Here is an 89716-nt window from a genome sequence, read left to right on the forward strand (position 1 = left end):
TTTTTTATTTGTTGCTCTGAAGCAAGAAAAAATTAAGACCGCCCTATCCATCCCCCACCTACCTTTGGTTGAGGAAGAGGAATTCCGGGCAGTTTGTTAAAGCACTTCAATATTTAGAAAAAAAGCCAAATGATATCATTACGTAAATGATACCACTTGGCTAGTCTATATTATACTTTAATTATGCACCAACAACTGATAATTTACCCATATTATCTAGCACTTCTTGAGCTTCCTCAAACATAGAAGTAATCATTTCTTCAACCGTGGTAATTTTATTAACCATCCCACAAATTTGTCCGGCCATTACCGAGCCATTGTCAGTGTCTCCTTCAAACACGGCTCTGCGTAAAGATCCCAAGCTTAGTTTCTCTAACTCTTCACGAGAAGCCTTTTCATTTTCAAGTTTAAGAAATTCAGCAATCATACTATTCTTAATACTTCTTACAGGACCACCTAGACTGCGTCCAGTAACCGTTGTGCTCGTATCATCAGCTGTAATTACTGCTTGCTTGAAGTTCTCGTGAGTTGGGCACTCAACCGTAGCTAAGAAACGGGTTCCGACTTGAACACCCTGAGCTCCTAGAGCGAATGCAGCTGCGACTCCGCGGCCATCCGCAATCCCGCCGGCTCCAATAACCGGAATGGAAACTGCACTAACTACTTGAGGCAGAAGGGCCATCGTCGTTGTCTCACCCACATGTCCGCCTGCTTCTGTTCCCTCAGCAACAATTGCATCAACGCCTAATGCTTCCATCTTCTTGGCGATTTTTACAGAAGGTACTACCGGTATTACAATAATGCCATTCTCTTTAAAAGTTGTCATGTAAGGGGCAGGAGTTCCTGCACCAGTGGTAACAATCTTCACGCCTTCTTCTATAATTACCTGAATAAGTTCAGGGATATTGTTCATCATCAACATTAAATTTACAGCAAACGGTTTATTGGTGCTTGCTTTGGCCTTCCGAATCTCGTCACGAAGACGATCAGCAGTAAATCCGCCTGAACCGATTATGCCGAGTCCTCCCGCATTAGAAACAGCACCTACTAGAGGAGAAACGGCGATTTGAGCCATACCACCTTGGAAAATTGGATATTTAATACCTAATAGTTTTGTGATTGACATTCTTAAAAACCTCCATATTCTGATTGCAAACCTTTAATAAGTTTCCTATGCAGCTTTGGTAGCTTCCGGTTTAGGCTGTTGTTTTTCCATTGCTTTGAAGACAAAGGTTAAGGCAAAACCAACCAAGGAGATCACCAAGGCGATATAAAAAGCATTCGTGAACATTCCGTCATTAGCTGCTGCAACCTTACCGGCAATTCTCGGTCCGAAGAATGCGGCCCCTGAATAACCGATAAAAGTTACACCATAGTTCACACCGTAATATTTCATACCAAATTTCTCGCCCACAATAGAAGGGAATATTCCCATGGTTCCGCCGAAGCATAAGCCAATCCCTACGATAGCTACCGCAAAACCGGCTACTGTTGTAGACAAAGCTATGGTCAACATCATGCTAGCAATGACCAGGTAGATCATGAGCAGACATTTTACACGTCCAATCTTATCGGACACTGCTCCCCAGAATATACGACCTATACAGTTACTGAGAGAGTATAAACTTACATACAATGCTGCGGCTGCGGCTGTAAGACCAAACATTTTCTGGCCGATTACGGAAGCATTGGCTGTTACCATCATTCCTGACAATGCACCGATTAAGAACAGGCAGGCAATCACATAGAATAATGGCTTCTTAATCATTTCATGCCATTGGACATTAACTCCACCCTTAGAAGCAGCAGCCGGAGGCGTCCAGCCCTCAGGGATATAACCGACCGGGGATGGTTTAATGAGTAGAGCAAGGCTTAGAATGACTACCAAGAATGCAGCACCGAGCGTAATCAGTGCAGGTTGAACACCATTACCGCTAATTAACGCGTTAGCTATAGGTGCGATAACGATGGTTCCACCGCCATATCCCGCTGTAACAATTCCTACTGCCAATCCTCTTTTATCCGGGAACAGCTTAACGGTGTTACCAATCGTAGCTGAATACACAATTCCTTGACCCACTCCGGTAATTACACCGTATGTGATATACAGCATCCAAGGTGCGGTTGCCAATCCGGAAAGAATAAATCCAAGCCCAAACATGGCACCGCCAATGAATATGGCCGTCTTGGCTCCACCTCTATCCACCAATTTCCCTCCCAGGATCATTGGAATTGGAGCTATAGCCGCGTTAATCGTAAAGGCCAACATAATATCCGGCATAGTAACATCAAATACTTTGGTTAATGGCAGTGCGAAAATACTGAATGCGTATACTGCACCTACACAGATATTAATGATCGTTGATGCGATCAATATCCTCCACCGATTCAACTTTACATTCATGTCATCATCCCTCTCTATGGTTTATAGCATTTATAAATGATTACTGTACTTCTAATAAAATCCGGTTTTTCTCGGCAATAATGGACTTCAGGTTCCCCCAGTTTTCCTGAAACATGGCTGGGTCCATTTCTTTGAGATTTGGTGAGATAGCCGGTTCAAATTCCATTTGATCCAGAATATGAGTTTGCAAATCAACACCTGGTGCTATTTCAGTAAGAGTAACTATTCCATCCTGCAGTTCGAATACTGCGCGCTCAGTAACATATACAACTGGTTGTTTTACTTTGGCGGCATATGAACCACTGAAAGTGATTTGTTGCACCTTCTTAATGAATTTCTTGGCTTTTCCTTCTTGAAGTATCTGCAATTTTCCGTCTTCAACCTTAATCTCCAGTCCGCCAGCAGTGAACGTGCCCGCGAACACAAGCTTTTTGGCAGCTTGAGAGATATTAATGAACCCACCGCATCCAGCGACACGAGTTCCAAATTTGCTGACATTAACGTTACCGAATTCGTCCGTTTGAGCTAAGCCAAGGACAGATAAATCGATTCCGCCGCCATCATAGAAATCGAACTGCGAATCATGATCTACAATGGCCTCAGAGTTATAAGCATGACCGAAATCTTTCAGCCCAGCGGGAACACCGCCAATTGAACCTGCCTCAGTTGTCAATATCAGCTGGTCGCTTACTCCCTCTTCTGCTGCTATGTTTGCAACATTAACCGGAATTCCAACCCCGAGATTCAAGATTGTATTTGGTTGAAGCTCTACTGCGGTTCGGCGGGAAATGATTTTTCGCTCATCCAGCGGTAGGGATTCAATAGACCCAGTAGGTACTTTCACATGACCGGAGAATGCCGGATTATAGTGAGTATTCTCTGTCTGGTAGTGATTCTCGGGTTTAGAAACAACAATATAATCTACTAAAATCCCCGGTACTTTAACATCTTTAGGATTAAGAGTACCACGCTTCGCGACCGTCTCGACCTGGGCGATAACAATGCCTCCCGAGTTGCGAACCGCCTGAGCGATAGGGAGAACCTCCATATGCAGACCTTCTTTTTCAAGAGTCAAATTGCCATTCTCATCAGCCACGGTTCCACGGATTAAGCCGATATTAATAGGGAAAGATTTGTAGAATAACCACTCTTCGCCCTCTAATTCGATAACCTTTACAATGTCTTCCTTCGTAGATGGGGACATTTTTCCGCCTTCGACCCGAGGATCTACAAACGTCTCCATGCCTACTTTGGTGATCACACCAGGACGTTTAGCTGCAATTTCGCGGTATAGCTGAGTAATTACACCTTGGGGCAAATTGTACGCTTCACATTTGTCTTCTTCGATAAGCTTTGCCATCCCTGGAGAGGCAATTGCAATTCCGCCAATCCACCGCTTAATTAATCCTTCATAACCTAAATGGCTCATTCCTTTGTCACGGCGGTTGCCGACTGCACTGGCGTGCATTACTGTCAAATTTTTTGGTTGTCCTGTCTGCAGGAAGCGATCTTCAATGGCTATCCCCATCTCTTCTGCCCAGCATGATAATCCAAACCCGCTGGCTGCAACGGTGTCTCCATCTTTAATTAGTTCCGCTGCTTTTACGGCTGAAATTACTTTTGTCATTTACTCCACTCCCTCATATGTGAATGTTTTCACTTCTGTGGCAAAAAAAATAATTTGTTGCTTCATATGGCTCAATGACTTGTGAAACATTTCACACCGTCATCGTATTATAGAAAAAAAGTCGGGTCAATAGCCCCGAAATAGCTCTAAATTAAGGCTTTTTTCTGTAGTTATTTTGCGACTTTCTCTTTTGAGCGCACTCTTTTTAAGCGCATATTTTACTCAATGATTATTAACCATGCCGGATTGGATAAGTGAAATCCGTCTCTGGTTTTTCCTCTACGGGTTGGCAGTAACAGTCGCAAAATAACCACACCATTTCATCCTTCTTTATTTTAGAGTTATAAAAATAACTTGGAGTAGCCTTTCATATTCGGCGAATTATACAAAGTCGTGCAGATTGTGTATTCGGTTTTTTAATAAATATCTAAAAAAAAATAAAATATTTTTTCCGTACTGCTAAAATTGCATTTTTACAACAGCTGTTTGCACTAATTAATTCTAATAATTATCATTTTTTCCCTTATAAAATAATTACCTTCACCGGACTGGTTGAGAGAAATTGTGAATAGTACGGGAGCGATTAACTTGCCTATACAAATAAAACAGCGGCGGACTAAGACGTAAAAGTCTTGGTCCGTCGCTGCTGTTTCAGATGAAAAATGAAGAAGCTCCCGGGGAACGTTAATGCGAAGAATGCGTCATCTCGTGGTTTACTATAACGCGGCGGATGAAGAATGCCGTGGTGAGGCCGATCAATGTAATGATCATCGCGAATGTGAACACGTTCTGAGATCCGAAAGTGAGTGCTTTTGCTAATTCGACCTGTTCAGTCGGTGCAGAGGAACCATGCAAGTATCTCTGCATGCCGCCTGTAAGTATACTGATAGCGACGGCCGTGCCGATAGCACCCGCAACCTGCTGCAACGTATTCATGATTGCCGTACCGTGCGGATAAAGCTCAGGCGGCAGCTGGTTCAGACCATTCGTTTGCGCAGGCATCCATACCATAGAGATGCCTACCATGAGTCCGATATGAAGCGTCACGAGGAAAGCCACCGAAGACACGATCGATATATCGGAGAAAAACCATAACGCTACCGCAACGATAACGAGACCCGAAATCACAAGCCCTCTCGGCCCATATTTGTCGAACAAACGACCCATACGCGGCGATAGAATGCCGTTCAGCGCGCTGCCGTTCAGCGCGCTGCCAGGCAGCAGCATGAGGCCGGCGGCGAATGCAGTTTGCCCCATACCGTTCTGCAGGAACATCGGCAGAATAATCATACTCGACAAGATGATCATCATACACGCCAGCACCAGAACCAATCCAACGATATACATCGGGTACTTGAATACGCGCAAGTTCATCATCGGTTCGCGCATAACATTTTGACGCAACGCAAACAATACGAGCGCTATCAGCCCAATGATAATGGAAGCGACCACAACCGCGCTGGTCCAGCCCCCCTCTCCTTCCCCCGCTTTGCTGAAACCAAACACTACCCCACCGAATCCGATTGTTGACAGTATTACTGATAGTAAATCGAATCTTTCAGATCAGTATCTTCCATGTTTAAAATGACTCGCGCTCGTCCCTCTATCACTCCGGAAGAAACAGGTAGACCTACAATAACATCCGCTGGGAGATTTTCTCGTTTGTACTTACCTGCAATGATTTCACCACCAGACGTGATAACACGTGGTGGAGTTAGTTTTTCATAACATTTGTACTCTTCTTTTCGTTTGCTGATGATCTGGTAATCTAGTTTATTTGTGTGTACGACTTCGTGAAGTTCCTCAAAAGTAAGATAGTATATATCTTCTTTTTCATGAATAACGCCCGCTTGTACGAGTCGATCAGCTTCTTTCAGTAAAGCCTGCTTATAAACGAAGTAGCGATTAATCATCCCGTATTTTGGATATTCTCTATACCCGCTGAAATTCCGGATTAGGTCGATCATTCCTTTTGTTTCTTTGGCTTTTTCTTCACCATCCGGTAATTGCTTCAATCGATCTAATAACTCTTGTTCTTTTTTCAAAGCTTCCTGTCGCCCTTGCTCAAATTTCCGATGGCTAGCATTAGGCTCTAAGTTTTTGATGTTGCTGAGAATCATCGGGACAAGTGTAGTTGGTTTTTCGCTCCAACGGGTTTTAGTAATATCGATTTCTCCGGCACATCGCATTCCGTATTTATTGAGAAAAACATGGATAGCGTCTAAAGTTTCCTGTCCACCATCAATCTTAACGATTCCATCCAAAAAGTGATCATCTTTTACATGTTGTAAATAATCAATGATTTCTGGATAAGGACGAATCACATCTGCGACATCCAATAGCTCCAGACCCATTTCCGAAGTAATATTGTTTGGTACAGATTGAGAAAGCGTATCTGCTACGTTTTTCTCACCTAACCACTCATCCATTTTTTCATTGATCCATAATAAAGCATTCATAGCAGCCATAATCACAGCAGAACTTTGTGGGTCGAATAAAATTTTCTTTAACTCCTGTATATCTTCCAGGACAAAATCCAATAAATCTGTTCCTGATTTTGCTAGAATATTTTGCTTTAACGCATCTATTGATGTTTGACTATTATTAATCAAATCGGATACGATTGTCGGATCATTGTCGATTGGGGCTTGAAGACCTGAAGAGGACGTACCTTTATTGTTTTTACCAGGACTCGGTTCTTCCCTACTTGGTAACAATTTTATAAAATCTCGCTCTATTATGGTCATAATTGCGTCTTTTAGGAGCGGTTCGTGTTGACCAAAGGTATTTAATAACATTTCTCTGCTATCAGAGGAAGCCACAAATGTGTAACATCAACAAATAACCTTCCACCAGCTTTAAACCTGGGTCCAAAAGAGGTTAACTGGAATATTGACATTCCCAATGGTTTGATGGGATCGGTCATCATTTGTTGATGACCAACAGATACGTAAACGTGATTGTCCTGAACATTCGCTTCAGGGATCGGGTATAACGTAGTGATTGGCCGACTCTGGACAATATAAAAGGTATCATCAACCAAACACCATTCGATATCTTGTGGGCAACCAAAATAAGCTTCGATCTGTCTCCCTATGCGTGCTAGTTGTAAAATTTGTTGTTCAGTAAGGGTTTGCTTCTTTTGCTGATCTGGATCGATCTGCTGGATCTCTGTTCCGCCTTCTTTCCGTCCATAGATAGCCAGTTTTTTGGTTGATATCCTCTTATCGACGATTTCCTCTTCCTGTACTTTATAACAATCGGGAGATACCAAGCCAGAAACAAGTGCTTCTCCAAGTCCAAAACTGGCATCGATGGATAGCAACTTTCGGTTAGAAGTAATCGGATCAGCGGTAAATAAAACCCCTGAAGCCTGCGGGAAAACCATCCTTTGAACGATAACCGATAAATAAACTTGACTGTGGTCAAATCCATTTTGCATTCGGTAAATTACCGCGCGTTCCGTAAATAAGGAAGCCCAACATTTGCTGATATGCTGCATGATGGCATCGACGCCGATGATATTTAAATAGGTGTCTTGTTGGCCAGCAAAAGAGGCATGTGGTAAATCTTCAGCAGTCGCACTAGAACGAACTGCAAAGCCAAGTTCATCACCAAACGGGGAATCTTTCTGCTGATTTCACCAATTTGATCTCGTTCTTTTACTTTTAGCATGGTTAGTCGATCCAACAAAGCATGATACGTTTCGTTTTGTCCGATGGCTTTTTGATATCCCGCTGTTGAAACACAAAATCCTTCAGGTACTCGTATTCCTTCAATTTTTGATAATTCCCCTAGATTAAAACCTTTTCCGCCCACGAGGTAAAGCTGCGTTCTTTCGATTTCCTGGAAGCCGAGAACCAATGAACTCATTCAATATCTCTCCTAACCATTAAGTTGAGAAAAAAACATTTGACAAGATTTGATTTCCGCGATTATTAAACAATATTCACGTACGCTACATTCTCTTGCGGCATACTAGCATAGATTGCATGGCTAATAGCCCCCACTACTGGGGGCGGCGCAAAGGCTTTTCATATTAGAACTTACTTTAATATTCTTTTTTGATTACAAAAAACGAACCCCGAATCGTTCCAGCTAGTTTAGACTTCTGCCTAGCAAACTTAAACTTCTCTTCTAACTCTTTTGGTACCTCCATCCCCTCAGAAAGCTTAAAGCCAACGGCCCGTTTCTTAGGGTCATCCACCGTATACATGACGTTGAGCGCAAGACCATCCTCATAAAAAACGTAGGCAAATTGGATGTTTTCCACTTGAAAACGCGACGTTTCTAGAGGTTTGGCCGAAAACTCTATATCACGTCCTTCTTTCAAAATTCGGTTCACATAATCAAGAGTCTCCTGGCTTTCGCTAGCGGGTACAACCGTAAATTCATGTTTGTATTTGTTCATAAAATAACGGGCTTCATTAGCACGTAAGCCAGCAAGCGCATCTACTACAGGTGAAGACTCTAAACCAACCGTAGACACATTTTTAAAATCAACGATATAGGACATTTCTATCCCTCCTAAAAGTATATTCTCTCTTATTTGCTTACAACAGGAATCCACATTTCACCAATAACTAAACCGTTTCGCTGCCCCATCTCAACCGTTGTATTCGGCCCGCCGACATAGGCAAAATTCTTTGCCTCCGGTAAGGCTTGACCAAAGGCAATGCCAGCGAGCTTGTTATTTAATTCATCAGCCGTCTTCCCTTCCCCTTTAACAACCAGATAATCTCCCTTAGGAAATTGGATAACTCTAGCTTCTTCTGGTGCTGTCTCCTCTGTCATGACGCCTGCATAATGCATCATTTTGTTATTAACCGCTTCGTTCACGGCAAAAATGTAGTCATTTGTGGCCATAGCCTTTAAAGCTTCAAGTGTTCCATCCTGGCTAACAGCCTGCCAAAAATCTGCCTTTTCCTTGTTTATACCAGCATAATCTGTGTAGTCGCTCTTAAGCTCAGTTCCTATTCCTATAACGATAAAGCTGTCTTTTTCTTCTAGAGTATAATCTGCCATATTCCAAAACTTCCTCTCATTTTAGAATTAATCAAATGATTTGTCTTCTTCACTTGATAAGTATATGATAGCCTTAAATCATGTCAAAAAATGACACTGTTTAGGAGTCCCGATGAAAAAAGTTGAACGGATTAATATCATCATGCGGTATATCAACAATCGCGCCCACTTTACCATTTCTGAAATCATGCGGGAATTTAACATCTCCCGTTCGACAGCTATTAGGGATATCAGAGAAATTGAGGCCATGGGGATGCCACTTGTCGCAGAAGTTGGAAGGGATGGGGGTTATTTTGTCATGCGCAACTCTGTCCTTCCTGTTGTTCGCTTTACCGATAATGAGGTCAAAGCTCTTTTTATTGCCTTTATGGCCACAAGAAATCAACAACTCCCCTATCTAAAGAGTCGACAGTCTTTAGCTGAAAAATTACTAGGTCTCATCTCAGAAAACCAGCAAGATGACCTTTCTCTTTTAAATCAAATCTTGCTTTTTGAAGGGACTAACCCCAATAACCCCGACCTGCTTGATCTTTCAGACCTCCCCCATCCCATGTTAGAAAAACTGATCCAAATCCTTCTTATGGATAGCTATTTATTAATTAGTATCGAAGAAGAGAAGGAAATAAAGTCTTATCCCATTTATCTCTTGCACCTTTATCGTGAAAAAAGCCTTTGGCTGATTGAAGGTTTTGACCTAAAGGAAGAAAAGAAGCAGATTTTTTCTGTCGACCATCTCACCGATGTTAAACCCTATAGGGCGGAAAAAAGATTAAGTAAGAAAAAGATTTTAGAAAAACTAAGTAAGCAGGAAGAAGTAATTAACCTTGTCCTTGAACTTGGTCCAAAAGCGATTGCCCAATTCAGAAAATACCATCCTATAAAAGTATCAATTTCCTATACGAGTCCTTACCAAACCACAGCCATTCTAAAGACTTTTATCAATATTAATAAGCCTGAAGAATTGACCGAAATAACCAATTGGCTGCTTTTCCTAGGTGGGGATATCAAGGTCAGGGAAGTGCCAGAAGAACTCTTAGAAGGTTTACAAGAGAGATTACGCTTATACTGCCCATAATTAGTGCCAGTTACCCTCTATTTCCGCACATCCAGAGAGAACTTTTATTTGCCTCTGGGCAAATAAAAAAGAAGAGCCCGGAAAAACGGGCTTTTCTTACCCTTCCACCACATCAGCTCGCAGATCTGTTGCAATTTCAATCATTTTGGGAACTATAGCTTCGTTTGAAAGAGCTACATATAAATCTCCCATGTAAAGCCGGAAAGGAATTTCCACTTCCGCATGCTTCCACATAAAAAAGTCTCCATCGATAGACATGATACTATCTGTTCCTTTAACGGTAAAAACCTGTGAGTATGTAAAGTCAGGTTTGGATGCAAAGTAATGTATGCACTCTTCTAAAGAGATGGATTGCTCCGCATTGTTTTCTTGCATCGAACGGGTTATTCGAAAACGCTGATTCATTGATATGCCTCCAAATTATTTTTTTAATTCTTCACTAATATGTGTCTGTTTTCACTCAACTTCTCTCATCTACAAAACAATATTTTCTCATTCCCTGAGACTACTGTCAAAACCATGAATGTCGATTCTTATCAGAAGACCTCCTCGATTCGATTAGCAACTTCATCTCTTTTGCAGTATGGACCGTGATAGTTCAAATTGCAGGAAGTGCTGGACAGGAATGCAGCCTCCATGGGAACGTTATCCTCCGCTTCCGCATTTGGCACTTTAGCAGGGCTCTTCTTGTGAGTACGGAGAGCAGGAAATCGTTATTCCACAGGACCGCCTTGGTGAGTTTGAGCCTCTCGTAGTCAAGAACCATCAATCGAACGTCACTGGAATTGAAGAGCAGTTTGTGGCTCTGTATGCAAAAGGAGTCAGCACAAGAGAAATCCTGGATCATCTACACCAAATGTATGGAATTGAAGTCTCTCCTACACTCATTTCAAATGTCACCAATAAGATCGTTCCTCTAATTAATGAGTGGCAGAATCGGCCTCTGCAAGGGGTCTACGCAGTAGTCTATCTGGATGCGATCCACTTCAAAGTCAAGAAAGATGGGGCCATCATCAACAAGGCCGCCTACATGGTTATTGGCATCGATCTGGACGGAAACAAAGATGTACTGGGCATGTGGGATCGGCGAGAACGGGTCTTCTAAGTTTTGGCTTAGTGTCTTGAATGAAATTAAAAATCGCGGGGTTCAAGACATTCTCATCATCTGCATGGATAACCTGTCTGGGTTCTCTCAAGCGATTGCAGCTTGCTATCCTCAAACCGAAATTCAAAAGTGTATTATCCACCAAATTCGCAGCTCAACTCGGTACGTTTCATACAAAGATATTAAGAAGGTTACTGCCGATTTAAAGCCCATCTACAAGGCAGCTACGAACTCGACCGTTTTGAAGAGATGTGGGGAGCCAAATATCCACTTATTATCCGTTCCTGACGGAATAATTGGGAGGAACTCGCTACCATTTTCAAGTACCCCCCTGAAATCCGCAAACTTATCTACATGACAAATATGATTGAGAGTTACCACCGCCAGTTGCGTAAAGTGACGAAGGGAAAAAGCATTTTCCCTACGGATGAGGCCTTGCTTAAAATGCTCTATCTCGCCACCATCGACGTCACCCGCAAATGGACAGGCCGCGTCCAAAACTGGGGACAAATGCTGCTTCAGCTTTCGGTCTTTTTCCCAGATCGGGTCGGTCATCACCTACGTTAGAATCGCTTTCCCCCTCGGGGGAATATGTGCTTTAAAGAGTTTACACAAAATTATTGACAGACCCGTTAACGACTCTAGCGCTTTACGACCAAATCACTTCCATTTACTTAATATGAAAATTTCTTCCTTGTCTGAGTCATGTATTCCTATTATTTTTTTACATTCAGTCAATATATATTCGGTCCTATCTTTTTCGCCCTCTCCAGTGATTTCTCTTGTTTCAATCTTCTTGCATTGAGTTTTATACTTTCCTTTATCTTTTCCACCATGCTTATCTCTTGAACTATCATAGGTATATTCTATTACGCCATTTTTGTATACTATATCATTTAGAATTGGATCTCCCTCTTCAGAATAACTAGTTATTCTGATCTTACTTTCATGATCATTCTCTATGTCTTCTATGAATTTATCGATCTTTTCAAAGTTTATTTCTCCTGGAGGACCAGTAATAATATCACCGTTTTTCTTAGCTTCCTCAGCTGAATAAGAGTTACATCCTGTAAGGAATAAAGCAAAAAGTAATAAGAGATATATAAATTTCATAGAGACCTCCAATTTCGATTTTCGGTAATGTCACCTAACGTTCTTGTATTCACGACGTCCCATCGACTTAAGGCGACGAAGTCGCCGGCTACGCTTACACAGTTATTCGGTGCGGATGTGTCTAGCTGAATTTACTTCCTTGCTACTGCCAATGGCATCTTCGAATCAACTTCTAACTTCCTGCCGGACCGAGGGACGAATGACCCGTAACGTGAATTTGTTGTTAGATGAAGTTCTGACTTCGAAGAAATACTTGTCACTGTGTTAATGGTTCATCATATTTCTTAGTAACCTGAATTTTATTATTTAGTCTTTCTTCAACAATATAGTGGACAATATCCTTGTCATCAATAATTTCAGTTATTTTCTTCATTAGTGTTGGGATTCCGGCCATATATTTATATGTTTCAGTAAAATGTTCTGCTGCACTCGCTCTTCCGAATGAAGTGATTATTTTATTCTTCGAGTCAAATTCCGGTGAGGTTATTGACTCAAGATCCAAGTTTTCTATAAACCTTGAAGTAGACCTATCCCATATCCAGCAATAGTATGAAATATTGGGAGCTGCAGGTGTATCAATTTGTATTCTAATGTCAAGATAACCATCAAAATTCATATCCTCTATCACAAATCCAAAACTTTCGTCATCAGGCGTTTCCGTTTCTTCAAAGTTAATTTGTTGCAAAATTTCATTAGAATCATTTCTAAAAATTACTATTTTAGACGCGTGGTTTAAGATTTCATCTCGATAGCCAAATATTTCATATGTAAATTCAGGCATATCTGCATGAATACGTTGTCTAATCTCATATACTTCATTGATTTTTTCAATACTAGGCTTACTGTTATTGGTTTCAGCAATTATCGTTTCTTGTTGTTTTAATGAGGTACAACTACAAAATAGGATAGTCGAGATAATGAATTTCATAGCTATTATTATTGTTCTCATTTAACATGTCACATCCTGAATTGGGACTTAATTATTATTCTGGTTATTTAAATGACTTAGGGATTTCATCTAACGTTCTTGTATTCACGACGCCCCACCACCTTAAGGTCACGAAGTGACCGGCCGCGATGCGGTTAGGTGGTACGAGTGTGTCGGCTGAATTTGCTTCATTGCTACCGAAATGCCTCTTCGAATCAACTTCTAACTTCCCGCCGGACCGAGGGCCGAATGGCCCGAAGCGTGAATATGGTGTTGTGAAGTAGATTTCTTACAGTTATACATTCAAAGCATTCTGCATTGCTATTCTAGGTACACTTTCTTTAATCTTTAAAATTATCGAGTCATTCATTCTTTTATTAAATTCATTAATATTCAATTCATCAGATGGCAGATAACGTTCAATCCAATGAGTTGAAATAAGCGCCTGATCATTAATTGAACCTAAAATGCTCCTATTATGAGTTTTTGTATAAATTAGATTTCCCAATTTACTTATGTAATCAGTAATTATCTCTCTAGAAAAATGATCCGCCTTTAAATTCATCTCTAAATTAGAAAGGAATACATCTTCAAAATTTCTAAAATGTTCTTTCTTAACTCCATATAATAAAATCTGATATCTTGTTAAATCATTCATTATGATTAAGCAATTTTTCTTTCCTCCACGATAAATATGAGCATGCCAACCCAATAAAGGATCATACCCTATTTCCGGCACGGGGGATTGAGGCAGATTACTGTAGTCGAATAATTTCTTGGTACATGAAATTGTGGTCATATAGTTGTCCTCGTTTTTTGTTTTATTGTAACCCTTAAGTCTATTTCACTTAACGTCTTTTTTACGAAATTCGTAAAAAAGTCTATCCTAAGGGTATTCGCGAAATTGTTGAACTATCCTGCCTGTTAGTCCAACCCATAAATACTTACTCCCTTACAGTAATATCATGTTTTTTTGAGGTCCTTCCGGTGGTTCGATCTTCAACTCAGGTTGCCCCATTTGCATCTTATATCCTCCGCCTCTCGAACCATTCGTTCGATTAAGCCAGAGACGGTTGGAACATCTTTAATCAAACCAGTGACTTGCCCTGCCCATCCGAATCCTTCTTCTATAGAGCCATCATAAAGCAGGCGTTTATTGGCTTTCCCACTGATTTCGTTTTTAAACGCTACATGCCCTGGCGCGGCAATCTCGCTTTTCAAAATCTTCTCAGTCAAGGGGCTCCAGAGCGCTCTCGCAGGCTGACCTATGGAACGTTTGAGTACAACGGTATTTGCGGATCCCGCCTCTAGCATCGCATTCTTATAGACGATCGAAGCGTTCCTACACTCCTGGGTAGCGATAAACCGCGTTCCCATCTGTATTCCCTCGGCACCGAGAGCGTGGGCAGCCATCCAGCCGCGGCCGTCCCCGATTCCACCCGAAGCGATGACAGGTATTCGAACCGCGTCGACTACTTCCGGAACAAGCACGATAGTCCCTACTTCGTCACGGCCTACGTGGCCTCCTCCCTCATGTCCGACAACAATGACTGCAGATGCACCGAGCCGCTCTGCTTTTTGCGCCTGTGCCCGGGACGAGACCAACACCAGGGTATGAATCGGTGTAGAATTAAGCATCTCCAATATGGGGGCTGGATTACCGCCTGTAATCGTAACCGCAGGTATTCCCTCTTCCATGGCGGCCTGAACCATCTGCATGTGGTCATTCCGATGCATGCCAATGGAAAAGTTAACACCAAAAGGTTTGTCGGTTAAGCCTTTTGTACGCCTGAGTTCCCTCCTCAAAGCCTGGGCATCCGGAAGGCTCATCGCTGTAATCTGTCCGAAACCGCCGGCATTGGAGACCGCAGCGGCAAGATCAGCATAAGCCAGATAAGCCAGTCCACCTTGAAGGATTGGGTATTGGATCTTCAGCATATCGGTTATTCGGGTACTCCATTTCATAGGCAATCCTCCGATAAGGTGATCAAGTTCGATAACTACGCTACAGGTAAAGGATCAGTAGAACGAATGAAAGCATCACTCCGCCGGCTGCATAATCCATCCGCGAAAATTTCAGCACTCTATATGAAGTACGGCCCTTTCCGTTCCCATAAGCTCTTGTATCAATCGTCATAGACAGCTGCTCCGCCCGCTGAATCGTCGTTATAAGTAACGGGATTACTAACGAAAAATAAGCAAACGCCCGCTTATGACCTTTGGCAGCCATGATATCAAACCCTCTGGCCTTTTGTGCCAGAATAATGCGATCCAGCTCTAGGGTAATCGTTGGGATGAAGCGGATTGCAATCACGAGCATCAGTGCAAAAGCTTCTACCGGAACCCCCCAACTAGATAGCGGCTTAAACAGTTGTTCCAAACCTTTTGCCAGATCCAGCGGTTTTGTTGTCAATGTCAGGACCGAAGCAAGCGAAACAAGCAACAGAACACGCCAGACAACGAAGACTCCATTCTCTATCCCTTCTTGTGACACTTTAACGATTGAACCCGGCCAGAGTGGTGCTCCTTTGGTAAATAAGAGATGATATACAAAGGTAAAAGACAAAATGAGAACAATCGGCTTTAATCCTCTAAAAAACATATGAGCCGGAACTCCGGACAGCAGCAGTTGTCCTCCTACAAGGAAAGTGGCCGCAACATATCCGCCATACGTTTTGAGTATAAGACAGCAAAGCGTGAAGGTAAGAACGCTTAAGAGCTTGGTTCGGGGGTCAAGGCGGTGGACCATCGAGCCTGAATTTATATACTGACCCAGTAGGATATTATCCGCCATTTTGAAGACCTCGTGACTGCCAAGTTAACCTTACCTGCTGCATAATATCTTCTTCCCTACAGCTCGCAGGCTCAAGAATCCGGCCGGATAACGCCTCAATCATTTTTAAGAGCTGTATAGGCTCCGGTAAAAGCAGTCCGGCTTGCTCCATGAGCTCCATACGCTTCAGAAACAGTTCATTCGCATCCAAATGTACCAATAAACGTCCCCTTTTAAAGATCATAACCTCGTCCGAATATTCGGCAACATCCTCTAACTGATGAGAGATGAAAAGCACCGTCCGGTTCTTTTCCCCCTGCCATGCTTTGAGCTGCTTCAGCAGCGCCGTCCTGCTTATGGGATCAAGCCCGGCAGTCGGCTCATCCAGAATAAGCAGCTCAGGTTCTGCAATCAGCACGGAAGCGATAGCGACAAGACGCTTAAGTCCCCCGCTGAGCTGGAACGGCTTCTCCTGGAGAAGTTCTTCGGAGAGTCCCATCTGTCCCATAACCATCTGGATGGCTTCCTCCAGCTTTTCTGGTGATTCTCCCTTCATTTTGGGAGCAAAGGCCAGTTCATTATAAACCGTCGTTTCAAAAATCTGGTGCTCCGGAAACTGAAACACATATCCGATCTGCGGAACTACCTTTATATTTCCTTTACAGTCCCTCGGCAGAGGTTGCCGATTATGCGTATATTCGCCGCTATAGAAAGGAATCAGCCCTTTCATCACTTTAGCAAAGGTGGACTTTCCGGCTCCGGTTTGGCCAATGATCGAAATCCATTTCCCCTCCTGAAGGGTACAGCTCACTGATTGAAGAATTTCTTCATCGTTAATCCTTACACTTACGTCATTTAACTCATAGGCCATAAGGTGGTGATCGTCTCCTTCCAGTCCGCGCTCAAAGGGGTGTCCAACCCTAGCGCTTGATGCAGCCTTGCCGCAAAAGGAAGAGCCAACCGATGTTCGGTCATGGATACGCTACTGAACAAGACGGACGGCGTTCCGTCGAAAGCAAATTCTCCTTTGCTTAGAAGCAGAACGCGATCAGCTGAAAGAATCTCTTCCATGTGATGAGTGATATGGATAATCGTCATGCCTTGCCGGTGAAGGGTATGCATCACATCAAGGATGTCACTTCTCCCCTGTGGATCCAACATGGAGGTTGCTTCATCAAATATCAGAATAGAAGGTCGCATCGCCAAAACGGCCGCAATTGCGACCCGCTGTTTCTGACCGCCTGACAATTGATGCGGCATCGCTTCCGCATAATCTTCCATATGAACGGCTTTTAGAGCCTCATTCACCCGATGGGCCATTTCATCTCTGGGTACGCGCAAATTCTCCAACCCGAAGACGACTTCATCCAGAACAGATGTCGTGATGAATTGATCTTCAGGATTTTGAAAAACCAGTCCGACCAGTTCACGAATCTTCCCCAGATCGTCATAGTTCAGGGTATTCAAATAATCCAGCTTTATTTGTCCTTCTCTTGGCTGCAGCAGCCCGTTCATTAACTTGGCGAGCGTGGACTTTCCGCTTCCGTTCCCTCCAATGATGGAAATGAATTCTCCTTGGTGAATTTCGAAGCTGATTTGACGGAGAACGGGATGCCCCCTCCGGTAATAATAATCGACTTGATCAAAAACAAGCATCTGTCCTATGCTCCTTCCGTTTCTTCCATCATTCAAAAAAATCTTCCGGCCCGGAAGCAACAAGAGTGGATGGCTGTGGTTTCTGCCAATGTGTAATCTGTTTTCCGTTAATTCCGAACACGTTACCCGTCAGCTCAGGGTCTTTTTGATCCAGAAGCGCACGAACGAACCGGGCCACATCATCAGCTTCTCCCAAGTTCCATTCCTCGGGAAGCGGCTCGTTGCGTTTTGCGTATTTTTCTTTCAGATGTTGAATAACTGGCCGGGTCATGTCGGTCAAGGCAGCGGGAGCAACGCCGTTGACCCTAATCCGTTTGGGTTTCAGTTCATCGGCAAGCGTCCACAGCATTCCGAGAAGTCCGGCCTTGGCGGCGCTGTAATTGACCTGTCCCACCGATCCGGCGAGTCCCGCGGTTGAGGTCATCAGCACAATATCGCCTCCGTGACGACTCAGATGAGATAAAGCCCGCTGGGTGCAGTAGAAGGCCCCATTCAAATGAACGTCCAAAACGGCCTGCCACTCCAGATCCGTCATGAACTCGCATTTGCGGTCCTTAATGATGCCGGCGTTATGAATTAAAATCTCCAAGGAACCCATCTTGTCGATAACTTCGTCCATCATCGCCGTAACCGCAGCGGGATCAGCGACATTGGCACAGAATCCCTCCGCCGAGCCGCCTGTCCGGCGAATGTCCTCTACCACTTGTCTAACATTTTCATCACGCAAACCATTAACGGCTACCTGATAACCGCAGCGCCCAAGCTCTGTAGCTATACTGCGCCCAATCCCCCTGGTTGCCCCAGTAATCAATACCGTCTTCATGTATCGGCGATCTCCTCTACAACGCTAAAAGAACCTTTAGCAATGATTTCTCCGTGATCTGATGTTACCGTTACCTGGATTTGATCATGATTCCAAGTGTTATATCGGAAGCATACGGTCGAGCCTTGGACACACGGTTTTTCAAACCTCATGCTAAAGGATTGAATCCAATGAGAACGATGTTCTTTCATATATAGAGACTGCGCTAGCCCCATGATGTACATTCCATGTGCTATGGGAGCTTCAAAACCCGCTTTTCTTGCAGCTTCGGCATCCAGATGAATGGCTGCCTCATCCTTGGTGACAGAGGCATAATGCCTGATGTCCGCCTCGGAGATCTCGATTATCATTTCATTTCACCTATCCTGATTAAGACGGTTTCTGCTGCAGCTATGGGGCTGCCCCGGTGACAGCAGACAAGAGAATGGGTATAGAAAGTCAGCAAACCCTGCCTGCCGTTTTTTTGCTCCACTTTAAGCAAGGATAGTTCGCAAGTCAGGATCATACCGGCCATCAGCGGCGCATGATAATAGAACTGCTGCGTTCCGTGAATCATTGCCACCTCCCTATCGAGCCAAGGGGCATCTTCCATTTTCCAGAATGTTACCGGCATGGTTGAAGGAGCAATGACTACTCCCCCTATTTTCTGTAAGGGCGAATCTATGCTGTTCGCATACTGCTCGATATTGTCCGGCGTGAGCTGAACCTGAAACCGGATCATGTTCATAAGGCCGCCTCCACCAGAACGGCCAGCCCCATTCCGCCACCGATGCCAAGCGTTGCCAGTCCTTTTCTGTAGGGGTTTTGCAGCATTTCCGAATATAAACGCGTCATAAGGATCGCACCGGATGCTCCATAGGGATGGCCCAGAGCCAATGCGCCTCCTCCAGGATTGACCTTTCCCAGTGGAATATGAAGTTCATGCAGCGAGGCCAATACCTGGGAGGCAAAAGCCTCATTAAATTCAACGATATCCAAATCGTGTATATTCAGACGCTGGCGGCTTAGCAGTTTCCGAACCGCCGGGACCGGCCCGATTCCCAGGTAACGGGGTTCAACTCCAGCAGCTTGCGAGTCAACAAAACGGAGGACGGGGGTTAAGTTAAGCTGTTCGCACTTTTCACGCGACATCATGAGCACCAGAGCGGCGCCATCGTTAATGGGACAAGCATTTCCGGCTGTAACGGTGCCATTATCCGAAAAAACAGGCGGTAGGCTGCGCAGCTTCTTCAAACTCGTATCCGGTCTCGGACATTCGTCATCTGTGATCCGGAATCCGTTTACTTGAAGCGGTGCAAGTTCCGGTTCATATCTGCCTGTACGCATGGCGCGGACTGCCTTTTGATGACTCTCAAGCGCATAACAATCTTGCGCCTCCCGAGAAATACCGTATTTACTCGCCACATTCTCTGCAGCAAGACCCATGTCAGGATCTCCGAAAGCATTAGGTGTGAACGGTGCGCGTGTATATATCGTTGGCGTACCCATCAGGGTGTCGGGTCTGAACATTTTCCAAGGAGCTCGGCTTGCGCTTTCGACTCCGCCTGCCAGGAATATTTCTCCGGCTCCACTCTGAATGAAGCGGGCCGCCATGATGATGGCTTCAAGTCCTGAACCGCACTGCCGGTCGATCGTGACTCCCGGAACCGTAACGGGCAGTCCTGCTTCAAGCACAGACTTACGGGCAATATTCCCGCCCGGGCCTACTACGTTGCCGATGATTACATCATCGATCCATTCCGGAGGCAACTGTGCTTCTCTAACCAGGAGACGAATCAGCGGCGCGAGCAGCTTCTCCGGTTCGAGCGTACTTAACTGTCCGCCGATTTTGCCGACAGGTGTACGCCTGGCCATGACCAGAACAGCCTCTTTCATATCATCCCTTCTCTCACATCGTCTTTCATTAATTGGCGCGCTATTTTTCCGGAGCTTGTATAAATGAATCGTTCTACAGCAATAAGCTGCTTAGGTATCTTGTAGCTTGCAAGATAGGGGCGGCAGTAATTCCTCATTTCATCCAGACTGATCCGCTGTTCTCCGTTCCATTGAATCAGCGCCGTTACTTGCTCACCCCACCGATCATCCGGTTTACCGAATATCATGACCTCTCGAATAGCCGGAATGCGGAGCAGCACAGCCTCCACTTCTTCGGGGAACACCTTGAGTCCTCCACTTTTGATCATGTTGCTGGCGCGGCCAGCCAAGTGTAAATGCATGTCTTGATCAAGGAGCATGTAATCCCCCGTACGCAGCCAGCCATCGCGAAAAACGCTTGCCGTCTCTTCAGGCAGCTGGTGATAACCGGCGAACATCATTTCGCTTCGGATGTACAGCTCACCGACCGTACCCGGAGGAACCTCACGGAACTGCTCGTCGCGGATGGAAATGTGCACACCGTCGAACGCTTTGCCCAAGGAATCCGGCTGCTCCTCCCCGGTTACCTCAAGATAGCTGATGTAGCTGGCCTCCGATGATCCGTAAGACTCATAGAGCTTCGTGTCCTTGAACAACTCGCGGCACCTTTGTTTCGAGGACTCGGGCCACTTCCCGCCAGAGCTGATCACCGCCTGCATGGATATCTGAGCGGTGCTTGTAGCCGCCAGATGAAGCAAAGTGTCGATCATCGTGGGCACAACGAACAGGATCATATCCGGTTCGCGGGAGCAGAGGTTCAGTATGCTCTCAGCATTGAATTCCTGAAGTAGATGAAAAGTCGCCATACTATATAGGGATTGCATCATGGCGAACAGCGACAGGGAATGCACGAACGGTCCAGGCGCAAGTACATGCTTTATACGGTTCAGCCTGAACTCCTTCTCCGTCGCCTCGCAGCTTCTTAACCACGACAGATGAGTCCGCATGTACCCCTTTGGGAAGCCGGTTGTGCCTGACGTATACCCGATAAACAGCAGTTCAGGGTTCTCCTCTGCCATGGCATTCGGCTCGAAGCCAGCCAGCCAAGAGCAATAGCTGCCGGCTTGCTGATCCTCGCCGAAGTATAACTGCGGAATTTCTTGATAACGTTCTGAGAGATCAGCCGCAAAGCGCCCTTCACTAGCGATCAGCCCAGGCTCGCACTGCCGGATCACCTTATCTATTTCACCCGGAGGCCATTTGGGGTCCAGCAGCACGGGAACGCATCCCGCGTAGATGGCGCCGAGAACAAACTCGGCGAATTCCATGCGGTTTCCGGACAGGACAGCGATGTTGCGTTTCGCATGTCCACCCTGCCGCAATCCGTTTGAGACCTGTTGAACCAGCCTCATGAGCTGAGCGTATGTGCGTTCTTCCCGGCCGTCCGAGATCGCGATACGGTAAGGGTCTATCTGCCCGCGTTCTAAAATGTGCTGTACCAGGTTCATGGGTATCCTCACCCCTGCACTTTTTCTTCAATAGGACTGATTGCTTTAAGTTGCATAGTTATTACTGCTGCAATAACGACTTTGATGATGTCTCCCGGAAGAAAGGCCAGCGCACCGGCAAGTCCGGCCCAGACCGACGTATTCGTAATCAATGCCATGATGGGTGCGCCAATCAGATTCACCAGCATTACGCCAAAGATCAGGTTGCCGGCTAACAGCTTCCAAGTTTGGAGCTTCGGCCAGATTTTTTCGGAATACCAGCCGATGAGGCCGGCGGCGATCGGCCAGCTTAATATGTATCCTGCAGACGGTCCAACGAGCACCGCCAGTCCGCCTCTTCCGCCGGTCAGCACCGGCAGGCCAATCGCTATGAGAATGATAAAAATAACTAGACTCAGAGCGCCCATCCGTTTACCCAGAAAACATCCGGCGAGCATGACGCCAAGCGTCTGGGCAGTGATCGGAACAGGAATGAAGCCAAGGGGCAAGGGGGGAATCAGGCCGAGCACCGCGATGAGAGCTGTGAATAATGCGGCATAAACAAGTTCTTTTGTTTTCAAGAAAATAACCTCCACTAGGTAAGATGTAAGCTGAATTATAATGGAGACAGCTTTTATTGTAAACCATAATAATATTTTAGGTTTACAATAAAACAAAATAACACGCTTGAGTTTTCCTATTGTTATGTAAGCATGTTAATATAATCGAAGAGGTTTGGTCGGAAAGCTATACTTTTGGAGGGTTATATCCATGACAGTTAAAGAACATATTCTAGGCTTGCTCGATGGCAACAAAGGTGAATATATATCCGGCGAGGAAATAGCCGGACAGTTATCCGTGACGCGCAGCGCTGTCTGGAAAGCCATAAAATCGCTGCAGACAGACGGTTATTCCATACAGGCTATAACCAATAAAGGATATTCCTTGTCACCTCATACGGATATCTTGTCTGCTGGTGCAATTTCAAAGTATCTGGATACTCAGGGTCAAAAGCTGCGTGTTGAAGTCTTTAAGACAATACCTTCAACGAACGAAGCCATAAAAATCCTTGCCTCAAATGGAGAGGCTGAAGGCAAAGTGATCCTTTCGGAAGAGCAGACAGCCGGCCGCGGAAGAAAAGGCCGAAGATTCTTTTCTCCGCCAGGAACGGGTATCTATATGAGCATCCTGCTGCGTCCAAAGCTATCAGCAGCAGAATCCACTCTTCTGACGACTTCCGCCGCAGTCGCTGTTGCCCTTGCCATCGAGAGCGTATCTGGTAAAGACACGCAGATTAAGTGGGTCAATGACGTATTCATGGAAGGCAAAAAGGTGTGCGGAATCCTTACCGAAGCTTCCATGTCACTGGAAAACGAGTGGCTTGATTATGCCGTTCTCGGCATTGGTATCAATGTAGCACTACCAGCGGGCGGCTTTCCTAACGATCTTACCGAGATTGCAACATCTGTATTTTCCGAAAGCAATCATTATGGTGATCTCCGCAGCCGACTCGTGGCAGAAATACTAAACCATTTTATGGGATTTTATGAGCATTTAATTGACAGACTGTTTCTTTCCGATTATAGAAAACGAATCATTTCACTTGGCAAGCCCGTAATGGTGATGAAGGATAATAAACAACGTGAGGCAACAGCCATTGATATCGATAACGATTGTCATCTGAAAGTCAGATATGAGAATGGTGACGAGGAATATCTTTCAAGCGGAGAAGTCAGCATTAAAATTTAGCGGGTGACTCTTTATTAATAGGATTTACATTAAAGATGCATTTGGGGCTTGATTAAAATACTACAAATTGAAAAATGACCGGGAATCATTTCCCGGCCATTTTTCTGTAAAAAACTCAGTAGAAGTATCTACTTCTTAATGTAGTTATCTAATATTTTATTTAAATCTCTTGCAATGATGCTGATTTCGGCATATGAATCAAAATTGCACAGCACAATCACTAAGTTCTTGGTTTCCCGGTTTTTAAGGATCATTGAGCTATATCCAAATATATTTCCGCCGTGTCCCACGAGGTTTTCGGGTCCGGGAAATACAACCCAACCATAAGCGTAACTTGTTATATCTTTTTCAACGACAATCTTTGGTGTAAACATTGTGTCTAGAGAGGCCGCGGTTATTAATTTATTTGTGTACAACGCTTGATCCCATAAGTAGAGATCTTCCACAGTTGAATATAATGCCCCTGCTGAGAAAGCGAATGACATATCAAGATTATAGAATGGATCAGAATGTTGTTCCGCTGTTCCTTCATATCCTTTTGCATGATTATCCTCATTGTATACATTAATGTCATACCCTGAATCTTTCATATGAAGAGGTCTTAAAATATTGTCATTAATATAGTCTGTATATGATTCTTTTGAGACTTTCTCAATAATATAGCCTAATAAAACATAATTTGAATTACTATAGCTGAATTGTGTTCCTGGAGTGAAGTTAAGAGGTTCTTGTTTAAATGTATTAATGAGCTCATAAGGAGAGGTATATTGTTGAGATAAAGGAGAGGACAAGAGATAGGTCGAGAGATATTCTTGAATTCCGGACGTATGGGATAAGAGATGATGTAAGGTGATTTTATCTCCATTGGGATAATCGGGAATATATTTATCAAGAGTATCCTTCACATTAACTAGACCTTGCTCTTGAAGTTTCATAATACTTAATGAAGTGAATTGTTTTGTCACTGAACCTATTCTAAAACGTGTAGTAGGTGTGTTGGGAATTTCTTTTTCAAAATTGGCCATTCCATACCCCTTGCTAATCCAGATGTCTCCTTCTTTGCCCATGAGAATTGAACCGTTAAATTTTTTGTCTTTAAGGTACTTGTCTACGCGCACCTCTAAATCTTTATTTGTTTTCCTTGAAATAATTTCTTCAGATTCAGAGGAGCAAGCAGATAGTATACAAAGAACTAGTGCTATAATACCAAACTTTTTTATGTGAGTTATCATGAGTAAAAACTCCCATTCCTTTATTTTCAATAAAATATAATTAATGTTACGTTAAAATATGATTTGAGGTTTCATAATGAATGTAAATCAAATAAGTCCCAATCCTTTGACAAGGGGGACTTTTGAAATGATTTTCTAAACGAAAAATATTGGATTTGTTATAAAATATTCTCCAAGTACTCACAAAAAGCCGGTGCGGAAAATTCCGCCGGCTTCTTGTTTGATAAGACGTTCAGATCTCAATCAAAAACTCAGAAGCATCATTAACCGCTAAAGGAGTTTTTACTTGATTTCCAAATAATCAATGTAAGCATCCCAAGTCCCGTCATCGGATGTACAAACGAGCTGGATCTCCTGATTTCCGGTTCCATGACTGACATTGTTTAGTGTATAGACCGCAGGACTGCTCCCGCCGAAGTAGAAGGTACCCTTCGTCACTCCGCCGATTTTCAAGTCGATTTTGGCCATGTTGGAGTTGTTCGAAGCACCGCGGAGTGAAAAACTATGGGTGCCGCTCTCGAAATACTGCGTGTATTTCACCAAATCATTGTTGGCGTATAAAGCGACTCCTGAGAAAGGAGAGCTAATATTCCCGGTGTATTGACCGCCTTTGGTCATACTCTCGGTTTCCGTTTTTGTACCTGTGCTTGGTGTAGGAGTTGGAGTTGGATTCGTACTACCGCCACCGATAGTAAGTGTATGACTAGTCACATTTGCATTTCCACTACTTTGATAGCCCTCTACCGTAAGCGCGACCTCATACATCTTACCCATTGGCATTCCTAAGCTCTCCCACTTTTTAAAGTGTTCGCTAACAGATATGGTTCCGCTCGTGCGTTGCGACGTCCGGACACTCCAATACTGCTTAAAAGTTGCATTACCTATAATGGAAGGTTGATTGGTTCGGGTGGTCTCATATATGTCATATGTCCCTCCGTCTACGGTAATGGTGCCCTTTTTCGTTCCGGTCGGACGATAGGTGCCCCAGCTATCGACGATGTAATATTCTATGAGCGGGTCCTTCGTCCACCCATAGACACACAAATAGGAATTGCCGCCCGGATTGAAGCTTGCGCTGTAATTTATTGATATGTTTCCAAGTTGTGAGTGTGTCTGGGTAGAGTCAAATTTCTTGCCTTTACGGAATAACGCATTTCCGATATTACTCCACTGGGCACTGAACGCGCCACCACTATTGAGAGTCATACTTGTGGTCCCGGAATCCTTCCACAGCTCATAGTCGTAGCCGTCTTGGGTCCCAGTCTGATTGGAGGTAATCGTTGTTGCTGCCTGAGCGATAACTGCAGGCAATGTAAGCGCAAAACAAACTAAAATTGCTAAAAATAACTTCAATCTTTTCTGTTTCATTGGTCATTCCTCCTATTGGTTAAATTGCATCTATGTCGTACTAAGATGCTGTTCAGCCTGTAGCAGACCCATTTCCACTTCCTCCCAAAAATATAAGTGTAAGCGATAACAAAAATCATTTTATCATAGCTTCTTTAATGTTTTTTATGCGAAATTAAAGTTCATACCCTAAAAAGTTTAGTTCTTTTGTGGATGTAAATGGAAATAGCGTTTATTTCTCCTAGACTAGTTTTCACAAGGTACCCATATCATTTTTTCTTTAATAATTAGATGATATAGTTAATGTATATTGCAATCTTTCAACAATGAAAGGGATCTTTCAAACATGACAATAAAAGTGAAACGGCAGTTAAATGATGGTCCTAATATTCGAAGAGAAAAAGAAATTGTTTCAAAAATGATTTATATATATTGTAAGAAAAAACATAATCAAAAAGTGTTCTGCGAGGAATGTCAAGACTTAAATGATTATGCTTGGAAAAGACTATCCCTCTGCCCATTCGGTGAAGAGAAAGCGGCTTGTGCAAAGTGCTCTATCCATTGTTACAAACAGGATTATCGTGAAAGAATTAAGATTATCATGCGTTTCTCAGGTCCATGGATGCTACTATATCATCCAATTGAGTCCATTAGGCATTTCCGAATCCCAGGTAAGTTAAGAAAATAGCTTTTACTGACTCATAACTAAGATATGGAAAGGCCAAAAAGTTCTCATATACTTGCCTTTCCTCTTTTAGCCTTTGCTCTTCTTCGACCGCGTCCAAATATAGCAACGTATCTGGAGTTGGCACCATACTAACTACTACCCAACAAAATTTCTCAGCCTCACTATTTTCCTGTAGTCATATCCTCAAATCTTCCCTCGATTTTACTGTAATTAGATTTTCAATTTCCATAGATAAAATACATTCTCCTTTCTAGGTATAATGAGTAATTCAATTCAGGGTCGTGTTTTCAAATTAGGTATATCGCCTTTGGATAAACTTGTAGTAATTGCACATAACTAATACAAATCTCACGGAAGGAGCATTCACAACATGGCCGATTCGATTAAGCCCAACGGCTCACAGCATGCAGCACCACCATCAGATGATCCGAAGAAGCAAGGCAGATCCGCAGCTAAGAAGAAATCGAAATAACCTGTCAGTATGTTAAAGAATGGAAAGGCCGCCGCTTGGCGGCTTTATTATTAATATTACAAGTTCGTGTTCCACCAGGTGTGTTGGTTATCCAAATAGTATTAGCTCGTTCTAGTTCAATCATCTGTTGTCCAGAAAGCTGAAATACCGTTTTCAAAGGAATTTGTATTGTTTTCTCATCATCAATTTGCTGATTGTTCAACCCATTAAATATGATTTTATTTTTTGTCATCTATAGGAATAGATATTGTCTTGTCGTAGGTTTTAATATAGTGAAATCCGTCCAGTAGCAGGTGTTCCGGTTTCTTCATTGTGTTAAAGGAATACGTCTGCTCCCACAGGATGTTACCGTTTTTCAGATCCCACGGTCGTGACAAAGAAATTGATGATACGGGAACTACGATATCACCAGATTGAACAGATAAATTTTTTGTTTCTAAGATTGTAAACTGTTTCCTAGCAATAACGATATCATAACCTGCATCAGTTTTTGTGACGCTTCGGATCCATACCTTTTCATTGCCAATCGTGATGGATTGATTTGATGGTGAGGCTAGGGAGATGGGGTCTACCACTTTCTGATATCCGGCGAAATTTTCAAGTACAAGTTCAAGGGTCTCTATCTTGTCTGTCGGAAGCACATCAAATTCAAGTTCAAATTCCGGGATGCCCTTTTCACCAAAACGATTTCCCATTCCCCATGATTTCACTTCTGTTCCATTCAAATAAAGGTTTGTTTTGCCTGGAAATATCGGGAGTTCCTCATTATCCATTTCATAATGTCCCTTCACGATGGTTGTAGTTGGTGAAGCCGTAATGGATTCAAAGTGGATAGTCCCCTGATCGACAGGAATGGATTTTGAAATGTCCTCTTCTTTAAAAATACTCTTCATCGCTTTATTAGCTTCAAATTTGAAGGAGATCGGATGTGTTTCCAGCTCCCCATTATTCAGCCGCTCACTGATTGTAACTGTTAATGTTCTGGAGAATGGACTAACTGGCTCGAATCTATAATTTCCCTCGAAATGGGTTTCGGTTTTGCTATTGTCACCACTCCCTCCTCTTTGTTCTGAATCAGTCAAGAACCCTTTCATTTTACCAATGTCATAACGAAATAAACCATTGTCAGTAAAAACGGAGCCTGCTGGTCGATCAATAGTGTAATACATTAGCAATGCGTTATCGTCCGCAATAACCCCGTTAATGGTAATGACAGTGCCACTATCAAACGTTTTGCTTTTGTTGACATTTTGACCGTATCCTTTCTCTGCCACCTCAGAGAAGTTTAGAGAACTCAGCTCGATTTTATTAAATAACTTACCTCCGTAATAAGCAAATACTGGATACTGATAAGTTCCAACAATTAGAAGGAGTGCAGCGGCTGACGAAGCAACCCATGTCATCGCTCTATTTACTTTTCTTTTCTTAGTAGGAACATGCTCAAGCGCGTTTCGAAGTCTGCCTTCAAGTTCTAACGGAGCCTGCACGATATTCAAGGTCTGCTTGTGTTCCTGTATTCTCTCCTCGATCGTTTTCATAACGATTACCCCCGATCATGGCTTTCAGTTTTTGTTTGCCTTGCGAAATTCTTGATTTGATGGTGCCAACCGGTGCATCGGTCATATCCGCAATTGTCTGATACGGAAGATCATGTACGTAACGAAGTTCAATCGCTTCCCGCTGTCGTGCATTCAGATGAGAGAGCAGCACCTGCATGTCCATCTCAGACTCCGTATTGCGATATGGATTATCATCAGTTAATGCAGCAAGTGATGGTTCTCGCTCGTCTTCCAGAGGAAGAAATCGTTCCTTTTTGCGGAGTAATGTTTTGCAACGATTGACGAGAATGGTTTTGCTCCAACTGTAGAAAGCTTCCCCTTTTTGTAATTGATCCAGCTTGTCATAAAGCGTAAGAATCATGTCTTCCATGGCATCCATTGCGTCATGCTCATTTCTCATGTAGCTGTAGGCAAGACGATAATAAGCGTCCTGTTCGGTTATAATTAGTTGTAATAAAGCTTCCTTGTTGCCTTTTTGGGCTTGTTTGACAAGACGGCTTACATTCATGTTCTCACCCCTTTCATAGATAAGAGATAGCAGAGGGTATTAAAGTTCATTATGTACAAAAAAATCTCCACACCCAAATCAGAGGGTGTCACCGTTTGGGTCTATAACTTTCAGGGTAGTTGAACAAACGATTCCATACATCACTATAAATGGGCTCACGTTAAGGGATTGTTGGTTTGAAATCATCCGAGGAGAGTAACGAAAGGGGAATTGGGAACTGTAGGAACGACAGCGGCCGGAAGTCCCAATATTCCCCGTAGTTAAACAGCTCCTTAAATATATGCCTTAAATTAGTAACAGGACTTTTCAGTGGCCTCCATTACAAGCAGTTAAGATTATGAATCCTTGCCAGTAGTTCCTTTATAACGATGAGTATGTGGTCTCATACCGCTTAGAGTTGTAACACCTTCGAAGTAATGAATGTGACTGCCACCGGGTATATCAATAGCCGGACCTGTGGTCCCTTGGATAACATGGGTGTGCCCTTGATCTATTGATGTTACGGTGAAATATCGATGAACATGAGGGACGCCGCTTAGGGCAGGCTCGGTAACACTGGCATACTGATGAACGTGTCCGTCGTCATAAGAGGTGACACCAGAATAAGGGTGAACGTGAACAACAGGCCGACCGTCCCAAGATGTAATGAAAACACTATGGGAATGATTGTTCCCCGGGTCATTGGAATGAAGAAAGTATCCTTCAACTGGAATGTTATTCATTATAGCAGCTCCTTTATTATCGTTATGGGTTAATTTATGTCAACTGCCATGTTCCAGCTATAGGCGTACGTTGATTCTTTAGGCGAATTATACAATTGGATATTTGTGGCAAATGTAGTGATGATCAGCGATGACTAGTAGTGTATTATGGTGTTCTAGCTCAAAGTGCCAGCAAAAACAATTATCGGACTCGGCCTGCCTTATTGCACTCACCCATACCATTCAAATAGGTCATTTAAACAAGAAAACAGGCAAGGCCATCTCACATTGTGAGAGTCCTTGCCTGTTTTTTTTAAGGGACTTTACCAGTAGCCTCCCATTGAGTAGGACGGCCTTCACACCTATGCCTTTTCAGAGACTTGTTAAGTATAGATTAGTTCTTTTTCGATTAGACCAAGCGTCTCTGCTGTTGAAGTATGAATTTTGTGCAAAAGCTCTGGATTTTCCATTAATGACATACCATAAGAAGGAATCATTTCTTTAATTTTCGCTTCCCACTCTTTCATATGTTGCGGGAAGCATTTATTAATTACCTCAAGCATTACGTGAACAGCAGTTGAGGCACCTGGAGAAGCACCTAGCAAGGCAGCAATCGAGCCATCAGCGGCACAAATAACTTCTGTACCAAATTGAAGTGTACCTTTGCCGCCAACATCGGTATCTTTAATCACTTGTACACGTTGGCCCGCTACTACTAAGTCCCAATCCTCGATTTTGGCGTTAGGGATAAACTCGCGTAACTCTTCCATACGCTTTTCTTTCGATAACATAACTTGTTCGATCAGGTATTTTGTCAAAGACATGTTTTTTGCACCTGCCGTCAACATAGTTAAGAGATTATCGGGTTTAACGGAAGTTACCAAATCAAATATTGAACCGGTTTTTAAAAATTTTGGTGAGAAGCCGGCAAAAGGTCCAAATAACAATGACTTTTTATTGTCGATAAATCTTGTGTCTAGATGCGGGACAGACATGGGAGGTGCTCCAACCTTAGCTTTGCCGTATACTTTAGCATGATGCTGCTCTATGACATCTGGATTATTACACACCATAAATATACCGCTTACCGGAAATCCTCCAATATGTTTTCCTTCAGGAATACCGGACTTTTGAAGTAAATGTAAGCTTCCTCCCCCACCACCGATAAAGACAAATTTTGCAGTATGGCGTTTAACGCTACCGCTTTCATTTCGCACATTCAATTCCCACGAGCCGTCGCTAGTGCGTTTGAGATTATCAACACTATGTTTGTATTTGATATCGACGTTTTTACTCTTTAAGTGATCAAACAATATGCGGGTTAAAGCGCCAAAATTGACATCTGTTCCAGAGTCGATTTTTGTTGCCGCTATTGGTTCTTTCGATGGACGATTTTGTAAGATAAGTGGAATCCATTCCATCAGTTTTTCAGGGTCTTCGGAAAATTCCATCCCTTGAAACAAAGGATTACCGGACATTGCTTCGAAACGTTTCTTTAAAAAAGTTACATCTTGTTCCCCCTGTACCATACTCATATGAGGCAATGGCATGATAAAGTCCTGCGGATTACGTATCAGCTCGCTGTTAACAAGATAAGACCAAAACTGCATTGAAAGCTGAAACTGTTCATTAATTTGGATAGCCTTGCTAATATCTATAGATCCGTCTGATTTTTCGACAGTGTAGTTCAGCTCGCACAATGCCGCATGCCCTGTTCCTGCATTATTCCATTCGTTAGAGCTTTCCTCTCCTGCCTTTTCGAGCTTCTCAAACACTGTAATTTCCCATTCCGGAACTAATTCTTTCAGAAATGTAACTAAAGTCGCACTCATAATTCCGGCACCAATTAAGATGACGTCTGTTGTAGTTTCTCTGTTACTCATTGTCACCATCCTTAAACCCTGAAATTGCAGAAAGGATGTAAGCGCTCTTGCTTAGGCGCGTCACACACCTTCTCTATTTCAATTATAACTATATCATGGTGTATTACAATTATTTAAATATTAAAATATCTATTTGGATATCTCCCCAAAATATTCTACAACGACCTCACGGAATTCCAGAGCAGCCCGCGAAATGTACCGATTCCTGTGCCATAATAAAGCTATCTCTCTTACCAATTCGTGATTCTCTACTTGGAGATATTTGATATTTTCCCGTGAATACCTTGCCGTGCTTGGTATGAAAGCTATGCCAATTTCGGATTCCACAAGACTGCTTAGCCTTGCAGGTTCATCCCCCTCATACACATATTTAGGTACAAATCCAGCTGATTTGCATACTGAGTCCACTAAATCGCGTGTACCGTAGCCTCTCTTTACACCTACAAACCATTCATCCCTTAGTTCTGACAAGGATACGCTACTTCGGTCTGCCAGCCGATGTCCCATTGGAACAGCTACAAGAATGGTGTCGATGAACACGATTTGACATTCAATGTCATCCCCTTGTATAGGAGGTGAGGACAAGCAGAAATCGACCTCTCCTCTATGAAGAAGCGTAACCATTTCCTGCGTTTTCAGCATTTGCACATGAAATTGGATAAGAGGCCGTTTTTTTCGAAACTCTCGAAGAATATTGGGTAACGTGCTTGCGGTGGTCACCGCCAATTCGAGTGTTCCATGTTCCGGGCTGGATAAATCGTTAATCTCCTGCTTCCCCTGTTCCAACTCAAACAAAGCCCTTTCTGCACGGCGAAGGAATCTGCTTCCGAACTCATTCAATCGTAGCTTCCGCCCTATTCGATCGAATAGAGGGACCCCTAAATCCTCTTCCAAGCGTTGAATCGTTTTGCTTAGTGATGATTGAGTAACGTGCAGACTTCCCGCAGCTTCGGTCACATGTTCCAAACGAGCTACCTCGAGAAAATATTTCAGTTGTAGAAGTTCCATTTGCATCCTCCGTTCATTCCCTCAAGTCAATGAAATCATAACATAGAATGCGTTGGAATAAATAATCAATTTCTAGTACGATGACATTAATAAGCTATTTGGGGGGATCAAAAATGAGTGTTCGCAGCAGGTGGTTGATGATTTCCGTTGGACTGGGGGTACTATTAAACCCACTTAATTCATCGATGATTTCTGTTGCTATTGCAAGGCTGCAAAATGTGTACCGCCTTGACTATACAGTAGTTTCCTGGATTATTTTTTCTTTCTACATTGCAAGTAGCGTCGCTCAACCTGTCATGGGGAAAGCCAGTGATTTATTCGGTCGCAAGAAGATATTTCTTACCGGGCTTGTTGTTTCCTTCGTTGCATCATTATTAGCGCCACTATCACCAAACTTTGGATGGCTCATCGTGTTCCGCATTGTGCAATCCATCGGAACAAGCATGATTGTGTCAGTTGGAATGGCCATTGTGCGAATTCATATTACGGAGAAACAGGCAACTGCACTATCAGTTTTATCTATATTCCTATCCGGAGCGGCAGCAATTGGACCCTTTATTGGCGGGGTTTTGATTCACTGGTGGGATTGGCCTGCTATCTTTTTTGTCAATATTCCATTCGTGGTTACGAGCTTTCTATTAGCTTGGAGGAATATTCCCAAGGACGAACTGCCAACATCTGTTGCACGGGGCATGTCCTTTCGTAAATGGTTTGATTTGATAGATGCGTCAGGGGTCCTGCTCTTCACAGTAGGTCTGGTTGCCTTGCTCGTTGGAGTACTGTCAGCAAAATCTTTTGGGCATGTCTCATTTGGGCATGTCATTGTCGGATTGATAGGCCTCTTTTCACTGGGGGTTTTCGTACGACATGAGTTAAAGGCGACGTCACCCTTTATTCCTTTACGCACATTCGCAAAATATCCTGCGATGACTTGGGTCAATGTCGAATTCATACTCGTAAACTTACTTTTTTACTCCATTTTTTTCGGGCTTCCGTCCTACTTGCAGATGGTACGTCATGTCAGCGAATTCCATACTGGGATTCTCATGCTAAGCTTGGGTTTGTGCTCGCTTGTTGTTTCTCCAATAGCAGGAATATGGATAGATAAATCAGGACCTCGGCCAGCATTGCTGTTATCCGGAATACTGATGACACTTGGGTCAGTATGGATAGTGACATTAAATGAAACTTCACCGGTTATCAGTGTGTGTTTGGCGTTAGCTGCATTCGGTGTTAGCAACGGGTTGAACAATGTCGGAATGCAAACAGCCTTGTTCAAAAGTTCTCCAAAAGAGATTATCGGTGTAGCATCTGGAGTATTTATGACATCGAGATACCTGGGAACCATTCTCTCATCTTTGTTGCTAAGTATTGTAATGGGTGATAAGTTCAGCTCCGGGGGATTTCGATTGCTTGGGGCTATCCTCTCGGTAATTGCATTGTCCTTGGTATTCATGAGTTGGCGGCGCGCAGAGTCAGGGCAATTGGACACTAATTCAGCTGTGCACCACACAAAAAAATAACCCCTATGGGGTTTTATCTTAACAATCTAAGTCCGCTTAAGATCTGGGATTGAGTGATGTTATTTAAAACAAAAAAACGACTCCGTCATAAGAGGAAGCCGCTTTTGGTGTAGAAATTTGCGATTGTAATTCAAATGGCTAAGCCTTCTGATTTTTTAATTAGCGATCTCGACTAACAATATAGTTCAATAGATGCTTCAGAAAAGCAGTATTATGGGACATTTTATTCAACGTTTCTATGGCAAGGCAATAGTGTTCCCACATCTCTTTTCTGGCCCCTTCCTGACCAAGGATGGCTACAAAAGTTGAACTGTTGTTCTCGACATCCTTCTGGGTGGGTTTGCCAAGTACGAGCAGATCTCCTTCCAAATCAAGCAAATCATCCTTAATCTGAAAAGCAATGCCCGCATGGTAGGCGAATTTCTTCAAAGCTTCGATTTCCGGCGCCTTAACCTGAGCTAGAATGGCAGGCATTACCAGAGAGGCCTCAAATGCAGTTCCTGTTTTGTAAAAGCAGATCATATTCAATTGCTCGAGTGTTAATGCTTTTCCTTTGGAATGCAAATCCATCGCCTGTCCCATACATGTATCTTCTGCCTTTTGGGCCGAATATTGCATTAAGGTTAACACGGTTTTAGCATCAAACGAGTGAAGTGACGTCTGTTCTTCAATCCCCTTTTGAATTAAAAATAGACCGGTTAACTCCGCCGTGGCGCTATTGTAAACTTGATGCAGAGTTGGACGTCCTCTTCGGGTAGAGGCATTATCTTGGGATGGCAAATCATCGAAGATTAGAGATGCAGTATGCAAATATTCCAATGATCTCAAAAGCGGCACTATTGCCGATGGCTGTAATCCATATTCGTTCACACCCATGACCCAAGCCAATAATGGTCGTATACGCTTCCCGTCTCCTTCGAGACTGTAATTGGCAGCATCAATAAGCGTATCTTTTATCGGTGAAATCCCGTTAGCTTTGATAATCTGCAATTCGTTGTTGATCTGTTGGCGGACATTTTTGATCGTGTCTTGAAAATCTTCCTTTTCCTTCTGGTTGTTCTTTAGAATGGTAACCATCTGGTCCCGAAGCAGTTTGTCGAAGAAATCCACATCATCCGCTTTTTGAACCATATATTGCACAAGACGATTGAATTCCGGGTTACCGGCAGCAAAGATCCCCATAATTTCGTTATACTTTTCAGGACCTAAACGTGCTTTACAGCGTTTGAGACCGTTGATTGCGCGATCTAAAATCACCTCACGCGTCTTGGCATCAGACTGATACACATTATGAATTAGATGAGAAATTACTGCCCAGTATAATTCAAATGGGTTGATCAGATCTGAACGCAGATCATGGTATTTCAAATAATAAGTATATGGTGTAACAGCACCGTCATTCATATCGTCAAACATATCCGCAAAATCGTCTGCGAGCTGATTGTAAATACCATATAAGAATGTTCGCTGATCAAAACCCTCATCCAAAGGTGCACTGATTACGGAACGGACAATCAATCGGGAAGAAGAGGATTTCAGTATGATAGGTATATAAAGTTCCTCATTGGTATAGTTCTTGTTCGATAAATCTTTAACACGGTCTATATCTTGGGAATGAAAAAAAACATAGGACTGCTCGAAGAAAGTTTCCTGTGTATCCGCCCGCTGATGTTCTTTAATATACTCAAAAGCATCCCGGAGTTCTGAATGCACGTATTGTATTATTTCCATGTTATTACTTCCGCCCCAGCCACTGAGCTCTGGTACAATTCCCGTGAGAAGCGCGGTACGTATCATATTGGAATAAAGTTCTTTCTCTTCGTCGGTTAAGACCCCGGAATCCAGAAGATCGTCAATGAACGGATAGGTTAGACCGTATGAATAACCAAGTCTGATGGCTTCATCAAGCCTTTGGGCCCGTTCTGCAGACGATATTTCATCGTCCATCTCTTCAACCACATGCATGATAACTCCGATGATGATTTTGATCAGCTTGCGCTGGGCATGCTCGGCATTCATTTCTTTTGGAATATTGGCAGAGACGTCCTTGAGTTTATCGATCAGCCATATTACAGCGGATTCTATACTTTCCTTCTGAGCCCATCGGTACAACCCAGCTAAACTCAATTGCTCGGATTGGCCACCACCTTTTGTTACGGTGGAACTAGTCAAGTGATTTTTGATGTCAGCAACTGCACGCTGAATCCGGGTCTGAGTGTCAGGAGAATCCAGAGCCTTGCCTAGATCCCTCATGTAAATATAGCTGATGCTGCGATCTAAGTAATCATCAAGTTTACCTGTGTGATCCAGCCACCCTATGTATCTTCGATAATCCTGAGAATCAGGTTTTCTGGTTCCCCTCGAAAACAATGATAGCCATGAACGTTTGTTAATATGGTTCCTTTTCCACAATTGAAAATCTTCTGTCAGTGTAGGCACATAAGTCTTCTCCATAACCTGCATATAAAGGGATGCAAAATACTGAGCCGCCTTCTGCTCAGCCTGTCGATACCATGTATCGGCTTGATCTGTATATTCACTTTTCATATGATGGATTACCTCAACTTCTGTTTTTGTTAAACATATATGATCCTATTCACAACATAATACGGGAAAATATCACTGGGGTTACGAAAAGGATCGAACAACTTCTTCTCCTAAAGATAACAGAGAAAATACAAAAAAGCGCCAGTTAATTGGCGCTTTTTCAAAGTAAATCTTAAAGTTCGATGGTCTTTGTTGCAACATTTTTGCAAAATTCCTTGTCATGCTCCACAAATAGAATGGTTGGTGAATACTCCAGCAGTAGCTCTTCAATTTGCATGCGGGAAATAATATCAATGAAATTAAGCGGTTCATCCCAAATATGCAAATGGACCTTCTCACTGAGACTTTTTGCGATCAGTACTTTCTTCTTTTGACCTCCGCTAAAAGTTGAAATATCCTTTTCAAATTGAACTCTGGAAAAATCAAGCTTTCTAAGAATCGATTTGAAGAGACTCTCATCAATGCCGTTGTCGGCAGCAAAATCAGATAAGTTGCCCTGAAGATGGGATGTGTCCTGAGATACGTAGGATATTTCCAACTGACTATCCTTACTTAGGGTGCCTGTAAAGTTTATTTCCTCACCGCAAATTAGTTTGATAATACTTGATTTACCAGAGCCGTTTCTACCGGAAAGCGCAATTCGGTCACCTTGCTCAATTGAAAAACTAAGATCTTCACATACCCTCTTCTCAGCGTAGAAAATCGAAACCTCATCAAGCTCAACAAGTTGGTTTTTATGATAAGCAAGCTGCGAAATCTTCAAGCTGTCGGAGCTCTCGATATTTTTAAGGAGTTTAGACTTCTCATCAATCGCAGATTGCTGCCTTTGTTCAATGGCTTTAGAGCGTTTCATCATTTTAGCAGCCTTGTGGCCAATGTATCCTTTATCCACCTTAGAGCCGGAGTTTCTTGTTCCGTTTTTTGTTTTTTCCACTTCGTGTGACCAATTGCCCGTCCGTTTAGCAGAACTTGATAATCGACTTATATCTCTTCTAAGTTTTTCGTCCTCCGCTAGTTCAAAGTTATCTTGTCTCGTCTTATTCTCCCACCAACTGGAAAAGTCACCTTTTTGAATTTCAATGTTGGTCTTATTAATTGAGAGAATATGGTCTACACAGTTATCTAGAAATGATCTGTCGTGAGACACCAGAATAAACCCACTTTTGGAATTGAGATATTGACTGACTAGTTTTCTTGCCTCCATGTCAAGGTGATTCGTTGGTTCATCAATTAACAGGAAACTATTTTCCTTAAGAAATAATGCAGCCAGTAATACTTTTGTTTGCTCACCGTTCGACAGCGAATTAAATGACCGATATAAAACATCTTCGGAAACCTTCAGCAATGAAAGCTCACGTACTAATTCCCAGTGAATATAGTCTGGATATATTTGGTTAATTACATCAAGGGTATTATATTCCTTGTTTTCAATGTGGAAAGGAAAATACTCAAAGCTCACTTTAGCAGAAATATTTCCGCTGTATTCATATTTACCAAGCAACAAGTTGAGAAAGGTGGTCTTCCCTCTACCGTTTCTTCCCGTAAATCCTAATTTCCAATCTGTATCCATTTGAAAACTTACGTTCTCAAATATGTTATCGTAACTGCCATCATAGGCATACGTAAGGTTTGTAACATTTATTAATGACATATTGATCTCCTCCTGTATTTACAAATATAAAAAGCCACAAGAAAGTTACTTTCTTGTGGCTCAAATAAATACAGCAAATCGAACCCACGATGGAGTTAGATAAGGATATATCTTTGAGTTAAAAAGAATAGTAGCTTTCTTGCATAAAAATAATAAAACAGCGGTCTACATCCGCTTCGGCATGTTTTTATTATTTTTACTAATCCGCAAGAAATCCTACATTATCCTTTTCAACCCCAATCCTTTAAGTAAAGTCAGCTTATCATACCCATATGTTATTTTCAACAACGGGCACTTATTGCAATATGTTAATTCATTTCCCAACACATTCTTTTACCGTACCGGCTCTGTAACCTCTGGATCAAAATCCGCAACGATCAGCATATCCATATGACGGGCATGCCTGAGCAAATAATGGACGAAGCTTTCTTTGAACAAAGTACGCCAAAGTGGTTTCCGTGACTGCCCGATGATAAGCTGTGTCGCCTGTACTTCGTTCATCCTATTTAATAAATGCTGATGTATATTAGTGCTGCTGACTGCCTCAGTCACCTCAATTTTCCCGCCAAGCCGTTCCGATAAATGCCGAAGCACGTCCAGCCGTTTCTGCTCCTCATGCGTTCGTGCCACGCCGCAATGCACATAATGCACGTACCATTCTGCTTTCAAGCGGTGTGCTATGCGGAATCCGCGTCGTATCAGACGTTCCGCACGCGGTCCCATGTCCACACAGACGAAAATCACCTCACGCCTGCTCCACGATCCCCGTAAGGAAGTATCCCGATTCCATGCCTCCAGCCGTTCATCTACATCATCCGCAATTTCGCGGAGGGCCAGTTCCCGTAGTGCAATCAAATTACCAATCTTAAAAAAGGATTCCAGCGCCTGGTTCACTTTCTCGGACGCGTAAATTTTTCCTTCCCGCATCCGCTCCTGCAGCATTTGCGGTGTTACGTCGATTAGTTCTACCTCGCTTGCCATTCTCAAAATGGCATCCGGCACGGTTTCCCGAACCCGTACACCGGTTAACTGTGCTACCGCGTCGTTTAAGCTTTCCAGATGCTGTACATTCACGGTTGTAATGACGGAAATGCCGTTTTCCAATAGACGGACAACATCTTCATATCTTTTTCTAGTCTGACTGCCGGGTACGTTGGTGTGCGCCAATTCATCAACCAACACAACCTCTGGGTGCCGGGAAATAATTGCATCTGTATCCATTTCTTCCAGTTGCGTTGACTGATATTGAATCCTGGCACGAGGGATAATTGTTAAATCGCCTATTTGCTCCCTTGTTTCCTTTCTACCGTGGGTTTCGAGGAGACCGATAACAATATCGATTCCTCTGTTTAATAGTAGGTTACCTTCCTGCAGCATTTTGAAAGTTTTCCCCACTCCGGGCGCTGCACCGATATATACTTTAAAGGTTCCGTGGCGAATCCTTTCAATTTTCTCCTCCATCTCTTGACTGGTCAACCGATGAAAAGGCTCTTCTGACTCTTTCACACTCGGTTTTATGGGTAAAATCCGCTCCCCTTCCTGCTCTGCGCGGTCCGCCATCAGAAACACATCAATATTTCGTGTTTTTCGCAGTACGCGGTTTGCGATGGAGCCCTGCCACTTCTCTTGCCAACGGCTCTTATTGGAGTGCCCCATTACGATTCGGGTCACATTGTTTTGAGTCGCAAAACGCACCAATAGAGAAGGAAGCTGACGTAGATGGGTCAGATGAAGCTCTCCAAACTTGGCATCCACTCGATCTACTAGCTTCACTATAGAACGCTTGAAGGACTGCTGTTCCTTCGTCAACGGCCGATTTGGGATGACAAACGTCACTACAATTAGATCACCACCCAGCCGCTTAGCGATTTGTTGGCCTCTTCTAACATAGAGTGAACCGTTCCAATGGTATTGCGTGGATACCAATATCCGCTCAGTGGCACCGGAAGGACCGATGAGTCCCTGATCTTCCCGATGTTTTTCAAGTGAATCGTTGACACCTTCAGCCACTAAACGCAGGGACAGTTCACGAAGTACCCCTAGATTTCCTCGTCGGGACAATGCAGGATGCGTCTCACCACCCAAAACGCCTTCCTCTATTCGCTTCAGTATGGTTTCCGGGGATACATCGATTAGGCGAACTTCATCCGCAAATTCTAGCGTATTCAAAGGTACCGTTTCTTCTGCCCGAATTCCCGTCATTTGAAAAATGATCTCTCCTACTCCTGCCAACTCGTAAACATTGATGGTCGTAATCACACTGATGCCGTTATCCATCAAATAACGGATATCTTCCAGACGCGTTGGAAAGCGGGCACCTATGCGATTGCGATGAGCCAGACCATCTACCAACAGGACCTCTGGATTCCGTTCCAGTAGCGCTTCCAGAGGGAGGTCTTTCTGCTCCTTGCCATCTTTCCACCAATGGATGCTGGGAACACGTTCAAGATTCTCGAGCTGCTGAACGGTTTCCACTCGTTGCATGGTCGAAACGGCACTGATTACTACATCTATCCCTTGCTGCTTTAAATGCTTGCCTTCTTCCAGCATATTGTATGTTTTTCCCGACCCGCTCACGGACCCGATAATGATCTTTAGCCTTCCCCGATGCAGTTGATATATGGAATACAAGATTTCTTCCGGGGTTTTTCGTTTATACGGCGCCATTCTTTAACCTCCTTTCACCATTTACTTGAATCCTATCGAAAACTACCCTGTCCGCAATCAACGCAGACAGGGTACAAGCTTGCTATTTCGCCGGTATTTCCGATAAAGCCATATTCAGCTTCAACACATTGACACGTTCCTCACCAAACAACCCAAGATCGCGGCCTTCGGTATATTTTCCCACCAAGTCTTCCAGTTCATTGGCTGGGATACCGGTCAGGCTGCTGATTCTTGGAACCTGCACCATTGCCGCAACGGGAGAGATATGCGGGTCCAGTCCGGAACCTGAATTGGTAATCAGATCAACCGGTAGTTTATTCAAAGGCACTTCCGGATTATCCAACTGCCACTGGGTAATGAAATCTTTCGTCCGCTGCTGCATATCCGGGTTAGATGGTCCGTAGTTGTTGGAGCCTGAAGCCTCAGCTTTATAATCAATACTCGATACCCTGCTATGGAAAAGCGCCGGATCTGTAAAGTTCTGGCCGATCAATTCTGAGCCTATAACCACTCCGGCATCATTTTTGAGCAAACTGCCATTCGCCTGTGACGGCATAACTACCTGGGCAATCGCTGTAGAAGCCAAGGGATAAATAATCCCGCAGAGCACTATAAAGACCAAACTGAGCCGCGCCACCATTAAGAAATAGGAACTTGTGGACATGGATTGCTGTTCTTCTTCCGTTTCGATAGAGTTCACCATAATACTGTCATCCTTTCATGCCTATAGTCAATATAGCGTTATATCCATATACTTACGATCATATCGATGAGCTTAATACCTACGAACGGAACAACTACTCCACCTAGACCGTAAATAAAAAGATTACGTGCGAGCAGCTTAGTGGAACTCATCGGCTTATAAGACACGCCTCGCATGGCCAGCGGAATAAGCAGAGGTATAATGATCGCATTGAAGATCAGTGCCGATATAATAGCTGAGCTCGGGGAGCCGAGCCCCATTACATTAAGAACCTCCATCTCCGGTATCGCCAGGGTGAACATTGCTGGAATAATCGCAAAGTATTTGGCGATGTCATTCGCGATACTGAAGGTGGTCAAAGCGCCCCGCGTCATCAGCAACTGCTTCCCGATCGCAACCACTTCAATAATCTTCGAGGGATCAGAATCCAAATCGACCATATTCGCCGCTTCTTTGGCAGCGGTCGTCCCGCTGTTCATTGCCAGCCCAACATCGGCCTGCGCCAGCGCGGGGGCATCATTGGTGCCGTCTCCGGTCATAGCAACCAGCTTACCTTCGTTTTGCTCGCGGCGGATCACTTCAATTTTATCCTCAGGTGTACTCTCGGCAATGAAATCATCTACTCCGGCCTCGCGGGCAATGGTTGCGGCGGTCAGCGGATTGTCGCCTGTGCACATAATGGTCTTGATTCCCATCTGACGCAGCTCGTCAAAGCGTTCCTTCATGCCGGGCTTAACGATGTCCTTCAAATAGATGAGTCCATAGATCATATTGTCTACTGCTACCGCAAGCGGGGTTCCACCCAGTCGGGCAATAGCATCGGAGCTGCTGTCGAGATCAACGGGAATCTGCCCGCCATTCGACACCACCCATTTCTTCACGGAATCCACCGCTCCCTTGCGCACTCTGCGCCCATCGCGTAGATCGATTCCGCTCATTCGTGTCTGCGCCTTGAATTCCACGAACTCACCGCCATCACCAAGGCTGCGATCGTAGCTGCGGTCAAGCTTCTTGGCCAGCTCAAGAACGGATCGACCTTCAGGTGTCTCATCCTTCAGTGAACTGATCGCTGCCCATGCCGTTAGCTCGACCTCAGGCACGTTTCCAACCGGTACGAATTCACTTGCCATTCGGTTCCCGAAGGTAATTGTACCCGTCTTATCCAAGATCATCGTGTTGATGTCCCCGGCAGCCTCGACTGCCTTACCGGACATGGCTAACACATTAAACTGCGTGACACGGTCCATACCCGCAATACCAATGGCTGAGAGTAATCCGCCAATCGTTGTAGGAATCAGGCAGACGAGCAGGGCAATCATTACGGGAATACTAAGCTCGATGCCCAGGAAGCCGGCAATCGGCCGTAGTGTAACCACTACAATCAGGAAAATAATCGTCAAGCTGATCAGAAGCGTACTCAGCGCGATCTCATTTGGTGTCTTCTGGCGTTTTGCCCCTTCCACCAGGGAGATCATCCGATCCAGAAATGATTCACCCGGATCACTTGTAATCCGTACTTTGATCTGGTCACTGACCACACGTGTGCCGCCCGTGACCGAGCCGAAGTCGCCTCCAGCCTCCTTAATGACTGGTGCAGACTCTCCGGTAATCGCCGACTCATCCACGGAAGCCAATCCTTCAATCACCTCGCCATCGCCTGGGATCAATTCCCCTTGGCTGACGATCACTACATCACCCTTGCGCAGTTCGGAGGAAGAAACGATTTTAACCGTTATTCCTACTAACTTATTGGCGCTAATATCTTGTTTCGTCTTCTTTAGCGAATCTGCCTGAGCTTTGCCGCGTCCTTCGGCCAGAGCTTCAGCGAAGTTAGCGAACAGCACGGTAAACAGCAGGATGAAGAACACCGTTATATTGAAGCCTACCGATTTCTCCGCATTAAAGTAACCGGGAGCCAGCACCATTAGCAAGACAATAATCGTCCCGATCTCAACTACGAACATTACCGGATTCTTCATAAGCGTGACCGGGTTAAGCTTCTTAATGCTATCCTTTACGGCGCCTAGGAGTATCGGTCCCGTCAGTAGCTTTTTTCTTGTTACAGTACTCATCTTGTTCTCCCTCTTCCTACCGTAAGGTCAAATATTCTGCAATCGGACCGAGCACAATGACCGGCAGAAAGGTCAGTGCACCAATAATCAGCACCGTGCCAATCAAAATGCCAGTGAACAGACCGTTGTCTGTGCGGAACGTGCCAATGGTCTCAGGAACCGGCTTCTTCTGAACCAGAGAACCGGCTACGGCCAACATTGCGATAATAGAGACGTAACGTCCCAGCAACATGACAACCCCGGTTGTAATATTCCAGAAGGTAGTATTATCCGCCAGTCCTTCAAAGCCCGAGCCGTTATTGGCAGCGGAAGAGACGTATTCGTATAACACCTGTGTCATCCCGTGGAATCCGGGATTGCTGATAGATCCTTTGCCCAAGTCCGTCAAGAATGCTCCCGCAGTGGGGACAAGAATAATCAAAGGATGAATTAGGATCGCTATTGCTATCAGCTTCATCTCCTTGGCCTCTATCTTACGTCCGAGGAACTCCGGTGTCCTACCGACCATCAGACCGCACAGGAATACACCCATTATGGCGTACATCAGCATGTTGACCAGTCCGACACCCTTGCCTCCGAATACATTGTTCAGCATCATCAACGTCAGCGGGGTGATGCTTCCCAGCGGCGTCAGCGTGTCATGCATATTATTGACCGTACCTGTGGTTGCTGCAGTAGTAACGGTAGTGAAGAGCGAAGACTGCGGAATCCCGAAGCGAACCTCTTTTCCTTCCATACTGCCTTGTGAAGCGTCAATCCCCATAGCATTGATTGCGGGATTGCCTTTGCTTTCAGCGTAATAATTTAGACTTAGAAACAGTACAAACAAGGTCATCATGGCCGTGAAGATCATCCAGCCTTGGCGTTTGTTTTTGGCAAACAGTCCATACATATAGGGGAGAGCCGCAGGTAGCATCCACATCGAGAGAATTTCCAGCACGTTCGTAAGCGGACTCGGATTCTCAAAAGGATGGGCCGAATTCGCCCCGAAGAACCCCCCGCCGTTTGTCCCAAGATGCTTGATTGATTCGAGCGAAGCAACCGGTCCAATCGCAATCTGCTGGGTCTGTCCTTCAAGGGTGGTCACCTCAAGCGTAGGCTTCAAAGTCTGTGGTACCTGTAGGGCTACCATGACCAGAGTAAGCATTAACGCCAGCGGAATGAATATACGTGTGATGGCTTTGACGAAATCCTCGAAGAAGTTGCCCACCGAAGCGCGGCCAGTGATCCCTCTAACAAAAGCAACAGCCACGGAAAAACCGCTCGCCGCTGAGGTGAACATCAGCATGGTCATTACAGCCATCTGGGAGAAATAGGAAACCCCGGTTTCCCCGCTGTAATGCTGCAGATTTGTATTGGTTATAAAACTGATTACGGTATTGAACGTCAGCGTCTGCTCCATGTTCCCGATTCCGTTCGGGTTCAGCGGGAGGCCTTCTTGCAGCCGCAGAAAGATATAACTGAAGGCTACCAGTACGATATTGGTCAAGATAAAGCTGAGCGCATATCTCTTCCAGGACATTCCCCTCCTAGCTCTGAGCCCAATCAGTCGATAAATCCCTCTTTCCGTGGCTCCAAACCATCGGTCAGTGAAGTTGGATTCATTCGAGAATACATGATATAGATAAGTTCCTACCGGTTTTACAAGCAGCAGCAGAACAACTATAACAACAACGATTTGCAAAATGCCCATAAATGCCCTCCTTAATCATTTCTTTCTTTTCTTTTCTCTCTTTTTTCAATTCATGACATTAAAATTTCTCCGGGTGAATTAATGCATATACCAGATACACAAACAACAGCAGGGTAACAGCCATTATCAGAATCACAGCTCATTCCTCCCCTTATCCTCAACTACTCCAGCCCACATATACACATCCATCATTACCTTTGCCACTCCCTCTACTATCTATACTGCGCCTCTATATCTATTTTCCACTTCCGATTCAGCGTATCACTTCAGCCATTAGGTCAGGGTTAGAGTTTTCATGAGAGAATTAAGATTACATTAAGATTCAGCTATATACATCTTCACCCAGCACCTTATTTACAGCCTTTATAAAGGCACTATAGCCTCCATCTTTTTGAGTTCTGTGAGGAAGCGCTAGTGATAGAATTTTCTCCATACCTTTATCATCAATATCGTAACAGTTTGAAAGAATGCCTCTGACATCATTGGAAGGTGCTCCCTGAGCAAATTCTTCGGCGGCTTTATAAACGTTATCGTCCTCATATAAACCTGCCCTTTGTAAATAGGTGTTGTCGTATATTTTTTTAATGGCATACAGCAGCACCAGCATGATTGAGATAAGTCCGACATTTCTTAATAATTCATCCATATAAAAGACCTCTTTCCCCTGTACTTTACTTCTGCTTTAGCGTATCACTCCCGCCATTAGCTCAGGATTAGAGTTTTCTTGATAGAGTAAAGATTATATTAAGATGATTTTTCTCACCGTTTGTTTTTAAAACTAAAATAAACCATACTCTTTAAGAGCATGGTTTATTTTACAATTCTTGTATTTAATTACTGCATAAATAAGGTATTAATTAACTTTGATTTCGTCTCCAACCTGTAGCATCCGATAGCCAACTCCGATATGTGTTTGAATATACTTTGGCTTCGAGGGCGTTTTTTCTATTTTTTTCCTCAAAGTTGCCATAAAAACACGCAAGGCAGGTATGTCATACGTATAATGACCCCATATTTCATGTAGGATGTAGTTATGAGTCAATACTTTTCCTACATTCTTTGCCAGCAGGCCTAAAAGCTTATATTCAATTGGAGTCAGGTGAATCTCTTCTTCATCCAGCCATACGCAACCCGCCGCATAATCAATTTTTAAATTTCCGTTGGTGAAAAGGGAAGCATCCTTCAGCAGCTTATCACTATCATATCGGATTCGCCGCAAAGTAACCCGGAGCCTTGCCAGCAATTCTTCCACGCTGAAGGGTTTGGTCAGATAATCGTCTGCGCCTGCATCAAGCGCCTGAATTTTGTCTCGATCTTCACTGCGTGCGCTGACCACGATAATAGGAACATTGGACCAAGTCCGTACTTTTTTGATGATGTCCACACCATCCATATCCGGAAGCCCCAAATCCAGAATGATAATATCCGGCTGTTTGGAAACCGCCTCTAAAATCGAGGACTCTCCTGTTTCAGCCGTATGATATTTATAACCCTGTGTCTCTAGTGTTGTGGTTATCAATTTACGGATGGGCTTGTCATCTTCTACAACAAGAATCAAAGGCTTATTCATGAACAGTCACCTCCTCAGCCTGCAGGGTAAAGCTAAATACCGTACCCTGCGGAACATTATCTTTTACTTCGATGGTACCGCCATGGGCATTTACAATAGACTTACACAATGAAAGACCTAAACCTAATCCACGGCGTCCATCCCCACGAATATTGTCGGCAGTATAGAACATGTCGAATAGTTTAGCCTGTGCTTCTTCTGAGATGCCTGGGCCATCATCGGAAACCTCTACAAGCACCATTTGATTTTCTCGTCTAGCAGAGATCGTGATTATAGATCCAAGTTGCGTATATTTAATTGCGTTATTCACAATATTGATTATGACCTGAATAATAAGCTGGGAATCCATTTTAGCCATTAGAAACTCGTCTTCCAATACGGTTTGAATCGCATGCTCTTCACTGTTCCGATTAATATGAAGAAGAGCTTCAGCAATTACTTCTTCTAGGAGCTCCGCCTGCAGATTTAGATTTAATGCACCATTGTCAATTCGGGTAATGGACAGCAAGTTCTCTACCAAATTGATAAGCCACAAGGAATCATCATAAATATCCGTATACAGCCCCTTTTTCTGTTCCTCGCTCAGCACCTCAGAGTTTCCTATAAGAATTCCCGCATTGCCTGAAATAGTAGTAAGAGGGGTTCGTAAATCATGGGAGATTGCTCTTAGCAAGTTAGCCCGGAGCTGTTCTTGCTGTATTTGCAGGGAGATTTCTTTTTGTTGTTCGCTTAGTTTTTCTTTCTCTAGTGCCAGCGCGCATTCTTCCAACATAGCTATCATCAGACTCTTTTCAAAAACCTCCAGGGGGTCTTCCACAGCCATGACAATGGCTGCTACTGCAAATACAGTATCACCTCCTCGTACCGCATGGTATAGGCAACTGGCGGTGGAAAAGGTGTCCGTGGTAGCTCCAGCACGCTTATTATTTTTATGCACCCACTCTGCAACCGCACGTTCATCTCTTCCTGTGTAAGTCAGTGGATCAACAGCCGATTCTTCCTTCAAATAAATGGACGGCTCTGACAAGGTATCTTGCTGCACTGAGTAAAAGATGATGGTTCTGTCCAGTAATTTCACCATTTGATGCGCTGTTGCATTAATGATTGCCGAGGTGTCTTTTGCCTGCTGCAATTTTCGGCTCGTCTCTAAAAGCACTTCTGTACGGTAGGCTTTTTGCGAGGACTGTCGGGCTTGTTCCTTTACCCGCATAGTCAATGTACTGGTTATGAAGGAAGCAGATAGCATAACAAGGAAAGTCACCGGGTAACCCGAATCATACGCCTGCAAAGAAAAATAAGGCTCAGTAAAGAAAAAATTGAACACAAGCACACTTAATACTGATGTTACCGCACTATATAGCCTACCGCGCGTAACCATTGCATTGAACAGAACACCCAATATATATACAGTAATGATGTTCGATTCTTTAAAACCCAGAAATTGAAACCACAGTCCAATAAAGGTGCAAAAACCCATAATCCCTACGGTTGTGACTGTATCGACCAGTGACAGCTCCGGGGGTTTTGCGTATTTAGGACTTTTGTAGTGAGATTGCCCAGTGTCAGGGATGATATAAATATCTATATTCGGTGCGAAGGCGGTCAGTTTGTCCACAAAATTTGATTTTACAAACCATCTCTTTTTGTTATTGGAACGTCCAATGACAATCTTTGATACCTTGCTTGTTTTGGCATATTCTGCAATTTGTCCGGGGATATCTTCTCCATATACAGTTGAAATCTGTGCACCAAGCTGCTCTGCCAGTCTTAGGTTTCCACTCAGTTCCGCCTTGTCTTTGGGTGTTATTTCCTTGGTTTCCGGTGTTTCCACGAACAGTGCTGTAAAATATCCGTGGTAAGCATCGGCCATTCTCGCTGCTGTACGAATAACCTTCTTGCTCGAGGCAGCTGAAGACAGGCAGACTAAAATATGGTCTTTTGTATAATACTCATTATTATTTTCCTGAGTACTGATTTCTACCGCGATACGGTTCAACTGATCTGCTGTATAGCGCAGAGCGATCTCACGCAGGGCGATCAGTTTCTCTTTGGTGAAGAAATGAACATGTGTCGTCTGAGCCTGTTCATCTCGATAAATCTTCCCCTTATTCAAACGGTCGATTAAATCATCGGGTTCAATATCGACTAACTCAACCTGATTGGCACTGTCAAATACGCTGTCCGGAATGCGTTCATTCACGGAGAATCCAGCAATAGAGGAGACGACATCATACAGGCTTTCAATATGCTGAACATTAATCGTGGTATATACGTGAATTCCTGCTCGAAGAAGCTCTTCTACATCCTGATATCTTTTTTTATGGCGGCAACCCGCCGTATTGTTATGTGCCAGTTCATCCAATAAAATCAGGTCTGGTTTTCTCCGTATCGCACGGTCCAGATCAAATTCTTTAGTAACGACACCATTATGGGAGATATCTAAAGGCGGCAAAAGCTCCAGTCCTTCTATAAGAGCAATTGTCTCTGGTCTTACATGGGACTCAATATATCCGGCAACAACATCAATCCCATCTCTTTGCTCTTCATGGGCAGCACTAAGCATGGCACAGGTCTTGCCGACACCTTCAGCATATCCGACAAATATTTTCAGCCTTCCTCGTCTTTTATCTGCCGGTATATTAGAAAGAAGCTCAAGCAGGGAACCTGAGTCGGTATGATTTATTGCCATTCTTTATGCCCCCTATCTACTCATCTTTAGTATTATCTACTAATATATCCTGTTCACACAGCGTTAGTATATCATGAGCAAAATCAGCATAGTGTTACAACTTTGGCTGTGGCATTAAGATAATATTAAGATGATTGTCTCCGCAATAAATAGAAAATAAATTCAAAAAAAAGAATATTTATCTTAACAATCTAAGTCTGCTATGACATATAGGTATCTTCCTGTATTAATAAATATAAAAAGCCACAAGAAAGTTACTTTCTTGTAGCTCAAATAAATACAGCAAATCGAACCCATATGTTACTTTCAACCACGTTTCATTCCCACATTATATATTCAATTATAAAGGCATGGGGGATATCTCCTAAATCGATGGTCATTGAGAAGCTTCCCATAATTTCTTCGTTTCTACTAATTCCTCATCAATTAATTCCATCCTGTAGATATCGGGTTTCGAAGTCTGTAACAAAAAATTCAAGTCGTATTGTTTGTCGAAATACCTCATCATCAAGGTCATTACTAATCCATGAGTTCCTATCGCAACTTTCTGACCTCTATACTTCGTAAGAATATCTTTTAAAATCAGGATAGCGCGCTTCTGACAAATCCCACTGGATTCCCCGCCAGGGAACGTGAAATCCGTATCAGATAAGATCCTCTCTAGGTAAGGATACAGCTCTTTATCCGGCATGATTCTATCTTCACTTAAAAAAACCATCTCTTTTAGATCTTCAATAACGATGATCTCTTTATCAAGAGACTGAGCTAATTCCTCGATGGTCAAAATGGCTCTCTTATATGGACTAGAAACGAAAACGTCAATTCCCTCCTCTTTTAATAATTCGGTTATTCTGTTGGCATCTGACGATCCCTTGTCCGTAAGCCCGCGTTCTCTCTCGTTACCTTCCGTTTTAGGTGATTCGCCGTGCCTCACCATATAAATTGTAGTTTTCATTTTAACCCTCCGGTTATTTGATGATATGTTTTTAAGCTAAGCGGAATATGTCCAAGGGCTAGTATTAAGCTGCAAAGAAACATGAATAAAGAATGTAAAACGATTGAGGCACTTAGAAAATATAGGATCGGACTAACCGCTAAGGGTACCGGAATTCCCGCCATGGGTGAGAATAGGAATAGATATTCCCTACCTTTTCTAAGGTATCGAAGCCATCCTACATAATATAGTAGTAGAAAAATGAACATTCCAACTATCGACAGGATTTCATAGGGTTGATCATTATGTATGGAGTAAAAAAGGGGTAGCACCAATACGCCTATCCTCCCGAGCCCTTCAGCTGTTTTGAAAATCAGATTTTCTTTGTCTTCTAACTTAGCCGGCAGATTTCTTGGAGGCATTCCAATGAACAATAGATTAGGCAATAATATAGCCGTCGGGATGATCAGACTTATCCAATGAACCAATTCAACCGCTCCTTTATTTCAGATTACATACTGTTTGTAGTTCTCTGACAAATAACAAAAAACCTCCTAAAATAGGAAGGTTTTTGTGTGAATAGTTCAATTATTGTTGTCTCATCCATCCATCTTCCCGAATAACAAATCAAGAATCTTATCATCAGCCTTCCGATTAATGCCTTGATAAGGATAACAGTGAATATGAATAGCCGGATTAAAATTAATTTCTATAATGCTGTAATTCTCATTCGTTGCTTCTTCCTCGATATCATTAATCATCATATCCACTCCGCAAAAGGTTGCTCCGGCTGCCTTGGCAGATTGAATAGCAAGTTCTTTATAACTTATTGGGATTTCATCTGTAAAATCAATACTATCCCCTCCAGTACTGATGTTGGAGTTTTCCCGCAAGTAGATGACCTCGCCTAATCTTGGTATGTCGGAGGGATCCATGGAATGGATTTTCAAAAACAACCTCTCTGCTTCACCTAGTTGAATCTTTTCAAGTGGGGTTCTATACCCTTGCCCTCTTAATGGATCTTTGTTCTTCTCGTGGATTAGCTGTTCAATAGTACGGACTCCGTCCCCAACGATGTTGGCGGGTACACGATGCAGTATCCCAACGACCTCGTCTCCCATGACAAGAAAGCGATACTCTTTTCCCGTAACAAATTCCTCAAGTAAGACTGTCCGGTCATGTTCAAAGGCCATTTCAAAAGCTCGCTGATAATCTTCTATTGAAAAGTTGTTGGTGAAAATAGTGATACCCAGTCCAAAATTCGTTGATTTCGGTTTAATCACGATTTTCTTTTCACGATGAACTTCATAATCTAACATGGCATCTTGCAGATTTCGATACGCATTTCCGCCTGGAACTCGAATACCCTGTTGCTTCAGTACCTCTTTGGTGACGATCTTATTTTCCATAATTAAAACCGTACTGTATGAATCCAAAGCCGTTTTTGTGGCTTGCTTCACATATTCCTTATAATCACCCTTAGTCAGAACCACAAAATTGTCATCTCTATCGATGAGTTCAAATTGAATCCCGCGCTTCACGGATGCTTTTAACAATAGTTGAGTTGATAATTCCAAATCTTCATACCCTGCCAACTTGTATCCGGCTTCGAGACTATGATTCGCATATTGTTTAGCCTTATTTAAATGGTAATGCAAGAAAGATGAGTTTTGTATTTCTGTCTTAACAATGGAGGCATAGCTCAGAACAGGGTTTAGAATGATATTCTTGTTATGCTCAAGCAGATTATTCATTTGTTGATCATCTGGACTTATACGTCTTAGCATTTCTTGCATGGAATCGAGGATTGCTACTGCCGTTCCCTTCATATTCCCTTGAAGACCTTCCATCATAAGAGTGTCCAGATCCAGATTTGCCTGTTGTTGTTCATCCATATTGAAGGGTTCATCCTGCTTGAGAAGCATATATACGAGAAAGAAATGGATAAACTTCAGTATTTCCAGACTGATTCCGTTCTTAAAAAGTGGATTTAAATCAAACATACGCAGCTCTAAATAAGCAATACCGTTATCGAGAAGTTCTTGAAGTGGATTTTCCCCTTTTGCGGGCTTCAAACGAATTGGACTGTAGAACTCTTTTGCACTAAGCAATTCCTTGGATTGGACTAAGTTTCGCAGATCTTGAACATATTCATTAACGGAGTTAAAAGAAACATTAAAAGGTTTGTCGTTACGGTATCCGCACACACTGTTTCGCAAAGAGTTCATATTCGGAAAGTAGCGGCTATCTTCATCCAAATGATCGCTTAAGGCAACACATTGTTCTATATAGGATTTATTAAAAACGGGGCTAGCCCCTGTCAAATAAATAAGTAACCAACGATATTTCAATACATTTCTTGCTACTTTTAAATACAATCCATCTTTGAAGAGCTTGTATCCGTCCTTACTTGATGAAGCTTCATATAGCTTTTTGAGGAAATCCTCGTTAAACGAAAAATTATAGTGTATTCCGCTAAGTAACTGTTTTTTTCGTCCATACTTATGTCCTAGCTGAGTTCGATACATTTCCTCCAAAGGATCCTCCATATGGGCTATCGGAATATCCTCATCACGCGGCAATACAGGAGGATTACTACTGGTCCATAAATATTCACCTGTCTCCATCAATTCCTGTGTCACGATATCTTGCAGCGCTTCTAGGAAATGATAAGTTTCCTCTATGGAGTTAAACGTGGGGGTAATCATTTCAATTTGGCTTTCTGAAAAATCGGTTTGGATATAGGGGTTATCTGTCTTGTTTCCAAACGCTTTCGGGTGAGGGGTTAGTGCAAGATTTCCGTCTTTGTCGACTCTAGCGTTCTCTTTTTCAAGACCAAATTGGCCCCGCAAGAGTTCTTTATCTAACTTCTTATCGATAATGAAATTTATAAAATCAAGGTTTAATGAAACCATCCTAAAAACCTTCTTCCGGACAAATTATTTGTAATTTGCAAATATAATTCAAAGAAAGTCACCCTCAAGGGTACAGGGCATAGCCGCTCCTTTCTTTTCAACAAGATATAGCATGTATTTCCCATGGAAATTGATCTCTATAAAATCATACTTTATTCATTTGCAATTTGCAATTAATATTTAATCAATTTTAACTATGTGAACGGGGATCATTTGATTAAGTTCAAGAAGTGTCCATAACTGTTCAGTAATATCTTCCGCAGAATACGGCATCGAACCGATAATCCACCATTCAATGACTCCGACCGTTGCTGAAGTCAAAAATTGCGCTAAAATATCCTTATGTACCTTTAGATTGATATTGTTGTCAACGATTTGTTTGTGAATTCCCTCAATCATTATTTCTTGTAGACGATTTCTGAATGCAGGAAGACCCTTGTTGGTCAATAAGGTAGTATACAGGTCAGCATTTTTCTCCATTAATTGAAACGTGCGTAGCAATGAAGTCTTAGAATCAATCGCTACTGTACCCTCTACAGGGAAACATCCTTCACCTAATTGTTCCAGATGAGACTCTATGCAACAATCCAATATATGATATTTATCCATATAATGAAAGTAGACGGTACCACGATTTACATTTGCGCAATCTGCGATTTCGTTAATCGTTATTTTTTCAAATTCTTTCTCTGCCATTAGACTAATTAATGCGTTCATAATGGCATCCTGGCTTTTTTTTATTCTTCTGTCCATTGAGCTACTCCTTATAACATATTAGACAATTCATTGTAATTTGTTGAAAAAGCAACAAAAGTAATAACTTTAACGATTGAAGCCATAGGATTCCATTGCTAATCTAATTATATTGAACAGATGATCGAAAAACAACATTTGTTTAAATTTTAGGAGGTTTAATCAATGAGAATATTAGTTTTCGGTGCAGGGGTTTTAGGAAGTTATCTTGCTCATGCACTAGTTCGTGGAGGAAATGATATCACGGTACTTGCCAGAGGTAAGCGAGCTGAAGAGCTGAACAATGATGGAGTTGTCGTTCGTCATTATTTTCAGCGTAAAGCTATAGGTTATACTGTAACACCTGTAAATCAGATGAATTTAATTCGAAAGCATAAACACATAGCCTATTTTGCTCTAAAGCTTTTTAAGCTCTACCCGTTTCCAAAATGATAGATGGATCTTTTAGTGAGATTGCAGCATTAAATGATGTGTTTAATGTTTTGAAGCAACAAGCCAATATTTCGACTCCCAACTGGGACGAACTTGAAAAACTTTTCTCAAGTCGCTATACTCAGTCACTCATAAAATAAAAAAACCCGCGCTGAGCGCGGATTTATCAGGTATACAGCTTTAAATGCTCTTCTTCTCCATTAATTGCATGGTAGAGATGCAGGTGTCGTCGCTTTCGAATGTGGAAATGTCAGACTCCGCTGTTTTCCCGTCGTGCTCAACCGTTATATGATATGTTTTGTCACGCGGCAGCCATAGGTCGATAAATCCATTGGATTGGGATTTCATTGTTTTGTCCATGACCTCGTTGCCTTCCGTGTCAACGATGTTTACGTTGAACTCTTCCTCAACCATTTCTCCCTGGCAGCCAGTTAAGCTATGAGTTGCGCAAGGATGCGTTTTGTCGACATACGGAGCGATCGAAACAAAAAACTCGTTCTCGGGTAAGACATAGGTTAATGATTTTGCGTCACCTTCGGTCACAATAAGTTCCTTCGATGTGATTGAAGCAGACTCAGCAGTCTTGGTTCTTGAAGTATATTCTTGCACTAATTCCTTAATGTTTTGAGTATCTAAAGCTTTAGGTTCATTTCTTTCTGTGCCCCCCGAAAACATATACCCACCGATTGCAACGGCAACCAATCCGGTTGCTGCAACCCATATTTTATTACTCAACTTGCAGTCATCCCCTTTTCTCTTTCACGTCTGATTTAATTCCTTCAAAGGCTGAAGTTACTAAACTCTGCACATAGGCATCATCCAATTTCTCACCGGTTAATAACAATCTATAAAAAATCGGCCCATATATGAGATCAATACTTAATTCAATATCAAGATTTCCCCGCAATTCCCCACGCTGAGCCCCCTGTTCCAAAAGATCCCGGGCCTCGAGTCGACGTGGGTTAAAGTATCTAGTCCGGTATGCCTCAGCGAGTCCTAAATCAAATTGCCCTTCGCCTATTAACTCCGTAATAATTTTACCCTCTCGACTTGTCAAGAATCGGAGTAAATTAGTGGCATGAATGAGTAAATCATCGAAGACCGAGCCCGTATCGGGTACCGGCAGTCTTTCCGCAGCAGCAGACAGGAAACTATCCATAACAACGGCGGCTTTGTTGGGCCACCATTTATAAATGGTTGCTTTACTAACCCCTGCATGCTCAGCAATTTTCTCTACAGTAACCGCTCCAAAACCATTCTCCAGCAGCAATTCATAGGAAGAAGAAAGAATAGACTTCTGAGTTTCAATATTACGCGGTCGCCCTCTTTTGGCAGTCACACAAGTCCTCCTTTAGTGCAATGTATAGGTAAGATCATTAACCTTGTAAAAACTATACGTACATTATACTAAATATCCAATAAAATTTAAATCAGCTATTTACAAAACTGTACGTTCAGTGTATCATAAAGCCATAATTAATAAACTATACGTTCAGTATTTAATTATGAATGAGGAGGATTTCAATGAAAACGGAACAAGTAATGGAAGGTAAACGCATTTCGAGTTGGATTACTTTTCTATTAGCATCGGCATGTGGTCTTATCGTAGCAAACCTTTATTATGCTCAAACCCTATTGGGACCTATCAGTGCTGATACAGGCCTCTCTTCGGCAGCAGCAGGATTAATTGTTACTCTAACTCAAATCGGCTATGTTATTGGGCTGCTGTTTATCGTACCGCTAAGTGACATTATAGAGAATCGGAGTCTCGCGGTAGGATCGTTATTGGTTGTGATTTGTGCATTGATTGCGGCAGCATTGGCACCAAGTACGCCTATATTCCTGACTACATCCCTATTCATAGGGTTGGGATCTGTGGTTGCCCAAATCCTGGTACCCTATGCTACTTATTTAGCCCCTGAAGAAGCGCGCGGCCGCGTGGTGGGAAATGTTATGAGCGGTCTCTTACTCGGAATTATGTTTGCTCGACCGGTGGCAAGTTTTATCACTAGCTTTTGGGGGTGGCAGTCCGTATTTGCATTGTCGGCAATGATTATCTCTCTATTGGCGCTTCTACTATGGCGAATTTTGCCTAAACGAAAACCAACGCCTACGATGAATTACAGTCAATTAATCGTCTCACTAGGGACTCTTTTAAAACAAACACCAATATTACGCCGTAGGGCCATCTATCAAGCCAGTCAATTTGCAGCCTTTAGCCTTTTCTGGACTGCTGTTCCTTTACGATTGGCAGATGATTTCGATATGACACAACAAGGCATCGCCTTATTTGCTTTAGCAGGTGTTGGCGGTGCAATAGCTGCACCGATTGCTGGAAGACTGGCGGATAAAGGTTGGAGCCGAATATTAACAGGACTTGCGATGGTGATTGCCTCCTCGTCTTTTTTACTTTCATACCTTTTTCAAAGTCATTCGACAACTGCTCTAGCCCTACTCGTTCTTGCCGCTATTATGCTGGATATGGCCGTATCAGGAAATCTTGTCCTTGGACAGCGTGCGATTTATTCATTGGGGAGTGAAGCAAGAGGACGTTTGAACGGGCTTTTCATGTCCATTTTCTTCATCGGGGGAGCCGTTGGTTCATCTTTAGGCGGCTGGTCATATGCCCATGGAGGCTGGAGTTCCACTTCTTTGATTGGAATAGTCTTACCACTGATAGCCTTAATTTACTATTTTACAGAGAAAAGAACCGCTACCCATAAGTCTCCTCTGGATAACGGTTCTACCTAAGCCCAATGATTATGATACATAACGGGATCTTACTCCTGCAAACTTTCTTTCCAAGCCAGACTGGCCAGCGGAAACGGGGAAATGGCTCTCTCCAAAATACCCTGGACATGCGCAATCGCAACGCCATAATTGACGATCGGTACTCCAGCTTCTACAGCTTGCTCCACCCTCCAGAGCATCTGTCTGCGATTCATCATACAGCCGCCACAATGCACAATAAGCGAATAATCCTTCACATTATCCGGAAACTTCATTCCATTTGCAAAGTCGAATTCGATTTGTCTGCCTGTGGCCTGACGGATCCAGCGCGGGATTTTCACTTTACCTATATCATCGGGTTGCTGGTGGTGTGTACAGGATTCGGCGATCAACACTCTGTCACCATCCTGTAGTCGGTCGATAGCACGGGCTCCTCTAACCATTTCCTCCAGATTCCCTTTGTTCCGGGCGAAAAGAATCGAGAACGAGGTCAGCGGAATTTCTTTCGGCATATCTGCAGCAACCTTCAGGAACACCTGTGAATCTGTTATCACTAGCCTAGGCTTCTTACCGAGATTCTCCAAGGTTTCCCTCAACTCATATTCCTTAGTAACTACTGCAATCGCGTCACTCTCTAGAATGTCGCGAATGGTCTGTTGCTGCGGAAGAATCAGTCTCCCTTTCGGTGCCGCTTTATCAATCGGGACCACCAGTACGACCAAATCACCCGGATTTATCAGATCTCCGACAATGCGGAATTTATCATCCTCGTTGGGTACAGTGGCGATCAGAGCCTTCTTGAGCTGAGTGATTCCCTGCTGATCAACTGCAGATACAGGGACCACCTTAAATCCCAGCTTCTCCTCGGAGCTTCTAACAAGATCATCAAGATCTTCAGTATGTGTTTCTAACAAATCTATCTTATTTAAGATACCAAGTGTTGGGATGGCCTTACTTTGAACGATCTCAGCAATTTGCCGGTCGAAAGAGGTCACACCGCATGCGGCATCAATGACAATGAGAGCCACATCGGTTTTGTTCAGTACTTCTAGTGTCTTCTTCTTCCGCAGTTCTCCAAGCTCGCCGTCATCATCCAAGCCTGCAGTATCAATGAACACCACCGGCCCCAGTGGAAGCAACTCCATGGATTTATATACGGGATCAGTCGTTGTCCCTTTAACCGGGGAAACAACAGCGATATCCTGTCGGGTTACTGCGTTGATAATACTTGATTTGCCTGCGTTGCGCCTGCCGAATAGGGCGATGTGCAAGCGACTTGAGCGGGGGGTATCGTTCACACTCACGCGGCTCTCTCCTTCAACAGACCGGTATCCCAAGTCTGCTCTGTTATTTTCCGGGTATGCCAGGTTTAGTAACTTGATAGAGACTCAGTATTCTATCGACCTCAGACTCTGGGAGGATCTTTGACTCTAGCAACACCCGGCGTACTGTTTTGCCTTCACGCCTCGCTTGCTTGGCAATCTCTGCAATTTTCTCATAACCGATATGGCCCACTAATGCGGTGGCCAGAACCGTTGAGTTCTCTACCATTTCACTACACCGATCCTCGTGAATGCGAATACCCCGCACACAGCGCTCTTCGAACAGACGAACTGCCCTAGTTAATATCTCTAAGGATTCCAATAGGGCATCCGCGATCAGGGGCATAAAAGCATTAAGCTCCAGCTGTCCACTTGCAGCCGCCATTGTAACTGCCGAATCATTGGCAATGACACGCATTGCAACAAGTCCTATCATCTCAGCCATAACCGGATTCACCTTGCCCGGCATAATCGAGGAACCCGCCTGTACAGCAGGCAATTCAAGCTCCCCGAAGCCTCCTGTCGGACCGCTCGCCAGAAGACGCAAATCATTGGATATCTTCAATAGGTTCACGGAAGCGGCCTTCAGCAGACCGGATACTTCAACGAAAACATCCATATTCTGCGTAGGATCCATCGGATATTCGCTCCGCGCCAGACCATAGCCGGTTAAATCTTGCAAAATGTCAGTGATATAAAACGTATATTTTACCGGCGCATTCATTCCGGTTCCAATGGCTGTGCCCCCAATATTGATTTCCCGCAACCGCTCTTCAACCTTGTACAGCCGCCACCGATCTCTAGCTATCGCTTTTGCGTAAGCTCCGAAGCCTTGCCCTGCCATCATCGGCAGGGCATCCATCAGCTCCGTACGCCCCAGCTTGAGGACATTGGCAAATTCATGTTCCTTCTCCTGAAGGGCTTCCTGTAAGGATGCGAAAGCTTGACTGAGCATTCGAACCTGACCGATTGCAGCCATTCTTAGAGCGGTAGGATAGACATCATTAGTGGATTGGCAGCAGTTGACGTGATCCAGAGGATGTATTCTTGAATAGTCGCCTCTCTCACCACCCAAGATCTCTATTGCAAGGTTAGCAATGACTTCGTTGACATTCATATTCGTAGATGTACCGGCCCCCCCCTGCAATGCATCCACAGGGAACTGCTCCTTATAGTTTCCTTCCAGAATATCATCACAGGCTTTCACGATCGCCTGGGCTATTTCTACCTGATAGGTATTCAGCTTCAGATGAGCCAGTGCCGCCGCCTTCTTCACAGTAACTAAGCTATGGATCAAATGAGGGTTAACAGCTCTGCCGCTTACAGGAAAATTATCCATTGCCCGCGCCGTATGGATGCCATAATAAGCAGCCTTGGGTATATCCATTGATCCTAATGAATCTTGTTCTTTGCGGGAATAATCCGAAACTTCCTCCATTGAGAGACCGCCCTCTTAAGACTTCACTTGCAGGACTTCTAGCACACGCGGTAAAATCCCATTAAAATAAGCGAAAGCAATACCATAGTTAGTTATCGGCACACCTTGCTCACCGGATCTCAGAAGCCGAATCATCAGTTGTTTACGATTAAATACACAACCGCCGCAATGGACAATCAGCTTATATTCGGAAATATTAGCAGGGAAATCAGGACCCACACTAGTTGTGATATCCAGACGACCGCCGGCGATTTCCTGAAGCTTGGCATTGACCAGCACACGGTCGATCTCCCCGTTATGCGGGTGATGAATACACGCCTCAGATAGCAGAACCTTGTCTCCAGGCTTCAGATTTGGAATCGTCTCCGCACCTGCCACGAAGGTATCCAAATCCCCTTTGAAACGAGCCATAAGGATCGCAAAAGTGGTTAACGGCACTTCAGACGGAATGATTTCATTCACGATGTCAAAAACCTGAGAATCTGTGATCACCAGATCGGGTAAACCTTTTAATTGCATGAGCATTGTTGGCAGCTCTGCTTCTGTAACAGACAACACCATTACGTGATGATCGAGCAGATCCCGAAGAATTTGCTGTTTGGATGCAATCAGACGATATTTGGGAGCAGGGATCTTATCAGGCATTACCATAACGACCATATCTCCTGGGTTGACCAGATCTCCGACAATACTGTTTCGTTCATACTCCACAGGAGCATATACACGTATGGCGTGACGTAAACTTCCAAGATTGACATTTTTCTTTGCGCTGATTTTAACAATAGGCATATTCAGTTCTCTCTTTAATGAATCGATATCTACATAATGATCGTCGACTTTATTGATGACCCCGATAACTGGAATATTCCGTTTTGCCAGTTCATGGTACCATTCCTTCTCTAGCTTATAGTTATTGGACTCATCTGAAAAAATAAGAACACCCAAATCGGTTAAATCCATTACTTCTCTAGTCTTTTGAACACGGAACTGGCCCAGATCACTGTCGTCATCGATTCCGGCTGTATCCACAATGATGACCGGACCCACTTTATCCATATTATAAGATTGATATATCGGATCCGTTGTTGATCCCGGCACATCACTGACAATTAAAGCGGTTTGCCCGGTGAGAGTGTTAATCAGAGTTGATTTGCCGGCATTTCTTCTGCCAAACACAGAAATGTGCATTTTATTCGATTGGGGTGTAGATTGCATATCGAATCCCTCCTAATATTAGAAACGCAAATCCCGTTCTCCGTTCTCGATGCGCCGCAGCCGGTCAACAGTTGCTTTTCTCGCAGCTTCCTTCGGGATATCATCCAGTCCTTTACGAATAATTTCTTCCCCAAGGATACGGGTCTCTTCATCTGCATAGTCAAGTAAATATTCTTTAAAAGTTAACAGAGAGTTCGGTTGGCATATATTATGAATCTGCCCGGATTTAGCCAATCTCATGAAGCGGTCACCTGTACGTCCTTCCCGATAACAGGCGGTACAATAGCTGGGAACGTATCCATCCTGACAAAGTCCACGAATAATCTCTTCCGGTGAGCGATGATCACTCACTTCAAACTGAGGTTTTTCTTTAGACTGACCAGCGGTCCCCTGCTTGGCTTCCATATATCCGCCTACTCCCGTACTGGAGCCTGCGCTTACTTGGGAAATCCCGAGCTTGATCACCTCATCACGAAAGGACGGCTCTTCACGAGTAGAAAGAATCATCCCGGCATAGGGAACCGCCAAGCGCAGAACGGCAACCAACTTCTTGAAATCATCATCCTTCACCAGATGGGGATACGTTTCTAAATCCACACCGACCGCCTCACGTAATCTGGGGACAGACACGGTATGAGGCCCAACGCCAAATCTCTCTTCCAAGTGTTCAGCGTGCATCAGCATAGCAACCGTATCGTACTTATGGTCATAAAGACCATAGAGAACTCCTACTCCAACATCATCGAGTCCTCCCATCTGAGCACGATCCATGGCTGTGGTATGCCAGTCGTAATCACGCTTGGGTCCTTGGATATGCATAGCTGCGTAGGTAGGTCTATGGTACGTTTCCTGGAACAAAATATAAGTCCCCACTTCGGCATCACTAAGCTTCTTGTAATCCTCGACGGTTGTAGCTGCAATGTTAACATTCACTCGGCGAATACTCCCATTATCCACTTTCACGGAGTAAATCGTCTGAATCGATTCGACCACATAGTCAATGTCACAATTGACCGGATCTTCTCCGGCTTCTAAGACAAGTCGTTTGTGACCCAATTCCTGAAGCACGCGGACTTCTTGGGCTAATTCATCCATTCGAAGTCTCCGCCGGAGGAAGTCTTTGTTGGTGTGTTTATATCCGCAGTATTCGCAATTATTAACACAATAGTTACTGATATATAATGGAGCGAATAGCACTATGCGGTTGCCGTAGATCTTCTCTTTAATAACCTTCGAAGATCGGTAAATCTCTTCTAAAATTTCTGCATCTGTAACCTCTAGAAGTACAGCCGCCTCCCGGTGAGTAAGTCCCTTACACTCTCTCGCTTTCCCAAGTATGGAGTTAATATAGGCGTGGTCACACGCCTTTACTTTGGCTTCTTCCAGACTACTGAGGATTTCCTCATCATTGATAAAATCAGCTGATTCCCAGTCCTTCTGCAATTTCATTAACCTCCTACTGCGTCCTTTGGTGTTAATTTAAAACTTGGAACGCTTCACATAATGAGTGTGCAGCAGTTCGTGTGCCAGGTGGCTGTTAGGCGTACCCAGAAATTCTTCATAAAGAGCTGTGATATAAGGATTTTTATGAGATTTACGAACCGTTTGTGCTTCATCTTCCGTGTAGATGGCTTTTGCGCGTTCAGCCTTAATATCAATTCGTTCGGATGTTCTTGCATCCACGATGGGCTGACCACCGCCCGTAATGCAGCCGCCAACACAGGCCATAACTTCAATGAACTCATAGGCCTTTTCCCCGCGTTCCATGGCTTCCATTAGCTTACGGGCATTCCCGAGACCATGAACAACAGCCGTACGAATCTTCTGGCCGTTAGGCAGCTCGATGACATTTTCTTTGATGCCGTCCATTCCACGGACAGCAGTGTACTCGATGGTTTCCAGATCCTTACCGGAGGTTATTTCGAACACAGTACGTAGTGCGGCTTCTGCAACACCACCGGTTGCTCCGAATATAACAGCTGCACCCGAACCTTCGCCGATCGGACTATCGAACGTTTCACCCTTCAGGTTCACAAAGTCGATTCCGGCTTCTTTGATCATCGCAGCAAGCTCGCGGGTCGTCAGTACCCAATCGACATCCTGCATGCTTTCGTTGGAAAGTTCTTCTCGGGAACCTTCGAATTTTTTTGCGGTGCAAGGCATGATTGAGACGACGACAATGTTCTTCGGATCAATCCCCATCTTCTTGGCAAAGTAGGATTTAACCATTGCACCTTCCATTTCATGAGGTGATTTGCATGTAGAGAGGTTATCCAGCCTATCCGGGAAGTTATGCTCCATAAATTTTACCCAGCCTGGGCAGCAGGAGGTCATCAGGGGCAGGTTTTGACCGCTAGTGATGCGGGAGATTAGCTCCGTACCTTCTTCCATAATCGTCAGATCGGCACCAAAATTAGTATCGAACACTTTATCGAAGCCCAGCTTCCGTAAGGCAGCAACCATTTTACCGGTTACGCGAGTCCCGACAGGTAGACCAAATTCTTCTCCTAGGGCAACACGTACAGCTGGTGCTGTCTGGACAACAACATATTTGCTTGCATTCTCGAGAGCATTCCAGACGTCGTTGATATTCTCATGCTCCGTAAGAGCACCTACAGGACAAGCCATAATACACTGTCCACAATTAACGCAGGTGGATTCCTCAAGCGGTCGACCGAATGCTGTAGAAATTACCGTATCAAATCCACGTTTAGCAAAGTTGATGGCCCCTACGGTTTGCATCGTTCCACAAGCTCCGACACAGCGGCCGCAAAGAATACATTTGGATGCGTCCCGAAAGATAGATGGGGAAGTATAGTCCTTCTCCTGGCTGGATTTTTCACCAACATAGGTAACTGTTCGTATATTCAGATCATTGGAGACGGTCTGCAGCTCACAGCCGCCGCTGCGGGAGCAACTTAGACATTCACGGTCATGATCGGAAAGCAACAGCTCAACGGAAGTTTTTCGGGCCTCCCGAACTTTCTTAGTGTTTGTCTGGATTTTCATGCCCTCTTCCGCTTTAAGCGTGCAGGAAGCAATGAGTCTTGGACCCACTTCAACGACGCATACACGGCAGCTGGATGAATGGTTAACCCCTTTTAAATAACATAAAGATGGAATATGAATGTCGAGATCACGGGCCGCTTCGAGAACCGTTGTCCCCTTGGCGACTTTTGTCTCGATCCCATCGATCATAATATTAATCGTATTCAACATGACCACTCCTATCGTCAGACTATCACTACGGCTTTGAACTTACATACATCGAAGCATACGCCACACTTGATGCAGGCAACCGTGTCAATTACATACGGTTCCTTCAGCTCGCCGGTAATTGCATCGCTAGGGCATTTCCGGGCACAGAGGCTGCAACCGCGGCATAGATCCGCATCGATTTCGTATGAAATCAGGGATTTACAAACGCCAGCCTTACACTTTTTATCAACAATATGAGACATGTACTCTTGACGGAAATATTTAATAGTGGATAATACCGGGTTGGGAGCGGTTTGGCCTAACGCACATAGGGATGCATTCTTGATCTGAAAAGAGAGGTTCTCCAGTTTCTCAAGATCATCAATCGTCCCTTTGCCTTCCGTAATCTTATCCAGCATCTCAAGCAGACGTTTGGTACCGATGCGGCATGGCGTACATTTTCCGCAGGATTCGTCCTTTGTGAAATCCAGATAGAAACGGGCAACGTCAACCATACAGGTATCTTCGTCCATGATGATCATTCCGCCGGAGCCCATCATTGAACCCAGACTGGTCAGTGTATCGAAATCGATGGTACAGTCCAGATGCTCCTCTGTCAGGCAGCCGCCGGAAGGTCCGCCGGTTTGAACAGCCTTGAATTTTTTGCCGTCCGGAATGCCGCCGCCGATCTCAAAAATAACCTCGCGAAGCGTAATGCCCATGGGAACTTCGACAAGTCCGGTATTCACGACTTTACCGCCAAGCGCAAATACTTTCGTACCTTTGGATTTCTCGGTGCCGATACTTGCATACCACTGCGCACCATTAAGAATAATTTGCGCGACATTCGCCAATGTTTCAACATTGTTAATGATGGTTGGTTGACCCCAGAGGCCTTCAACGGCCGGGAAAGGAGGTTTGGGTGTCGGCATCCCGCGGTGGCCTTCAATAGAATGCATTAAGGCCGTTTCTTCTCCGCAGACAAATGCTCCAGCGCCAAGACGCACATCAATGTTGAATTTAAAGCCGGTTCCAAGAACATTATCACCCAGCAATCCATACTCACGGGCTTGATCAAGCGCTTTCACAAAGCGTTGGACTGCGATTGGATATTCTGCACGAAGGTAGATGAAGCCTTGGTTCGAACCGATAGCATAACCGGCGATGGCCATTGCCTCAATTACTGAGTGAGGGTTCCCTTCCAGAATGGAGCGATCCATGAATGCTCCGGGATCTCCTTCGTCAGCATTACAAATGACATACTTCTGATCTTTTTCCTGCTTGCTTGCGAATTCCCACTTCAGACCTGTATTAAATCCACCCCCGCCGCGTCCCCGAAGACCGGATTGCTTCATGGTATCGATGACTTCCTGGCGGCTCATGGTCATGAGTACCTTGCCGAGGGCTTTGTAACCATCACTCGCAATGTATTCATCTATCACTTCCGGGTCTATGACCCCACAGTTGTGCAGAGCGATCCGTACTTGTTTTTTGTAAAAATCGGTTTCCTCAAAATTCAGGATTTCTCCGCCTTGCTTGGTCTTCTCGTAAATCTTTTTCTCGTATGGCTTACCATTAAGTAAGTGCTGCTCGACCAGGTTAGGAATATCCTTAACTTCCACACAGCTGTAGAAAATACCCTCCGGGTATACGATGACGACTGGACCGAGCTCACAAAGGCCGAAACAGCCTGTGCGTACTACTTCCACTTTGTCTTGAATACCGTGATTGAGAACTTCCTTTTCCAAAGCGGCGATGATTTTATTGGAGTCCGAGGATGTGCAGCCCGTACCGCCACACACCATCACTGATCTGAACTGGATGGAACCCGTAGGTTCTCCGGTAATTTTCCGGTTATCCAGGCGACCCTGTGTGAGGGCTCTGATTGCATCAAGATCCGTTAAAAGCTTCATGCCAATACCTCCCGTTTAAAATGCGCGTGAAGCGCAGGATCATCATTTGTATTCATTTAGAATTTTCGGTACGGCATTTGGAATCAGGCGTCCGTGTACTTTTTCGCCGATGGTCATGACCGGGGCAAGACCGCATGCACCCAGACAACGGGTTGCTTCAAGCGTGAACTTGTTGTCCTCTGTGGTTCCCTGTACAGGCACTTTTAGCTCCGTACTCAGACGGTCAAGCACCGCTTGCGCTCCCTTGATGTAACAGGCAGTACCCATGCACACATGGATAACATTCTCTCCTTTAGGTGTAAAAGAAAAGAAATGATAAAACGATGCCACACCGTATATTTCACTTAAGGGCAGGTTAAGCTCCGTGGCAACAACCTTGAGAACTTGCTCCGGCAGATAGCCGTAAATATCCTGTACCTCATGGAGCACAGGGATCAAAGCACCTTTGATCATTTTGAACTGCTCGATCGCTAACTGTACCTTTGCAAGCTTCGCGTCAGCCTCGGCTATTTCTTCACTGCTGCAGGTTTGTTGCTGTTCCATTCACAATGCTCCCTTCACTTGTGGTAAAAAAAATTACGCTTCCTAACGAACTAACCACTTATATTTTGGTTCATACAGAATATAATTAATTGAGAATGATTTTCATTTACTCATAAGGACTAGATTGTCTGAGGTGAATGTTTGGAATTCCAGCCGCTGTTGTCTACAGATTTCTTGAATCATACCGCTGTTCGCGGTTGAAATCCGTAGACAAAGGCGAATCTAGCGTTCCTACAGTTCCAAACTGGAACCTAGAGCAATGAGTTTTCATGTCTGAGCTTTAAACGGCTCCAACGGCGCTCGATTTCGGTTTCGAAGTTCTGCAGCAGCTCTTCATCCTTTAGAAGATGTTTGGTTTTACCCATTCCCTTCAGCCATTCAACTGCCGCGATGCGCTTACCCTTCAACTCTGGATTGTACGTGATGTTCGTGATTCCTTGTTCAATTTCATAAAGCGGGAAGAAGCAGGAATCCACAGCGGCTTTCACCAGGTCATAACCTTTATTATCAGGTGTCTTCCAGTTAAGAGGACACGCGCAGAGAATCTTACCGTAGGCAGTACCCACGTTGTTGGCGTACCACTGTGCTTTAGCTGCTTTTTGCAGCAGATCCTGAGGGTTGGATTCAGCGCCTGTAAATACGTAAGGGATGTTGCAAGCTGCCAAAATTTGCGCCGTATCCTTGTGATGTCCCTTTTTACCCTTTTGGGTTTTACCGACACCGGAGGTGCTGGTCATATGACCCATTGGAGTGGAATAGGAGAGTTGGGAGCCCGTATTCATATACCCCTCATTATCGTACTCGAGGATAATCATTTTATGGTTTCGAAGCGCCGCACCAACGGTTGCCCCCATCCCGATATCCATCCCCCCGTCACCGGAGACCATTACGAAGGTAACATCATCGGAAACCTGGACTTCGCCGCGGCGTTTCAATTCATAGAAAGCATCAACCATACCGGCTAATGTAGCTGCGCCGTTCTGGAACAAGTTGTGTACAAAGGTTTGTTTATGGGATGAGTACGGATAGCTTGCAGTTACAACATACGCACAGCCCGTTTGGAACAGGACGACCATGTCGCCTTCAATACCCTTGAAGAACAGCTCCAGCGCGGATAGTGCACCACATCCAGGGCAAGCGCCATGTCCGGGAGCCAACCGATGCGGCTTTACAGCTAATTGACTTAGGGGCGGAAGCTTAACCTTTAGCAGCCCGGTATCTTCGTTCTGGGTAACTTGAATCAGACCGGTCTTGAAAGCATCGCCATGCATTGGTTCGAGTACGGGAACAAGCGCGTCCTTCTCTTCGCCGGGGTAGTAGCCATAATAGTCAAAAGGTTGATCTGCATAGCCTTTTGCAGCAGCATCAATCGCCAGTTGGAAGAAGGCTTCTGCATCGTCAGCATAGAAGTCTTTGCCGCCCAAGCCAAAAATACGAGAAAGGATGATTGTTTTATTCTCTGGGTCTACTTGCAGAGCGGAACGGATTTCGTGAGTCAGGTTGCCGCCCTGAGCTCCATAAGAATCAGCGCGTTCACCTACTAACAGTGCCTTTACATTCTTAAGTGCTTTCCGCAACTGCTCTGTTGGGAAAGGACGGATAATGTTCGGACGAACCAAGCCCGCTTTGATGCCCTTGGCACGAAGAGCGTCAACGGTATCCTTAGCAGATTCACCTGCCGAGTTGAGCAGGAATACAGCTACTTCTGCATCGTCCATCCGGTACAAATCGAGAATTGGATATTCGCGTCCGGATAAGAGAGCATATTCCCGAGAGACTTCCTCATACACCTCACCCGCTTTCTCCAAGGCTTCGGACAGCTGATAGTGGTTATTCAGCAAGTCATCGCCGCCCATATGCGCTCCGATGGTTACCGGGCGGGAAGGATCTGACACATTGGGATAGTTATGGTTTGGATTTGGACCTACAAAGTCCTGAACTACCTGATTGTCTTTGAAGTATTGCACTTTGCGTTTTTGGTGGGATGTGAAGAAGCCATCATAAGCAACCATAACAGGCAGCCGAACTTCAGAGTGCTCAGCAATCTTTAGTGCCATGATGTTCATATCATATACGGCCTGCGGTGTGCTGGCAGTCAGGATGACCCAGCCCACATTAAGACCGTAATACAAGTCAGAGTGATCCCCCCGAATATCAAGCGGTCCGCTGACTGCCCGGGTAACGAGGTTGAGTACCATCGGAAACCGTGTTCCAGATTGGGTTGGAAGCTGCTCTAGCATGTACAGAAATCCTTGAGAGCTGGTGGCGTTTACAACGCGTGCACCGGCCATTGCCGCACCGTAGCAAATTCCGGCAGAACCGTGTTCACCGTCTGCTGCGATCAGTTGAATATCATGTAACCCCTTCGCTTTCATTTGATCCAGGTATTGTGCAACTTCCGTGGAAGGTGTAATCGGGAAATACCCCATGATATGGTAATTGATTTGAGCAGCAGCTGTAGCCGCCATTTCATTACCGGATTCGAAGTGAGTTACTTGCTCAGCGGGTACAACCTCTGTCAATTTATTTTCAATTACAGGCATTTTTCGTATCCTCCTCTTCGATTTATTTAAATACTTGGGGAACGCGGTTCTGTTCGGCAAAGCCAACTTCTTCCCGGAGACTGGTCAGGGCCTCTGTTGGGCACACGTCAATGCACTTTAGACAGCCTTTACAGTATTGATAATCGATACCGAGCAGGATTTGCTGCTGCCGTCCACGCTTGTCTTCAACAGATTCCCACACAAAGCAATAGTCAGGGCAAACATTGTCGCAAGCTGCGCAGCTAACGCACAGATCCGCATCAAGAACCGGCAGTAACCCGGCACGCGATCCGCTCAGATCCTTCAAAATGCTGTTGCCATGAGCTGTAATAACGCCACCTAGAACTTGAGTTTTATAGCCAAGCAGCGATTGAGGACGTTTGAAGGCCTTTGCTTCCGTACCTGCCGGCACCTCATACGTTTTAAATTTCACTTCATTGTAGCCACGATCGAAGGTGCGGATGTTCGGCTCTACCAAGTGCGGGTATTTATTCTCAAAAGTTCTACGGATTACCGTTCGCATCGCTTCCGGGTCCAGAAAATCACAAATACGGAACATGGCACCCAGCATCGAGGTGTTTACTTTGGTTTTCTCTTCAACGGCAATACCCATGGCATCTACTAAAGCAATCGTGCCGTATTCAAGCTTGAGACTTTCACGTACTTCATCGAAGTCACGGGTAGTGTTAACTAGTACAACCCCATCCGGTTGCAAGCCGCTGACTACATTAACATTCTTATACAGTGCTTCGTGAAAAACAGCCACTAAATGAGGCTCTTCGATGGGACTGTGGTCTCGAATTTCAACCTCTGGATCGCAGAAGCGAACAAAGGTTTTGATCGGTGTACCTTTCTTCTCAGAGCCATAAGATGAGAAGTTGGCCGCGTTGAAACCCAGTTCGATAGCACCTGTCTCTGCGAGCATTTTTCCTGCGAGGTTGGCGCCGAGTCCGCCGATCGATTCAAGTCGAATTTCATAAAAACCGAGTGCATTCTTCTTCGGTAAAGTAGACATCTATTTTCCTCCTTTGAATGAATGAAGCTTTAAATCCCCCTTCACCAATCTTCCGATCTGTCTAAAACAATATATGTTTTAAACAACACTATGTGAAAACATTCACTTACTTTATTAAAAGATTATCACAGCAATAGTTCTTTCTCTGGTGTGCTTATGAAGTTGCAGTTATCACCGCGACTGAGTTCAATCTGATATCCAGAGGCTATGATTCTCATTTCAATACAATTCCTGCAATGTGAAGCTTGGTCTCCCGTACAAATCTTGTTCTCATACAGTTCATATTTCTCGCGAAATTTCAGAGGGGAAAGATTAGGCATGACAACATTAGCTCCTGCTGAAAGCGCCTGCTCCCGACCTGTTGGGTCAAGTGTGCCCATAGCTGTAGTCGCGGGCATTAGAGCATCCGGTACAAACAATCTCGCCATGGCAATCATCACTAGCGTGTCCTCAATGGTTCCACCAGCAGCCTCTTTAAGGGGCGTTGCGCTATGCGGTATAAATGGACCAATTCCGATCATAGCCGGATGGAACTCTTTCAGAAAAAGCAGATCTTCTGCTAGATGCTCGTGGGTTTGCTTCGGAAGTCCAACCATAAAACCGGCTCCCACCTGATAGCCAATTTCCTTGAGGATACGCAGGCAGTTCATACGGTTATCGAACGACATCCCGGGATGTAAGGATTCATACAGGGAACGCGAAGCTGTCTCATGCCGAAGCAAGTATCTGTCCGTTCCTGCAGCATATAGTGCGCGATAAAAGGCTTCGCTGCGTTCTCCCATAGACAAGGTAATTGCGGCATCGGGAAAACGAGCCTTCAAATTCTTGACTATGCTGACCATCAACTCTTCCGTATAGCGAAAATCTTCTCCGCTTTGCAAGACAAATGAACGATACCCGAGCGTATATCCCTCTGCAGCACATTCAAGGATCTCTTCCTCAGTCAGTCGATAACGATCCACATCTGGATTGGATCTGCGCAAGCCACAATACATGCAATCCTGTTTACAGAAGTTTGAAAATTCAATCAGGCCACGCAGGTAAACGCTTTCATCATAGTGCTTCTTTCGAGTTACTGCCGCCAAATGAAACATTTTTTTTTTGAGATCAGGAGTTAGATGTTGGAGGAAGTAAACAATTTCATCTTTGGTTAATCCATTCTGCTCATATAGTTTATTGAGCAATATTTCCATAATATGATTTCCTCCTCCCCATGCGGCAGTGCAAGTTAAGTAACCCATTTTCCTCAAAAAGCTAACACATAAATGAATTACTATAGACTATGCTGATCAGTAGGTTTACATTCCCGTATAATATGCGGATTAGTGTCTTTTCTGAGTAATATCGAATAAAAAAACAAATAGAGCCATTCAGATCGCTCCAGAATAGCTCTATGACCCTCCGTTATTTTTTTTGGCTATTCGGGAACCTCTAAATGATATCTGACCAACCAATATGGCCTTCGGTAACTTTAATTCTTGCTCCTTCTTCAGTTCCTGCCGAGCGTACTTCATAACCGTTGTATCAATCAAAAATTTTCTCAGCTGTTAAACTACGCCATTTATTGCGACTACATATGAAGAGTACTTTAATATCTTATCACCTGTTCCTTTTAGATGTCTCAGTTATATTGTTCCTAAAGTTGTTCTGACCTAGTATAATGTCCTCTTATATAGAAACTTTCTTTTCCATTAATTATTCTACTCCACTACCCAGTAAAGGAAGCCCATTCAATGAAACTTATTCAAAAAATGATTCATCACGATGTTAAAAGTCTAGAAGGAAATATATTCGAGCGCAAAGCAGCTAGGGGCGTTGTTATGAGAGATACACAAATCCTCCTGCTGTATACTAAAAGATATAATGACTACAGCTTTCCGGGCGGCGGAATAGAGCTGGGCGAGGATTTACTCAGCGGACTTCGTAGAGAAATGGCCGAGGAAACGGGGGCCAGCCGTGTGGAAGTAATCAGCGAACTCGGATACATTGAGGAATATAGACCTCATTATAAGCCTGAATACGATCTGATTCATATGCTGTCCTACTATTTTATATGTTCTATAGACGATCAGCTAGGTCAAGCCCAACTGGAGGATTATGAAATCAGTAACGGAATGTCCGCAGTATGGATTGATATTCATGAAGCCATTCGTCATAACCGTCAGGTTATTACCAGTCAGGAAGCATCGATGGGATTCTCCGTTGAACGTGAAACCATTGTGCTGGAGATGATTGTTACGGAATTGCTGAATCATTCGGCCTAGATAAAAAATCCAACCCTATTAAAGGTTGGATTTTTCTTTCGTATTCAGTCTAATAATAGCTACTTTACGATCAGCACCGGACAATGTACTCTCTTCACTACCTTATGGCTCACACTTCCCAACACCATCTCCTGCAGTGAGTTAAGCCCTCGGCTTCCGATGATCACTAGCTCGACCTTCTCTTTGTTAGCATAGTCAATGATCGTGGGTCCTGGTTCACCGTGGAGAATCTTAATCTTGTAGGATACGTTTCCCTGCTTAAGGATTTGTTCAATGGGAGCCAGTTTTTCACGTCTTTTCAGTTCCAGTTCTTCTTTGCCTTGAGCATGTAAAATTTCAATTTTTGCTTTGGAGAAATCCGCAACACTGATGACTTCAAATTTACAATTAGGTGATGAAGAACCTATTTTAATGGCCTCTTTGGTGGCGCGCACCGAATTCTCAGATCCATCAACGGCTAACAAGATACGATTATACATATCATTCACTCCTGAAATAGATTAATGTGCACTTATTGTGGCATTTACATCATTATATACTGCTAATTTATCTACAATTTTTTTACTTGAAGAGTTTAACCCTTTAATCTTAACAAGGTTATTGTTTTCTCGGTATTTGAGTACAACTTTATCGATCGCTCCTACAGCAGAATCATCCCATATATGTGAACTGGAGAAATCAATAACAATGTCTTTGTCACTTACTGAGAAATCAAATGCATCTACGAAGCCTTCTACGGAAGCAAAAAACAACTGGCCTTCCACTTCAAATAGGGTTCTATTATTCTCAAGACGCTGATGAACCTCAATATTTGAGATTTTGGATACAAAGAAGATCGCACTGAGGATTACACCTGCTATAACACCTTTGGACAAATCGTGGGTGGCGACCACAATAATTACAGTAACCAGCATCACGGCTGCATCCGCCTTCGGGGCTCTCATTATATATGTGAATGAAGACCAATCGAATGTGCCAATGGAGACCATGATCATAATGCCTACCAGGACAGGCATCGGAATTTGTACGACTAGATCACCAAGCACAAGTAGGAGGAACATCAGGAACGAACCTGCAACCAGTGTAGATAATCGGCCTCGTCCACCTGATTTCACATTGATTACAGACTGCCCTATCATAGCACAGCCGGCCATTCCGCCAAAAAATCCGTTAATGATATTGGCAATCCCTTGCCCTCTGGCTTCCCGATTCTTGTTGCTTTCGGTACCTGTCATATCATCCACAATAGTTGCGGTAAGCAAGGATTCCAGCAGCCCCACAATAGCTAGTGCTATAGAAAAGGGGAAAATAATCTGCAGAGTCTCCATGTTAAAGGGAACATCTGGGATTAAAAATGACGGCAATGTCTGTGTAATATTGCCCAGATCTCCAACAGTGCTAAGATCAAGACCAGAATAGATTACCACGCTTGTTAATACAACAATCGCTATCAACGGTGCGGGTATTGCTTTGAAAAACAAAGGTATTACATACACAATAAGTAAAGTGATCGCTACAAAAATATAAGTCATTGTAGATATTCCCCAGAAATGTGGTACTTGGGCCATAAATATCAAGATCGCCAAAGAATTCACAAAGCCGATCATAACAGCTCTAGGGATGAACTTCATCAACTTAGCAATCTTCAAAACACCAAATAAGGCTTGAATAACACCTGTCAAGATTGTAGCTGCTAGTAAATAATTTAATCCATGCTCTTTAACCAAAGGTACCATTACCAGTGCCATCGCACCCGTAGCTGCGGATATCATACCTGGACGCCCGCCTACAAAAGCTATAATGACAGCAATACAAAAGGATGCATACAATCCCACCATGGGATCGACTCCAGCAATAATGGAAAAAGCTATGGCCTCTGGAATAAGCGCTAAGGCAACAACTATACCCGCAAGAACATCTCCCTTCACATTAAAAAACCACTCTTTTCTTAATCTTTCAATCAATTGGTCTCCCACCTCTTTTTCCGGTACAATAACATATATCGTCAGAACCGTATTTTCTAAAATCAAGTCTATCATCTAACCTCCCTAAATGGAACCTTTTTGGTTCTTTTTAATTTATGGTATGATTAACTGCGAAAAAATGTAAAGTTAGGGGCGCATGTTATGCTTATTGGTTATATGAGACCTTATCAGGATGATCCGAACTACAAAAATCAAATCAATCAGCTTTCTAAAGTCCCGTGTGACACCCTTATCGCTGAAGATCATTCCTCCGCAAAACGAAGAGTCAAGCTGGAGAAAATGATGACCACGCTAAAGCCAGGAGATAAAATTGTTATCACTAAGCTTTTTGCAATAGCCGATTCGACACGCCATCTTGTTGAACTTCTGGATATATTGAACAGCCAACATGCTTATATTCATTCCATATCCGAAGGAATCGATACAAGTAATTCAGATGGTTACTCATTCAGTGACATCGTGAAATATCTGGTGGATTTTCAAAGCGACGTTACCAGTGAGAATACGAAAAGAGGACTGTCCGAAGCCAAGGAAAAAGGACACATCCCCGGACGCCCACGAAAAGCAGATGAGAATGTGAAACGGGCAATCATTATGTATCAAAGTAAAGAATTCAGTCTAGCTGAAATTAAAGAAGAAACCGGAATCAGTAAGTCTACTCTGTACCGTTACTTAGAGAATTAAGAATCCCTAACAGCCCCCGACTAGTCATCTGGTTAAGGGCTTTTCATACTGAAGCAATGAAATCATAAGTTGAAATTATTATCTAAGGAGAGTCATTCATGAGCAAACTCGTATTTTTCCTGGGATCGGCCGGTGCAGGTAAAACCACTCTGGCTAAAGCGGTGGCTTCCCGTCGCAAAGCGGCTTTCTTCGATATGGATATTCTGTTGCGCCCCGCCGCAGACGTTATTATGACGATGCACGGATTGGACATTACGGACAGAGACTCTGTAGAATATAAAAAGCTTTGCCGTGATCTAGGCTACAGAATCACAATGGATGCTGCGCTGGACAATATCGGTCTAGATACGGATGTATTCGTGGTCGGACCTTTCACTAAGGAAGCCTCCAACACCGGTTGGATTGAGAGTGAGCTATCTCGAATTGGACGTTCCTTGTTGGATGTCGAGGTTAAGGTCGTCCTAGTGGAACTGGCGAATGAGGAACTGTATCACCACCGGATTCAGGGAAGACAATCGGCTTTGGATGATTGGAAAATAACCCATTGGGACAAATTTCGCACTTCACTCGGGAGTCGTAACGTTCAATGGCCGATACCTTCTTCAAATGTGGCTTATATTGATAATTCGAATCCGGATATAGAAGCAACGATTTTATTAGTGGATCACTTTATTTACGCATAACCCCTTGAAGTTGATAAAAAAGGTTCACAACAAATAGACTTCCAACAAATTAATTGGGAGCCTATTTGTTTTACTCAAGTAATGAGAGAGTTCAATTTTTCGGATAATTTTTTATGATCAGCTTCAGTTATTTGTGTTTCCGCCATCTCAAAAAGCACGTTTTCCTCTTTCATAAAATGTACAGTCAGAACTTCAAAAGCCTCCCCGGCGTCTTTGACTGCCGCTTGGATCTCTCCCAGCGAAAGAAGAACTGTATTTCCCTCTGTGTAATGGAGAAAGTGACCGATATATCCATCAATTTCACGATGTTCCTCTTGAATACCGACAATCGGCCCTTGTTCTAAACCGATGTAGTTTCCTAGTACCGGGAAAAAATACCTGTCCTCTTTGTCAGTATGGTTCTTTAACGGCTTCATAAAGTTCGTGATCTGATTTCTCAGCTTTTCAAGCTGTCTACGACCTTCTTCCAGACTCATTTTTTCTCTTTCAAACAGGAGGACGATTGCATGCCATTCTTCCATTAGATAAGTTAAGTAACGATGTTCATTTTCTAGAATCCGTATGGCGGGTTTAGTAAACCTCAGTTCTGATTTATTCATCATAAACCTTCCATGAACAAGACGCGTTCTTCTTCCCCGCTATGAATAGAGTTGACTACCAATAGTGCATGGAATTGCTGAAGCACTTCGGGTGTTAGCCCTGCTTCATCGATTGCTTTCTTTATATTTTTAACAATAATTCTTACCCAATACTCAATTAATTGGTATGCTTCCTGTCGAGCCTCTTCGAATGCCTTTTCTCTCAGAAGTTCTTCCATTTTCTCTGTTATCTCAACAGCACCGGATAGCCCTCCGTGATGAATGGCATGATGAGCGTGCAACTGGCGCAAAGATGGTCCTGCTACTTAGACTTCATCCTCTCTACACTGCTTTTTTTTCAGTATAGCACAAGGAATCTGTAGTTTTTCCCCACTAAGGACTTTCCTGACTGCGAATGAGGGAAGTCCCTATATTTAAACTATAGGCATGCGAATGTATAACACTAATTTAGGGAATATTGTATGTAGTTTTAGTCACCTCACAACAAAATAACAATATGTAAGTGAATTTATATTTGATATTTACTTTATATTGGTTATAATAAGGTGAAACTATTTCAAATTAGAAGGGAAGATTCTATAATGTCTACTGTACTTTATATCACGGCTCACCCGCATGATCACCATACCTCGTTTAGCCTCGCGGTAGGTAAAGAGTTTGTTGATGCATACCGTAACGCCAACCCATCCGATGAGGTTATTCATCTAAATTTGTACAACTTGGATATTCCCTCTATTGATGCCGATGTATTTAGCGGTTGGGGTAAACTGCAATCAGGAAGCGGTTTTGACCAGCTGTCTGATGTGGAACAAGCAAAGGTTGTACGCTTAGGTGAAATCGTGGATCAGTTCGTGGCTGCGGATAAATATGTTTTTGTTTCTCCAATGTGGAACTTCTCCTTCCCTCCTGTTATGAAAGCATATATTGATGCTGTTTCTGTAGTAGGTAAATCCTTTAAATACACAGAAACAGGTCCAGTTGGCCTGTTAACGGATAAAAAAGGTTTACATATCCAAGCTAGCGGTGGAATTTACTCCGAAGGTCCAGCGGCTTCATTTGAAAGCGGCTTTAGCTATCTGAAGAAAATTTCACAATTCTTCGGTTTTTCGTCTTTTGAAGGAATATTTGTAGAAGGTATGGCTGCTGCACCGGATCAAGCACAGACTATTAAAGAGAACGCAATTGTTAAAGCCAAAGAAGTAGCTGCTCAGTTCTAAATTTAATCAGTTCTATAATTAAGAAATTATAAAAGGCTGGGAGCATTTGCTTCCAGCCTTTTACCTTTCAATCATTCATTGGTCCATGCACTTAGTCCACCTGTCATGTTCACTACATGGAATCCCCTCTCACTAAGCAACTCACAAGCCAAACCACTTCGACTTCCGCTTCTGCACATTACTATAATTTCGCGCTGAGGATCGAGTTCATGCTGCCGTTCAATTAACTGTCCAAGTGGAATATGTTTGGCATTGGGAAGATGTCCTTCAGCCCATTCTACAGGCTCACGTACGTCCAAGAGTATCAAACTTTCTCCTTTTTTCAGACGACTTGCAACTTTTTGCGGACTCATTTCTTGCGGAATCTTAAATGCCATAATTTATTTCCTCCCTGAGATGATTTGATAAAAAGTAGTTGCTTTCTAAATCATTATATCATAATATTACGATATATAGATTTTGTAAAGCGAGGTGAACTTCTTCATGGACAACAATTTCAAAGTCTATACCCAAACCTCTGATACCTTAAAAGCTCTGGCTCATCCCGTTAGATTATGCATCCTGAAAGGTCTGCTTGAGAAAGGCAGCTGCAACGTAAGCTTCATGCAGGAATGCCTCAACCTTCCTCAATCAACGGTTTCACAGCATCTCCAGAAGCTTAGATCTTTAGGCATTGTTGTAACTGAACGAAATGGCCTTGAAGTTAATTATTCGGTTAAAGATGCAAGAATTAAACAGCTTATTCAATTATTTTTAGGGGAGGAATAAATGATTATGAGTAAAAAAGTGTTGATTGTCGGTGGAGTTGCAGGAGGTGCTTCGGCAGCAGCTCGTTTACGGAGATTAGATGAAGATGCACATATTATAATGTTTGAACGAGATCCTTATATTTCGTTTGCCAACTGTGGACTTCCTTATTATATCGGTGGTTCAATACAGGACCGTTCTAAGTTGCTTGTTCAGACCCCAGAAGCTATGCATAATCGCTTTAACATTGACGTACGGACTCAAAGTGAGGTCGTTTCCATTGATCCGGTGAACAAAAAGGTACACGTAAGCAGCAAGGAAAATGGCTTCTATGAGGAAAGCTATGATGCAATCATTTTGTCTCCAGGTGCCAGACCTATTCGCCCGTCTTTACCCGGTATAGAAAGCACAAAAATTCACACACTTCGCAATATACCGGATACCGATAGAATTAAAGCAAAAGTCACAGAGGAAGGTACACGATCAGCAATAGTTATTGGTGGTGGATTTATCGGGGTTGAAATGGCAGAGAACCTCAGAGAAGCTGGACTGGAAGTGACGTTGATCGAAGCCGGTTCGCATATATTGGCTCCCTTCGACTCTGAAATGTCTTCAGTACTGGCTAAGGAGCTTGAGGAACATGGGGTAAACCTAATCTTCTCCGATATGGTTCAAGGGTTCTCGGAAATCGGAGAGCAAATTGCTGTGAGGTTAGCGAGTGGTACTGTTCTTCAAAGTGAAATGGTGCTGCTGGCCATTGGAGTTTCTCCTGATACCTCATTCCTGAAAGACAGCGGCTTGGAGTTGGGTCCCCGCGGCCATATTCTGGTCAATGAACGAATGGAGACGAACCTGGAAAATGTGTTTGCCGTAGGTGATGCAGTCGAAGTAGTTGATTTCGTCAACGGGAGCAAAACCGCCATTCCTCTAGCAGGTCCAGCCAACAAACAAGGTCGGATTGCCGCTGATAATGTCTGCGGACTTAGCACTACTTATAAGGGATCTCAAGGCACATCGATCATAAAAGTGTTTGGCCTAACGGGTGCTGCTACTGGTAACAATGAAAAAACTCTTCAACGACTTGGCATCCCTTATCATGTGGTCAATATTCATCCTAATTCCCATGCATCCTATTATCCTGGTGCAACTCCATTATCCATGAAGCTGATCTTTGATAAGCAAGGCTTAGTGCTGGGAGCTCAAGCCGTTGGTTATGATGGAGTGGACAAACGGATTGATGATATTGCCACCGTTATCAGATTTAGAGGCACAGTTACGGATTTGACAGAATTGGAACTTTCATACGCCCCTCCCTATTCATCCGCGAAGGACCCAGTGAATATGGCAGGATATACAGCCGAAAATATTCTAGCAGGCTTAACAGAGGTATTTGTACCGGCTGAGTTAGCGAAGCGCGACTTGAACAACACGATTTTGGTAGATGTACGCTCGGAACTGGAGCATGCCAACGGTCATATTGAAGGCTCTATTAACATTCCTGTGGACGATTTACGCGAGCGTCTGGCAGAGCTTGATCCAAGCAAGGAGATTTGGGTTTACTGCCAAGTGGGCTTGAGAGGTTATACCGCATCCCGTATTCTTATGCAAAAAGGGTTGCACGTGAAGAATCTGACCGGAGGTTACAAAACCTATCTAATGAGTGTACCTACACCTAAAATAGAGAGTCCGGCTCCAAACCTTTCAGTAGCTGATCCAAAAAAGGAAATTGCAGCAACTGCCGAATTAACCCCCGATTCTGTTCTTGATGCCTGTGGATTGTGCTGTCCAGGACCCTTAATTCAAGTAAGACAGAGTATGGACCCCTTGCAAGATGGACAGATACTGAAGGTCACTGCCTCCGATCCTGGTTTCTATGAAGACATTAAGGCGTGGGTGCGGATGTCCGGGAATGGACTAATGAAATTGACGAAGTTGCCTAATGGTATGATCGAAGCCTATTTGTGCAAAGGGGTCTCAGAAGAAAACCCTTCCGTACCCTCACAGCAAACACAAGGTCATAACGGTAGCACCATGGTTGTCTTCAGTGGAGATTTAGATAAGGCCATTGCTTCCTTCATTATTGCTAATGGAGCTGCATCCAGCGGCAAAAAAGTGACCATGTTCTTTACCTTCTGGGGACTGAATATTATCCGTAAGCCAGAGAAAATGCGTGTGAATAAGAATTTCATGGGTAAAATGTTCGGTATGATGATGCCACGAGGCAGCCGGAGACTGAAGCTGTCTAATATGCACATGATGGGCATGGGTTCACAGATGATCCGATCTCTTATGAAAAGTAAGAATGTACTTTCTTTGGAGGAGTTGATTCAATCCGCTATTGACCAAGGCGTTGAGATTGTTGCTTGCCAGATGTCTATGGACCTTATGGGCATTACCCATGAAGAGTTAATAGACGGTGTTGGTCTTGGTGGCGTGGGCTATTATCTCGGTCAAGCTGATCAATCGGGTCATAATTTGTTTATCTAATAATTTAATTACAAACAAAGAAATCGCCCTTTAGTAAAGGTGCGATTTCTTTGTACAATCCATATACAACTATTATCTATAGATTTAACTTAAGATTTTTAGAGTAAGGGATTAGTCGCACTGTGGTGAATGTTTGGACTCGGACGCTATTCTCTACAGATTTCTTTGAAAGATACCGCTTTTCGCTGTACAAATCCGTAGACAGCCAATGCTCTCGAAGAAAGCTTTCCTACAGAAAGCCTTCGGGCGGTCGCTCTCGCTCCTCCAGTTTTAAAATTTCCCAACGTCACTCCTTCCCTCAAGATATACGAACACGCGTGGATATCTGCTCAAGATGAATGCGTAAGCTTACGGACCCAAAGGACGCTATTTACACCATTCAGTTGAATTCCTCATCCATACGGACACAGAAAGCACTATTGGTGTATCAGAAGCCTGAATGGATCTCTTTTCGACTAAATAGCTGCATCTGTGTCCGCATAAATTACTTACAGAGCCATTTATAGACAATAAGGGATCTGTAGTCCGCATAGAGTTCTTCACCCGATCTACCCTTATAAGTATTTACTTTAGCGGCTGGAAGTTCAAATTTTCACGTTAGAGACGCCTGAGCCTTAAGTTAATATCTTAAGTTCGTCTTAGATAAATTAGACAAATTTCTCAAATATAAATTCATCGTTTCTTTCCCCGACCTTGCTATACCCGCATTTAGCGTAGAAATGATGGTTTTTGGTACTCCACTGCGGGGTATCAAGCCACCACTTCGAAACGTTCTGGAACTCGCTCTCTATGGCCTGAATGGCTAGAGTTCCAATTCCTTTGTCCTGAAATTTAGGATCAATAAAAATTCTACCCAAGCAATGAGCTTGTTGCTGGTCTGCAAATATAATGGCTCCACCCACAATGTCATTATTCCATAAGATTTTAAAATAGTGCCCATGTTGCATAATATCTTTCTGCCATTCTTCTGAATCATAACCTGGAGGACCTCCACCCTCCTCACTGTTATCGAAGCGCTGAGATTCGTCATCAAAGCTTGCTTTCTGAATTTCCGCCAGATACTTTGCATCTTCTTGAAGCGCCTTCTCTAAAGTCAACAATATAAACACCATCCCATCTAGGTATGTGAAAATATGAACTTTTTTCTTAGTTGATTATATCTCATTTATGGATTTTAATTCCATGATAACATTTTGTTGGTGCAACATCTGACCTGATAGATAGAGAGACTTCAAGTTTTCCAAAGGTGAAAACGCCTTACATTATTGAACAAGCTGTTCAAAATGGGGATATTGTTAATATTCACGGCATTGAGGGTGAACCTACATCGAATTCCCTTTTATATATCGAGCTTACTTTCTCCAGAACCTTACTTCCCAGATTAATGAATTTCAGATCACTCACTTCCCCTTTAATAAGGAAAACACCTGATAACTCTCTGTTTTTACCGAAAGCTGCTTCATATAAAAGCGTGGCCCCTTTGCTAGGAGGCGGAAAAGCCAACTTCATAATCGGTTTCATATAAAATGGTAAACCTGATTTCTTATTTTTTCTTAAGGTATTATTGCCCCCGGGGTCTGCACTGCGAATCTTGAGTCCCTCGGATGCAAGCAATGGTGCGATCTCCAGAGTCCACAAGGACAGTGCTAACTTAGAAGCTGCATAAGGTCCGAAGAGCTTCTTGAACTCCGTTGGATGCTCCAGAGTATCGGGATCAAATTGTTTGAGGAATTTAAAAGCATTGGTCGAAGTATTAATAATCGTTTTCAATGTACCTCTATGCAAAAGCTCCTTAAGTTCTTCAACTATAATGTAAGGTACAACCGTCTGTAATTCGAAGTGGCTCTCTCTACCCTGCTTAGAAAATCTTAGATCAGGGAAGCTACCCCCCGCATTATTAAAGAGCACATCTATCTTGTCTTCCTCTGCTTTGATTTGATTCAAGGCTGCTCTCAAGCTTGAAAAATCCGTGAGTTCCGCTTTATATATCCGAAGCTGCTTGATATTTAGAGCTTGGTTTATTTGCATGTCATCTTCAGGGAACCCTGAGCGGACCAAGGCGATGACCTGCCAGCCTTCGGATAACAGTCTGCGAGTCAGCTCTAAACCAATTCCGTTGTTAGCGCCTGTAAGAAGAGCTATCCGGTCTTGCTCTATTCTTTCACTCATAGTAATCCCTCCATCTTTAGGGTCTGAATCGTTTAAGGTTATAAAAGCAACACGCGTTGTTAAAGCGCCAACTGTCTAGTATACTAATATGCAGGACCCCTTGGGTCAACCATCAATGTCGGCGGTTTGTTGGTTTAACAACACTATTTCAAATCTGTTGGTTTCCTACTCATATACAAGGATTGAGGTGTAACGGATGATCATCAATGAAAATGATCCGCGAGTAAAACGTTCCAAACAATTAATTAAAGATGCCTTTACCAAACTTATGATGGAACGTGATTTCGAGTCGATTACCGTCAAAGACATCACGGAACTAGCCACTATTAATCGCGCCACCTTCTATGCACATTATGAAGATAAATATCAGCTGCTGGAGACGCTCTTCCTAGAGCTTTTTAATCAGACACTTGCCGAGAGGAATATTGAGCATAACCCCTTCAACTTAGAAACCCTCGAAAAATTAATTTTGGCATTATGCGATTATTTCAAACGTATCAAGATGGGATGTAAAAAAATAACTTCCTCTGTTATGTCCCTGATGGAAGAAAAAATCATCTGCCGTTTGACTACTTTAATCAAGGAACTTGTTAAGCACTCCACCGATAAGAAAAATGTCATCACAGAGGATATTGAGCTTTCTATTATTATGGTCAGTTGGTCCATTTATGGGGTCGCTCTGCATTGGAATAGTGATAAACGCACTTCGCAAGAATTGCTGGCCGCGAGTTCAGCTAAGCTAATCCAAAACGGTTATGGTGATGTGTTATTCTCAATCGGCACTTTTGCTTAAATAGCCAGCCAAGACCCGCCTGCACAGGCGGTTTTTTTGTTGATAGGACACTGGTCAGATGGGCAGTTACCTATTTGGGTATGATGGATACCTTATATCAAAAAAAGACACCCCACTTAAAAAGTTAGGAGTGTCTTTTTGTTTTTTTGAATTCGCATGATTTTATAGATGTCATTCTCTATGTTAACGAGCATACATTAATAAAAGGACTAGCGTACCATTACATTTCCACTTAGGGTGATATTGTGAAAGCCAACCAAAGCAGTAATAAGATATATTTCCTGCGGCGTTTATGCAAAAAAGGTTCTTTAATTACCACAGGGTCAGTCATCCAAGGATTTGGTATGGCCGTTTTTTTATTCCCACATTCCATTCCTTCCGGCGGAGCTGCCGGATTAGCGGTGCTGCTTAATTACTGGTTTCACTTGCCTATGAGCTTAGGTTTATGGCTAATGAACATTATGTTTTTACTCTTTACCGTCCAGTACCTTGGAAAGATTAGTGCTTTCGGCACGATTATGGTCATCACCGTTACATCTGTCTCTGTTAAAGTTTTGGATGTATATTTTGAGTCCCCTTTTCCAAATATTTGGTTCGACTTATTAGCAGGTTCCATACTATTGGGTACTGGCATCTCCATACTATTGAGTCAAAGGGTCTCCAACGGCGGTATTGGTTATGTGGCATTAGCCATTTATAAGTTTAAACGCATTAACCCAGGCAAAACGTTATTTTGGATGAACGGATTTATCTTTTTATTAGCAGCTTATGTCATTGATTGGAAGATCATTATTCTTGCCGTCATATGTCAGTGGGTGTCAACCAGAATTGTTACTTGGATCTACAAACCTCCCTTTGGAAGGGAAACCCCTGTTTACACTTTAGCTTGGCGTAAAAAATAGCATGGAGTATGTTATTATCTGCCGGGGGCCGTCTCTAATACTTGTATGGAACGTTTTCCCTTCTTTTCTTCTTTCCCTGAGGATTCTTCATCCTGATTATTGTTAACCCGTATCATCAGTAATGCTAGCACTCCAACGATGAAGGTAAATCCTGCGATGGACAAGAACATCCCTACTCTAGACCACTCCATAAGAAATCCGAATAGGGGAGGTCCGATCGCAACCCCCAAGAAACGAACAGAACCATATAGTGAAGTAACAAATCCCCGCCGTTCTTTACCTACTGCTCCTGTGATGAAGCTGTTGATACAAGGAAGGATAAACCCTGTTCCCAGACTGCTTAAGGCAAGAACGGTAATAAAAAGGGTTAGGTTGTTTATAAACGAAAGGGTTCCATAAGAAATAGTCATTAAGACAAACCCAATCACAATTAGCTTTTTCATAAGCTTTTGATTTTTACCTATTTTAGCACCGGTTATATACGATGTAGTACACATAACTAACAACGGTATGGCCAGCATTAGGCCTTTCATAACCCCTGTAATGTTATGGGTTTTTTCCAATATTTCCGATAAATAAAAAAGGATCCCAAACAAGGTAAACAGACAGGTCGCTCCCGCTAAATACGCTGTAAACAGCCATCTGCCCTGTTCTCTAAATGCACTCATTAATCCCGAAAAATACTTTTTTACACCAGGCGGTGCCTTCTCTTTCTCCTTCTCCTTGATAAAGAACCAAGTCAAACCTATGGAAATCAGAACAACTAAAGGAAAAGCGAAAAACGCTCCGTACCAGACAATTAATGCAATTAATGATCCTAAAATGGGTGAGATAACCTTACCAAAACCATTGGAGGCTTCTACAAGACCTAGCACCCTGCTCTCCTCTGCTCCTTTAAACAGGTCCCCCGCTAATGCCATGGCGATGGGGGCAGTTCCTGCTGCTCCAATGCCCTGCAAGGTTCGACCCACAAGGATCCATATATAGGCTTTAGAAAAAGAAGCCGCTGCAAACCCCGCGAGTAACCCCCCTAACCCATATAGGATTAACGCTGGAATAATCACGGCTTTACGGGAGAATCGGTCGGATAAATACCCTAGAATAGGTATAGAAAAAGCTGCAACTAATGAGAATATGGTTATCGTCATACTCACCTGCAGCGAAGAGAGATGAAGCTCCGATTTCATTTTAGGCAAAACTGGGATTAGCATTGAATTGCCCAGTGTCATAATCAATGGAATCGAGCCAATAGCCACGATGGTTTTACCCGATGTATGATGCTCAGCCATTGTTAAGGTAGCCTCCTTTGAGATTCACACCAATGTCCAAGTTAGAATGTCCCTTCACTGTTATACTTATACTTTGTTATAGATTGTCACTGATGGGGAATATTAAAATAAATAATCCATAAAAGACTACAGCATCTAAAGGAAAGGATAAATGATGTGAAGCTGTTCATTGAGTATATTTTGGAGGAAATTGAGCAGATCGGTATCCAGAATTCACTGCGTGTTTCTCTTTCTTCCAAAAAAAATGAAGATAATTACGTCCGTGGAGTTATGCAATTTTTTGACAACCAATTTGAGGTGCACCTTGTGATCGTATTTAGTTTTCCCGAAGAGAATCCAGGTCTAAACTACATCTTCTGGATTCTCAACAAAGAAGGAAACGATAATGTGATTGAGAAAGACGGCTCCAAAGAGAAAGCCATGGATCTTGTCAAAAATGCGGCTCTGAAAGAAATTAAGATCAACCTTTCAAAAGGGGCTGAAATCCGCAATCTTTTCAAAGAAATAGGACTATGTCTCCCACCTTCGGTTGTTATTTAATGAATAATTGAAGCTAAAGAACCACACTCCACTGCAGAAAGGGCGATTTACTGATGCCTCACGACAACACACCCGATGAAACTGACAATGATCCAAAAACAAAATACGAAGATATGAGTATTCATCCACACCCAAGCATGCTTCCAATACATGCAGACGGGGATGATCGAACATCTGTAGATGAAAACGCTCAAAAAAATAAGTAAACAAAAAAAGCGTCTTAGCCCGAAGTAGATATGGCTCAGACGCTTTTATTCTGAAAAATCGATTTACTTTCCGTCCAGAGTTTCTTCATCCTTACGGAGTTGGTCCTTTTACTTATTAAATCGAGCCAAACATCTTCTGCCCTCTCGGTTGATCCCCTTTGTCGTCAGGCTCGAGAGTAATGCCGATCTTATCGAAGTCCAAGGTATCCGACTGAATTGGCATTGCCAACACCCCGACCCCCTTGCTATCATCACTTACCCGGAAGGTGCCGGCGCTTCTGCGAACCCCATCTTTGATAAGCCATACTTGATAAGCCTGATTACCGTTCGTTTCGGAGGCGCCGTAGACATACAGAACGAACTGTTTGCTCTGCCCGTTGTCGACAACACAGGCAATTCCATAAGCTTCGTCCTCCAAGGGTGATTGAGCTTTAAGCATCATGACCTGCTTGATTTGGGTTGCAGATACGGACAAAGCTTCTTCGATGGGCAAGGGCCCCCTGCTTCGCTCCTGGTATAACCATACGTTCCAGAAGGTGCCGACAATGAAGAAAATAAGTATTATGGATACGGATGCAGTAAACATCCTACTCCTTCCGGTTCTAACTCGACGATTACTAGGGATTACATTTACATGTGGAACACCCAGATCCTTATCGGTTGCAAAAGCAGCATCCATGACCTGCTGCTTCAAATCCATTGGTGGTTCTTTAGGTTCCATATTGGCGTATAGCGCCCCCCATGTAAGTAGCAGTTCATTTCGTTCAGTTTGGCAGTCACTGCAGGTTAAGAGATGATGCTCGAAGGCAATCCGCTCTTCATCCGTACAGACACCGGACAGTACGTCCAGACACAAGTCACATTCAGATGTCGGTTTATTGTTCATCATCATCCTTCTCCTTCCACCAGCAGATGTCTGCGCAATATTTTCAAGGCCTGATGCAGCCTATTCTTCACTGTACCCAGGGGTTCTCCATAATGGGAAGCCAATTCCTTCAAGCTATACCCCTGCCAATAAAAATGCTCCAGCAGCTCGATCTGCTGCTTAGACAGAAAACAGTAAGCACTGCGAATTTGTTCTTTGAGCGATTCCCTTTCAGCTCTAATTTCAGGAGAAACACCATGGTCTGGAATGCTCTCCAGTTCCTCAGGAAGATAGGGCACCAACCCATCGGTATGTTTACGTTGCTTGCGCAGCATATCCGTTGATAGATTTCGAGTAATCGTGATTAGCCAGCTTGTAAAACGACCTTTATCGGGATTATAATCTGATTCCGTTGTCCACAGCCGAACAAAAACGGATTGAACGATGTCCCTAGCCGCCTGCTCTTCACGCATCGCTTTCCACGCAAAGGAGTATACCAACCCTACGTAGCGGTCGTATAAAACGGATAATGCTTCCTGCCGCTTTCGTTTCACGAGCAGCATCAATTCGTAATCCGATAGATTATGCATGTGGACGATGCCTCCAGGTCGACTTAGGATAGGAACCCATATTAATCATAATTGAAACAGACTAGTTTGGCGAGACCGGCATGGTAAAAGCAGGAGAACCAACTAACGGTTCCCCTGCCGATGAGAAAGCACTTATCTCTTTAGTCGGCCTTAACAATAATCGTACCCTTCATGCCCGGATGAGGAATACAGAAGTAACTAATTTCACCCTGCTTATCGAAGGTAAACGATTTGGATTCATCCTTTCCCATAAGCTCACTGTTAAAGGATTTATCGTCCGCTGTAGCGGAATGCCTAATCTCATCCCGATTCACAAATTTAACGGTATCTCCGATTTTAATCTCCAATTTAGCCGGCGAGAAGCCAACCTCCTATTTAATGGGTCTGTTATTTTAGGTAAACGTCAGAATAGACAAAGAGGTTTGAATTTTGATTAAAATTTTTTATTTCTCTTCTAGTTGTACTTTATGCAGCTATTTGCCTAACTTTCTGATTGAAAAGCCATTTAATTGTACTTATTGCACTAGACATGCATAGAACCTTACACGAAATCGAAAAACTAAAAAAGTAATAATTTTACAGTTGTGTTTTTTGGATAAAGTGAAAAAAATCA

At 43.6% G+C, this 89716-nt stretch carries 77 protein-coding genes and 6 pseudogenes; 17 read left to right on the plus strand and 66 right to left on the minus strand.

Annotated features, from left to right (window positions below; all coding sequences use genetic code 11):
- Window positions 1–181: 181 nt before the first annotated feature.
- The 8 genes and pseudogenes from J2T20_RS17445 to J2T20_RS17480 form a co-directional block, all read right to left on the minus strand.
- Window positions 182–1126, minus strand: coding sequence for a DUF561 domain-containing protein (locus J2T20_RS17445; RefSeq protein WP_307590513.1), 945 nt, complete (start codon window positions 1124–1126; stop codon window positions 182–184).
- Between the two features lie 45 nt (window positions 1127–1171).
- Entirely contained in the window at window positions 1172–2404 is a 1233-nt protein-coding gene (locus J2T20_RS17450) for an L-lactate MFS transporter (protein WP_307590514.1), read from the minus strand.
- A 40-nt stretch (window positions 2405–2444) separates the two neighbouring features.
- Window positions 2445–4031, minus strand: coding sequence for an acyl CoA:acetate/3-ketoacid CoA transferase (locus J2T20_RS17455; RefSeq protein WP_307590516.1), 1587 nt, complete (start codon window positions 4029–4031; stop codon window positions 2445–2447).
- 684 nt (window positions 4032–4715) lie between these two features.
- Window positions 4716–5588: pseudogene (locus J2T20_RS17460) on the minus strand (MFS transporter); the annotation flags it as partial.
- Entirely contained in the window at window positions 5567–6853 is a 1287-nt protein-coding gene (locus J2T20_RS17465) for a hypothetical protein (protein ID WP_307590518.1), read from the minus strand. The gene J2T20_RS17465 and the pseudogene J2T20_RS17460, both read right to left, overlap by 22 nt.
- Window positions 6820–7904: pseudogene (locus J2T20_RS17470) on the minus strand (PEP/pyruvate-binding domain-containing protein). The gene J2T20_RS17465 and the pseudogene J2T20_RS17470 overlap by 34 nt, the downstream one beginning before the upstream one ends.
- Window positions 7905–8082: 178 nt before the next feature.
- Window positions 8083–8547, minus strand: a complete 465-nt coding sequence (locus tag J2T20_RS17475) for a phage tail protein (RefSeq protein WP_307590520.1) — start codon at window positions 8545–8547, stop codon at window positions 8083–8085.
- A gap of 29 nt (window positions 8548–8576) precedes the next feature.
- Window positions 8577–9056, minus strand: a complete 480-nt coding sequence (locus J2T20_RS17480) for a GyrI-like domain-containing protein (protein ID WP_307590522.1) — start codon at window positions 9054–9056, stop codon at window positions 8577–8579.
- Window positions 9057–9168: 112 nt separating this feature from the next.
- Here J2T20_RS17480 and J2T20_RS17485 point away from each other — a divergent pair, with 112 nt between their 5' ends.
- A complete protein-coding gene (locus J2T20_RS17485) occupies window positions 9169–10131 on the plus strand; it encodes a helix-turn-helix transcriptional regulator (RefSeq protein WP_307590524.1) in 963 nt (320 codons plus the stop codon).
- Between the two features lie 96 nt (window positions 10132–10227).
- Here the strand turns inward: J2T20_RS17485 and J2T20_RS17490 are convergent, their stop codons facing one another.
- On the minus strand, window positions 10228–10536 hold the full coding sequence (locus tag J2T20_RS17490; RefSeq protein WP_307590525.1) for a hypothetical protein: 309 nt from the start codon (window positions 10534–10536) through the stop codon (window positions 10228–10230).
- 286 nt (window positions 10537–10822) lie between these two features.
- On the opposite strand from J2T20_RS17490, the pseudogene J2T20_RS17495 reads away from it, so the two are divergent.
- Window positions 10823–11803: pseudogene (locus J2T20_RS17495) on the plus strand (IS256 family transposase); the annotation flags it as partial.
- Window positions 11804–11896: 93 nt separating this feature from the next.
- On the opposite strand, the gene J2T20_RS17500 reads toward J2T20_RS17495, so the two are convergent.
- The 13 genes from J2T20_RS17500 to J2T20_RS17560 form a co-directional block, all read right to left on the minus strand.
- On the minus strand, window positions 11897–12349 hold the full coding sequence (locus J2T20_RS17500) for a DUF4362 domain-containing protein (RefSeq protein ID WP_307590527.1): 453 nt from the start codon (window positions 12347–12349) through the stop codon (window positions 11897–11899).
- Between the two features lie 256 nt (window positions 12350–12605).
- Window positions 12606–13298 carry an XAC2610-related protein gene (locus J2T20_RS17505; protein WP_307590529.1) on the minus strand — a complete coding sequence of 231 codons (693 nt, stop codon included), beginning with the start codon at window positions 13296–13298 and terminating at the stop codon, window positions 12606–12608.
- A 274-nt stretch (window positions 13299–13572) separates the two neighbouring features.
- A complete protein-coding gene (locus J2T20_RS17510; protein WP_307590530.1) occupies window positions 13573–14076 on the minus strand; it encodes a DUF6933 domain-containing protein in 504 nt (167 codons plus the stop codon).
- Window positions 14077–14276: 200 nt separating this feature from the next.
- Entirely contained in the window at window positions 14277–15242 is a 966-nt protein-coding gene (locus tag J2T20_RS17515; protein WP_307590531.1) for an NAD(P)H-dependent flavin oxidoreductase, read from the minus strand.
- Between the two features lie 40 nt (window positions 15243–15282).
- On the minus strand, window positions 15283–16071 hold the full coding sequence (locus J2T20_RS17520) for an energy-coupling factor transporter transmembrane component T family protein (protein ID WP_307590533.1): 789 nt from the start codon (window positions 16069–16071) through the stop codon (window positions 15283–15285).
- The gene (locus tag J2T20_RS17525; RefSeq protein ID WP_307590535.1) at window positions 16061–16921 is read right to left on the minus strand and encodes an ATP-binding cassette domain-containing protein; all 861 of its coding nucleotides are present in this window, start codon (window positions 16919–16921) and stop codon (window positions 16061–16063) included. Before J2T20_RS17525 ends, J2T20_RS17520 begins: the two co-directional genes overlap by 11 nt.
- The gene (locus J2T20_RS17530) at window positions 16906–17706 is read right to left on the minus strand and encodes an energy-coupling factor transporter ATPase (protein WP_307590537.1); all 801 of its coding nucleotides are present in this window, start codon (window positions 17704–17706) and stop codon (window positions 16906–16908) included. The genes J2T20_RS17525 and J2T20_RS17530 overlap by 16 nt, the downstream gene beginning before the upstream one ends.
- 28 nt (window positions 17707–17734) lie before the next feature.
- Complete coding sequence (locus J2T20_RS17535) at window positions 17735–18529, minus strand: SDR family NAD(P)-dependent oxidoreductase (protein WP_307590539.1); 795 nt, start codon at window positions 18527–18529, stop codon at window positions 17735–17737.
- Window positions 18526–18879: a MaoC family dehydratase gene (locus J2T20_RS17540; protein WP_307590541.1), complete on the minus strand. Its 354-nt coding sequence runs from the start codon at window positions 18877–18879 to the stop codon at window positions 18526–18528. Before J2T20_RS17540 ends, J2T20_RS17535 begins: the two co-directional genes overlap by 4 nt.
- Window positions 18876–19256 (minus strand): FAS1-like dehydratase domain-containing protein, encoded by a 381-nt coding sequence (locus J2T20_RS17545; protein WP_307590543.1) that lies wholly within the window; start codon window positions 19254–19256, stop codon window positions 18876–18878. Before J2T20_RS17545 ends, J2T20_RS17540 begins: the two co-directional genes overlap by 4 nt.
- Entirely contained in the window at window positions 19253–20404 is a 1152-nt protein-coding gene (locus J2T20_RS17550) for a thiolase family protein (RefSeq protein WP_307590546.1), read from the minus strand. Before J2T20_RS17550 ends, J2T20_RS17545 begins: the two co-directional genes overlap by 4 nt.
- Entirely contained in the window at window positions 20401–21891 is a 1491-nt protein-coding gene (locus J2T20_RS17555; RefSeq protein ID WP_307590548.1) for a class I adenylate-forming enzyme family protein, read from the minus strand. The genes J2T20_RS17550 and J2T20_RS17555 overlap by 4 nt, the downstream gene beginning before the upstream one ends.
- 8 nt (window positions 21892–21899) lie before the next feature.
- The gene (locus J2T20_RS17560) at window positions 21900–22451 is read right to left on the minus strand and encodes a biotin transporter BioY (protein WP_307590550.1); all 552 of its coding nucleotides are present in this window, start codon (window positions 22449–22451) and stop codon (window positions 21900–21902) included.
- A gap of 190 nt (window positions 22452–22641) precedes the next feature.
- Between J2T20_RS17560 and J2T20_RS17565 the strand changes: the two genes are divergently transcribed.
- Entirely contained in the window at window positions 22642–23619 is a 978-nt protein-coding gene (locus tag J2T20_RS17565) for a biotin--[acetyl-CoA-carboxylase] ligase (RefSeq protein WP_307590551.1), read from the plus strand.
- 128 nt (window positions 23620–23747) lie between these two features.
- Here J2T20_RS17565 and J2T20_RS17570 read toward each other — a convergent pair whose 3' ends face one another.
- Window positions 23748–24851 carry a serine hydrolase domain-containing protein gene (locus tag J2T20_RS17570; protein ID WP_307590552.1) on the minus strand — a complete coding sequence of 368 codons (1104 nt, stop codon included), beginning with the start codon at window positions 24849–24851 and terminating at the stop codon, window positions 23748–23750.
- A gap of 282 nt (window positions 24852–25133) precedes the next feature.
- Window positions 25134–26219, minus strand: a complete 1086-nt coding sequence (locus J2T20_RS17575) for a glycoside hydrolase family 11 protein (protein ID WP_307590553.1) — start codon at window positions 26217–26219, stop codon at window positions 25134–25136.
- 325 nt (window positions 26220–26544) lie between these two features.
- Here J2T20_RS17575 and J2T20_RS17580 point away from each other — a divergent pair, with 325 nt between their 5' ends.
- Window positions 26545–26886 carry a nitrous oxide-stimulated promoter family protein gene (locus tag J2T20_RS17580; protein WP_307590555.1) on the plus strand — a complete coding sequence of 114 codons (342 nt, stop codon included), beginning with the start codon at window positions 26545–26547 and terminating at the stop codon, window positions 26884–26886.
- Between the two features lie 79 nt (window positions 26887–26965).
- Here the strand turns inward: J2T20_RS17580 and J2T20_RS17585 are convergent.
- From J2T20_RS17585 to J2T20_RS17610, 6 genes and pseudogenes are all read right to left on the minus strand, one after another.
- Window positions 26966–27115: pseudogene (locus J2T20_RS17585) on the minus strand (YdeI/OmpD-associated family protein); the annotation flags it as partial.
- A gap of 461 nt (window positions 27116–27576) precedes the next feature.
- Window positions 27577–28896, minus strand: a complete 1320-nt coding sequence (locus J2T20_RS17590) for a DUF4179 domain-containing protein (RefSeq protein ID WP_307590557.1) — start codon at window positions 28894–28896, stop codon at window positions 27577–27579.
- Window positions 28823–29425, minus strand: coding sequence for an RNA polymerase sigma factor (locus J2T20_RS17595; protein ID WP_307590559.1), 603 nt, complete (start codon window positions 29423–29425; stop codon window positions 28823–28825). The genes J2T20_RS17590 and J2T20_RS17595 overlap by 74 nt, the downstream gene beginning before the upstream one ends.
- Before the next feature lie 335 nt (window positions 29426–29760).
- Window positions 29761–30147, minus strand: a complete 387-nt coding sequence (locus tag J2T20_RS17600; protein WP_307590560.1) for a YmaF family protein — start codon at window positions 30145–30147, stop codon at window positions 29761–29763.
- A gap of 362 nt (window positions 30148–30509) precedes the next feature.
- On the minus strand, window positions 30510–32009 hold the full coding sequence (locus tag J2T20_RS17605; RefSeq protein ID WP_307590562.1) for a malate:quinone oxidoreductase: 1500 nt from the start codon (window positions 32007–32009) through the stop codon (window positions 30510–30512).
- A gap of 129 nt (window positions 32010–32138) precedes the next feature.
- Window positions 32139–33017: a LysR family transcriptional regulator gene (locus J2T20_RS17610; RefSeq protein WP_307590564.1), complete on the minus strand. Its 879-nt coding sequence runs from the start codon at window positions 33015–33017 to the stop codon at window positions 32139–32141.
- Between the two features lie 113 nt (window positions 33018–33130).
- Between J2T20_RS17610 and J2T20_RS17615 the strand changes: the two genes are divergently transcribed.
- Window positions 33131–34540: an MFS transporter gene (locus J2T20_RS17615; protein ID WP_307590566.1), complete on the plus strand. Its 1410-nt coding sequence runs from the start codon at window positions 33131–33133 to the stop codon at window positions 34538–34540.
- Window positions 34541–34699: 159 nt separating this feature from the next.
- Here the strand turns inward: J2T20_RS17615 and J2T20_RS17620 are convergent, their stop codons facing one another.
- From J2T20_RS17620 to J2T20_RS17675, 13 genes are all read right to left on the minus strand, one after another.
- Window positions 34700–37087: a polyprenyl synthetase family protein gene (locus tag J2T20_RS17620; RefSeq protein WP_307590568.1), complete on the minus strand. Its 2388-nt coding sequence runs from the start codon at window positions 37085–37087 to the stop codon at window positions 34700–34702.
- Between the two features lie 172 nt (window positions 37088–37259).
- The gene (locus J2T20_RS17625; protein ID WP_307590570.1) at window positions 37260–38738 is read right to left on the minus strand and encodes an Lsa family ABC-F type ribosomal protection protein; all 1479 of its coding nucleotides are present in this window, start codon (window positions 38736–38738) and stop codon (window positions 37260–37262) included.
- A 333-nt stretch (window positions 38739–39071) separates the two neighbouring features.
- Window positions 39072–41405 (minus strand): universal stress protein, encoded by a 2334-nt coding sequence (locus J2T20_RS17630; RefSeq protein ID WP_307590572.1) that lies wholly within the window; start codon window positions 41403–41405, stop codon window positions 39072–39074.
- Between the two features lie 82 nt (window positions 41406–41487).
- A complete protein-coding gene (kdpC, locus tag J2T20_RS17635; RefSeq protein WP_307590573.1) occupies window positions 41488–42108 on the minus strand; it encodes a potassium-transporting ATPase subunit KdpC in 621 nt (206 codons plus the stop codon).
- Window positions 42109–42146: 38 nt separating this feature from the next.
- Window positions 42147–44180: a potassium-transporting ATPase subunit KdpB gene (gene kdpB / locus J2T20_RS17640; RefSeq protein ID WP_307590575.1), complete on the minus strand. Its 2034-nt coding sequence runs from the start codon at window positions 44178–44180 to the stop codon at window positions 42147–42149.
- A gap of 16 nt (window positions 44181–44196) precedes the next feature.
- Window positions 44197–45873 carry a potassium-transporting ATPase subunit KdpA gene (kdpA, locus tag J2T20_RS17645; protein WP_307590577.1) on the minus strand — a complete coding sequence of 559 codons (1677 nt, stop codon included), beginning with the start codon at window positions 45871–45873 and terminating at the stop codon, window positions 44197–44199.
- 58 nt (window positions 45874–45931) lie between these two features.
- Entirely contained in the window at window positions 45932–45997 is a 66-nt protein-coding gene (gene kdpF, locus J2T20_RS25800; protein ID WP_373457823.1) for a K(+)-transporting ATPase subunit F, read from the minus strand.
- A gap of 198 nt (window positions 45998–46195) precedes the next feature.
- Window positions 46196–46519 carry a hypothetical protein gene (locus tag J2T20_RS17650; RefSeq protein WP_307590579.1) on the minus strand — a complete coding sequence of 108 codons (324 nt, stop codon included), beginning with the start codon at window positions 46517–46519 and terminating at the stop codon, window positions 46196–46198.
- A 207-nt stretch (window positions 46520–46726) separates the two neighbouring features.
- Window positions 46727–47443 (minus strand): response regulator, encoded by a 717-nt coding sequence (locus J2T20_RS17655; protein WP_307590581.1) that lies wholly within the window; start codon window positions 47441–47443, stop codon window positions 46727–46729.
- Complete coding sequence (locus tag J2T20_RS17660) at window positions 47436–50132, minus strand: sensor histidine kinase (RefSeq protein WP_307590583.1); 2697 nt, start codon at window positions 50130–50132, stop codon at window positions 47436–47438. Before J2T20_RS17660 ends, J2T20_RS17655 begins: the two co-directional genes overlap by 8 nt.
- 376 nt (window positions 50133–50508) lie before the next feature.
- Window positions 50509–51087, minus strand: a complete 579-nt coding sequence (locus tag J2T20_RS17665) for a histidine phosphatase family protein (RefSeq protein WP_307590585.1) — start codon at window positions 51085–51087, stop codon at window positions 50509–50511.
- A gap of 578 nt (window positions 51088–51665) precedes the next feature.
- Complete coding sequence (gshAB, locus tag J2T20_RS17670) at window positions 51666–53981, minus strand: bifunctional glutamate--cysteine ligase GshA/glutathione synthetase GshB (protein WP_307590587.1); 2316 nt, start codon at window positions 53979–53981, stop codon at window positions 51666–51668.
- 180 nt (window positions 53982–54161) lie between these two features.
- On the minus strand, window positions 54162–54734 hold the full coding sequence (locus tag J2T20_RS17675; RefSeq protein ID WP_307590589.1) for a TetR/AcrR family transcriptional regulator: 573 nt from the start codon (window positions 54732–54734) through the stop codon (window positions 54162–54164).
- A gap of 165 nt (window positions 54735–54899) precedes the next feature.
- Between J2T20_RS17675 and J2T20_RS17680 the strand changes: the two are divergent.
- Window positions 54900–55082: pseudogene (locus J2T20_RS17680) on the plus strand (ketopantoate reductase family protein); the annotation flags it as partial.
- A gap of 264 nt (window positions 55083–55346) precedes the next feature.
- On the opposite strand, the gene J2T20_RS17685 reads toward J2T20_RS17680, so the two are convergent.
- Both J2T20_RS17685 and J2T20_RS17690 read right to left on the minus strand, forming a co-directional pair.
- Entirely contained in the window at window positions 55347–55841 is a 495-nt protein-coding gene (locus J2T20_RS17685; protein ID WP_307590649.1) for a CueP family metal-binding protein, read from the minus strand.
- A gap of 67 nt (window positions 55842–55908) precedes the next feature.
- Window positions 55909–56505, minus strand: coding sequence for a TetR/AcrR family transcriptional regulator (locus tag J2T20_RS17690; RefSeq protein ID WP_307590591.1), 597 nt, complete (start codon window positions 56503–56505; stop codon window positions 55909–55911).
- 185 nt (window positions 56506–56690) lie between these two features.
- Here J2T20_RS17690 and J2T20_RS17695 point away from each other — a divergent pair, with 185 nt between their 5' ends.
- The gene (locus J2T20_RS17695; protein WP_307590593.1) at window positions 56691–57917 is read left to right on the plus strand and encodes an MFS transporter; all 1227 of its coding nucleotides are present in this window, start codon (window positions 56691–56693) and stop codon (window positions 57915–57917) included.
- Between the two features lie 29 nt (window positions 57918–57946).
- Here the strand turns inward: J2T20_RS17695 and hydF (J2T20_RS17700) are convergent, their stop codons facing one another.
- From hydF (J2T20_RS17700) to J2T20_RS25805, 11 genes and pseudogenes are all read right to left on the minus strand, one after another.
- On the minus strand, window positions 57947–59200 hold the full coding sequence (hydF, locus tag J2T20_RS17700) for a [FeFe] hydrogenase H-cluster maturation GTPase HydF (protein ID WP_307590595.1): 1254 nt from the start codon (window positions 59198–59200) through the stop codon (window positions 57947–57949).
- A 43-nt stretch (window positions 59201–59243) separates the two neighbouring features.
- Window positions 59244–60656 carry an aspartate ammonia-lyase gene (locus tag J2T20_RS17705; RefSeq protein WP_307590597.1) on the minus strand — a complete coding sequence of 471 codons (1413 nt, stop codon included), beginning with the start codon at window positions 60654–60656 and terminating at the stop codon, window positions 59244–59246.
- A 15-nt stretch (window positions 60657–60671) separates the two neighbouring features.
- Window positions 60672–61871 (minus strand): [FeFe] hydrogenase H-cluster maturation GTPase HydF, encoded by a 1200-nt coding sequence (hydF, locus tag J2T20_RS17710; protein ID WP_307590599.1) that lies wholly within the window; start codon window positions 61869–61871, stop codon window positions 60672–60674.
- Window positions 61872–61889: 18 nt separating this feature from the next.
- Window positions 61890–63320, minus strand: coding sequence for a [FeFe] hydrogenase H-cluster radical SAM maturase HydG (gene hydG / locus J2T20_RS17715; RefSeq protein WP_307590601.1), 1431 nt, complete (start codon window positions 63318–63320; stop codon window positions 61890–61892).
- 30 nt (window positions 63321–63350) lie between these two features.
- Window positions 63351–65090, minus strand: a complete 1740-nt coding sequence (locus J2T20_RS17720; RefSeq protein WP_307590603.1) for an NADH-dependent [FeFe] hydrogenase, group A6 — start codon at window positions 65088–65090, stop codon at window positions 63351–63353.
- Between the two features lie 14 nt (window positions 65091–65104).
- Window positions 65105–66982, minus strand: coding sequence for an NADH-quinone oxidoreductase subunit NuoF (gene nuoF / locus J2T20_RS17725; RefSeq protein ID WP_307590605.1), 1878 nt, complete (start codon window positions 66980–66982; stop codon window positions 65105–65107).
- 42 nt (window positions 66983–67024) lie between these two features.
- Window positions 67025–67525: an NADH-quinone oxidoreductase subunit NuoE gene (gene nuoE / locus J2T20_RS17730; RefSeq protein ID WP_307590607.1), complete on the minus strand. Its 501-nt coding sequence runs from the start codon at window positions 67523–67525 to the stop codon at window positions 67025–67027.
- 251 nt (window positions 67526–67776) lie between these two features.
- Window positions 67777–70068, minus strand: coding sequence for a thiamine pyrophosphate-dependent enzyme (locus J2T20_RS17735; RefSeq protein WP_307590609.1), 2292 nt, complete (start codon window positions 70066–70068; stop codon window positions 67777–67779).
- A 22-nt stretch (window positions 70069–70090) separates the two neighbouring features.
- Entirely contained in the window at window positions 70091–71083 is a 993-nt protein-coding gene (locus tag J2T20_RS17740) for a 2-oxoacid:acceptor oxidoreductase family protein (protein WP_307590611.1), read from the minus strand.
- A 125-nt stretch (window positions 71084–71208) separates the two neighbouring features.
- A complete protein-coding gene (gene hydE, locus J2T20_RS17745) occupies window positions 71209–72276 on the minus strand; it encodes a [FeFe] hydrogenase H-cluster radical SAM maturase HydE (RefSeq protein WP_307590613.1) in 1068 nt (355 codons plus the stop codon).
- Between the two features lie 241 nt (window positions 72277–72517).
- Window positions 72518–72676, minus strand: a pseudogene (locus J2T20_RS25805) (arsenate reductase/protein-tyrosine-phosphatase family protein); the annotation flags it as partial.
- Window positions 72677–72816: 140 nt separating this feature from the next.
- Between J2T20_RS25805 and J2T20_RS17750 the strand changes: the two are divergent.
- Window positions 72817–73347, plus strand: coding sequence for an NUDIX domain-containing protein (locus tag J2T20_RS17750; RefSeq protein WP_307590615.1), 531 nt, complete (start codon window positions 72817–72819; stop codon window positions 73345–73347).
- Window positions 73348–73406: 59 nt separating this feature from the next.
- On the opposite strand, the gene J2T20_RS17755 is transcribed toward J2T20_RS17750, so the two are convergent.
- The gene (locus tag J2T20_RS17755) at window positions 73407–73826 is read right to left on the minus strand and encodes a universal stress protein (RefSeq protein WP_307590617.1); all 420 of its coding nucleotides are present in this window, start codon (window positions 73824–73826) and stop codon (window positions 73407–73409) included.
- Between the two features lie 21 nt (window positions 73827–73847).
- Window positions 73848–75386, minus strand: coding sequence for a SulP family inorganic anion transporter (locus tag J2T20_RS17760; RefSeq protein ID WP_373457822.1), 1539 nt, complete (start codon window positions 75384–75386; stop codon window positions 73848–73850).
- Between the two features lie 87 nt (window positions 75387–75473).
- Here J2T20_RS17760 and J2T20_RS17765 point away from each other — a divergent pair, with 87 nt between their 5' ends.
- Together J2T20_RS17765 and J2T20_RS17770 are read left to right on the plus strand one after the other, a co-directional pair.
- The gene (locus J2T20_RS17765; protein WP_307590619.1) at window positions 75474–76016 is read left to right on the plus strand and encodes a recombinase family protein; all 543 of its coding nucleotides are present in this window, start codon (window positions 75474–75476) and stop codon (window positions 76014–76016) included.
- Window positions 76017–76114: 98 nt separating this feature from the next.
- Window positions 76115–76699 carry an AAA family ATPase gene (locus J2T20_RS17770; protein ID WP_307590620.1) on the plus strand — a complete coding sequence of 195 codons (585 nt, stop codon included), beginning with the start codon at window positions 76115–76117 and terminating at the stop codon, window positions 76697–76699.
- 74 nt (window positions 76700–76773) lie between these two features.
- Here J2T20_RS17770 and J2T20_RS17775 read toward each other — a convergent pair whose 3' ends face one another.
- The gene (locus J2T20_RS17775; RefSeq protein WP_307590623.1) at window positions 76774–77301 is read right to left on the minus strand and encodes a hemerythrin domain-containing protein; all 528 of its coding nucleotides are present in this window, start codon (window positions 77299–77301) and stop codon (window positions 76774–76776) included.
- Window positions 77298–77588 (minus strand): hypothetical protein, encoded by a 291-nt coding sequence (locus tag J2T20_RS17780; protein ID WP_307590625.1) that lies wholly within the window; start codon window positions 77586–77588, stop codon window positions 77298–77300. The genes J2T20_RS17775 and J2T20_RS17780 overlap by 4 nt, the downstream gene beginning before the upstream one ends.
- 291 nt (window positions 77589–77879) lie before the next feature.
- Here J2T20_RS17780 and J2T20_RS17785 point away from each other — a divergent pair, with 291 nt between their 5' ends.
- The gene (locus J2T20_RS17785; RefSeq protein ID WP_307590627.1) at window positions 77880–78515 is read left to right on the plus strand and encodes an FMN-dependent NADH-azoreductase; all 636 of its coding nucleotides are present in this window, start codon (window positions 77880–77882) and stop codon (window positions 78513–78515) included.
- Window positions 78516–78586: 71 nt separating this feature from the next.
- On the opposite strand, the gene J2T20_RS17790 is transcribed toward J2T20_RS17785, so the two are convergent.
- A complete protein-coding gene (locus tag J2T20_RS17790) occupies window positions 78587–78892 on the minus strand; it encodes a rhodanese-like domain-containing protein (RefSeq protein ID WP_307590629.1) in 306 nt (101 codons plus the stop codon).
- Window positions 78893–78998: 106 nt separating this feature from the next.
- On the opposite strand from J2T20_RS17790, the gene J2T20_RS17795 reads away from it, so the two are divergent.
- Together J2T20_RS17795 and J2T20_RS17800 are read left to right on the plus strand one after the other, a co-directional pair.
- Window positions 78999–79283: an ArsR/SmtB family transcription factor gene (locus J2T20_RS17795; protein WP_307590631.1), complete on the plus strand. Its 285-nt coding sequence runs from the start codon at window positions 78999–79001 to the stop codon at window positions 79281–79283.
- 6 nt (window positions 79284–79289) lie between these two features.
- Complete coding sequence (locus J2T20_RS17800) at window positions 79290–81749, plus strand: FAD-dependent oxidoreductase (RefSeq protein ID WP_307590633.1); 2460 nt, start codon at window positions 79290–79292, stop codon at window positions 81747–81749.
- A gap of 647 nt (window positions 81750–82396) precedes the next feature.
- Here J2T20_RS17800 and J2T20_RS17805 read toward each other — a convergent pair.
- On the minus strand, window positions 82397–82858 hold the full coding sequence (locus J2T20_RS17805; RefSeq protein WP_307590652.1) for a GNAT family N-acetyltransferase: 462 nt from the start codon (window positions 82856–82858) through the stop codon (window positions 82397–82399).
- Window positions 82859–83051: 193 nt separating this feature from the next.
- Window positions 83052–83918, minus strand: coding sequence for an SDR family NAD(P)-dependent oxidoreductase (locus J2T20_RS17810; RefSeq protein ID WP_307590634.1), 867 nt, complete (start codon window positions 83916–83918; stop codon window positions 83052–83054).
- A 196-nt stretch (window positions 83919–84114) separates the two neighbouring features.
- Here J2T20_RS17810 and J2T20_RS17815 point away from each other — a divergent pair, with 196 nt between their 5' ends.
- Entirely contained in the window at window positions 84115–84711 is a 597-nt protein-coding gene (locus J2T20_RS17815) for a TetR family transcriptional regulator (protein WP_307590636.1), read from the plus strand.
- Between the two features lie 281 nt (window positions 84712–84992).
- Complete coding sequence (locus tag J2T20_RS17820; protein ID WP_373457824.1) at window positions 84993–85613, plus strand: YitT family protein; 621 nt, start codon at window positions 84993–84995, stop codon at window positions 85611–85613.
- A 14-nt stretch (window positions 85614–85627) separates the two neighbouring features.
- Here the strand turns inward: J2T20_RS17820 and J2T20_RS17825 are convergent, their stop codons facing one another.
- Window positions 85628–86902, minus strand: coding sequence for an MFS transporter (locus J2T20_RS17825; RefSeq protein WP_307590639.1), 1275 nt, complete (start codon window positions 86900–86902; stop codon window positions 85628–85630).
- A gap of 156 nt (window positions 86903–87058) precedes the next feature.
- Between J2T20_RS17825 and J2T20_RS17830 the strand changes: the two genes are divergently transcribed.
- Window positions 87059–87442, plus strand: coding sequence for a hypothetical protein (locus tag J2T20_RS17830; protein ID WP_307590641.1), 384 nt, complete (start codon window positions 87059–87061; stop codon window positions 87440–87442).
- A 321-nt stretch (window positions 87443–87763) separates the two neighbouring features.
- On the opposite strand, the gene J2T20_RS17835 is transcribed toward J2T20_RS17830, so the two are convergent.
- Together J2T20_RS17835 and J2T20_RS17840 are read right to left on the minus strand one after the other, a co-directional pair.
- The gene (locus J2T20_RS17835) at window positions 87764–88540 is read right to left on the minus strand and encodes an anti-sigma factor (RefSeq protein ID WP_307590643.1); all 777 of its coding nucleotides are present in this window, start codon (window positions 88538–88540) and stop codon (window positions 87764–87766) included.
- Window positions 88537–89103, minus strand: a complete 567-nt coding sequence (locus J2T20_RS17840; RefSeq protein ID WP_307590645.1) for an RNA polymerase sigma factor — start codon at window positions 89101–89103, stop codon at window positions 88537–88539. Before J2T20_RS17840 ends, J2T20_RS17835 begins: the two co-directional genes overlap by 4 nt.
- Before the next feature lie 80 nt (window positions 89104–89183).
- Between J2T20_RS17840 and J2T20_RS25925 the strand changes: the two genes are divergently transcribed.
- Complete coding sequence (locus J2T20_RS25925; RefSeq protein ID WP_307590647.1) at window positions 89184–89540, plus strand: hypothetical protein; 357 nt, start codon at window positions 89184–89186, stop codon at window positions 89538–89540.
- Window positions 89541–89716 lie beyond the last annotated feature (176 nt).

The organism is Paenibacillus wynnii (assembly GCF_030812855.1).
GTDB classification, from domain to species: domain Bacteria; phylum Bacillota; class Bacilli; order Paenibacillales; family Paenibacillaceae; genus Paenibacillus_AQ; species Paenibacillus_AQ wynnii_A.

Bases quoted from the DNA above. Each gene is read 5' to 3' on its own strand.
- J2T20_RS17445 (WP_307590513.1), bottom strand. From the start codon at position 1,126: ATGTCAATCACAAAACTATTAGGTATTAAATATCCAATTTTCCAAGGT.
- J2T20_RS17450 (WP_307590514.1), bottom strand. From the start codon at position 2,404: ATGAATGTAAAGTTGAATCGGTGGAGGATATTGATCGCATCAACGATC.
- J2T20_RS17455 (WP_307590516.1), bottom strand. From the start codon at position 4,031: ATGACAAAAGTAATTTCAGCCGTAAAAGCAGCGGAACTAATTAAAGAT.
- J2T20_RS17475 (WP_307590520.1), bottom strand. From the start codon at position 8,547: ATGTCCTATATCGTTGATTTTAAAAATGTGTCTACGGTTGGTTTAGAG.
- J2T20_RS17480 (WP_307590522.1), bottom strand. From the start codon at position 9,056: ATGGCAGATTATACTCTAGAAGAAAAAGACAGCTTTATCGTTATAGGA.
- J2T20_RS17485 (WP_307590524.1), top strand. From the start codon at position 9,169: ATGAAAAAAGTTGAACGGATTAATATCATCATGCGGTATATCAACAAT.
- J2T20_RS17490 (WP_307590525.1), bottom strand. From the start codon at position 10,536: ATGAATCAGCGTTTTCGAATAACCCGTTCGATGCAAGAAAACAATGCG.
- J2T20_RS17500 (WP_307590527.1), bottom strand. From the start codon at position 12,349: ATGAAATTTATATATCTCTTATTACTTTTTGCTTTATTCCTTACAGGA.
- J2T20_RS17505 (WP_307590529.1), bottom strand. From the start codon at position 13,298: ATGAGAACAATAATAATAGCTATGAAATTCATTATCTCGACTATCCTA.
- J2T20_RS17510 (WP_307590530.1), bottom strand. From the start codon at position 14,076: ATGACCACAATTTCATGTACCAAGAAATTATTCGACTACAGTAATCTG.
- J2T20_RS17515 (WP_307590531.1), bottom strand. From the start codon at position 15,242: ATGAAATGGAGTACCCGAATAACCGATATGCTGAAGATCCAATACCCA.
- J2T20_RS17520 (WP_307590533.1), bottom strand. From the start codon at position 16,071: ATGGCGGATAATATCCTACTGGGTCAGTATATAAATTCAGGCTCGATG.
- J2T20_RS17525 (WP_307590535.1), bottom strand. From the start codon at position 16,921: ATGGCCTATGAGTTAAATGACGTAAGTGTAAGGATTAACGATGAAGAA.
- J2T20_RS17530 (WP_307590537.1), bottom strand. From the start codon at position 17,706: ATGCTTGTTTTTGATCAAGTCGATTATTATTACCGGAGGGGGCATCCC.
- J2T20_RS17535 (WP_307590539.1), bottom strand. From the start codon at position 18,529: ATGAAGACGGTATTGATTACTGGGGCAACCAGGGGGATTGGGCGCAGT.
- J2T20_RS17540 (WP_307590541.1), bottom strand. From the start codon at position 18,879: ATGATAATCGAGATCTCCGAGGCGGACATCAGGCATTATGCCTCTGTC.
- J2T20_RS17545 (WP_307590543.1), bottom strand. From the start codon at position 19,256: ATGAACATGATCCGGTTTCAGGTTCAGCTCACGCCGGACAATATCGAG.
- J2T20_RS17550 (WP_307590546.1), bottom strand. From the start codon at position 20,404: ATGAAAGAGGCTGTTCTGGTCATGGCCAGGCGTACACCTGTCGGCAAA.
- J2T20_RS17555 (WP_307590548.1), bottom strand. From the start codon at position 21,891: ATGAACCTGGTACAGCACATTTTAGAACGCGGGCAGATAGACCCTTAC.
- J2T20_RS17565 (WP_307590551.1), top strand. From the start codon at position 22,642: ATGACAGTTAAAGAACATATTCTAGGCTTGCTCGATGGCAACAAAGGT.
- J2T20_RS17570 (WP_307590552.1), bottom strand. From the start codon at position 24,851: ATGATAACTCACATAAAAAAGTTTGGTATTATAGCACTAGTTCTTTGT.
- J2T20_RS17575 (WP_307590553.1), bottom strand. From the start codon at position 26,219: ATGAAACAGAAAAGATTGAAGTTATTTTTAGCAATTTTAGTTTGTTTT.
- J2T20_RS17580 (WP_307590555.1), top strand. From the start codon at position 26,545: ATGACAATAAAAGTGAAACGGCAGTTAAATGATGGTCCTAATATTCGA.
- J2T20_RS17590 (WP_307590557.1), bottom strand. From the start codon at position 28,896: ATGAAAACGATCGAGGAGAGAATACAGGAACACAAGCAGACCTTGAAT.
- J2T20_RS17595 (WP_307590559.1), bottom strand. From the start codon at position 29,425: ATGAATGTAAGCCGTCTTGTCAAACAAGCCCAAAAAGGCAACAAGGAA.
- J2T20_RS17600 (WP_307590560.1), bottom strand. From the start codon at position 30,147: ATGAATAACATTCCAGTTGAAGGATACTTTCTTCATTCCAATGACCCG.
- J2T20_RS17605 (WP_307590562.1), bottom strand. From the start codon at position 32,009: ATGAGTAACAGAGAAACTACAACAGACGTCATCTTAATTGGTGCCGGA.
- J2T20_RS17610 (WP_307590564.1), bottom strand. From the start codon at position 33,017: ATGGAACTTCTACAACTGAAATATTTTCTCGAGGTAGCTCGTTTGGAA.
- J2T20_RS17615 (WP_307590566.1), top strand. From the start codon at position 33,131: ATGAGTGTTCGCAGCAGGTGGTTGATGATTTCCGTTGGACTGGGGGTA.
- J2T20_RS17620 (WP_307590568.1), bottom strand. From the start codon at position 37,087: ATGAAAAGTGAATATACAGATCAAGCCGATACATGGTATCGACAGGCT.
- J2T20_RS17625 (WP_307590570.1), bottom strand. From the start codon at position 38,738: ATGTCATTAATAAATGTTACAAACCTTACGTATGCCTATGATGGCAGT.
- J2T20_RS17630 (WP_307590572.1), bottom strand. From the start codon at position 41,405: ATGGCGCCGTATAAACGAAAAACCCCGGAAGAAATCTTGTATTCCATA.
- kdpC (WP_307590573.1), bottom strand. From the start codon at position 42,108: ATGGTGAACTCTATCGAAACGGAAGAAGAACAGCAATCCATGTCCACA.
- kdpB (WP_307590575.1), bottom strand. From the start codon at position 44,180: ATGAGTACTGTAACAAGAAAAAAGCTACTGACGGGACCGATACTCCTA.
- kdpA (WP_307590577.1), bottom strand. From the start codon at position 45,873: ATGGGCATTTTGCAAATCGTTGTTGTTATAGTTGTTCTGCTGCTGCTT.
- J2T20_RS17650 (WP_307590579.1), bottom strand. From the start codon at position 46,519: ATGGATGAATTATTAAGAAATGTCGGACTTATCTCAATCATGCTGGTG.
- J2T20_RS17655 (WP_307590581.1), bottom strand. From the start codon at position 47,443: ATGAATAAGCCTTTGATTCTTGTTGTAGAAGATGACAAGCCCATCCGT.
- J2T20_RS17660 (WP_307590583.1), bottom strand. From the start codon at position 50,132: ATGGCAATAAATCATACCGACTCAGGTTCCCTGCTTGAGCTTCTTTCT.
- J2T20_RS17665 (WP_307590585.1), bottom strand. From the start codon at position 51,087: ATGAAAACTACAATTTATATGGTGAGGCACGGCGAATCACCTAAAACG.
- gshAB (WP_307590587.1), bottom strand. From the start codon at position 53,981: ATGGTTTCATTAAACCTTGATTTTATAAATTTCATTATCGATAAGAAG.
- J2T20_RS17675 (WP_307590589.1), bottom strand. From the start codon at position 54,734: ATGGACAGAAGAATAAAAAAAAGCCAGGATGCCATTATGAACGCATTA.
- J2T20_RS17685 (WP_307590649.1), bottom strand. From the start codon at position 55,841: ATGTTTTCGGGGGGCACAGAAAGAAATGAACCTAAAGCTTTAGATACT.
- J2T20_RS17695 (WP_307590593.1), top strand. From the start codon at position 56,691: ATGAAAACGGAACAAGTAATGGAAGGTAAACGCATTTCGAGTTGGATT.
- J2T20_RS17705 (WP_307590597.1), bottom strand. From the start codon at position 60,656: ATGGAGGAAGTTTCGGATTATTCCCGCAAAGAACAAGATTCATTAGGA.
- hydF (WP_307590599.1), bottom strand. From the start codon at position 61,871: ATGCAATCTACACCCCAATCGAATAAAATGCACATTTCTGTGTTTGGC.
- hydG (WP_307590601.1), bottom strand. From the start codon at position 63,320: ATGAAATTGCAGAAGGACTGGGAATCAGCTGATTTTATCAATGATGAG.
- J2T20_RS17720 (WP_307590603.1), bottom strand. From the start codon at position 65,090: ATGTTGAATACGATTAATATTATGATCGATGGGATCGAGACAAAAGTC.
- nuoF (WP_307590605.1), bottom strand. From the start codon at position 66,982: ATGAAGCTTTTAACGGATCTTGATGCAATCAGAGCCCTCACACAGGGT.
- nuoE (WP_307590607.1), bottom strand. From the start codon at position 67,525: ATGGAACAGCAACAAACCTGCAGCAGTGAAGAAATAGCCGAGGCTGAC.
- J2T20_RS17735 (WP_307590609.1), bottom strand. From the start codon at position 70,068: ATGCCTGTAATTGAAAATAAATTGACAGAGGTTGTACCCGCTGAGCAA.
- J2T20_RS17740 (WP_307590611.1), bottom strand. From the start codon at position 71,083: ATGTCTACTTTACCGAAGAAGAATGCACTCGGTTTTTATGAAATTCGA.
- hydE (WP_307590613.1), bottom strand. From the start codon at position 72,276: ATGGAAATATTGCTCAATAAACTATATGAGCAGAATGGATTAACCAAA.
- J2T20_RS17750 (WP_307590615.1), top strand. From the start codon at position 72,817: ATGAAACTTATTCAAAAAATGATTCATCACGATGTTAAAAGTCTAGAA.
- J2T20_RS17755 (WP_307590617.1), bottom strand. From the start codon at position 73,826: ATGTATAATCGTATCTTGTTAGCCGTTGATGGATCTGAGAATTCGGTG.
- J2T20_RS17760 (WP_373457822.1), bottom strand. From the start codon at position 75,386: ATGATAGACTTGATTTTAGAAAATACGGTTCTGACGATATATGTTATT.
- J2T20_RS17765 (WP_307590619.1), top strand. From the start codon at position 75,474: ATGCTTATTGGTTATATGAGACCTTATCAGGATGATCCGAACTACAAA.
- J2T20_RS17770 (WP_307590620.1), top strand. From the start codon at position 76,115: ATGAGCAAACTCGTATTTTTCCTGGGATCGGCCGGTGCAGGTAAAACC.
- J2T20_RS17775 (WP_307590623.1), bottom strand. From the start codon at position 77,301: ATGATGAATAAATCAGAACTGAGGTTTACTAAACCCGCCATACGGATT.
- J2T20_RS17785 (WP_307590627.1), top strand. From the start codon at position 77,880: ATGTCTACTGTACTTTATATCACGGCTCACCCGCATGATCACCATACC.
- J2T20_RS17790 (WP_307590629.1), bottom strand. From the start codon at position 78,892: ATGGCATTTAAGATTCCGCAAGAAATGAGTCCGCAAAAAGTTGCAAGT.
- J2T20_RS17795 (WP_307590631.1), top strand. From the start codon at position 78,999: ATGGACAACAATTTCAAAGTCTATACCCAAACCTCTGATACCTTAAAA.
- J2T20_RS17800 (WP_307590633.1), top strand. From the start codon at position 79,290: ATGAGTAAAAAAGTGTTGATTGTCGGTGGAGTTGCAGGAGGTGCTTCG.
- J2T20_RS17810 (WP_307590634.1), bottom strand. From the start codon at position 83,918: ATGAGTGAAAGAATAGAGCAAGACCGGATAGCTCTTCTTACAGGCGCT.
- J2T20_RS17815 (WP_307590636.1), top strand. From the start codon at position 84,115: ATGATCATCAATGAAAATGATCCGCGAGTAAAACGTTCCAAACAATTA.
- J2T20_RS17825 (WP_307590639.1), bottom strand. From the start codon at position 86,902: ATGGCTGAGCATCATACATCGGGTAAAACCATCGTGGCTATTGGCTCG.
- J2T20_RS17835 (WP_307590643.1), bottom strand. From the start codon at position 88,540: ATGATGATGAACAATAAACCGACATCTGAATGTGACTTGTGTCTGGAC.
- J2T20_RS17840 (WP_307590645.1), bottom strand. From the start codon at position 89,103: ATGCATAATCTATCGGATTACGAATTGATGCTGCTCGTGAAACGAAAG.
- J2T20_RS25925 (WP_307590647.1), top strand. From the start codon at position 89,184: ATGGTAAAAGCAGGAGAACCAACTAACGGTTCCCCTGCCGATGAGAAA.